The organism is Paenibacillus sp. FSL M7-0420, from assembly GCF_038002345.1.
Classification (GTDB): domain Bacteria; phylum Bacillota; class Bacilli; order Paenibacillales; family Paenibacillaceae; genus Paenibacillus_AQ.
In genome coordinates, this window is record NZ_JBBOCJ010000001.1 from 865,071 (window position 1) to 980,413 (window position 115,343).

Below are 115,343 nucleotides of genomic sequence, written 5' to 3' on the forward strand. Positions count from 1 at the left end.
TTGTCGGGAATGTCAGTGATATTGTAGAGACCAACGTAGAAAAGCTGAAGCAGACGGACCCGAAGGCTGAAATCGCGATTGTCGATGTGCTTGAAGGCGCGAACGGACAGAAGGGCGCTTCTGTACTCTCCGGGTACTACGGACTGTGGGCGGTTCCTAGCTCCGTGCCGGAGGATAAGGTGCAGCAGATTGTAGACTTCCTTGACTTCACGGCCTCCGAAGAGAATGTAGCGTTCTCCAAAGCGGGAGTCACCGGCATCCATTCCAGCGATTTCAAGAATGGGGTTGCGGTGCAGACCGAGGAGCAGAAGAAGCAGTATGAGCTGGATAAGCCGAACAATTTCATCCTGGAGAACCGTGCAGATCCATATGTATACGCCAACTCCAAGGAGCCGGACATCCTGGCGCTGCAAAAGGCGACGCTCGATACGATCAGCAAGATCGGGGTGGAGAATCCATTCCTCAGCTACAACTCACAGTACGCCAGCAAGAATCCGGACAGCTATAAGAAAATGAGTGCGGTCATGACGAAGTATGTACTGGGCGAGGGAGCCTGGGAGGATGTGCAGAAGGAGATTGATACCTGGACTAAGGGTCCGGGCGAGCAAATCACCAAGGAACTGCTGGACCAGTATAAAGCAGAGCATTCCACGAAGTAATACAACAACACTATACACAGAGGCAAAGGAGGGGGCTTCCCCTTTCTTTTGCCCATTTGGATAAGGAGGTTTAGCCTGTGCAAAGAGCTTTACGCCCGAAACGGTTTCATCAGCTATGGCCCTTTTACTTACTGGCAGCACCGGGTATTCTCTACTTTCTCACCTTTCATTACATCCCGATGACAGGACTCATATTAGCCTTCAAGGAATACAGCCCGTTCAAGGGCATGATGGACAGTCCCTGGGTGGGGCTGGATAATTTCAGACAGTTTTTCGGAACCTCCGATTTCTATATGTTGCTGAAAAATACGCTGCTGATCAGTCTGCTGAATCTGATCATTTATTTTCCCTTCACGATCTTCCTGTCGCTGCTCCTGAATGAAGTGCGGCTCAAGGTGTTCAAGCGTGTCTCGCAGACCATCGTGTATCTGCCCCATTTTCTCTCCTGGGTCGTGATTTACGGGATTACGATTTCCTTCTTCGGGCCTTCGGGCGTCATTAACCATTACCTCGGCCAGTGGTTCGACGGTAGCGCCAACTTCCTGGTTAGCAATGAATGGTTCCGGCCGCTGGTCATCTTCCAGTCCATCTGGAAGGATGCGGGCTGGGGCACGATTATCTTCCTGGCGGCACTGGCGGGAATTAACCCTGAGCAGTATGAAGCAGCCAAGGTGGATGGAGCGAGCCGTCTGCAGAGCATCTGGCATATTACGCTCCCCGGCATCAAGGGGACTATCGTGATTCTGCTGCTGCTCCGTCTGGGCTCCTCCATGGACTCCAACTTCATGCAGATCTTCCTGATGACCAACAGCCTGAACCTGGATGTCTCCAATGTCTTCGATCTGTTCGTCTACCATGTCGGTCTGGAGCAATTCAATTACAGCTTCGCGATTACCGTAGGCATGTTCAAATCCGTTGCCAGTCTGATCCTGGTCCTCGGGGCCAACTATGCGGCCAAGCTGCTTGGTGAGGAAGGCATATTCTAGAACAAGAACAGGAGTGGAGAGGTTATGAAGCTTAAGGCAACCTGGTTTGACACCATTATTGTAGTCATTATTTGCTTAATCAGCTTGCTGGTTATTCTGCCTTTTCTATATATTATTGCGGTCTCGTTCAGTCCGCCGGGAGATTCGATGGCCGGGAATTTCTTCATCTGGCCCAAGCACTGGACACTGGATGCCTATAGCTATCTGCTGAATGCGAATACGTTCCTGACCTCCGTCAAGAACTCGGTCATTATCACGGCGATGGGAACGGTGCTCAGCCTGTTTGTCTCGATTACACTGGCTTATGCCCTGTCGAAGAAATTTCTGCCCGGACGCCGGATCATGCTGCTGGTTATTTTCTTCACGATGATCTTCCATGGGGGCATGATTCCGAACTATCTGGTCGTCAAAAATCTGGGTCTGATCGATTCCTACTGGGCAGTAGTGCTTCCGGCAGCCTCCAGTGCCTTCAATATTATGGTCATCCGCTCCTTCTTCCAGAGCCTGCCCGAGAGTCTGGACGAAGCAGCCAGAATTGACGGGGCCGGGGAATTCAGAATTCTCTACTCGATCGTGCTGCCGCTGTCCAAGCCGATTATCGCCACATTCACGCTGTTCTTCATGGTGCAGTTCTGGAATGAGTTCTTCTCGGCGGTCATCTATCTGAATGATACCTCGCGCTGGCCGATTCAACCGCTCCTGCGGCAGATGGTGGCAATCAGCGCCTCCAATATCTCGGCAGAGGCAGCGGTAGATGCTTCGCTTGCAGCCAATCTTGGACCCAATGTCCAGAATGCAGCCATTCTGCTGGCGATGCTGCCTATAGTCATAGTGTACCCGTTCCTGCAGAAGTATTTTGCCAAGGGTGCCATGCTTGGTTCAATTAAGGAATAGACTTTAGGCGGAGAGATCCGCGAATATAAAGGTGATGATAGAATTGACTATGCGATATAAAGATCTGCGCCACAATCCCGCATACACGAAGCCGCAGCTCACGGCCGGGGAATTCTTAAGCACGATGCTGGACTTGAACAGACCGGAGCTTGCAGAGGTAGCTGCGAAGCTGGACTTAGGCGATGTCCCCGGTGCACGGGATGCTTATTTTGAAGTCATTGCAGCGGGTAACAACGGGAGATATTACTTTGAGGTGAAGGATGTTCCCAAGCTTCGGGCGTACGCCGCCAGCCATTACAGCGGGGAGGAAGAGGCACAGCAGGATATTGCCGAGGCGGACCGGATTGTGGAGGGGGATATTCCCCTGTTCAAAGGGAAAAGAGTGCTCTTCCGGCACGGAAGCTATGACTGGAACAGCTGGCTGTTCGACAGCTCGCAGTATCAGCTCCATCTGACCCGGTTCGTCTACGTGAAGCGCCTGTCCAGAGCCTATGCGCTGACCGGGGATGACAAATACGCCAGATGCTTCAATGATATGATCAGCCATTTCATTGACGACAACCCTATGCCGGTGGATGGTACCTTCCGGGCGGAGCATTCGACCTGGGACCCCCTCTCCGCCGGTGTGCGGATGTTCATGCTGCCGGAAGCCTTCATTACCTTCTTCAGCTCCCCGGCCTTCGAGCCTGAGGTGAAGCTGAAGCTGATTCAGTCCTTCCAGCAGCACGGGGATTACGTCCGTAAATATCATGCAAGCGGCGGCAACCATGTCTGTATGCAGCTCCGGGGGCTGACTCAGACGGCGCTGCTGCTGCCGGAGCTGAAGGATTCCGCCGCATGGCTGGAATACGCCGGACGTAAGCTGCCGGGCTATATCCTTGAGAACGTCTACCCCGACGGGGTACAGTTCGAGGGCAGCCCGAATTACCACCTGATCGTCATGCGTGAGCTGTATGAGCTGGTGGTTTTGTATCAGAAGCTCGGCATCGATGCCGGAGAATACCGGGAGACGCTGGAGAAGATGTATGTTGTTACGATGCATCTGCTGGCCCCGGACGGGCAACTGGTCAAATTCGGCGATACCGATGTTCAGGTCGTCAGCGAGCTGCGTGGTGTCATGAGCCTGGGCGCTTACCTGTATCAGCGGGGAGACTTCAAAGCGCTGGGGCATGAGCGGCTGCCGTTCTCCCTGCTGTGGAGAATCGGGCCGGAGGCTGCAGCGGAGTATGATCAGCTGAAGGCTGTCGAGCCGGCGGAGACGGCAGCCTGCTTCCCGGCAGGCGGTTATGTGACCTCGCGCCAGGGCTGGAGCCCTAACGATATGTACATGGCGATGCGGGCAGGCGTCGGCATCGGCGGGCATGCGCATTCCGATGCGCTCAGCCTGGTGCTCTACGCCGGAGGACGCGAGCTGCTGGCGGATTCGGGTATGGGCTTGTTTGAGTGGAACAAGGAACGTAAATATACAGTCTCGACCCGTGCCCATAACACCGTAGTTGTAGACGGACAGGACCAGCATGTCCGCAGCTTCCACTGGAATACACCGCCTACGGCGAGCTGCAGAATCTGGGATACCCAGTTCAATGAAGCATATGACTACACCTTTGCGAGCCAGTACGGATATACCCGGTACGAAGATCCGGTGGTTCACTCCCGCAAGGTACTGTTCGTCAAGAACAGCTATTGGCTGATCGTGGATCTGTTCGAAGCCAAAGGGCAGCACCGCTATGAGCAGTACTTCCACCTGCCGCCGGGTGCAGCGGCCTACGATGCTCTCAGCGGGGACGTTGTCTCCCAACTGGAGGGGGCTAATCTGCTGCTGAAGCCGCTGCCCTCCGGGCTGGCCGACGACCGGCTGACGCTGGAGCAGGGCCTGATCTTCAAGCAAGGTCACTACCATGATAGTCCGGTCATGAAGCGTTCCCTTACCCTAACCGGCAGTGCAGCCATCGTCACCCTGGCGGTTCCGTTCGGGGCAGCGAAGCCGCAGATGCATGCAGAACGGCTGCCTGTGCGGCAGCATGGGGAACTGCTCTCGGTGCAGGAGGCCACCGCGCTGCGTATCGTCATGGAGGACCGGGTGGATGACATCTGCCTCTATCATAAGAGTGTCGATGTCACCAGCTACCTTGACCATACCGGCAATATTATCTCTGAAGCGCTGCTGCCCCGCAAGACGGAGCCGGAAGGCATTACGTTTGCCGGAGGCAGCTATAACCGGGATGTTATTGTCATTAGTGGTCTCAGAGAATAGCAGAGCAGAAATAAGCAACGCCCATCCTGAACCGGGGATGGGCGTTGCTCAGTTGTTCAATATATTGCATCTCTCTTCCGGTGATAGCTTGGGGCAAGTGCTGCAATACTCTCCGGCATCAGGCCCGATTCTGATCCGGTAGGCCAGGCAGCAATGCCTGCGCAGATAGAATGAACGGCCACGGAGCTTCGGATGCTCATACCGCCGGAACCGCATGGATAATTCATCCGGCTTCTCCGGCTGAAGCAGGGTATTATAATCCTGGCCGATGATCCGGCCCCGATCCTCTGAGTCCCAGATTCCCTTGTCCGTATGCAGCTGTCCATACAGGTTATGCAAATTATGTGCAATCAGCGACCACATGATTTTCTCCTTGGCCCCCGTATAACCTGATACAGCCTGGAGCACCTGCCGTAAATGTGCCAGCAGGCGATCTATATAGCCGGAAAGGCAGGCTTGACGAACTTCCGAAGGGTTATCAGGCCATTTGTCCGTGGCTGCCGTCTCCGCTTCATACTGCATCATTCCTGCATCCGTTAGCCTGAACCGCAAAGCGCCGGGCAGCAGAGAGAGCGGGGTATCGAAGAGAGTGATGGAGGCGGCCAGTCCCATGATCAACACCGAGTACCTTTTGGCAAACAAAGTTCCGACTACAATTCCTCCAGGCTCCCCAAGCTGGAGTGATTGCTGCCTGATAATTAACGGAAGCTTCGCTTCGTCCAATAGATCTTCTGTACTGTATGGAAAAGAATTATTCCTGTCCTCCGCGACAGTCACGGCAAAATGCTGCTGCATGAAATCTTGTATCCACTGGCTGCTAAAAGGTATAACCTCACTCATTGCTCCAGCCATGCCATGATTTCATCAATAATTTCACCCCGGCCGATCACTCCCCAGCCCTTAAAGAGCCAGAAGGAATCGGTCTCATGAACCTTTCCTCCCTGTACGGCAGGGATGTTCTTCCAGAGTGCGCTGGCCTGCATGTTGTCCAGGAAATCGCGGGCATTGGAATCCACCTCAAGGACGATAAAGTCTGCCCCCAGCTCCGGTATTTTCTCCAAGGATAAATCTGCTCTTTGCTCTTCCGGCGTAAGTGCGGCAGGTTCAAATCCGAGATCCTGGTAAAGGAGTGCATTGGTTGGATGACCTTGTTGTGCGTACACCTGGAGCGTCTTCTCACGTACACGGAGGTAGGCAAGTTTTTTGTTGTCCAGCGCTTTAATTTTCTCACTGGCCTGGACCGTTTTCTGTTCCAGTTCGGCAATTTTTTCCTTCGCCATATCCGTCTTGTCATACATCTCGGCAATGGTTAGCAGATCCTTGGTCCAAAAGGAAGTATCGTCGCCATAATCAAGCCATTCATTTCCAAGAACGATGGTAGGGGCGATTTTGTTCAGTTGCTCATACTTATTCTCGGCCGTCCGGCTCTCAATAAGAATCACATCCGGATCAAGCAAGGTAATGGCCTCAAGGTTGGGATTATCCGCCGAACCTACAGTTTGTACCCCCTGCAGCTTGTCAGCCATATAGGGAAGATACTCTCCTCCGTACCGGACCTCGGTGTTCACACCGGAGGGCTTCTCTCCGATAGTCAACAGATGATCTATGTACTCTGCCGAGAGAACAACGATTTTTTCGATTTTGGCCGGAATCACGGATTCTCCCTTAAGGTGGGTAATCGTGCGTGTGCCCGGTTCTGCAGCCGCCGGGTCCCTGGTTTGGGAAGCGGCGGGACTCTGTTCCCCGGAGGCCGGTTGTCCCGCTGTATTGCTGCAAGCGGCCAGTATCAGCAGCAGAACGGCAAGGAGCATGACCTGGATGGATTTCATTCGATTCATTTATTTCTAGTCTCCTTTGTCTAATAGATAATAATAATCATTATCATTATGATAGGAGATCGATACATACTTTTCAATGGATTATAACCCTGTGTTGCCGTGGATAATTCTATCGTCCCGCCTGCCAATCCGGGATGCAACATAGGACATGGCCCACTTTCTGCCTGAGGGTCCGAGTGTTTTGAACAACAGATCTCCGGCATCGAATACCCGGGAGTGCTTCACTGCATCCAGTGAAGACCATTCTCTGGACGAGAGCAGTGCTTCCAGCCGTTGTCTCGATTCCAGGGTAGGGTCCGCAGCCAAAAAGATGGTTCCCGGGTTATACCGGGGAAGCTCATGAATCTCGAAATCCACTGCTCCTGTCTGCTCAGGGGTTGAGTGGGGCGGGCGTAGTCCAAGATCTTGGTATAGGAGAGTTCCTGTCTGATTGGAGGCACCGTACAGGCGGTAGAATTCAGAGCTGACTCTGATAAAAGAAACCGTGGGCAGTACATTCTGTGCTTCCAGCCGTGATCTAAGGAGGTGCTTCTGCTCTGCGTAGCGGTTCATCCAGTCGTCAGCCTGCTGCTCTCTGCCCAGAATACGGGACAACCGGGACAACTGCTGCTCCACATTATCGGTATGCTCAAGGACAACCGTGGGTGCGATGGACTCCAGCAACTCGCCTGGTAACAGCCGGTCGCTCCCGATAATCAGATCAGGCCTCACCCGTGCCAGCTCTTCATAATTCAACCGGGAACCGTTCAGGCGGACAATTTCCTGCTCCAGCACACCCGGGTGGGGGAGGCTATAATTTCTTGACACCCGTTCCCGGTAAGACAGCGCAGCCACTGGCGTCAGTCCAAGTGTCATCAGGTAATCATCCAGACCATAGTAGAGAACAGCAATACGGATATGATTGTTTTTGAGGTAGCTGGCCGGTGCCACGCCTTCCGATTTTTTGAACACCCGGCTGAAATAATGCTCGTCCTTATAGCCCACTTCCTTGGCGATCTGCTTGACCCGTTCGGAAGAGAAGAGCAGCTGCTTAGCCCTTTTTATCCGTTCCTCCAGCAAATAGGCCATAGGTGTCTTTTCTGTAAGCTGCTTGAACGCTCTGATAAAATGATTGGTGCTTAAGCCTGCCATTAGAGCCAGTTGCCCAACTTTAAGCTCTTGGTTGTAGTTGTTCTTCATGTGGGCGAGCACAGTATCCATCCCTACAGCCTTGCCCTGCACCATTCGCTTACTTGGTTGAAGCAGCAACGCGAGCAGCCGCTGCAGACGGTATTTGGCGTGCATGATATCCTCCGGATTACGGGTACGGTGAAAGGAGGTCATTTGCCGGCTGATCTCTGCAGCCCGTGGATGGCCGGGTGCTTCAAGCTTCCCGTTAACCGGAAATACCGGAGGATGGAGCTCCTGGTGCCTGTGATCCTTACGAAGCTGTATACAGGAGAAGAAAATGATCATATAACGCAGCGGTTCTGCCGTCAGCGCTTTGCCTTCCACTGAAGTTTCGGGCAACAACAAAAAGAGGTCTCCTTTATTCGCCGTAAGCAGCCCCCCATTTAGGATAATCTGCCCCTTACCTTCTGTTACATAACACAGGGCATGGTGGTGAAGGGTCCTTCGGGGCAAAGCGTCCCCTTCTGCAAATCTTCCGTAATAGCTGTGTACGCTTGAAAAAAACAAGCGCTCCAGCCTGAATGCTGCCTGCGGTATTGTGGATAACATGCGTTCCTCCTCTGGTTTCAAGTCTCGTAAATAATATTGCCTGTCTCGCTCAGGTCATAGCTGTGAATCGAGCTTAGCTCACTGCGGAAGGACTCCGAGCGCAGAATATCCAGAATGGCGTTAATCCAGGCTTCATTCTCCGGCTTCTTCACCATGACCAGATCGTAGCGCTCCCGGATCAGCGGAATGAAGTCGATGCCGTCAATGATTCTGGCGGCTTTCTCGGTGCCGATGCCCACGTCCGCCCCGCCTCTCGCCACCAGGCTGGCTACTGCCAGATGGCTGTTCTCTTCATTAATGTATCCGTTCAAGCGGGAGGTCGGAATTCCGTGCAGGCGCAGCTGTTCATCCAGCAGCACCCGGGCACCGGAGCCGCGCTCACGGTTGATCAGCGTTAGCCCGTCCTGCCGGAGGTCCCCCCAACTGCGGATGCCCAGCGGATTGCCCTTTTGCACATAGAAGCCTGCGCTGCGTGTTAGCAGATGCACTACAATATAGGAGAAGCCTACGAGCAGCTTGCGGATATAGGGCAGGTTATATTCGCCGCTATCGCCATCCAGCAGATGGGTACTGACAATATCTGATTCGCCCTGATACATGGCAATGAGGCTGTCCAGACTGCCCGCATAGGAACGGAGCGGGCGGGTGGAGGGCAGGGTCCGCTCCAGATGGGTCGCCAGAATATCAAGTGACATATCCTGACCGGTAATGACTACATGTACACCGCTGCTCTTCATGCTGTGTGGCGGAGGGGAGGCGAAGGCCTGATAAGGCGCGGCGAACAGGGGGCCCGTCTGCTGCGATGGCTGCGCCTGAGGCAATGCAGCTTCAGACAGCCCGCCCCCGGGCAGCGGATGGGCAGAAGGCCCGCTGTTGCGGGAATTCTGCTTGTACCTCTCCAGATCAGAGAGGTCAACCCGCATCTGCTTGCCGACACGGTAAGAGGGCAGCTCGCCCTTTTTAATGAGATCATAGACCTTGAGCTTGGAGATTTTGAGCAGCCGGGCGATTTCCTCGGTTGTATAGGAAGTATTCTCGGTCATGTATTGTACCCTCCTGGGGGATGGACTGCGGCAGATTCACAAATAGCCATATTAGGATAGCCTTATTATGCTCAAGACTACCTTATTTTGTGAACCTGTGCAATCCGGGCAGGCCCCCTAATAGGTCATATGCCGGTCTGTCTTCGCCTGCTGCACATCGGATAACTCAATCAGCTCCGAGACGGTAACAAACCGGAAGCCTTGCTTCTTCAGCTCAGGCAGAATAATCTTCAGTGCTTCCTTCGTCTGCGAGGGCCCGTGGACATGGTCGTGGAACAGGACAATATCGCCGCTCTTGGCATTGCGGATCACCCGGCTTGAGATGTTCCAGACGCCGGGGCGGTTCCAGTCGCGGGTGTCCTGATGCCAGGACCACAGCACGGGCTTCAGGCCCATGCTGTTGGACACATCGATCAGCGTCTCGTCATACATGCCGCCCGGCGGTCTGAACAGGCTGCTGTGTCTGCCGGATATCTTCATAATTTCCTTCTCCGTCAGCGCAAGCTCCTCCTGAATCTGCTCCCCGGAGACCGGCCTTTTGAAATAGACATGGTTGTAGGTATGGTTCGCCAGCTCATGTCCTTCATTAATCACGCGTCTGGCGACATCAGGATAAGCGGCGATCCGTTTGCCAATCGCAAAAAACGTGCATTTCGCTTGATACTCATGCAGCACCTCCAGAATGCCGTCCGTCTCCAGGGGGTCCGGGCCGTCATCGAAGGTCAGCGCAATCACCTTCTGGCTGGTTCGCACTTCCCAGATCATATCGCCGCGCTCCTCATAGTAGTAGCGGTTTTTTGCTTTGTTCGGACTGCCCAGCGCCAGATCGGAAGGGCTGTGCATCAGCGCCAGTGCGGCAAGAACTGCGGCGGTCAATCGGGTGGCTGTTCTCATGGCTCTCAGATTCACTCCACACTTGTTTTTATAGGCGGTTCCTGCTGCTTAAGTCTTAGAATGCTCTATCCCCCTTGGTTGCTATGCATTTATAGCAGCCCGCAGGGCGATTTGCATTTTAGAGTGAAAGTTCCGGCGGAAATGACTTATAATAAATTACTAAATACAGATCAAGGAATAGGGGCAGCGGAGATGACACTGATTGAACAAAGAGAGCATAGACAATATCCGGAAATCACGAAGCTGGAGACCTCCAGAGCCGCATATGAACGCGACTATTCGCGTCTGATCCATTCGCCGACCTTCCGGCGGCTGCAGGGCAAATCGCAGGTGTTCGGGGCCGGAACCGGGGATTACTACCGGACGCGCCTGACCCACTCGCTGGAGGTGGCGCAGATTGCCCGCGAAGCGGCCAAGAGTCTGCTGCGTTCTTACCCGGAAGTAGAGACAGGAGCCGCGGAGAATCCGGGCCTGGTCATTGATCCCGAGGTAGTGGAATGTGCGGCAATCGCCCATGACTTCGGACATCCCCCATTTGGGCATAAGGGAGAAGAGGTGCTGGACAGCCTGCTGGAGAAGCTGGTTACCCGCAAGACGCTAGAGGCAGTGGCCAAGTCAGGCGCAGGTCCGGTTCAGCAGCAGACGATACATGAGAGCATGAAGCGCAAATTTGAGCATTTTGAAGGCAACGCCCATAACTTCCGCCTGATCATGTTCCTGGAGAAGCGCGAGAATATCGACGGTCTGAACCTCTCGGACGCGGTGCTGCTGGGCATTAACAAATATCCTTTTCCCGGGACGGTGCTGAAGAAGGGGATGTATCTGCATGAATGGGAGTATATCCATGAGATCCGCACCCAGTGGGGAATTCCGGCCGGCAAAAAGACGCTGGAAGCGCAGCTGATGGACCTGTGTGACGATATTGCTTATTCGGCGCATGATCTGGAGGACGGCATCAAGGCCGGTAAGATTGAGGTACATGAGCATTTCCTGCATGACGACTATATTCAGCGGCTGATTGTCGAGAAGATCACTACGCTTGAGGATGCGTTCTGGTCCGGCTGGAACAAGTCGGCGATCCGCTTCAAGGTGGAGGAGGTGCTGAGTTCATTCCTGCGGATCTGGAAGGAGAAGATGCCTACCTGTGAGAATGACTATTCCCGCACCCGCCGTGAAGTCAAGGCCTATTGGGTCAGTACCTTTGTCGCCAGTCTCGGCGTGATCGGGGACGGGGACTGGAAGAAGGTTACCTTCATTAAGGAAGGCAGGGAGGATGAGGACATGCTGCGGACCGTCAGTGTGCTCAAAAGCTTCGCCTGGGTAACGATGATCCGCGATTTGCGCGTACAGCGTCTGCAGAAACGGAGCGAGTGGATACTGCGGCGGCTGTGGGAGGCGTTCCTTGATCCCGAGACGTCCCGGAGTATTATCCCTTCGGACTGGCTGCAGCGGTTCGAGAAGGATCAGAAGTCGGCCAAGCCGATCTGGACCTGGGAGCATATGGTGACCGATTATATCGCCGGAATGACCGACGCTTTTGCCGAGAAAATCTACAATGAGCTGTACGGGCTGAAGGTCGGTTCGATTTACGATCTGGATTAGACTTATCCTATATAGTAGAAACTTTACCTGTCCGCCGTCTGGGCTGGCAGGTAAAACCTTACATCGAGAGAAACATGTTAATTTTTAACCGTCTGCTGCCGACATAGTACATATAACCTATTTTTTTTTGCTTTTTTTATGAAAATAAATGTAATCAGATGGAAATTGGTGGAATCATCCAGAATAATTTCAAGGGGGCACACAGGTGTGGGGATAGGTCAGCGACTGAAGGATTGGTTAGGAAAAGGGAGGAATGAAGCAGGCAAGAAGCAGCAGGCGAAGCTGTCCAGCGGCAGAAAAAGCATCGGCTTCAAGATCGCTTCCGGTTATGCGGCTCTGGCTGTATTCGTTCTGATCAGCGGCGGGGTATCGCTCTATCAAATGAACGGTATGCAGAAGAACACCGGGAAAGTCATTAATCACATCATTCCCGAGCTGAACAAAATTCACAATGTCAACTATCTGACAGAGCATGTTATGGCACTCAGCCTGCAGCATATCCTGAGCACTGACAGCGCGGACAAAAACGCCCTTGCGGAAGAGCGGTCCAAATTCATCGGCAAAGTAGCGGATACTTTTAAGGAATATAAAGCCAATCTGAAAGGAGATCAGGAGCTGAAGCAATTACAGTCGCTCGTCGGAAAATGGGGCGAGTTCCTGACTGTCAACAATCAGGCGATTCTGCTCAGCAGCTCCAATGACGAGAAATTGGCCCTTGAGGTATCGCAGAAGGGGATTGACGCTTTTAATTCCATGCAGGTGGATCTGGATGCGCTGGTAGCGCACAGCCAGAAGGATGCTGAGAATGAGGGGGAAATATCTACAAGTATTTTCAATACCGCCGGGAGAATGAATATTGCGACTGTGTTGATTGTCCTTGTCGTTATCGGTGTGGTTAATATGGTTATCCGCAGAACGATCATCAATCCGCTGAAGAGGGTAACTTCGCAGCTGCAGCAGATCTCAAGCGGGGATCTGACGGCGGAAGAGACGATGATCCGCAACAAGGACGAGATTGGCCTGCTGGCCAAGACGGTGAATGAAACGAACCGCACGCTGCTGGAAATGGTCAGCCGGATCAGAGATGTATCAAGGATCATTGGGGAGCAGGGCGATGTGTTAATGCATACCATTGCGGATACGAAGGAAGGCAGCAGCCAGATCGCGCTGACGATGGAAGAGCTGGCCACAGCGTCCGGAAGCCAGGCCGAAGCAGCGGTGGATGCCTCCAAGGCGGTGGAGGAGCTGAATACGTTAATTGAGAATTTTGCCGGCAGAGGTACCGATCTCTCCAATCATTCAGAGCAGGTACGGCAAAAGGGTGAAAAGGGCCGGGCGCTCATGGAAAGCTCCGTGGCGCAGATGAACGAGATTGCCGATGCGGTCTCGCAGTCCATGGATACCGTAGAAGAGCTGAACCGCAAGAATGAAGGCATCTTCCATCTGGTAGGCTCCATCCGGAGCATCTCGGAGCAGACTCATCTGCTGGCGATCAATGCCGCCATTGAAGCCGCACGGGCCGGAGACAGCGGACGCGGCTTCGCGGTTGTCGCACAGGAGGTGCGGAAGCTGTCAGAGGATGTTCAGCGGACGGTCTCCGAGATTACAGAGATTACGCAGGGCATCCAGCTCGACTCCAGAACCATGGTAGAGCAGCTGCGCGGCGGGGTAGCCAAGACGGAGCAAGGCAGCCGGCAGATTGTCGAGACCGGTGATGCGCTGGCTGAGATCAACGGCTCGGTCCGCATGATGGCGGTGACTATCGACGAGATGAGCCAGGATCTGCAGCAAATGACCGGTGCCAGCGAGACCATGAACGAGTTCAGCCAGCATATCTCGGCACTCTCCCAGCAAGCGGCGGCCGGTGTCGAAGAGACCTCTGCTTCTGCGCATGAGCAGCTCAGCTCGACCACCGCTGTAGCTAACGGCATCGCGGAGCTGAAGCTGCTGCTTACGGAGCTCCGGGAGTCGGTGACCCGCTTTAAGGTGTGAGGGGGATAGATTGAAGCTGCGAAATTTCGGGGATTAGGGATACGCCGTGACTGCAGAGAATGTTTGGACTTACGGCAGCTGTTGTTCCCGGATTTCTTGGATTGAACCGCAGTAGCGGTTGAAATCCGGGAACAAAGGCGGACGCTGTCGCTCCTACAGTTCCAAACTTCTCTTCCGCCACTGCTCCCTAATGGGGGAATTTCAAGTTCAATCTATTTAGGGATGGAAGTATATAAAGAGCCTCTGCTTAGTTTGCAGAGGCACTTTATTTTGCGTGAATGCGTGAATCGCTGAATGCGTGAATTACTGAATGAACAGAATTGCTGAAATTAGTTGAAAGAGTTGAACGAGCTTAGCATTTATCGACATGTGGGTGCTGGTGATGCTAATGCTGGTACTGCTAATGCTGCTGCTGATGTTGGTGCTAATGCTGGTGTTGGTGTTGTGTTGGTGCTGTTATTGGTGCTAATGCTAATGAGTCCGCTTGGAATCCTGCACAATTTGCAACATTTACCTGATCAATATGAGGTGAATGAGAGATTGTTGCACAAATGTCAGCAATTCCTCTCCAGTTGGCAGATGAACGGGACAATTCCTGCATTTCATGCAACATTCCGCTCGAATAGCCCAAATTGGCGGTACACGAGTTGCAATATGTGCAACATTTGGCCGCAAGGGACCGTTAGGACTCTAAACTGTGAGTTTGCGAGGTAACAAAATTGCCATTACTCAACCAACCCACCAGCTCGTCAACCCGCCGACGCACCAAGCTACGGCCTGCCCGCCGACCCACTAGCCGGCCAACCCGCCAAGCTACGGCCTGCCAAGCCCCCAGCTCTCCAACGCGCCAGCTCAGCCGCGAAAGCAACCTAATACTGGCGGCTATAATCCACCAGGTTGCGCGAAGGCTTGCCGGATTCCAGGTAGGCTTTCATGTTCTCCACGAAGATGTCGACCACCCGGTCGGCATAGCGGTCGGTTACCCCGGCACAGTGAGGGGTGATGATGACCTGCTCCATGCCCCAGAGCGGGTGGTCCTCCGGCAGCGGCTCGGTCTCGAAGACATCGAGGCCCGCACCGGCCAGCTGGCCGCTGTTCAGTGCAGCGATCAGGTCATCCGTATGCGTGGTCACTCCACGGCCGATATTAATATAATATGCCCCCTGCTTGCAGGCGGAGAAGACCTCAGCATCGAACAGCCCGCGCGTTTCGTCGGTGAGCGGCAGCGTGTTGACCACGAAGTCCGCCTCGCGGACGGCGTTCTTCAGCTCCCCGGTGGTGAAGATCTGGTCGAAGCCGTCCACCGGTCGCCCGGAGCGGCTGACTCCGATCGTCTTCATCCGGAAGGCTTTGGCGATTCTGGCAGTCTCGCTGCCGATGGCGCCGGTTCCGGCGATAACAATCGTCTTGCCGGTCAGCTCGCTCTCCTGTCCGTCCGAGTGCCAGCGGCGGTTCTGCTGGTTACGGATGGCTGTGTGCATATTCCGCGTGAACATCAGCATGAAGCTGAGGATGACAGCAGTAATCGGTTCCGCATGCACGCCGCTGGCGTTCGTCAGCTGAATTTCGCGTTCCTTCAGGGCTTCCAGCGGAAGCTTCTCTACTCCGGCGGACCAGGCTTGTACCCAGCGGAGCGGCGAGCCCTGGCGCAGCACGGTGTCCCGGATGCCTTTGCCCCAGCCGATAATAATCTCTGCGCTGGAGAGCAGCTCCAGATCAGGGTTCCTGGAATCTCCAAGGGTAAGGGTGTACTCTGGTGCAGCGGTGCGGATCAGCTCCTGTTGAGCAGAGGACAGCTGCTGCATACAAACGATGGATTTAGTCATGATGGTTCCCTCCTGTTCTACATTTCAGTAGAGAAATAGACGATAAGTATAGATAAGCATAACAAATCTGTCTGGAAAGGTGAAATTCGCATGAGCCAATTGGACCCGGAGCAAGAAGTGGAGCGCCTGTTCGTTGCGGTGCCGCTGCCTGATACGCTGCTTGAATATCTGAAGAATGAGTCTGCCCGTGTGTCGTCCGCACTTAAATTTGCCAGATGGACACATTTCAAAGATTTCCATATTACGCTTCAATTTCTTGGAGATACCCCCAGGGAAAATATTCCACCTCTATATGAGGCACTCCGGAAGGTTGCGCGTTCAAGTAAAGGCTTTCAATTAAAGCTCGGCGAATGGGGCACCTTCGGTCTTCCAGACTCGCCAAGAGTGCTCTGGGCCGGGGTTTCCGGCGAATTGGAGCCGCTGAAGGAGCTGCAGCACAAGGTGGTTTCTGCGACCCTTCCCCTAGGCTACACTCCAGAGATGCGAACGTACAATCCCCATTTGACTGTAGCACGCAAATATCGCGGAGAAGATCCGTTTACGCTGGAGCGGCTGGAAAATTTACGGATGGTGACCCCGCCTGCGGATCAATTACTTCCAGACATAGGCTGGACGGTAGATGCTTTTGTGGTGTATGCTACCAGGATGCATGCCATTCCTATGTATGAAATGACTGAAAAATTTTCATTTTTCTCAACATAAATCGACAAGAAAGTTTTCAAAGCTTCCATTTTCGGTTACATACAATAGGAATGTGCCGTAAAATAGGAGGTAAAACATGTTGATTTTCAAACAGAGCCGCTATATTGCGCTGCTGGTTGGTGTAATCCTAGTGTCTTTCTCAGCGATAAGTTTGATGAACCCCGAAGGAACTGCTGCTACCGGGGAGAATGTAATAGAAATGGGTAAGCTGAAGTCTGCAAGCCATCAATCGGTAGAGCAGCTTCTTCCGCAAGCCGCATCCGTCCTGCACAGGACAAGCCATTCAGCCGAAAATAGTACACCCATGCTATACACCACAGCTGCCAAACCGGTTCATACCTGGACCCGCACGGTGAGTGCAGGATGGTTAAGTCCCGAGAAGCTGCAGCGCAAGGACGCTGTCAAGCCTGCTTCTATTGTGACTAAGCCTAAGGTAACTGTGGTGAAAGCATCGCCGCCAGTGGCGCAAGCGCCCAAGATCGCGGCAACGGGGACGAAGAGTGTTAAACCAAGCAAGGCTGTAACTCAGCAACATCCCCCCGCAACATTGTTCTTCTCCCGGACCAAGCTACTACCCAAGGAGCAGCAAGCTGAAGCTACCTGGAGCTACGCCGTATCCGGAGAAGACCTGCATCTGCTGCAAAAAATCGTCATGGCAGAGGCAGAAGGCGAACCGTACAAGGGCAAGGTGGCAGTTGCCAACGTTGTTCTAAACCGGCTGCGGTCAGCCAATTTTCCCGACACAATCAGAGAAGTCATCTATCAGAAAAGGCAGTTCAGTCCTGTGGCCAACGGGCGTCTTAAACGCGTGAAGCCAAATGCGGACAGTATTAAGGCTGTAAACGCAGCACTTATGGGGGTCAAAGAGGTTACGGATGATACCTATTTCTTCCTGTCGCTGACGCTGGCGCAGGATCTGACCGTGCATCATTCACGGACACTCGCCAAGACCATCGGCAATCATACCTTTTATAAATAAAAGACCCGCTACACATCAGACGCTATACGTCTATTCCCTTACGGCCATATGTAATGCAAAAACCTCCAGCCCGCAGGATCTATGGGCTGGAGGTTTTTTGTGTTAGGGAATCAGGATAAGGGTTTAAGGTGTGACATAGACGGCTTCTTCGCTCCTTACCTTGGGCGGAGGGGCGCTCCACGCCTCAGAGAAGACCGCTTCCGCAGCTGGCTTGCCCAGCATCTTAAGAATGGTGGCGGCGCAGTGCTGCGGCTGCTGGAGGTCCGGAGAGGCCTTGCGCTTCTTCGGTCCTCCGAATCCGGCATATTCGCTCAGGAGCATGGAGAACCATTTGTCCACGACGCCCGGATCAAGCATCTCGGCCAGCCCCAGCTCGACGAAATACTGGCTGTTCTTCTCTTCCTGGCCGGGGATGGCGTTATAGAACAGCATTGGAATGCCTTTGGCCTGACCTTCAGTGCAGGTCATTCCGCCAGGCTTCGTGATCAGCAGATCTGAGGCATCCATCAGCTTGTTAATCTCACTGCTGTAACCGAGAATCCTTACATTGGGATGGTTCAGCAGGGGGTTGGCCTGCATTTTGGCTATAGCCTTGTCGTTGCTGCCCATACAGAAGATCAGCTGGATCTCATTGATCCGGGCGGTGAGCGAGTTCATAATATCCTTGCCGAACATCAAGCCCCAGCCGCCGCCCATAATAAGCGCAGTAGGGATGTCGGCCAGCCCCAGCTCTTTACGCAGCTTAGTCTTCCCCTGGGACTCCCAGAATTTCGGATGCACGGGAATCCCGGTCACCGTCACCAGCTCGGAGGGGACTCCCCGCCCCGTAAGAATGGATTTGACTCTTGAGGTCGATACCAGATATCTATTGGCTTCCGCATTTACCCAGCTGCCGTGGGCATCATAATCTGTAATCAGCGTATAGAACGGTACATCAAGACCCTGGTGCTTCAGCCTGGAGATGACCGCAGCGGGAATCGGATGCGTGCAGATAATCAGATCCGGCCGCAGCTGTTCAATGACCTGAGAGGCATGCGTATAAAAAATCCGGTGAAGGGCCAGCTTGGTCAACCGGTTCAGTGATTTATGATATTGGGTCTTATACATCATGCCGACCAGCTTCGGCTGGCTGCTGACAGTTTTGCGGTAAGCGGAAAGAATCCAAGGAGCGACCGTAGGATTCAGGAATTTTCCGAGCTCGAAGACCCGGCACTGAACATCGGGGTTCAGCAGTCGTATTCCTTCAGCCAGAGCATAGGCTGCCCCTGTATGGCCCGTGCCGAAGCCTTCCGAAAACAGCAGTACTCTTTTCTTTCGCATAAGTTCACCTGCAACTTTCCATTATAGATAGGTTTGTTAGATAGCTTCATTAGTCCGTCTGCGGTTACTCGCGTAGATGCTTCTCCTAATATTATACTAGGGATTCTGCTTCTTTTCTCACATTATACAAATAAGACGTAAATAGAAAGTTAAAACACTGCAATAAAATAAAAAAATTTAGCAAAAGTATTGCAAAGGCATAGGCAAAGTGATAAAGTTGGTCTTGACCGAGTGACCGGATCAGTAAATTGGTCAGAACGGAAGCGGCAGACGATCCTTCAGGAAAGGGAGTGTATGAATGGCTGTGGTAGATCGAAGGCAGCAGGTGCTGCAGGCGGCGACGAAGTCTTTTTCATTATTCGGGTATAAGGCAACAACGATGGACCAGGTCGCCAAGATTGCCAATGTCGGCAAAGGGACGATTTACACCTTTTTTACGAACAAGGAACAGTTATTTGATGAAATCCTGCGGGACGTCATCATCGAGATGAAAATGATCGCCGAGCGGGAGATTAGGCGCGATAAGCCGTTTTTTGATAATCTGCACCGTGTGCTGGATGCCCTGCTGGAATTTCGAAGCGAACACGAGCTATTCATCAAGCTGTCTCAGGAGAGTCTGGACTTCGGAACGCCGCAGGCTGGTGAAGGACTCGACAAGATCGAGAGTGTGGTGCTTGAATATCTGGAACGGGAGGTGGAGCAGGCCATTCGTCAAGGGGAAATCAAACCCTGCGATCCCCAGATTGTGTCGGTGGTAATGTTCAGGCTATATATCGCGCTTACTGCTGAGCTGAGCAAGGTACATGTACCGTTGACCAAAGAACAGATCAAGCATTATTTTCATCTGTTTTTGGCAGAAGGGCTGTCGCAGTAGAAGTTAAGTCCGGTATAGGGATGGCGTTTCACACTGCTGCGCTTTCCCTGATTGGGACCGGGCGGGCTGAGGCGGATGGTGCTGAGTTGGATCGTACTGAACAGGATAGACCCATTTTTTTTGCCTTTGATTGACCAAGTGGGGAAAACAGTCATTTGGTGTTACTGTAATATTCACGAAACTATCATTTCACAGCAAGTCACCGTATTTTTCAAGAGAGAGCATATGATCATAAGGAGAGAACCAGAATGAAATCTTTATCCGTGTTTATGAAGGATCTTGGCGCGGTATTCAAGAATCCCAAGATGCGTATTTCCATGTTCGCCATTCTATTTATTCCTGTTCTGTACAGCGGATTGTTCCTGAAGGCATTCTGGGACCCTTACGGTAAAATGAACGAGCTTCCGGTAGCGGTTGTCAATCAGGATAAGGGTGCTGATTATGAAGGCACCAAGCTGACCGCCGGAGAGGATCTGGTCACGGAGCTGAAGAAGACGGACGGGTTCAAGTGGAACTTCGTCAGCCGGGAGCAGGCGGAAGCCGGACTTGCGGATAATACCTATTATATGGCGATTGTGGTTCCGGAAGACTTCTCGGCCAAGGCAACTACACTGCTGGATGCAGATCCGCAGCCGGCCAAGATCATCTACGAGCCGAATGAAGGCTACAACTTCCTGGCAGGCCAGATTGGCGGCACGGCAGTGAAGGATATTAAGAGCAAGGTATCCGCCAAGATTACCGAAGCTTATACCAGTTCTGTATTTGATAAAATCACCAAAATCGCAAACGGTCTGGGCGAAGCCGGAGACGGTGCGACCAAGATCGCAGACGGCGCCACCAAGCTGGATGATGGCGCTCTGAAGCTGAAGGACAATCTGGTTGTCCTCACCGAAGGCACCGGCAAGCTGCTGGATGGTGTAGCGCCGCTTACGCAGGGCGTGAGTGATCTGAATAACGGTGCAGCCGCACTAAAAACCGGCAGCAGCACGCTGGCCGGAGGACTGCAGCAGTTATCCGCAGCGCATAAGCAGCTGCAGGAGGGTGTAACGCAGTCAGCAGCGGGCAGCAAGCAGCTGAATGCAGGGCTGCAGAAGACAGCAGCCGGAACGGCTTCGCTGCAGGCCGGAACCCAGTCGGCTGTAACCGGCACCGAGAAGCTGCAGACAGGTACGAAGGCTGTGGTGGACGGCAGCGCGAAGCTTGCGGCCGGATTAAGCTCCTCCGCCGAGGGCAGTGCGAAGCTTGAAGCCGGACTTACGGCTTCGAAGGACGGCAGTGCCAAGACAGCAGCCGGAGCCAAGGCTGTAGCTGACGGTCTGCAGGCGCTGGCGAAGTCGAATCCTCAGCTGGCGGCAAGCCCTGAGGTGCAGAAGCTGCTGGCAGCAAGCGCAGCAGTAGCTGCGGGCACGGCGCAGCTGGACCAGGGCCAGCAGCAGCTCCTTGACGGAGCTGCGGCCCTGAACAGCGGCCAGGAGCAGCTGCTGCAGGGAGCGAATCAGCTGCACAGCGGTTCACAGCAGCTGGATGCAGGGGTAGGCCAGCTGCATGACGGAGCGCAGAAGCTCTACGCAGGCAGTTCGCAGCTGCTGGATGGCCAGAATCAGCTGGCAGCCGGAGCAGCTGCACTGGAGAACGGCGGTACGAAGCTGACCGCAGGCATGAAGCAGTTCGGCGCGAAGCTGGACGAAGCTGCAGCGGGCGGTGCGAAGCTGGCAGACGGCGGCCGGGCGCTTGAAGCCGGCACTACGAAGCTGCTGGCCGGAGCAGGCAAGCTGGGCAGCGGCCTCAGCTCGGTAGCCGATGGCTCGAAGAAGCTGAGTGACGGAGCAGGGCAGCTGAAGGATGGCCTGGATGAGCTGAAGACAGGCTCCGGTGAGCTGGCAAGCAAGCTGGGCGATGCGGCTTTACAGACCAAATCGGTGAACAAGACCGATGGACTGGTATCTATGTTCGCCCAGCCGGTACAGATCGAAGAAGTGAAGGTTAACAAGGTGCCTAACTACGGCACAGGATTCGCTCCTTACTTCCTGTCCCTCGGTTTGTTCGTAGGTGCTCTGATCTGTACGATTGTTATCCCTATGCGTGATTCCGAAGTCATTGGCGCCAGCCGGTTCAACCGGTTCATGAGCCGTACCCTTACGTTCTCCATGATGAGTGTGCTTCAGGCTCTGCTGGCTGTCCTGATTGTCTTGTATGGTCTGGGACTTGAAGTACAGAATGTACCTTTGTTCTACGCCTTCTCGTTCATTACCAGCCTGGCCTTCATGTGGATGATTCAAGCGATTGTTACCTGGCTGGATCAGCCGGGCCGCTTCGTAGTCATTCTGATTCTGATCTTCCAGTTGACTACAAGCGCAGGAACCTTCCCGCTGGAGCTGATTCCTAACTGGATGAAGTTCTTCAATCCGCTGCTGCCGATGACTTACAGTGTCAAAGGCTTCAAGGCAGTAATCTCTACGGGAGACTTCGGCTCCATGTGGGCCGATGCAGGAACGCTTGGTGCTTATGGAATAATCTTCCTGGCGCTTACCTTCACCTACTTCATGACCCGTGACCGCGGCAATGAAGCGGTGCTGAAAAGTGAACAAGTTTTGACTGTATAAATCAACAATATTCTCTGTAAAACATACGAACCAAAAGCGCCCCCTCAGGGGCGCTTTTGGTTTATTTATAAATATAAATAGCTAAAGGAAGTGCCGTTTTCAGGGCGGGAAAATGATTGGAACGCTTTCAATGCATAAGCGCTTATTCGTCATTTATGCATAATTATACATTCGACAGTTTTTTTACGCTTTTATTCGCTAAAGCTGCACTGTAAAAGTATTTGTTAATCAAGCTCATAAAAAAGTTTAAATTGCGCTCATGTCAGCTCGATGATAAAATAATAACACCAATTCTGCCTGAATAATTATTAAGATTTTCCGCTGAAAAATTTTCCTGGAATTCCGTCTACTTTATAATAGAGAGGTTGCATGTGATGAGACACACTGAACTGCCCGGCAAACAGGGCCTGTATGATCCCCAGTTCGAAAAAGACGCTTGCGGCATGGGATTTGTCGCGCATATAAAAGGCAAGCCGTCCCATGATATTGTCAGCAATGCGCTGACTATGCTCTTCAATATGGAGCACCGGGGAGGCCAGGGAAGCGAGCCGAACTCTGGAGACGGAGCCGGCATTATGCTGCAGATTCCCCACCGTTTCTTCGCCGGCGAAGCTGCGAAGCTGGGCTTTGAGCTTCCGGAGCCGGGCCATTATGGCGTGGGTATGATCTTTCTGTCTCATAACGAGGAGATCCGCGCCCGCCATGAGGCGCTCCTGAGCGAGATTATCGCGGAAGAGGGTCAGCAGGTACTCGGTTACCGCGATGTCCCGACCTTTGACGAAATGCTCGGCAAGACGGCCAAGGCGGCTAAGCCTTATGTACGCCAGGTATTTATCGGCCGGTCGGAGGGAATCAAGGATGACCTGTCCTTCGAACGCAAGCTGTATGTGATCCGCAAACGGGCAGAGCTGGCGATCCGCTACGGCGGGGCAGAAGAGAGCGAATCCTTCTATGTGCCGAGTCTTTCCTGTAAGAAGATCGTATACAAAGGCATGCTCACTACCGTACAGGTCGGACAATTCTATCTGGACCTCCAGGAGGAGACGCTGGAATCAGCGATTGCGCTGGTCCACTCCCGCTTCAGCACCAACACCTTCCCAAGCTGGGAACGTGCCCACCCTTACCGCTTCATGATCCACAACGGTGAAATTAACACCCTTCGCGGCAATGTGAACTGGATGCATGCCCGCCAGTCGCTGTTCAAGAGCGAGAAGTTCGGAGAAGACATCAGCAAGGTTAAGCCGGTGGTGAATCCGGACGGCTCCGATACGGCCATGTTCGATAATACCTTTGAATTCCTCTACCTGAGCGGACGTTCCCTGCCCCATGTGGCGATGATGATGGTTCCTGAGCCTTGGAGCAATCATGACAGCATGGACGAGAAGAAGAAAGCCTTCTATGAATACCACAGCACCCTGATGGAACCGTGGGACGGGCCTGCCGCAATGGGCTTTACCGACGGTGTACAGATCGGGGCCATCCTCGACCGTAACGGCCTGCGTCCTGCGCGTTACTATGTCACCAAAGATGATCTTATTATTCTCTCCTCTGAAGCGGGTGTCCTCGACATTCCGGCAGAAGATGTTCTATACAAAGACCGGCTGAGACCGGGCCGCATGCTGCTCGTGGATACGAAGCAGGGCCGGATTATCTCGGACGAAGAGGTCAAGGCCGAGATCGCCTCCGAGCAGCCTTATCAAGAGTGGCTGGATGAGCATCTGATCGGTCTCGATCAGCTCCCGGATGCACCGGAGCTGCCGAATCCGAAGCATGATAATGTGCAGCAGCTGCAGCAGTCCTTCGGCTATACCTTCGAGGATCTGCGCAAGGTGCTGGAGCCTATGGCCTCCACAGGCGCCGAAGCTGTCGGCTCCATGGGTTACGATTCTCCGCTGGCCGTGTTATCAGACCGCCCACAGCGCCTGTACAATTACTTTAAGCAGATGTTCGCCCAGGTCACTAACCCGCCGATTGACGCCATCCGTGAAGAACTGGTAACGTCCACAGCGACTACGATCGGACCTGAACGCAACCTGCTGAAGGCAGAACCGGAGAGCTGCCGGCAGATCTCGCTGGATTCTCCAATTCTCTCGAACGAGGATTTCGCCAAAATCCGTCATGTCCGCCGTGCGGGCTTCAAGTCGATGTCCATTCCGATTCTCTTCCCGGCAGAGCTGGGGGCAGAGGGGCTGCGAATCGCGCTTGACCGGATGAATGAGGCGGCAGACCGCGTCATGGGCAAGGGCCATAATATCCTTATTCTGTCCGACCGGGGTGTAGACCGTGAGAATGCGGCAATTCCGGCGCTCCTGGCAGTCTCCAGCCTGCATCACCATCTGATCCGCTCGGGAACCCGTACCAAGGTCAGCATCCTGCTGGAATCCGGCGAACCGCGTGAAGTTCATCATTATGCGCTTCTGCTGGGTTATGGTGTAAGTGCGGTCAATCCTTACCTGGCCTTCGAGAGTCTCGATGACATGATCAGCCAAGGCCTGCTCCGCGGAATCTCGCATGAGAAGGCTGTGAAGAACTATATCAAGGCAGCTACGAAGAGCGTGGTCAAAATTCTGTCCAAAATGGGAATCTCCACGATTCAGTCCTATCGGGGGGCACAGATTTTTGAAGCGGTCGGGCTGAATTCGGAGTTCGTAGACCGTTACTTCACCTGGACGCCTTCGCGTATCGGCGGGATTGGCCTTGCGGAAGTGGCGCAAGAGGCGCTTGCCAGCCATTACCGCGCGTTCACCGACAAAGACGGCAACGATATGGTGCTGGATTCCGGCGGTGAATACCAGTGGCGCAGTGACGGGGAAGAGCATCTGTTCAACCCGCAGACCATTCATCTGCTTCAGCACTCCGTGCGCAGCGGTGATTATGAGATGTATAAGAAGTATGCAGCGCTCGTTCAGGGCGAAAGCGAGAAGCACCAGACGCTGCGCTCGATGCTGCAGTTCAAGAGCGTAGGTGCTCCGGTATCGCTGGATGAGGTAGAATCGGCTGAATCGATCATGAAACGCTTCAAGACCGGTGCCATGTCCTTCGGCTCGATCAGCAAGGAAGCACATGAGACGCTGGCTATTGCCATGAACCGTATCGGCGGCAAGAGCAACACCGGGGAAGGCGGAGAAGATCCGGCGCGCTTCCTTACGGACGCTAACGGCGATTCCCGCCGCAGTGCGATCAAGCAGGTGGCTTCGGGACGGTTCGGCGTTACCTCCAACTATCTGGTGAACGCCGACGAGATTCAGATCAAGATGGCGCAGGGCGCCAAGCCGGGTGAAGGCGGACAGCTTCCGGGCCGCAAGGTCTACCCTTGGGTGGCAGAGGTCCGTGGTTCAACGGCAGGTGTGGGACTGATCTCGCCGCCGCCGCATCATGATATCTATTCGATTGAGGATCTGGCCGAGCTGATCTATGATCTGAAGAATGCCAATCCGCGTGCCAGTATTAACGTGAAGCTCGTCTCTGAGGTTGGCGTGGGCACTATTGCCGCAGGTGTGGCGAAGGGCCGCGCTGATATTATCCTGATCAGCGGTTACGACGGCGGTACCGGCGCTTCGCCGATGAACTCCATCCGTCATGCCGGACTGCCTTGGGAGCTCGGCCTGGCGGAGACCCACCAGACGCTGATGCTGAACAATCTGCGCGACCGTGTCGTGCTGGAGACAGACGGCAAGATGCTCAGCGGGCGTGACCTCGCGGTAGCCGTTCTGCTGGGTGCTGAAGAATACGGCTTCGCTACTGCACCACTGGTAGCCGTAGGCTGTATCATGATGCGTGTATGCCAGATGGACACCTGTCCGGTGGGCGTAGCGACCCAGAACCCTGAGCTTCGCAAGAACTTCATGGGTGATCCGCAGCATGTGGTGAACTTCATGACCTTCGTGGCACAGGATCTGCGTGAGATTATGGCCGAGCTGGGCTTCCGGACGATTGAAGAGATGGTCGGCCGTACCGATTGCCTGGATGCGGTTAAGGCATCTACACACTGGAAGAAGAAGGGCGTTGATCTGAGCAGCCTGCTGCACATTCCGGCCATGCCGGAAGGCAGTACACGCTTCCGCAGCAAGTTCCAGAACCACGGTCTGGAAGAGACCCTGGATATGACCCATCTGCTGGATATTGCTGCACCGGCGCTGGAATCCGGCACGGCAGTGGAAGCTTCCCTGCCGATCACGAACGTGAACCGTGCCGTGGGTACGATTCTCGGCAGTGAGCTGACGCGCAAATATGGCGCAGCAGGTCTACCGGACGATACGATCCGGCTGCACTTTACCGGATCGGCGGGACAGAGTCTGGGTGCCTTCGTGCCGAAGGGCATCACTATTACCGTTGAAGGCGACTCGAATGACTATGTCGGCAAAGGGCTGTCCGGAGGCAAGCTGATTATCCGGCCTTCGCGCAAGGCTACCTTCGCGGCAGAAGAGAATATCATCATCGGAAATACGGCGCTGTACGGAGCAACCGGCGGCGAAGCTTATGTGAGCGGCATTGCCGGCGAACGGTTCGCTGTCCGCAACTCCGGGGCGAATGTAGTCGTTGAAGGCGTAGGCGACCACGGCTGCGAATACATGACCGGCGGACGTGTGGTTGTACTGGGTACAACAGGCCGTAACTTTGCAGCAGGGATGTCGGGCGGTATTGCTTATGTATACGATCCTGACAACACCTTCATCAAACGCTGTAACCTGGAAATGGTGCTGCTGGAGCGTGTAGAGGAAGCGGACGAAATCGCTGAGCTGCATGCTATGATCAGCCGTCATACCCAGCATACAGACAGTAATGCGGGCCGGGCAATTCTGGATTCATGGGATGAGGCCCTGCCGAGATTTGCCCGTGTCATTCCGAAGGATTACAAACGGATGCTGGAGCAGATCCGCAAGGTGGAGAGCAGCGGTTTGACCGGTGAAGCTGCACTGATGGCTGCTTTTGAAGCGAATATGCGTGAGCTTGCGCGTGTTGGCGGTTAAGATTTTACATTTTATAAGTGATGTGATTTGGCATTGACGGAGCATGTCGCTAATCAGGAGGCCGTATCTTTCCATTATGGGAAGATACGGCCTCTCTTGTTCTTCTCTCTTTAGGAAATTATGATATCGTCTGAAGGTGATAAAGTATGCTTATCGTTATCGTTGTGGATAATAAATGCAGCTTAATCCATCCGCAGGATGCTGGCGCGAGGGTGGACGGAGCAAATGTATGTGAAAAGCAGTACACATTGTGCTGATGCGAGGGTGAACGGAGCAAATGTATGCGAAAAACAGCATACATTGTGCTGGCGCGAGGGTGGACGGAGCAAATGTATGTGAAAAGCAGTATACATTGTGCTGATGCGAGGGTGAACGGGGGAAATGTATGTCAAAAACAGTATACATTGTGCTGACGCGAGGGTGGACGGAGCAAATGTATGCGAAAAACAGTACACATTCGGTACACGGGGCCCCATGCTGCACCAATGTAATCGGTTTTCCGATTACATTTCGCCCTCGCGCCCCGCGCTGGTCCAATGTAATCGGTTTTTCGATTACATTTCGCCCTCGCGCCCCGTGCTGCTCCAATGTAATCGGTTTTCCGATTACATTCCGCTCATACGCCCCGCGCTGTCCAATGTAATCGGTTTTTCGATTACATTTCGCCCTCGCGCCCCGCGCTGATCCAATGTAATCGGTTTTCCGATTACATTCCGCTCATACGCCCCGCGCTGGCCGATTATTGTGCTCTCACGAGGAGGATGGCCCGAATGTATGCCAAATACAGCATGCATGGCGCTATCCCGTTCATCCGGTAGGATAATTTCGTTTCAAATATAAGAATGTATATGTTTCACGCTACACATTATCCTTCTATTTCTCACCGAAACGATACCGTCCTTTAAAAGGACGGCAAAGCCGTCTCCACTTGCTTTCTATCCTTTCCCTGCATATCTTCCCTAATTTCAGGGAAAAGGGAAGGTGTGGTAAAATATATAAATGGTTGAAACGGGTTTTGGTTATAACAATAAAGTGTAAGTAACGGAGGGGAAGTCCAAACCTTTCCCGCAGTTGCGATGGACACTTTAATTTAATCTGTACCCGTTTCACACCAAACCGACGAAAGGAAGTGAAGTTATGCCGAATACGGCAGAAGTGGTGAAGCCTGTAGCCAGCCTGATGGGGGTTACCAAAAAGATAGGCTCCAAAACGCTGATCAGCGACTTGACACTCGACATTCCACCCGGGCAAATCTTCGGATTCCTCGGGCCGAACGGAGCCGGTAAAACCACTACCATCCGTATGATGGTAGGACTGATCTCCATTAGCCGCGGGGATATCCTGATCTGCGGACGAAGCATCAAAGACCATTTTGAAGAGGCCATAGCCAATGTGGGGGCCATCGTAGAGAATCCTGAAATGTACAAGTTCCTAACCGGATACCAGAATCTTCGCCAGTACGCCCGCATGGTGCCCGGCGTGACCAAAGAGCGCATCAATGAAGTAGTGGAGCTGGTCGGCCTCAGCCAGCGGATAAATGACCGGGTCAAGACCTATTCCTTAGGGATGCGCCAGCGGCTCGGGGTGGCCCAGGCTCTGCTGCATCGGCCGAAGCTGCTGATTCTGGACGAGCCGACCAACGGACTGGACCCGCAGGGTATCCGCGAGCTGCGTGATTATCTGCGCAAGCTGTGTCAGAGCGAGGGGACAACCGTGTTTGTCTCCAGTCACCTGCTGTCGGAGATGGAGCTGATGTGCGATAGTGTGGCGATTATCCAGAACGGCCGCCTGATCGATGTGAAGCAGCTTAAGACTGTCGGGGATGCAGCGGTACCGGTAAGCCAGACGTTCTTCGAGGTAGATAACCCTGAGGCTGCACTGGCTCAGATCGGCCAAGGTGTAATCATGGAAGGCGGAATTGCTGTGGATGCGGTGCGGGAGGAGATTGCCGAGCTGAATGCCAAGCTGGTAGCTGCCGGGATTAAAGTCTACAGCATCAAAGCGATGTCCCGTTCGCTTGAAGATCAATTCTTGGAAATTACAGGAGGTGAAGGCATTGGGTGAGTTCGCTTCTCTCATACATAATGAGAATATCAAAATATTCAGACGTCTGCGGACATGGATTATGCTGGTTCTTCTGGCACTGATGAGCGCGCTGTTTCCGGCGCTGGTTCATTTCACCACGAACGGCAGTGATGTAGTCGGGCTATGGGACAGCTTCCGGACCACCGTAGCCATCGCATTTTTCCTGAATACCATCTTCACAGCTCTGGTAGCTGCCGACTCCGTGGCGGGCGAATTCACCTGGGGAACGATTAAGCTGCTGCTGATCCGCCCATGGAGCCGCTCCAAGATTCTGCTCTCGAAATATATTTCGCTGGTTATCTTCAGCCTTGTGAGCACGGGCGTGCTGATCCTGTTCGGCTATGGCTCCGCCTTCATTTTCTCTTCCGGGGCTGCAGGGATTACGGGGGACATGGTGATGGGCTGGGGGCAGGGCGAATATGTCTTCATGCTGATTCTGTGCAGCTACATTGAGCTGTTCCTGACAGCAGCTATTGCCTTCATGATCTCCAGCGTGTTCCGTTCCAGCGGCCTTGCGATTGTGCTGTCGCTGTCGATCATGTTCACCAAGGATATCTTTATCGCCATCTTCAACCCCGACCGGTATGAGTGGGCGAACTATCTGATTTTTGCCCATATGAATCTTAGCAATTATCTGGTGTCGGATACCGGTCCCGGGGGAGCGACGCTGGGGTTCGCGATTGCCGTCCTGGCTGTGTATTATGTTGTATTCATGGCGGTATCCTGGATTGTGTTCCGTAAAAGGGATGTAGCAGCGTAAGGCGCAAACTGGGGCTGGTCAATGCAGGCGTACAGGCTGAGCGCTTACGGCTCATGCACCCTCCAGCTTACTCTGCTTGCTCTCTCTGCGCTTGCCTGCAGTCTTCTTGGCAGTGACCGTATGCAGCCCGCCCGCTGTCTCAGGGGCGGGCTGTTCGGTCATGGCCACAGCTCCGTTCAGCAGGCTGCCTTCCGCAATGCTCAGAGAACCGGCGGCAATGTTACCATGCAGCTGTCCCGTTCCGGTGAGTATGAGCTTCCGCTGGGCGGTTACGTCTCCATAGACCTTTCCGGCGATAATGATCTCCTGCGCCTCGATGCTGGAGTGGACGGTGCCTTGCTCACCAACCGTCACAGTACCCTCACATAGAATCTCCCCGCTGAAATTCCCTTCAATCCGCAGGTTCGTATCGCAATGCACTTTCCCCTCAAGCGTGCCGCCATGTCCGATCAGCGAATCGGTTGACCTCAGCGAAGCACCCGGTTGACGTCTGTTCCACATTCCCGCATTCCTCCTTATAATCTTGAACCTATAAAGGCTTCACATAATTGAGCGGATTCACCGGCTTGTTCTGCTTCACGACCTGGAAATGCAGATGGGGTCCCGTGCTGCGCCCGGTGCTGCCCAGCATGCCGATCTGCTCCCCTTTGCCGACCCGCTCGCCGGGGGAGACCGTCATTTGGTTCAAATGCATGTACCAGGTCTCCAGTCCATTGTCATGCTTGATGATGATGTATTTGCCCCGGGCTCCCATTTGTTCTGCGGAGGTAACCACGCCGCCCAGTGCCGCGTATACCGCATCTCCGATATTTCCCGCAATATCAATCCCGGAATGATAAGCAGAGACCCCCTTAAAAGGATCGGAGCGGTAACCGAAGCTGGAGGTGATGACCTTCGAGCCGGTAGGCCACATCACGGCCCGTGCCAGCCGGGCTTGCTTCTCCTGGGCTTGTTTGGCCTGAAATTCCGCTCTTGTCTTGTGTGCCTTCTCAGCCTGTGTAATCGTGCTTGAGATACTGCCAATCATCTCATCCATGATGCTGCGGATCTCCTCGAAGTCGTCCTTTGTCTCCTCAACCAGCCGCTGCGGATCATTCTCGTAGACGGCGACATATTCACCGCCGACCTGCGGATTCGGGAGCAGGCTCAGTGCTGTAGCAGCAGCCCTGATCCGGAAGTTGACGGCAGGCGATACGGCGGCAGAGAGAGCTTCCGGCTGTTCCCGGATGAACGGGCCGGCGCTTAAGCGGCTGATCTTACCATAGCTTCCGGCGGCTACGGCTCCTGCTCCGGTATCAGGCAAGTCCGCCACTACCGGCTGGCTGCCTATGACGGAAGCTGCGGAGGTTGATATATCCGCGCTGTAGGTCTTGGAGCCAGCATCTTCAGTGCGGGTAGCCTTACTAGAACTGCTACCGGCAGCGGAAGAGGTGGTCTCCTTGTTGATTAGTGACTGCAGCTGCTCTTCCAGCTCTGTGACACTCTTCAGCTTGTCTTTAATGCTCTCCGCTTCCTCCGAGAGCTCGCTTACCTGGCCGCGCAGCTGCTGCAATGCCTGATCCTTATCGGCAACCTTCAGCTCCATGCGGATATTGGTCAGCGATAAGGCGGCCGCTTCGGCCTCCAGCTCTGCGATGGACCGGGAGGCATGGATATGCATGGAGGTGACCAGACTGGAGAGGGACAGCGCGGCTGCGGCAGGCAGCGCCAGAGCGAAGGGCTTCGACATCTGCAGCTGCTTCACAGGCCGTCCGGCCTCACGCATAACGAGCAGCGTAATCTTTTCCTGACTTGGCTGACTCTTCATAACGTCTCCTTACTGCGGCCATAGCAGCCGCTGGGTATGAACTGACTGATACAATCTGTCGGGGTGCAGGGGGCTTATCCGATTCGTCCTACTACTCTATGTATTCCATAACTAAGGTGAACATGACAACGGTTTACTTGAATAAAGAAGGAGAGTTAAGGCAAAACCTGTAGTAAGCGCAGGCTTCTGCCGCCGCAGATTTCTCATGAAAGTTAGCAGGCGCCGTCTATGCCCGCAGAGATAGTAATAGTTCATTCAGTTGATCAGGAGGACCGGAATGAGGATATTTGCCGTGATCTTATGTCTTTTTATTGTGCAGCTTGCCATTATTACCGCTTCCGAATTCCGCCGTCCGCAGCGGGCGCTTGCCTGGATATGTATTACCTTCTGTTGCCCGCCGCTGGGTCTGCTGTTCTACTATTTCCTGGGGCGCGATTACTGGCAGAGCCGCAAGCTCGTGAACCGGTGCGTCTCCCTGCTGCGGGAAATCCGTATTCATATTGCCGGCAAGATTCATCAGGTCAAGCAGGTGGAGGATACCGGCAACCCCGGATTTGAACACCGCTCTGAGCTGCTGCACCTGTTCTCTGAACTGGCGGACAGTCCGGTTACAAGCCATAACCGGTGTGAAGTGCTGTCCAGCGCACAGGCAGCGTATAAGTCCATGCTGGAGGTGATGGAAGGTGCGCAGGAGCACATCCACATGGAGTTTTATATTTTCCGGGAGGATGGGATCGGCAAGCAGTTCCAGGAGCTGATGATCCGCAAGGTACGCCAGGGGGTGAGGGTGCGCCTGCTGTGCGATGGCCTGGGAAGCCATAAACTAAGCCGGGGCTTTGTGAATACACTGAAGAACGCGGGGGTGCAGGTTTATTTTTTTCTGCCGCCGCTGACTGCACTGCCGGACCGCCGGTTCAACTACCGTAATCACCGGAAGATCCTGGTGGTGGACGGACTGACCGGATTCACCGGAGGCATGAACATCGGCGATGATTACCTGGGCAAAAATCCGGAAATGGGCTACTGGCGGGATACGCATCTGCGCCTCGAAGGGGATGCCGTCTATCAGCTGCAGTATGTGTTTCTCAAGGACTGGCGGCTGGCGGCCGGTGATGCGCTCAGCCATCCGCGCTTCTTTCCGGATCATGACTGTAGCGGAAGGGAAGCCGTGCAGATTGTCGCCAGCGGTCCCGATGCGGCCATAGATGCGACCCAGGAGATGTATTTTGCTTCCATCTGTGCCGCGAGACAGCGTATCTGGATGACCTCGCCATATTTTATCCCCGACCCTGCGATAAGCAGAGCGCTGAAGAATGCGGTTCTTAGCGGTGTGGACGTGAGGATCATTATCCCGGCGAAGCCGGATAACAAGCTGGTCTATTATGCCACGCTGTCGTATCTGGAGAATCTGCAGGACGCCGGCGTGAAGTTTTACCGCTATACCAGAGGGTTCATGCATGCCAAGGTCATGATTATCGACAGCCTGCTGGCCACCGTCGGCAGTGCCAATCTGGACATGCGCAGCTTCTATTCCAACTTCGAGCTGACGGCGGTGCTGTTCCGTCCGGAGACTATTACAGAGCTGGCTGAGGACTTCAGCAGAGATCTGGAGCAGAGTGAATTCATTGATCCGAAAAAATTCCGGGAGCGCAGCCGTAATGTCAAACGCATAGAAAGTCTGTGTCAGCTCTTATCTCCGCTATTATGACAGAAAAGATGGCCGAATCATCGATTATCGAAGGTTATATCAATTTACATGCGTTATTTGACTTTCCTTTATGATATAATGGAAATATAAGAAGAACAGGGGAGAAGGCACGACTGTACGTTCGCTTTCGTAAGCTTCTTAGATATACTATTTATAGGGGGAGTTCTATGACTGTAAGCCAACATATCTTTACGAGTGAAGAACAGAAGAAGACGCAGAAGTCTGGAGTGTTCAAGACGGCAAGACTGGCCCAGCGGATTGTGATGATTGTCATCGGAGCGGCCATGATGTCTGTTGCCCTTGAAATTTTTCTTGTTCCCAATAAGTTGATTGATGGCGGAATCACCGGTATTTCCATTATGTTGTCCCATATTTTCAATATACCGCTCGGTATTCTATTGACCCTGCTTAACCTGCCGTTCCTGGTTATCGGGTATAAGCAGATCGGGAAGACATTTGCCTTATCTACTCTATTTGCTGTAATTGTAATGTCCATCGGTACCCAGTTGCTCCATCCTGTTCATCCCATTACGGTTGAGCCGCTGCTCGCAGCAGTATTCGGAGGGGTAATTCTCGGCGTTGGGGTCGGGCTCGTTGTCCGTTATGGCGGATCGCTCGATGGTACTGAGATTGTAGCCATTCTGGTATCCAAGAGGCTTCCGTTCTCTGTAGGGGAAGTCGTTATGTTCTTCAACCTGTTCATTCTGTCCGGCGCAGGCTTTGTGTTCGGCTGGAATAATGCGATGTTCTCGCTTATTGCGTATTACATTGCTTTCAAATTGATTGATATTACACTTGAAGGTCTGGACCAGTCTAAGTCGGTATGGATTATCAGTGATAAATTCCGTGATATCGGCGAAGCTCTGACGGAGCGTCTGGGACGCGGAGTGACTTATCTTGATGGTGAGGGCGGATTCTCCGGCGATAACAAGAAAGTGATTTTTGTTGTCATTACCCGTCTGGAAGAAGCGAAGCTGAAGTCTATCGTAGAAGATTGGGATTCTGACGCGTTCATCGCAATCGGCAATATCCATGATGTTAAGGGCGGCCGCTTCAAGAAAAAAGCAATTCATTAGCATTAGCGTAACCGGTTCAGCCGGAACGCTTCGAAGGAAGGTATATTTACGAACGACAGAGTAACCCATACGGCGGTCCTGACTTGTTGCCCCGTATGCCCATATATAATAATACCTTCCGTCCTGATTCTGGACGCCAGATAAGCCCGCAGCCTGAGAATGGCATTTGCGGGCTTATTGCTGTCCTGAGGGCAGCTTGGCAATAATCGCTTCGACCGGCTGGGGAGGAACCTTGGCAATCAGATCTCCTAACCGGCTGAGACGCTCTTCTATATTCAGCAGGTTAAAATCTGTAGGCTTGACGCCCCGTTCAACCTCCTCCCACAGGAGGGGAGTGGAGACGGTAGCCAGCGGCCGGGCGCGCGGGGTGTAAGGGGCAGCAAGCGTTTTGCCGCCGTAATGCTGGAGATAATCGAAATATATTTTATCCCCGCGATGCTTCTTCAGGCGCTCCAGGGTGAACAGATCAGGGCGCTTCTCGGTGACATAGCGGCCTACGAAATGCCCGATCCGGCGCAGCTCATCGAAGGTCACCCCCGGCTTAACCGGAACAATGATCTGTACTCCGGTGGCTCCCGAGGTTTTGGGAACGGAGTCCAGTCCGAGCGATCTCAGTACCTCCCCTACCACAGCAGCAGCTTCCATAATCCGCGGTTCGACCTCAAGCGAAGGGTCCAGATCAATCATCCATTCACAGGGCAGAATACTGCCGGCATAATGGAGGGAGGGATGGAATTCGAGCGCAGCCAGATTGCCCAGCCAGAGCAGCTCCGGCAGGCCCTGCAGCACAATGTAGGTGATATCATCCTGCACCGCCGTGCGGACGAATTCCGGCAGCGGTTCCGGGGCGTTCTTCTGATAGAAGGACATCCCGGGAACGCCATGGGGATAGCGGATCACCGTGAGCAGCCGGTCCTTGCAATAGCGCAGCAGGTAAGGCGAGAGGGCCGCCAGCTTTTGCAGATAGATCTGCTTGGTGATGCCCATCTCGGGCCAGAGCGGTTTGTCGGGATTGGTGATGCTGATTTGCTGTCCGTCTACTGTAATGGTTCCTTTAGTGGCCGCTGGCATGGGACATCCCTCCTTAGGCTTGTCTATGTCTGTACTAGTATTTGCCGTGCTGCCGGTTTTCAGTCGGGATTCCGGTCCGGGATAAGGGCAGTTCACACTTTTTTTGCGCAAAATGTCCCTTTTGGTCAGGGCCGGGGCTTATAAGGGTGTTAGCTATAAGAGAGGAGCGTTTTACGATTTTGGATGAAATGGAGCACCTCGTTGTTAAGGTCACGCCGCCCTACATTGGCTCTAGCTCTGCCCGGGAACGTTTCTTTAAGCTAAGGGAGCAATATGAACAACAGGCGCAAGCAGATTTACAGCCGGGGGAGACAGCAGCTTATTATGTCAATGACAGTGAATTGATTGCATTGATGAACGGGCTGGGTTATGGGAAACCGCTATTTTTCACTAGCAGAACGGTTACCTATACCAACTACGCGAAGCTGTCAGCCGCCCGGGAGCAAACGGGCAAGTGGAGCTTTGCACTGCCGCCTGAGCGAATAGGCGGGTTACAGTTTGCCGGGGGCCGGCTGTTCGCCAAAACCCCCTCTGCGTTTGAGCCGGAGTACCAGCTGGCACTGGAGACATTGAAGGCCAAAACGGAAGCTGCTCCGGACGGGAATCCGCTGGCTGCAACTTTATGGCCCTTGGAGAAGCTCGCAAGCGCCGAGGTGATCTATCAGGATGGAAGTAATCAGCTGAAGCTTCAGTTATTCTGGAATAACGCAGCAACCACCGGTCCTTCGCAAATTCACGTATCCCCCGGCCAAACGACTGAACTATGGACCTACGAGGATAAGGAGCTGCTATTCATTCCGGGGACAGGCGCTGGAGAAGAGAACGGAAGTTCAGTAAGCAGACTGTATTGGTATGACAGCGCCTACGGAGGGCTTGCTTTGATTACGGACCCGCCGGATAAGCGGCTGACCCGGGAGCAATGGGAGAGCATTGCCGCCGGTATGGTGCAGCGGTGAGGGGAAGCGAGCGGGCATCAGGGCGTTAAAATAAAGGTGTTCCAGAAGCCGCAAAGGCTGAGGAACATCTTTTTTGTATGCGAAAAACCGAACACAATGATGTCCCTTTTTGGAGTCCGGCGGCATTATAGGGGTGTTGCAGCAACAACACATCCACTGCCGGAAGCCTTACTCCCCAATAGGCAGCTAGAACCCCCTCTGGCTTAAAGAACAAGAATGGGCGGGCAGTTCGACCTGAGCCTGAATCACAGGCTGGCGGAAGGTGCCGGAGGGATTCCATTCCAGAAAATGCAGCTTAAATACCAGCTCAGGCTTAATCCAAACGGAGCCTGAGCTTCGCTGCGGAAGCTCGGCAAACGGCATCTGCTCTGTGACAAGTCCCGGAATTCGTCCGGTCAGCGTCCGCCAGTCCTGGACGGTCATTCTGCCCGCCCCGGCATGTCCGATATAATGCAGCCTGCCGGCATCATCATACAGGCCGAACAGCAGCGCATTCACGATGCCGTCCCGGAAGGTGACGCCCCCGGCGACAGCGGTGACATCGGAGATGATCTTGAGCTTCTGCCAGCGTCTGTCCTTGCCGCCCAGCGCATAGGTGCTATCGAGATCCTTGCAGACGATCCCCTCCAGACTCCCCTGCCGCGCGGCAGTAAGCAGTTGTGCAGGGTCCGGGTAGCTCGGCACCTGCTGCACATGGGGATGGGGCAGCAGCATCTCCTTCAGCAGCTCCTGCCGCCGGGACAGCGGTTCGTCCAGCAGCCAGATGCCATCACAATACAGCATATCAAAAACCATATACAGCACCGGAACCTGCGGCTGCACTGCCCGGATCGCCGCCTCATTCTTCAGGCTGTCCCGCCGCATGACCTCATGGAAGGAGGGCTTGCCGCCGCTGAGTGCAATGATCTCGCCATCCAGAATGAAGGAGCCGGCCCGGCAATAGCTCCCTGGTCCGGCCAGCTCAGGATATTGGAGCGTGCGCCGGTTGCCCCGGCGGTTAATCAGTTCGGCCTGGCGCCCATCGTAATAGGAGATCATCCGCACGCCGTCCCATTTGATCTGGGCGATCCACTGGTCCCCGTCGGGAAGCACAGAGGCCAGTACAGGCTCAAACGGAGTGATGGTCTTAAGCTGAAGGGAGCTGTCCAGCCTGGCGGCGGGTGCAGACACCCGGCCTCTAGGCACCGGTGCCCTTGCTCTTCGCGCTCCGGCGCTTCGGCTTCGGAGCGATCACCGGAATCGGTCCGGTGGCTTCATCTACAACCGGAGCGGCGGGTGTATCGGTTGAAGTCCCGGCGGCAGTAGCCTTGGCCGGACGTTTCTTCGCACCGGCGGCTGTCCGCGGCTTGGCCCCGCTGTCTCCCTTGGCGGGTCCGGGATCGGAAGGAATATGCTGCACAGCTTCGATACTGGCCTGCAGGGCGGCCATCAGATCGATAACATTGTTCTCCTGGCGGGCCGGAGCAATATGGAACTCTTCGCCTGCAATCTTATGTGTAATCAGATCAAGCATCCGCTGGCGGTAATCATCCGTATATTTGGCAGGCTCGAACGGGGTGGACAGCTGTGAGATCAGCAGCTTGGCCATGTCCAGCTCCTTGTCGTTCACGCTGCCCGGCTCCGGCAGGCCGGGAACCTGCGATACCGGACGGACCTCGTCCGGGTAATAGATCGTCTCAATCGCCAGACAGTCCGCCAGGACGCGGATGGCGGCCAGACTGCTTTTGGAGCGGATGGAGATCTTGGCAATACCGATCTTCCCGGTCTGACGCATCGCCTCCATCAGCAAACGGTAAGCATTGGCACCTGCCTGGTCTGGTGACAGATAATAGGTCTTCTGGAAATAAATCGGGTCAATCTCCGTCAAATCCACGAAATCCAGTATGGTGATGCTCTTGCTGCTCTCCTCGCTTAGCTGATCCAGCTCCTCCTTGTCGAACAGGACAAATTTTCCCTTCTCATATTCGTACCCCTTGCCGATCTCCTCCCAGGTGACCTCCTTGTCACAGACAGGACATTTACGTACATAAGACAGCGGACTGCCGCATTCTTTGTGGATGTAGCGCAGCGAGATGTCTTTATCCTCCGTAGCGGAGAACATCTTGACCGGAACATGCACAAGCCCGAAGCTGATGGCTCCTTTCCAAACGGTATGCATGAGAATCGCCTCCTGATGGGATGTGTTATGGCTTAGTATGGAACGGGATGGCTTTTTCTAGCCGGATGCATGTTTTGAGAGTCATGGGAAAAAATAAATGCTGCTCAGCTTGCACAGACACAAAGCGTGAAAAGGGGGCATTATGGACAAGGAGCACTATCACTGGAGCGATGCCCTATCGGAGCAGGATATTCCGGCAGAGGCGGTCAATTGGGACAATATTATTGCCGATCCGGAGGATGCCGGACTGGACGAGGACGCAGGCCTGCTGGATGCCGGTGCAACCATAGGGGAGCTTCCGGCGGAAGATGACGAGGAATAAGGAGGCAAGAAGAGAATGGATATAACACGTGCGAAGGATATTTACGCTTCCAAGGACAAGATCGCTGTGCATCTCGACGGAGAACCGGTTTGGATTGAGCATGTAGATTCGGATAACGGTATGGCAACGGTTCAGGTAGGCTCCCGGCCGGATAATACGCAGACTGTTGGCGTTGAGCGGCTGGAGGAGCAGGAGAAGTAGCGGTTCAGCACAATAAGTCTGGCAGGTATTCAGGTAAAATACTAATTGGAGCAGGCGTTCTCTTGGCGGTGACACCATCGCAGGAGTCTCCTGCTTTTTGTGTGGCCTGACCTCCTACACACGTTATGCTCAGGGCCGGGCGTGGAGCGCGAATGAGGTGTATGAGTGCACCCTGAATTCGTGGAAAGTGAGCGTGGGGCGGCTTACGGATACATGAAGCGAGGAATGGCGGACTGTAGTGCTCTTAATGGAATAGATTTCCTCATTTTGTGGATTCATACGGACTCAGAGGCCGTTAAGTAACCTATTCGGCGTAACATTTGGCTCAAAATTCGAAGTTAACGGCACTTGAGTCCGCAACAAGCAGCAAAATGATATTTTAAGCCAAATAGCGGCTTCTGTGTCCGCTTAACTCCCAGCAGTCCACTTATCTGCCACCATGCTCATTAGTCACCTCACACACCGTCTTCTCGCTCATCCGCCACCATGCTCATCCGCACCACACACCCTGCACTCCCCTCACCTGTCACCTCCTCAAGTCACCTTCCCTCACAGCTTCAACTGGCAACGGCCCCATAATTATAGCTGACACAGATATTGACGCCGGGAGTGGTGAGCCCCTATATTTGGGAGTAGAATTTTGACGAAAAGAGATGATGGAAGTGCGTCCGATATTGCTGGGTGTGTGCTCGGCGCTGTTTTTTGCGGTGACGTTTGTGCTGAACCGGAGGATGGAGCTTGCGGGAGGAAGCTGGGCGTGGAGCGCCTCGCTGCGGTACTTGTTCACGCTCCCGCTGCTGCTGGCGATTGTGGCCGGAAGAGGGAGGCTGAAGCCGCTGCTGGCTGCGATGAGAGAACGGCCCGGAGCCTGGCTGCTGTGGGGCACTGTCGGGTTCGGCCTGTTCTACGCGCCCATCTGCTTCGCCGCTGCCTATGCACCGGGCTGGCTGACAGCAGGAACGTGGCAAATCACAATTATCTCCGGTTCGCTGCTGGCTCCGTTCTTCGGAGAATGGGTTAGCGGACCGGGAGGACGAGTATACATAAGAGGTAAAATCCCGCTGCGCGGGCTGCTCCTCTCCTTGATTATTCTCGCCGGAGTAGCGCTGCTGCAAGTGGAGCAGGCGCGGCAGCTTGCCCCTTCCCAGGTCCTGCTGGGCATTGTCCCGGTCCTTATCGCTTCCTTCGCCTATCCGCTCGGCAACCGTAAGATGATGGAGCTGTGCGGCGGCCAACTGGATGTATTCCAGCGGATTCTTGGCATGACGCTTGCCAGCCTGCCCTTCTGGCTGGCTGTCGCTCTGTATGGTATGGCAGATACAGGCCTGCCCTCCTCCCCGCAAATAGGACAATCAGTCATTGTTGCACTCAGTTCGGGAGTTGTGGCTACGGTGCTGTTTTTCCGGGCTACCGATCTGGTCCGGGGCAGCATGAGCAGTCTGGCAGCCGTGGAAGCGACCCAGTCACTGGAGGTGCTGTTCGCCTTGCTGGGGGAGATGCTCTTACTGGACTCGCCGCTGCCTTCCCTCCTGTCATGGGCGGGGATTGCGGTCATTATTGGTGGTATGGTGCTGCATAGCCTGTTCTCCCGGCATCCTGGGAAGCCTGCGGCGGCTCCGGCGTTCTCAACGGACTGACAGGCTGTTGCGGTGCAAGTAGCATACCGATATAATTAAAAGTATTGTTAACTGTTAAGGGATCTTCATAAAGGTGGTAGTTGCAGCTTTGGACAATAATACACAAACGGTGTTCACAACCCGTTCATTCAGCCTTCAGGATACGGAGGCACTTGCCGCCGCCATTGCTGCCGCGTCATCGGCGGGGATGGTTATCGGACTTGACGGGGATCTAGGTGCAGGCAAAACAGCGTTCTCGCAGTGCTATGCACGCCACTTGGGTGTGGAAGGTATTGTGAATAGTCCTACTTTTACCATTATCAAAGAGTATGAAGGACGTCTGCCGCTGTATCATATGGATGTATACCGGATATCGCTGCAGGAAGCGGACGAGCTGGGACTGGAAGAGTATTTCTACGGTCAGGGTGTGAGTCTGGTGGAATGGAGCCGAATCATTACTGAACTGATGCCGCCGCGGCATCTCCATATAGAGCTGAAGACCGCCGGCCCGGAGGAACGGGAGATTACGGTGACCGGAATCGGAGAGCCTTACGGCGAATTGTGCCGGATGCTGATCCAGAAGTGGGGTAAAGAAACATGACGAACTCGAATAATGAGCCGCGCAAGCGGTTTTTGGCGCTGGATACATCAACGGCAGTTCTGGGAGTGGCTGTGACTGGCGGCGGGGAGCTGTTGCATGAGATTAATGCTTCCGGGGAGCGGAACCATTCGGTTCATCTGCTGCCTATTATTGAGCAGGCACTTCAGGCGTCTGCCACTACGGCCGACAGAATCGGCGGAATCTCGGTTGGGATCGGCCCGGGCTCCTATACCGGAACACGGATTGCTGTGACTGCAGCCAAGACGCTGGCCTGGGCCTGGAACGTACCGGTTACCGGTGTATCCAGCCTGCATGCGCTGGCCTGGGGCGGATACCATGCGGCTTCTGCGCTGCAAGAGCAAGACGCTATAACTTTTGCGCCCGGCACGGCAGGAACAGACTGGATCATTCCGCTGATCGATGCCCGGCGGGGACAGGCATACACCGCTGTATTCGCGGCGGACGGGGACAAGCCGCCCCGGCGGCTGGCGCCGGATGCGATCCGGCTGATGGCCGACTGGGTGCAGGAGCTGGCGGTACGGCTGAAGGAAGCCGCAGCTGAGGGCAATCTGCCGGACACACTGTGGTTCGTAGGGGAGACGGCGCTGCATGGAAGTGCGGACATGCTGGCTCCGCTGATGGAAGCTGCCAACGTCCAGGCATTGCCTTATGAGCTGGAAGGACGCTGGACCGGATTTCTGGCGGAAGCGGGTCTCTACGAAGAGAGCGGAGATTTGCATACGCTAATTCCCAATTATACGCAGTTGTCGGAGGCGGAGGCGAATCTGCGCCGCAGCAGCGAAGGGAGCCTGAATACACGATGATCGAACCGGAACGTAGACCGGCTCAGGGGACTGAGCTTGTTTTTCGCCTGATGCGGCTGGAGGATGTGCCTGCGATTCTTGTGATTGAACGGGAGGCCTTCACCATGCCTTGGACAGAGGAAGCCTTCCGCAACGAGCTGACCCACAATCATTTTGCTAAATATATGGTAATGGAGCTGGCAGGGCATATTATTGGCTACGCAGGAATGTGGGCGATTGTCGATGAGGCGCATGTCACCAATATTGCACTGCTGGAGGCCTACCGGGGACGTAAATGGGGCGAGCGGCTGCTGGACGAGCTGATGAAGACGGCGGCTTATCTCGGCATGCAGTCGATCACGCTTGAAGTACGGGTCTCCAATGAGGTGGCCCAGAATTTATACCGCAAAAAAGGCTTCAAGCCTGCCGGTACCCGCAAGGGCTATTATTCGGACAACCGCGAGGACGCGCTCATCATGTGGGCCGATCTGCCGGAGTACGGGGAGCAAGCTGTAACGGAAGGAAGCGTGGACTTGAAATGAAGACAGACACGGGCGCAAGAGAGCCTGTATTGATTCTGGCAATTGAAACCAGCTGTGACGAGACCTCTGTAGCTGTAGTGAAGGATGGCTGTGAGGTGTTGTCCAACATCATCTCCAGCCAGATTGAGACCCACCGGGCATTCGGAGGTGTGGTGCCTGAAGTGGCCTCCCGCAAGCATGTCGAGGTGATTACGCTGGTCATTGAAGAGGCTTTAAGCGCGGCAGGCGTACGTCCGCAGGAGCTGACAGCAGTGGCGGTAACGCAGGGTCCGGGACTGGTGGGGGCGCTGCTGGTTGGAGTCGTGGCTGCCAAAAGCCTGGCGCTGGCCTGGGGCAAGCCGCTCATCGGCACACATCATATTGCCGGTCATATCTATGCCAACCGGCTGGTCAAGGAATTGAAGTATCCGGGTATGACGCTGGTGGTGTCAGGGGGGCATACGGAGCTGGTGCATATGGAGCGGGAAGGAAGCTTCCGGATCATCGGGCGCACCCGTGACGATGCCGTCGGCGAGGCGTACGACAAAGTGGCGCGGGCCCTGGGCTTCCCTTATCCGGGAGGGCCGCATGTGGACAAGCTGGCGCATGAAGCGGAGGAAGCCTTCGCTCTGCCGCGTGTGTGGCTGGAGCCGGGCTCGTATGACTTCAGCTTCAGCGGTCTGAAGTCCGCGGTGCTGAACGCGGTGAATCAGAGCAAGATGAAGGGGCTTGTGCCGGATGTCGCGGCTATTGCGCGCGGCTTCCAGGAATCCGTAGTTGAAGTGCTGGTCGAGAAGGCGATCCGTGCCGTCCGTGAATACCACGCGGAGCAGCTTCTGCTCTGCGGAGGGGTAGCGGCGAACAAGGGGCTGCGCGAAGCCCTGATCCGGCGCTGCGGAACAGAAGGGATTGAGCTGATTATCCCTCCTCCCGTGTATTGTACGGATAATGCGGCGATGATTGGTGCCGCAGCTTATGTGAAATGGAGACATGAAGGCGGAATTCCGCTGGATATGGTAGCTGATCCCGGTTATTCGCTGGAGAAATGGTCGGTATCTGCCTATTGACTTTTGCAGAAGCCGCCGGGTATAATCAGTTCAATTCAATCATCTTATATTTGAACAAACGCAAGGATCGGAAGCAGTAAGGTCACTCCGGGATAAGAGAGCTGCGGGAAGGTGCGACGCAGTCGATGGAGACCTGAACTCGTCCGGGAGCGGAGCGGTGGAAGCAGGGAGCTCTTTGAACAGGAGCGCTGGCCGGTACAGGATGTAATCCGGCAACCTTAGGTACACCGTTACGGTTAACCTCCGTGAGAGGGTGGTCAGTCAAGGCTGGACGGAGTGGTAACATTCCGGGAACCTTGCAGACATGGAGTGGGTATCGCAGAACAGCTGGAAGATCAGCGGGTTCGGATATCAACAAGAGTGGTACCGCGACAGTGAACAGCCTGTCGTCTCTTGAATGAGACGGCAGGCTTTTTTTGTGCACATTTTGTGAGAAGAAGTTTATAGGAATGACACGCAAGGATCGGGAGCAGTAGACGGCCAAGGTGAACAGAGAGCTGCGGGGAGGTGCGACGCAGACACCGGAGGCCGGCGAATCTCGCCCGTGAGCGGAGCGGCGGAAAGTGCTACAGGTACGCTGCTACGGATGTCCCCGTTACCGGACTATTCAGATCTTTATAGCTTCCGTTATCGGGGCTGGGAGATCTGATCTAAGCTGGACGCAGCCGGGACTTCTGACATCAGGGAGCCTATGCGTCAAAAAGAGTGGTACCGCGGAGGGCTGACCCCCCGTCTCTTTATAAGAGACGGGGGGTCTTTGTGCTTTTTAAGAGGCAGCCCTCCATGATATAAACCTAATTTGAGGAGGAATTACGATGATTATTCCGGTAAAGAAACGTATTCAGATTTTTGACACGACGCTGCGCGATGGGGAGCAGGCCCCGGGAGCCAGTCTTACCCCTGAGCAAAAGATTATTCTGGCCGGCAAGCTGGCGGACCTGGGAGTGGATGTCATGGAGCCGGGATTCCCTGTATCCAGCCCGGGGGATTTCGCTGCGGTGGAGACGATCTCCCGCAACATTCAGGGCGTGGAGATCTGCGGCTTCGCACGTGCAGTCAAGGGGGATATCGATGCTGCTGTACGGGCCACCCGGGATGCCGCGCGGCGGCGGATTCATCTGTTCATCTCCTCCTCCGACATCCACCTGCGCCATCAGCTGCGCATGAGCCGCCCTGAGGTTGTAGCGGTTGCCAGAGAGATGACCGCTTATGCCCGCCAGTTCTGCGATGTGGTAGAGTTCACTGCAATGGATGCTGTACGGACGGGCATCGACGATCTGATTGAGATGGTCGAGGCAGTAATTGAAGAGGGCGCTTCGATTATTAATCTGCCGGACACGGTAGGTTATGCGCTGCCGCAGGAATACGGAGAGATGTTCCGGCGTGTGCGGCTTGGGGCCAGGGGCGGAGACAAGGTCATCTACAGCGCCCACTGCCACAACGATCTGGGCCTCGCCGTAGCGAACAGCCTGGCGGCCATTGAAGGCGGCGCTACACAGATTGAGGTCACGGTCAACGGTGTGGGCGAGCGGACCGGCAACTGTGCGCTGGAGGAGCTGGTCATGGCGCTGGAGACACGCGGAGAGGCTATCGGCGCCGAGACTGGAATCGTGCTTGATAAGCTGTATGACACCTCGCGGATGATCAGCGGGGCGATGCATTTCCCGATTGCCTTCAACAAGCCGGTGGTCGGGCGCAATGCCTTCCAGCATGAATCCGGCATCCATCAGGACGGCCTGCTGAAGGACCGCAGCACCTACGAGATTATGGACCCGGAGCGGCTGGGCATCCCGCGCAGCATGATTATCCTCGGCAAGCATTCCGGCAGGCATGCGCTGAAGGACCGCGCCGCGAAGTACGGCATTGCCCTGGATTCGGCGGAGCTGGACGCGCTCTACGCATCCTTCAAGGAGACGGCTGACCGCCAGAAGGCTGTCAGCGATGATGAGCTGCTGCGGATGGTCAGCAGCACCACAGGACAGCAGGCGCAGGTCTATGCGCTCGGCGAGGTCCAGGTTCTGGCCGGCAGCGCGCCGCGCCGCGTGGCTGCAGTGACGGTGCGCCATCTGCACAGCGGCGCAGAGACGACCCAGACCAGCACCGGAGACGGTCCGCTGGAAGCAATCATTGCCGCTATAGGGCAAGGGATTGCCGAGGATATCCGCTTCGACGGGCTGGAGCTGCATTCCCTCGGCAGCGGCGGGAATGCCCAGGCCGAGGCCGCCGTCATGGTGGAGTGGAAGGACACCAAGTTCCGGGGCACGGCCATCCATCACGATATCGTGATGGCCGCAGGCATTGCTTACATCGCCGCTTGTAATGCAGCGCTGCTGTCGGAATCGGCGGTGCCCTCTCCCGGCTCGGCGGTGAATAGCTAGAGGCTAGAGACCAGAGACTAGAAACCAGAAACCAGGGACTAGAGCGATGTTGTCTCGCAGATTCAACGCTTCTCAAGGATGGACGCCTTTGCCATGTCACCGACATCGGCAGAGGCATCTTTGCTGTCAGGGGCTGGCAGGGCGGTGGATAGCCGAATGTATACGAAAAACCGAACACATTATATGCCGCGACGGCTGAAGGGCGCATTGTAGTCGAAAAACCGACCACAATGCGCCGGATGAGGGTGCGCGAGTCAAATGTAATCGAAAATCCGACCACAATGCGTCGGATGAGGGTATGCGAGCCAAATGTAGTCGGAAAACCGACCACAATGCGCCGGATGAAGGTGCGCGAGCCAAATGTAGTCGAAAAACCGACCACAATGCGCCGGATGAGGGTGCGCGAGCCAAATGTAATCGAAAAACCGACTACAATGCGCCGGGATGAGGTACGCGAGCCAAATGTAATCGAAAAACCGACCACATTCGGCGTTGCGTGGGAGCGTGGGCTGGATGGCGGGCAAGTGGGCATTCATATCGCCTAAACCTAACATGATTTTTGCCCCGTGCGGCATTTGTCAACCTGTGGACAACGTTATCCACATATTCCGCACGAGTTGTGTAAAAACCGTGTAAAATCAGCAATAACGCCTTTTTTGCGAGCACCATAAACAAGAGGTTATGCTATGAAACAAAATTGTGAGAATTGTGGATAATGTGGATAATTCGGTGGATAAAAAGTCCTTGACAAGCAAAGTAGCCATTTTACGCATGAAAAAAGCCCCGAAGGGCTAATTTTAGATGATAGTTATGCACGGAAACTGTGGATGAGGCTGTGGATAACCAGATTTGAACAAATTGGAAACTGTTAAATTTTTTTTTGATGCGTCTTTACATTAGTCCTCAGCCAGTTTCTCCCATTCGCTAAATAAATCTCCCAGCTCGCGTTTTTTGTCCTTAAGCTCACTTTCATGCTCCTGAAGCGCCATATAATCCTGATACACCTCAGGTTTAGTCATTTCATGCTCAATTCCCGAGATGGCTTCCTCCAGCTTGGCGATTTTCTCCTCCAGTTCGGAGATGCGGCGCAGGCGGTTCCGTTCCTCACGTTTAGCCTGCTTGTCCGCCTCATAGGAGAGGGAGCTGCCTTTCTCGGCGGATATCGCTTCAATGTCGGCACTTCTGGAGGACTTGGCGGCGGCAAGCTCGGCTTCCTCTTCGGCAATCGCTTTGAGCTCGAGCTTTTTCTCAATATAGTCGTCATAATTGCCCAAATACTGATCAATTCCGTCGGGGTGCAGCTCAAGTACCCGTTCAGCCATCTTGTTGAGGAAATAACGGTCATGGGAAATGAACAGCAGGGTGCCTTCAAAATCGATCAGGGCCGATTCGAGCACCTCGCGGCTGACGAGATCCAGATGGTTGGTAGGCTCATCGAGAATCAGCATATTGGCTCCGCGCAGCATCAGCTTGGACAGGGCCACCCGGGCCTTCTCGCCGCCGCTCAGCGCAGCTACCTTCTTAAGTACATCCTCGCCGCTGAACAGGAAGTTGCCGAGAATCGTACGGATTCGGGCCTCCTCCAGCATCGGATATTCACTCCACAGCTCCTCCAGCACCGTATTGCGCGGATTCAGCCGGGTCTGCTCCTGGTCGTAGTAGGCGATCTTCACCTTGGTTCCCCAGTTCACGGTTCCGCGGGAAGGCTCGCGGGTGCCGGTCATGCATTGCAGCAGTGTGGACTTCCCGATCCCGTTCGGTCCGATCAGCGCCGCTGTCTCGCCGCGCCGCAGCTCGAAGGAGGCATTGCGGAAGAGCGGTGCAGCCTCAGGACTGAAAGAGACTGCGACCTCCCGGACTTGCAGCACTTCCTTGCCGGACATGAAGTCAGGCTCGAAGGAGAAGCTGGCCTTCTTCAGGTCGCCCAGCGGCTTGTCGATACGCTCCATCTTGTCGAGGGCCTTGCGGCGGCTCTGTGCCCGCTTGGTGGTGGAGGCCCGGACAATGTTGCGCTGCACGAAATCCTCCATCCGTGAAATTTCGTCCTGCTGCTTCTCATACTGCTTCATACGAATCTCGTATTCCGCAGCCTTCAGCTCCATATAGCGGCTGTAGTTGCCTGTGTATCTGCGCGATTGGTGCCGCTCGATCTCCACGATGGTCGTCACCAGGCGGTCAAGGAAATACCGGTCATGGGATACGACCAGGATGCCGCCGGCGTAACCGCGCAGATAATCCTCCAGCCAGGTGAGCGTCTCGATGTCCAGATGGTTAGTCGGCTCATCGAGCATGAGCAGATCAGGCGCTTGAAGCAGGATGCGGGCCAGTGCCAGACGTGTCTTCTGGCCTCCGCTTAAGGTAGAGATTGGAGTATCCGGTGCGAACTCCCCGAAGCCCATCCCGTGCAGCACGCTGCGGATACGCGTATTGATCTCATAGCCGCCGTGATCCTTGAACCAGTCGGAGCGTCTGGCATAACGCTCCAGCAGATCCTCATAACGCTTCGGATCTCCGGCAAGTGCCGGATCGGCGATATCCGTCTCCAGCTGCCGCAGCTCGGCCTCTGCCTCCAGCAGCGGCGCAAATACCGCGAGCATCTCTTCCTGTATGGTGTTATCCGACTGCAGGCCGCTGTTCTGGGCCAGATAGCCAATCGTAGTCTCTTTAGACTTATGAATTTGTCCGCTGTCATAAGACATCTCACCCGCGAGAATCTGCAGAAAGGTCGATTTGCCTGCTCCGTTGACGCCAACCAGCCCGACTCTCTCCCTCTCGTTCACCATTAGGCTAATGCCGTCCAGCACGCTTTGTATACCGTATGATTTCGTAATTCCTGTCGCTTGAAGAAGCATTCTGATGAAACCTCCGCCCTTGCAAATTGGCCTCGGCGGCTTGCGCCCAGGCGATTGTCTAATCTTATTCTCCAGTTTACATGAAAAAGGTGGGGCGTGCGAGGTCCATTCTTCTAACAAGGGTAATGAATCAACCTTGGCGAACCGGTGAGAAGAGTGGTAAACTGAGCTTACAAACTATGATAAGCTAGGAACAAGTGAAGGAGGAGGCTGCCTATGCAGGAGCACAGCATGCAGCTTGCCGGGCGGAAGCACGAGCTTCGCACCGGGAATACCGCGCTCCGCGATGCCTTGCCCCTGGAGCAGCGGGAGCTGTTATCCGCCCGGGTGTGCGCCCATGCCTGGAGCTGGTTCTCGCAGGAAGGCGCAGCTTCACTGCTTGCGTATGCGCCGTTTCGCTCCGAGCTGGGCTGCCGTCCGCTTCTTGCGGCGGCATGGGCGGAAGGGCATAAGGTGCTGCTTCCCCGTGTCAACCGGGAGAGCGGTAACTTAAGCCTTCACCAGGTAAGCTCCTGGGATGAGCTTGTCCCTGGAACCTACGGGATCATGGAGCCGCCGGCCGGGAGTGCTGCTCTTGCCGGCCCCCTCGCGCAAGCAGGACGGAGAACCGGCTGGCCGGAGGTTATCTTCGTGCCAGGACTGGCCTTTGACCGGCGTGGCGGACGCCTCGGCTACGGACGAGGATATTATGACCGCCTGCACACCGCATTGGAGACAGGGGTCCCCGGTTCGGCTGCCAAGCCTATGTGGATTGGTCTGGCCTACGGCCTCCAGCTGGTACCGGAAGTACCGCTTGAGGAGCATGATGCCTTAATGGATCTGCTGATTACGGAGAACGGCATCTGGGATTGCCGGAAGGAGAGGGCTACATGGAATTAACTCATTTCAACGAGCAGGGCAGAGCCCGCATGGTGGATGTGAGCGACAAGGAAGTTACCAGGCGGACAGCGGCAGCCAGAAGCCAGGTGCATATGGCCCCGGAGACGCTGGACGCCATTAAGGCGGGAACGATCCGCAAGGGCGATGTGCTTGCGGTAGCTCAGGTTGCAGGAATCATGGCGGCGAAGCAGACCGCAAGCTGGATTCCCATGTGCCACCCGCTGCCGCTTACCGGAGTGGATATCCGCTTCATGGATAACAACAAAGATGAACTATATATAGAAGCAACCGTCAGCACTACCGGTAAGACCGGGGTGGAGATGGAGGCGCTCACTGCCGTATCGGCAGCGGCGCTGACCGTATATGATATGTGCAAGGCGCTGCAGAAGGACATGATTATCGGACCTACGATGCTGGTGTCCAAGAGCGGCGGCAAGAATGGGGATTACGCGCTGGAAGCAGAATAGAGCAGCAGCAGGGAATGATACAGCCGAAGGCGCAGCGGCAGCTGCTTCAGCAGCCGGATATACATAGTACATAGAGAGGGAGGGACAACCTATGGCGTGGAAAACAGCAATCCTGACGGCCAGCGATAAAGGGGCCAGGGGCGAACGGGAAGACACGAGCGCCCAGGTGATTCGGGAGCTGGTGGAGGAGGAGCTGGGCGGCGAGATCATTGAATACCGGATCGTGCCTGATGAGCAGGATGAGATTATTGCAGCACTGATTGAGCTTACGGATTATTTCCAGGCGGATCTGGTGCTGACAACCGGCGGAACCGATCTGGCCATCCGCGATGTTACGCCGGAGGCGACGCGGCGGGTCATTGAACGCGAAGTGCCCGGACTCTCCGAGGCGATGCGCAGTACGGTGATGCAGAAGAACCGCGCTGCTATGCTGTTCCGGGGAATCTGCGGCATCCGTGGAAGAACTCTGATTGTCAATCTGCCCGGTACCCCGAAGGGGGTACATGAGAATCTGGCGGCGATTATGGATCAGCTTCCGGAGGCTCTGTTAATGGTTACGGGACAATACCGCCAGTAATCGGACTCTGCTCTATTCACTTTTGTCTAAATCGTTCAGGATACACAATGGATGTGTGATATAAGTTATGGTATTATTATTTTATCGTTAACTATTGTCATGAACGGACAGAAGGATGGGAGGAAACCGGTATGTTAGGTGGTATTGGCACACCCGGAATTATCTTGTTGGTTATCTTGGCATTGCTGCTCTTCGGTCCCAATAAGCTTCCTGAGCTGGGGCGGGCAGTCGGACGTACCTTCCGTGAATTCAAGGACGGTGCACGGGAGATTGTGAACGAGCCGGAAGCGGCCAAGCGGAGCGATACTGTTGCTCCTGCGGCGGCGCAGACGGCTGCAGCAGAACTTCCGCAGGACCGCCGTCTGCCGGAATAATTTTAAGGTTCCCACGCAGGGGCGTCTTTCCCAGGTCTGCTTTTAGACCGGGGCGGCGCCCTTTTTTTGAAATAGAATTTATATGTTTCACGATATAACTTATCTATTGCTAATATGTCAATCCGGGTGGTGTCAGTCATGTCTCTGGAAGAGGAAGAAATGTCCCTCGTCGATCATCTGACGGAGCTGCGCAGACGTCTTATCTACGTGCTGATCGTGTTCGTAGCAGGACTTGTGCTCGGCTTATTCGTCGCCAAGCCAATCTATCTCTACCTGATCAGCGCCGATGCTGCGCAAGGCTTCGTCCTGCATGCGTTCTCCTTCTGGGATGGAATCGGGATGTATATGAAGATCGCTATGGCGGTCTCGCTGGTCTTCTCCGTGCCGTTTATCGCCTTCCAGCTATGGGCGTTCATCAGCCCCGGCCTGCGGCCTGTGGAGCGGAGCGCTGCCCTGCGTTATGTGCCTTATGTGTTTGTATTGTTTATTGCCGGCATTGCTTTTGCCTATTACATAGTGTTCCCTATGGCCTTATCCTTCACTATCTCGATTACGCGGAATATGGGGCTTGAGGAGACCTACGGCATCGCCGAATACTTCGATTTCCTGTTCAGTCTGGTGATTCCGCTGGCCCTGCTCTTCGAGCTGCCGCTGATTGTCATGTTCCTGACCAAGCTCAGGGTGCTGAACCCGCTGCGTCTGCGCAAGATGCGCCGTTATGCCTATTTCGCGCTGGTGTTCATTGCTGTGGTCATTACACCGCCTGATTTCATCTCGGACTTTCTGGTGACGATTCCGCTGCTGGTGCTGTATGAATTCAGTGTGTTTCTGTCCGCATTCGTCTACCGCAGGCAGTTGGCTGAGGACGCTAAGCGGGAGGCGCGGTATGTGAAGGCAGATTAGTGGGAGGGGGGCATAATATGCCCCTTGCTGGATAGAATGTAGGAGAGTGCGGGCCGGACAAGCGCTGAAACCATAATTTTGGCAAAAACAAATACGATTTTGTGTAAAAGGACTTGAAATCCGTCTTCAAGTTGAGTATCATAAAAATTGTTGTTAGCACTACAGAGGGTTGAGTGCTAACGCTGCTGAAAAACCGGGATTGGCCGGAGCAACATTCCGTAAGGGATGCTGATGGCGCAGATCCCCGCAGCTCTATCTATGTTTTCAAAGCAAAACACATAATTTCAAAGGAGGCTATTTTTTCATGATTAAACCACTAGGTGAACGCGTATTGGTAGAACCAAGCGAGCAACAGGAAACCACTTCTTTCGGGATCGTGCTTCCGGACTCTTCCAAAGAGAAGCCGCAAGAAGGTACTATTATCGCTGTAGGCAGCGGAGCTTTGAAAGACGGAGTCCGTGTAGCGCTGGAAGTGAAAGAAGGCGACCGTGTGCTTTTCTCGAAATATGCCGGAACTGAAATCAAATACGAAGGCAAAGAATATCTGATTATGAAAGAAAGCGACATTCACGCTATTCTTGACTAGTCTTAAGCGTCGCTCATAAGTCAGATTTAGAGTACTTATACACAAGCTAAGATTACGTTCACAATAATATTAGGAGGTTAACTATACAATGGCAAAAGAAATTAAGTTCAGTGAAGATGCTCGCCGTGCAATGCTGCGCGGGGTTGATGCTTTGGCAAATGCAGTAAAGGTTACACTGGGTCCAAAAGGCCGTAACGTGGTGCTGGAGAAGAAATTCGGCAGCCCGCTGATCACCAATGACGGTGTGACTATCGCCAAGGAAATCGAACTGGAAGATGCCTTCGAGAACATGGGCGCACAGCTCGTTAAAGAAGTAGCTACCAAGACTAACGATGTAGCCGGTGACGGTACTACAACTGCAACGGTTCTGGCTCAGGCTATGATCCGCGAAGGTCTGAAGAACGTAACTGCAGGCGCTAACCCGATGGTTATGCGTAAAGGGATCGACAAAGCAGTGAAGGCTGCTGTCGCTGAACTGCAGAACATCGCTAAGCCGATTGTGGATTCCCAAGCGATCGCACAAGTAGCTGCAATCTCCGCTGCTGACGAAGAAGTGGGCCAGCTGATTGCTGAAGCTATGGAAAAAGTCGGCAAAGACGGCGTTATCACCGTTGAAGAATCCCGCGGATTCCTGACAGAGCTTGAAGTGGTTGAAGGTATGCAGTTCGACCGTGGTTACATTTCCCCGTACATGATCACGGATACGGACAAAATGGAAGCCGTTCTGGAGAACCCGTACATCCTGATTACAGACAAGAAAATCAGCAGCACGCAAGAAATTCTTCCACTCTTGGAGAAGATCGTTCAACAGGCGCGTCCGCTGGTAATCATCGCTGAAGACATCGAAGGCGAAGCTCAGGCGATGCTGATTGTGAACAAGCTGCGCGGAACGTTCAATGCTGTAGCGGTTAAAGCTCCTGGCTTCGGCGACCGCCGTGAAGCTATGCTGCAGGATATCGCTGCTCTGACAGGCGGCCAAGTGATCACTGAGAAGCTTGGACTGGATCTGAAAAGCACTTCCATTGAGCAACTGGGTAATGCCCGTCAAGTGCGCGTAACCAAAGAAAACACTACAATTGTAGACGGAAGCGGCGACAAGGCGGACATCAATGCACGCGTTAGCCAAATCCGTTCCCAGCTGGAAGAAACCACTTCCGAGTTCGACAAAGAAAAACTGCAGGAGCGTCTGGCGAAATTGGCTGGCGGCGTAGCCGTTGTCAAAGTCGGTGCTGCTACTGAAACTGAACTCAAAGAGCGCAAGCTCCGCATCGAAGATGCCCTGAACGCAACCCGCGCTGCGGTTGAAGAAGGTATCGTATCCGGTGGGGGTACAGCTCTTGTGAACGTATATGCTGCTGTAGCTGCTGTTGTAGCTGAAGGCGACGAAAGAACTGGTGTGAACCTCGTGCTGCGCGCACTGGAAGAACCAGTTCGCACCATCGCTGCTAACGCAGGCCAGGAAGGCTCCGTGATCGTGGACCGTCTGAAAAAAGAAGCTATCGGCATCGGCTACAACGCTGCTACCGATGAGTGGGTAAACATGTTCGAAGCAGGGATCGTTGACCCTGCCAAGGTAACCCGTTATGCGCTGCAGAACGCAGCATCCGTAGCGGCTATGTTCCTGACCACTGAAGCGGTTATCGCTGACAAGCCAGAACCAGCCCCTGCTGGTGGCGGAATGCCAGATATGGGCGGCATGGGCGGTATGGGCGGCATGATGTAATAAGGGTGACAAACCCTTATGCATTAAGGGTTTCCTGAGAAGGAAACACCGTTTGACCACATGATGCAAAAATAAGAGGCTTCCTATGAGTTCATTGAACTTGTAGGAAGCCTCTTTTTCATAGCTCAAATCTTTTAATATTCTTCAATCTAATTTCTGATCTAAAAGAGGTTTTACTAAACGACGCACTTGGTCTGTTGAAGTGGTTTCCATTAATTGGTCTTTTAGTTCGTCTGCGCCTCTAAATCCACGAACATAGATTTTGAAATAGCGAAGAAGTGGTCTAAATGAACGTGGCAAGGTTTCTGTTGAATATTTATCGTGAAGATCCAACTGTAAAAGAAGTAAACTGAGAAAATCCTTCGCGCTATGTTCTTTAGAGTCTTTCTCGAAAGCAAATGGATTAGTGAAAATGCCGCGGCCAATCATGATACCATCAACGCCGTATTGTTCAACTATTTTTAATCCTGTTGCGCGGTCCGGAATATCTCCATTAATGGTTAACAACGTATTTGGGGCAAGTTCATCGCGCAATTTTTTTATTTCAGGAATTAGTTCCCAGTGTGCAGCTACTTTACTCTTCTCTTTTTTGGTACGAAGGTGAATGGACAGATTCGCAATATCTTGTTTCAATATATGTCCTAACCAACCGCGCCACTCATCAATTTTAGAGTAACCTAATCTTGTTTTAACACTAACCGGCAATCCACCTGCTTTTGCTGCTTGAATAATTTCTGCTGCAACTTCAGGATGGCGTATTAATCCGGCCCCTTTTCCACTGGCTGCGGCGTTTTGTGCTGGGCATCCCATGTTTATATCGATACCACGAAAACCAAGTTTTTTCATATCAATACTCATCTGTTCAAAAAGTGCAGGTTTATTGCCCCAAATATGAGCGACAATCGGTTGCTCATCAGCTGTGAACATTAACCGGCCACCTACATTTTCTTTTCCAACAGGGTGACAATAATTTTCTGCGCTTGTGAATTCTGTGAAAAATACGTCAGGTTTTGCAGCTTCACTAATGACGTGACGAAATACAATATCTGTGACGTCTTCCATTGGAGCTAATATAAAAAACGGTTTCGGTAAATCCAGCCAAAAGTTTGGTTCGTTACTCATATTATCTTCTCCTGTTGCAACATATAAAAACGATATAATCCATAGCAAAGTCTTTTACCCATCATACATAGTATCATTATTTTTCGTTTGATGCACAGAATCAATGGTGTGAGCGACGGACACATTTGTGGTGTCTGCCAAAGTTGAGCGGCAAGCGCGAACTTAAAGATTTCTTTAACTTTCACACAGGGGTTAATCCGCCATGTAGAATTGTAGCTTAATAGGATTAATCAATTGAAGGGCCGGAACATGATGACAAAAATCAGAGGTTTTATCATTTTTTTAGTCTTTCTTCTTGCAACAACTCCATCATCAGCAGCGGCACAAAGCTCCAGCTATGCAGAAGCGCTTAACCGCTTGGGATTGTTCAGTGGAACGGAGAATGGGTATGAGCTGTCGCGGGTGCCCACCAGAGCAGAATCTCTTGTAATGATGCTGCGTCTGTGGGGGAAGGAGAAAGAGGTCCTGAAAAGCACCTACAAAAGTCCATTTACTGATACAGGGTGGGAAAGCCGCTACGTGTCGTATGCCTATACCAAGGGTGTCGTTAATGGAATAGATGAGTTTCGTTTTGGCGGTAACCGGCCCATCTCGCTTAACCAGTATTGTTCAATGGTTTTAAGAGTGTTGGGATATTCAGAAACAAAGGGCGACTTCACTTATGGAACTGCGGTTTCTTTCGCCTCAATAGTTCTAGGATTAGACCTTACCCAAGAACGCGAATTCAACCGGGGAACGCTTGCAAAAATAAGCAGTTATGTTCTAAACACAAGACCCAAAAACCAGCTTGCCACGCTAGGTCAAACCCTTAGTACAGCAAATATTTTCACCACGCAAGCTTTAAACGAAGCCAGGTCACTTTGGGAGCAGGATAAAAGGTTGAATGGAACGACGATTTTAATCTATGCAGTGGGTTCTGACCTTGAATCACAGCAAGGCCGGCTAACTGATGACTTGGAAGAAATTTTGCGCGGTCAACCCAACCAAAATACGAAAATCCTGCTGCAAACAGGCGGAACGCTCAAATATCACAACAAATATATGACCGATGGGACATCCGAACGCTTTGAAGTTAGTCATGGACAGCTGCAAAAGCACGAAAGCCACATCCAAACCGCCGCATCAGACCCTAGAACACTGAGGGATTTTCTTGTTTGGGGCAAAGCCGTTGCACCAAGTGAACGTTATATCCTGATTCTATGGGACCATGGGTATGGAACAATGGGCGGATTTGGCGCAGACGAGCTAAATGAACGAAAAACGATGAAGGTCTCGGAGCTTTCCCAAGCGATCGGTTCATCAGATATGTATTTCGACTTAATCGTTTTTGATGCCTGTCTTATGGGCACCGTTGAAACTGCCTATGCGCTTAGAGATCAGGGCAAATATCTCATAGCTTCTGAAGATTCAACCCCCGCAGCAGGCTTGTACTATACCACATGGATAGGTGCGCTAGAGCGAAACCCGCAGATCAGCACTGAAAGGATAGGACGTTTAATTTTAGACTCCTTTACCCTTCATTCGGGGATGGAAGCTGAGATGCAAACTACCCTATCAATGCTGAAGCTGTCTCAGGCGGAATCCTTGGTTAAGGCCATAGGAAATGCAAAATTTGATCGCTCACTATCAGACCTTGCCAACCACTCAGAGCTATTAGGCAAAAACGACGGGATATTCGATCAATATGATCTTATAGAGCTTATGGGCCAATCTTCAGAAGTCACTGCCGCCGCCCAAGCACTTGCCTTCGAAGTAAGAAATTCAGCAGGTTATAAAAACCGCAACGGTGTGGCTTTATATGTTCCTAGCAGAAAAATTGCACGCACACATGAAATGAAAGAAGAACTACAGGCTATGGGGCTAAGTTCAAAGTATATAGAAACGATTTTCTAACGAGGAGGTATTTTATGAAGAAGATTTTAAGCTTGATGCTGGTATTTTCGCTTCTCGCATCAGTAGCGCCTGTGTATGCGAATGTAGCAACAGAGTACAATTATGTGTTTGGTGTGAAAACAGGAGGAAACGAAAACGGCGGAACCGGCGATGATATTTATATGGGCGTAAGTACATATGAATCTGGAGTAAACTCTGATCAAGCAACAAATTTTGGCGGCGCTGCCGCTTGGTCTGATACACAACATACATTTAAATTGCAAAATACTCCACCGTGGAGAATGAACGAGCTCGTTTTTTGGCTGGTGGGCAGTGATGACTGGTACGGTGAGTCGGTAGTTCTGTGGCTTCCTCAAATTGGCGGAAACATAAATCCAACACAGACGAAGACCATTCCAATATACTCATGGACAAAAGACCAGGGTAGACTGTATCGTGACATTTCGGACGTAACCAAAAGAAAATTCACCGATATGGGTGACGTTGATAAGCATGGAGGAGAGTTCTATCTGGATGCGAATTCGTCAGGCTCTGAACGTGCAGAGTGGGACAACTATGTCAGAGATCAATATGGTCACTATGACATTATGCAATATGAGGATGCTCCTGTTGTCAGCTATAGCGTTTCGGACGACGCTGTGGGCAGGGATTGGCTGACATTCCAGGAACCGACAAAAACAAAAACGTTTGAGCTCAATATTGACCGCAAGAAGCTTCACGATCAGATGGTTGCCAAGGACAAAGCAGAGATTTCGCTGACCTATAGAGTGGCGCTGCTTGCCCAGTCTACCAATGCTGAGAGCCTCGGGGGAACTTTTGCCCATACAAGTTCAGGAAATCCGGAAGTGAAAACCTATTTGACAACAAAGATAGGGCAAGCGGACTACTATTATAAAGATGTAACGTATACGTTCTATCGTAGCATTTATAACCTCGGCAACCCCGATATCACTCAAACGGTTACCTATTCACCGAGCCAGGACAATCTGTATCTCAACCGTAAATTCACAGATGTTAATATCACGGTTGAAGCGGTGTCCATTCATAAAAAAACTATGACGCAAGAAATTAAAACGGAGTTGATTACCAACCTCCAAGCCACGCCTGTGTTATATCTTGGAAACAGTACGGAAACACCGCTTACCAGCCTTACCATGACCAAACTGCAGGGCAATGACGGCAAACCAAACGGCAAACTTCAGTTCACTGGACAAGTGCCGCTGGATGTTAGCGCAGTGGAAAGCGAGGGCATAAGGCTTCAGCTTGACAACGTATCTACCCATCTAACGAAAAAAGGCCGGGCGCAGGCCTATTATTTAGAGAATCCAACTCCAGAATCACCGGCATCACAAAGTTTTTATTTTTCAACTCATAAAGTGGACACCAAAACCCCAACTGTAAGAGTGACCGACCAAACTGGAAATGACCTGGCGGGGGCAGATTCCATTCAAGGCAACATCAAAAAGCTGCATGAATTTTATATGGTTGCCAGTGAAACCCTCTATCCGGACGGAAATGTCGCCCACAGCGAGTCGAATCAAAACTATTTGAATTATGAGCTGTACAAGAAAACCGGTGATTCCTATGAACCGGCCGCGACAAGAATAACAAACTTTGACGGTACAGGAAACAGAGCAAGAGTTACTGCACCTATTAACACGCAAGTTATCAATGGCGTTAGCATAAAGCTAAGTCCAATTGTTCCAACGGAAGGCGAATTCAAGCTCCGGCTGTATGGATGGGATCAAGCCGACAATCCGCTGGGCGGAGAGGCCGGATTTGCAGAAATTGAGAATATCAAAATCGATAACCAGGCTCCGCGGGTGACCGTAAACGAAACGGTACATCCCCAAGATGCACAGCTCCGCAAAAGAAATGACTATAGCTTTGAAATGAATGACCTTGAGCAAAGCAATAACGGCTGGTCAAGAACTTATTATACGTTTATGAACGGGAATGCGGCGCCGCCTGACACGCCAATCAATCAGATTAAACCTGCCTCTGCAGAAATTTCCTCAACTCAAGGGATATGGGCATTTGTAGACTCAGAAGGTGACAGCACCACTGCCATTCTATCCATTCCCAAAGGGGACAACTTTGAGGGAACGCTCTATTATTTCACAGTAGACTCACTTGGAAACGATTCTAGAAACGAGCAAGCCTCTAGATACTATAAAAAACCTGTGAGTATTTTCAATGGAAATGTTGCTGACACACTGATTACGGAGGATTCCAGTCTTCCAAAGCCGCATTTTGACCTTAGCTTTGACGTAAGCAATCCAAACCTTGAAACGAGTTACCGGTGGATTTCTGATCCTGGCAATGACAACAGCTTTACGCAAAAATTTAGAGTATACGAATCAAGCGATGATGTTGGTGCAGCTGAAAAAACGAATCTTAGCGGAACCAAAGTTCTGATGGACGGGAAATATATACTGGAATATCGGGTGAAAAATAAACAGTCTGGTAATATTGCCGAATTCTCACAAGTGTACACGTATGACGCCTATTCCCCGGAGATTAAATATACCGCAATAAGTCAGCACGATCATTTCAAATCATCCCATCAGATTAACGTGAAAGTGACAGACCGCAGCGGAATTGCAAGTGCATATTACTATGTATCCCAGCCGGACTCAGACATCAGAATTGAAGATATGCCGAACTATCCGCTGACCCTGACACTGGACAGTGACAATATAGCACAGGTTAATCAGACCTTGACGCTAACAGGACTTCCATCAGGTGCGTACAGCATTGTTGTTGTGGCACAAGATCCGCATGGCAGAGTAAGCAAAAAGGTTTCCCCCTACTTTGGCATGAGGTCAGAAGCTGCGATCATTGACACATTGAACTTTACGGAGCCGACTGTAAACGGAATGGGTACAACAACGGATGGAACCTATAGTATCTATGCTGTGTTGAATGAACCGCATGCAGCATGGACTTCTGATAGCGCATTGAAATATCAAAACCCGGTATATTATGCAACAACGGACGGCATGCCAACAGATAACGGCGTTTTAGTTCCTGAGTTCACAGCGAGCAACAATTCCGGCGGGAATTATGCATTTACACTCGACACACCGGTTCCGCTTCAAGAGGGTGTCAACACCATCTACGTCCAGTTTGGACTCATCAATGCTCCTGCGGACGACAGACCGGAGTTTTTAACAGAAGCGAGACCGCTCACCATTCTGTATGATAGCCAGGCACCAACCTTTGAATTGCCGGACTATAGCACCATTCAGCCAACCAACGCATCCGTGACAGCAACAATCATCGCAAGTGATGCCGGTACAGGGATTAGCAAACTGACCGTTGCACCCGAGGATGCAGACAAAATCACGGTTTCTCCATATACAGACGGTGCATTCACAGTAACGGTAAGCGAAAATATATCAACAAACCTGACCCTGTCTGACGAGCTTGGAAATCATGTTCTGGTTCCTATTTCCGTATCTAACATTGACCGGGCAGCTCCATCTGCGCTTGCTTCAAGTAGCATCGTGACCAAAGGAGCAAGACAAGATGGTGAGATTACAGTTGATGTCTCGGACAAGAACGATACAACCGTTTCCTTCGCGCTTATTCAAGACCCGGCAGACAACCATATTCTAACCGAAGCGGACTATGCTTTGTTTCAATCAAGCCCATCCGTGGAAATGCAAAGTGGTCCGGTAATCACTAATAGCGAAGGTAACAAACAGAAAACCTACAAAATTGACTTGAAGGGGCTTAGCGGAAGCTATGCCATTGGGGTCAAAGCCGCCGACACCGCAGGAAATGTGACTGAAAAAGTGTTCACTGACGCAAAACTGGACCTGGTTGACGCGGCGGCGGCCATTGTAAGTGTCAGCGCAAACCCCAGAACCACAAAAACCACTGCAACGGTCAGCGTTTATTTTAATGTTCCAGTAACCGTAATGCCAAACGCACCTGTAGAGGGAGATGCTGTGGGGGATATGGCCAGGTCGAACCTATTGTATACAGGACTTTTAACAACCTCCGCTAACTATGTAATGGACTATGAGGTTGTTATCCAGAACAATAATAAAATCAGCCTTTACGTTCAGGACGAGGTTGGAAGAGACAGTGTTCTGGAATTCACGCCTGAGGTTGATTTTGTTACAGGCTTTGATACTACAGGTTATGTAGAGAAAAATGGTCAAACGATCCAAAACGGCGGGTTCATATCCTTTAACCAAGGGGACAAGCTGTATTATATTGTAGTTCCAAATCCAAATTATGCCGGACAATATTTCTTTGTTGAACATGCTGTGTTATCTGGATTAGAACTCAATACAGAGCTAAGTGTTCCGGACCCTTCATTTACAGAAGAAGGAAGAACAGCTTATTCAAAGCTTGTATTTGAAGCGCTAAGAGACGGCAAAACAACAAAATCAGCTTATTTCGAGTCATACACGGCAGAAGGTATGGAAGCTGACCGGATGGAAGATGAATATGTTGCCATTACAGTGGTTGACGAAACTGCACCAGCTGCAAAGGTGGACTATTCGATCACGGATTCTACCAACCAGAATGTTACCGCAACACTTTCTGTATATGACCCGGAAAGCGGGATTTTAAAACTTGAACGTTCGTATGACGGCATAAGCTTCAGCCCTATTGACTCCGTTGTTTCGCATACCGAAACCTTCGAGCAGAATGCAACGGTATATTTCAAAGTGACTAACAAAGCCGGAATAGCAACAGTACTGCCGGTCACAGTCTCGAATATTGATAAAACGCCAATTTCGCAAGACAAACACTACAAGGTTGAATACAGTTATGAGAACTATCTTGGGAACTGGGTTCCAATCACAGAAGGAAAAGCCTATAGAAGGGTTATGGCAACGCTCAAGTTTACCGGAGGCGGAAAAACGCTTGCGATGACAAACAACAACGCAGCCTTCTCAAGGACTCTAACCGAGGATAATAACACATTCACATTTGAATTTAAGGATCAATCAGGCAACACAGGTTCTCATACGGTTAGCTATAACCATTACGACAATACGATTGGACAAACATCCTATGTGTTATCGAATACGGCCAAGACCAACAAAAATATCTTTGCAACGATCACTTTAACGGATGATTCAGGTGAAATCGCCTTTGCAGAGGTGAAGAAGGGCGATGTGGTCTATCCCTTCAAAGGGGAGCCGCTTGAGAATGAATATGTCGTAGAACTGGACAGCTCAGGAATTTACAATGTGACCGCCTATGACTACGCTGGAAACCGTTGGACGACGCCAATCACCGTCTCAAACATTAACAAAGTAGTGCCAACTGCAATCGCAAAAACGTACAGTACGCCACCAACCACCACTACTGCACAAAGCGTGAATGTGGAGCTGACACAGTTCAGTAAGGAGTTCAAAACGATAACAGTCACCGGTGTAGAACCTGCCGGAAGCCTAACTGCGGGCGATATCGTACATATCCCCGGCACAAAAGCTGTCCGCTTTAGAAAAAATGGTACAGTGTCCATGTTTTTTGTTGACGATTATGGCAATGAAGGCCAGGAAGTGATTACCGTATCTAATATTGTGTCCACACCGCCGCAAATCAAAGCCACAGCCACATTAGCTGAAGATAAGCTGAGCGTGAATGTAACCTTTGACCAAATCCGTGACAGTGATGGCGTTCCGCTGGACATTCTTAGGAAACTAACAGACCTTACCGTTTCTTATCGTGGATATGAACATGCACTTCTGACTGAAGTGAAAGACGAAGCCGGCGATGTCCTGTCCTATAAAGAGGCAGTAATCAACGTTAAAACGAACGGGGAGCACGTCTTTCAAATTAGGGACCAAACAGGCATCACGCAAAAAATTCTCGTAACGGTTGAAGGAATTGAAGTAGGAGGCCCAAGGGTTAAGGAAGTCCGCTGGACATACAAATATCTCGAACAGAACCAAAGTGGCGAGTGGGTGGAAAAGGATCATCAAAACAAGATTGTTGTTGGTGTGGACACATCTGGAAAAGAAGAAGGATATGTGGTGGGAACCGACAAGAACCCGGCAACGAACCAGAATGTGAATGTCACGGTAATCACGGATAAAGATGCTAAATTCGTGGGCGGAAATGATCCTTGGGAACAAGAGAAGTCCATGAACTATAGAGACAATGGACTTTACAATTTTAACCTTGAAGGAAGAACAGGGACCTATACCTCGTATGGTGTTGACATTGGTCTAATCGACAAAACACCCCCTGTGCTAAAACTTAAAAATGGGGAAGAGCTCATCTTCATCGAAGGCATGACACCTAAAAAAGATGCCTCCATTGCCTATGACAAGTCCAAGCTTCTAGACTTCGAAGCATCGGATATGGTTGCGGGTAAAAAGGTGGACCTGACGAACCGGGTCACTATAAGCTATGGAGCCGGCGGACGGGTGTTTAACCCTGACAACATCTCGGCAAATGAATTTGTCCGCTCGAACCCGTACTATATCGACTATACGGTAAGAGATGATGCAGGGAATCAGACCACTATTCGCCGGACCGTTCGCCTGGTAGGTCTTTATGACACCATAGCCCTTGTGAACGGCGTGATGCCAGACAGCTCCAATGCTGCGTCCGTTCTTGGAAACAAGGTTGAAATTTCATTGAAGAATTTCTCCGGGATCTCGTATGCACGTTATGAAAAAGGTGTCTTAACACAAGGTCAGATGAAAACAAAAGGAACGGTCCTGCGGGAGAAAAGCGGAGTGTATACCCTCGATAATGTTACGAGCGGTTGGTACACCGTATATATCCAAACGGATAAACGCGACTATTTCAACATCCATATATATGTCTCAAATCAAGGAGGGAAATAGGCAATGACGTTCTATAGAACAATGAAACGCAGCATAGCTGCAGCTATTATTCTACCCATGCTTTTCACCTTTGCAAGTTTCCCTGTTCATGCTGACAGCAGTAATGCGGATTATTCCATTGCGAACGAATTTATGAAATATTCAATTAATTCAAAAACGGGTGGCTTCTCCATCGAAACCATTGACGGTCATCCGCAAAAAGCGTTTGATAACAATCTTCCGCTTCTGTATAAGGAAGATGCGGCAAGGAGCAACGGAACATCCTTTACAACCGTCCGTATCGACGGAAAGGATTTTATTTTCGGTCAGGAATACGGCTGGTTCGGAATCGATACCAAGCTTCATGAACCTGTCGTTTCAGAGCAAAACAGGCTTTTAACCATTGCATGGGACATTAAGGGCTATACCATAACACAAAAGGTGTCCATTTCAATCGACCCTAACAATTCAAGGACGGGTAACATTGGTATCTCATATGATGTGAAAAATAACAATGCCACGGCCGGAACGGTGGGGATTCGGCTTCTTCTGGACAACGCGCTGGGTTCAGAGATCGACGCACCTTATGTGCTGGTTGACCCGTCGCAGCCGACAATCGTTGAAACCGAATATAGCGGTGACAACCTTCCGCAGCAAATTAGATATGTTGATTCTCTGTCCGCTTCGAGCAAGACGGCTTATGCCCTCTTGTCCGGCTGGAGCGGCAACAAGGATGTCAACGTTGATAAAGTGATTGTCGGACACTGGATTAATCTTGCAAACACCAGATACGAGTACACACCAAACCCCAGTGTTGACTTTACTAATTATTCCAACCGGTACTTGGTTCCTGACACGGCAACGGCCTATTATTGGAATGAAAAATCCATTGAGCCGGGTCAAGTCAGAATTTCTGAAATGCTCTATGGGATCGGCAGCTTTGCTGAACAAACCCAAAAGGAGCATGTATCCATAGGGATTCAAACCGGAAATGTATACTTAGCTAACGACAAAAAGGCTTATGAAAACAATGGTGTTTTTAAAGCAAATGTAGTCATTGACAATAGTGTCTCCGGAGCAAAAGAACTTATAGAACCCATTGTAAAGCTTAGCCTCGAAGAGGGGCTTGTGTTTGCAGCCACGAATACACGGGAATACACGGTGAAGATTTCGGGCGGTCTTAACATTGGAACGGTATTTAATATTCCGGATGTTGACATTATTGCAGAGACTCAGTCTATGATTACGTCAAAACGTCTGGTCGTTTCGCTAAACGCCACAGAAATTATTGATGCTAAGACCCATAAAGTGGTTGACTACAGTGCCAACACAAACATTTTGATTCCAGCAGTGGAAGGAAAGCTCCCGGAGGTTTCAATGAAGCATGTTTTCCCGGCGGCCGTTTATTATGAAGGCGACAAAAACCTTACCGTTTCTGGCGATATGAAGGTTTTGATGGAGGCCCTTTCGGGAAGTGACGGATGGAGTCTGTACCTTGTTGCATCCTCAAGCGTTGAGGCAGCTCTGATTGACAAAAGAAAAATAAGCTTTATTGATGAAGGCCAAACGCTTGCGTTCTCAACGAATCAGACGTTGGCGGTTGGAAAGTATGACATTGAATTCAGATTTACAAATCAACAGCTGATCGATGCCTTCGGTACCAAAATTAAAGCAGCAACTACAGTGGACGTTACCAGTAATTTAGCGGATAAAAGTGCAAGCTACGGTATTGTTTCGCTGGTCCGGTTCACAGATGCTGCAAACCACAGACAGTTATATGACTATATCAGTTTTACAAACGAAGACGTAATGAAGAAATTTATAGCCGGCGGCGTGAGCAAAGACGGCATTCTTCACAAAGGAATAGCCTTTAAAGAAGACGAAACAGAAATTCTGTTGACCCTTCGCGGAAAAATCAGACTTATGGATACAGGGACGGAAAAATATTACTCTGCCAGCCCGGCAGATGGCGACATTACCATCAACAGCATCTTGACCTATGACAGCACCGAAGCCCTTAAGATGACCGTTGACAGCAAGGGGGCCAAGCTGGAAGGCGATGGTACCGTCAAAGTGATCAACTCGATTAATATTTGGCATAATAAGTGGCATTTTGAAGCCAGCAATGGAACCAAATATACGCTGAACCGGGAGGCTGTTGCCGGGAAGACTGCTGAGGCCTTTGAACTTCAGCTCGGAGATGCCGGTTATATGCTGCAAAATATTGCAGGTTTTTTGATCAATATTAAATACGGTGTTATGACCCGGGACGACGATGATTTCGGAATTAGCTTTGGCGGAAGAATTTCAATGCCTTTAAAAGCTGCTGATCCATCGAAGGGTGAGGAGCATTATGATTATAAAGGCTCGCTCACAGCGGACGTTCAAGATGTTCTCTATGGAAGTAAAGACAGCGAGATTGGTTTTGTTGGCATTAACACAACACTCTCAGTAGCTCTGCCCAAAGATATATTAGGCCCGTTAGTAGGAAACGAAGCCGGTGTTAAAGCGGATATAACCATTAACACCATTGAAGATATTTATAGTATTGATGCCGGTGTTTCTGTTACCATGCTGGAAGTAGAAGGGTCATTGGCCCTCAAAAAGGTGCCTATTAACTCCGTGCCCAAAATGATGCTGGACAAGCTCACCTTCTTTTTGGCGCCATCCACAATGAAGGTTCCTGTGGTTGCACCTTATGTATTTATCACAGGCCTTGGCGGAGGAATCTCAAACCTTGCAGACACCGTTGCCGGAGAACCGGCAGGCGAACTTCCACCCCTTACCATCCATCTTCAAACAAGGCTATTAATTAATGCCATTATTGTAGGTGACTTTAAGCTGGATGCGAAGCTATCCGGTCTTGCCATAGAAGGCAGCGGCCACTTGGAGAAAGATGAAGAGGGAAGGCTGCTTAATATTCAAGCGGGAATGAATGTTCAATGGATCTCGCCGTTTCAGCTTAATGCCTTCGGCAGCATCAGTATTCATGCCGGAGCCATTCGTGGCGGGATCACGATTAAAATTACGGAAGATTATTTTTATGGTTATGTGTATGCAGGGCTGTTCATTCCAGACTCCATCCCGCTGCTCGGGGGCAAGGAGATCGCAGGCGTTGAGGCAGCCGTCTCCTCTGACTTTGTGGGTGCAAACTTTAAGGTCATTGGGGTGAAGCTGGGCTTTATCTATTATTGGAACGGTGACCTAAGCTTTGGCGGGTCCATCGACCTCTCTTCAAGAGGAGACGCCGTTCACTATGTTCACTCGGAAGCGCTGGACGAGAGCGGCAACCTTGTGCCTACCACCATGATCTATGGAACGAATATGAGAAGACTGAATACGGAGGCCGTCGCTAAGACAAGGGCCGGAAATGGGGTTACCAAAGAGATTAACCCGGCAACAAAGGATGCACTTCTCTTTGAAATTCCGCTTCGCGGTTTAATCAAGCCTTCTGCCTCAGAAATCAATGTCACCAATCCAAATGGCAAAAGATTGACCATGGTTGAAGACGATAACAAGGGCAACGGAAACTATCTTGTTCAATCTTTAGACGGCACGAATTATTTGTACATTTCAGTCACTGACCCCTCTCTGATTGTTGCGGGGAACTGGTCCGTTTCAGTTTCAACACCTGATGTTTATATAGACAGCTTTGCAGTAAACAGTGTTGACTATATGCCCGAGCTGACAGGAGTTAGTGCTTCTACCAGCACCAATACAAGCCGTGAACTTAACGTTTCCTGGACTACGGACAAGCAGGGCCAATATTCGGGTGCACTTAATGTCTATGTCACGAAGGACCCGTCCGTCATGAAAGCCATCGAATCTTCTAACATTCAAGATACTTCATCATTAATTAGTATCGGTAACCTGGAGTTAGATGAAATTGAATCAGGTTCTCATGTGTTCACGCTTCCTGAGTCCTTTCCTGAAGGGAAATATCACGTGGTTGCAATGCTTGTTAACCATCAAGGCGGAATGAGCAAGAAAATCACTGCCTCAACCTTCACTTTTACCAATCCATTGCTCCCTCAAAACCCTAAATCTGTGTCTGCGGTCTACAGCGGTGACGGATATGTGAAGGTTAGCATAACGGGAAGTGACGACACTGCAACACATTATCTTGTGGCGATCCAAGACGAGGATGGGGATGAGGTCGAGAATTCCTTTGGTCAATTTAAAGTGGGCAGTGACATCATCCTCAAACCATTAGAGAACCAAACCAACCGGCCTCTATTAGAGGAAGGCAAGACTTATTTTGTTAAAGTGCAGGCGGTTAGAATTGTGGAGTCTGCTCTTACACAGGCGGAATATTACCGTTCAACCGAATTTGCATCATCGCCAGGCTTTGTTATGCCTTCAACGGATAAGCCTCAGCTTGTAAGCGTTGAGACAAACATTGACAGATCACAGGATCTCTATTACTTAAACACTAACCAATTCAAGGCGACGTACACCTTCGACAGACCTGTGAAAATGACCTTAAATCTTAACACCGAAGATAAAAATACGCCTCAAGAATTTAAGAAGGTCTGGTCATTTGAAGAAAATCTTGAAGACGGCCAGCAACTGGTTGACTTCATAGCGGTTGCTGAAAACCGTGACACCCTCCAAGGCAGCCGCTCATCAGGGGCTATTGGATTTACTGTTGATACAAAAGCACCTGCGTTACTCCTTGATGAAGATGTTCAAACCAGCCTTGATAAGGAAAACGTTGATAACACTGTCAGCAATCAGGTTGTTTTTGTTGGCGCAGACTCAAGCTACAGCTTCCGTGGTCTAACAGATCCATCCGCAACATTAACGTTAGACGGCACTTCAGACGGAATTGTTATCAGTCCGGACGGAACCTTCGTTGTCAATCGTAAGGCCTCAAGCGAGGACCCGAACCAAACCCTGATGCTTACAGCGGTTGATGATGCCGGTAACGAAACGGTTGTTCCAGTGTATCTTGTGAATCGTGTTCTGTCAGAGTATGAAGGCATCAAGCTAATCTCTGACCTGGAGGGCTCCGAGGATCAGCCTGATTCGATTGAGCTTGGCATAGGCGGGGCAACGGCGCTTTCGGTTAAAGCTCTCCGCACAGTGGACGGTACCGTTCTAAAGGCAGAAGACGTTGTGTGGGACGTTCTGTATAATCAGAACATCATCAGACTTTCACAAAATGGGACCATTGAAGCATTAGCTCCAGGCGAAACGGCCATCAAGGTTAGTTACAGACTGTCTGCTTTTGAAGGCCAGAACGGGAAGACGGTCTATAAAGAACTGTCAGACGTAATCAAAATTCATGTAAAAGATTATGGTTACCGTTATGAGGTTCGTCAGACACAAGGGTTCTCGTTGTACGCCATATACACTGAAATGAACATGGGCAAGGCAACGGTTGTGATTGGCGGCAACAAACAAACTCTGTTATATGACAATCTCAAGAAAGCCTATATTGGTGCTTCAAAGGAGATTGTCACAGGCGAGCAATTAACAGCCAAGCTTGGTTTTGAACCAACGGTGAAATCTCCTGTTCTTCTGCGAGGAGATACCGATGGTAGCGGTGCGATTGATAAAGTCGATGTTTTGGCAACATTGAACGCTATTTTAGACAATGTTTACAACGGCTTTAGTTCAGTAGAAAATTGGATGAGAGCTGATACCAACGGTGACGGCGTTGTTGACATTGTAGATGCGCAGCTCACCCTAATGGAGGCACTTCAAAGATGATCAAATACTTAAAAGTTATTTTGTGCATCATGCTTCTAGGGGCTGTTCTACCATCCTATGCCTACGGCGCAAATGATGCGGCAGACCTTAGTTATCGTGTGGGCATCACCGTAACGGACAGCTCGGGTTCCCCGAAATCATCATTTGAAGTCGGGGAAAAAATACTGGTTAAGCTTAGTCTTGCCTATACTGGTGCCGGAAGGGCACCGGTATATGGCTTTCAGGGAAAGCTGCAGTTTGATTCTTATGTACTGGAAAATACCGGTGTGAAGATGGAAAAGGACATTTCAATGAAAGTTTCCGATGGTGCCATCAACTATGTTTATCTGGATATGACCGCGAAAGGAACAGAGGATGCCATACTGAAAAATATCGGAACGGCTGTATTTCAAGCTAAAAATAGCGGCACGTTCAGCCTTTCTTCAAGCGGCTTCATTCTAACCAACAAAGATGCGACACACCGGTATATTGAACCGGTTGAAGCTGTGCCAATCATTGTGGGCGATGGAGTAAAGGATGCCTCAAAATCTCTGTTATATGAAAACATTGTTGCTGCAAAAGCTTTACTTGCTTCAGTGACGATTGCGGATAATCCCAAAAACATCTATTACCCGGATCATTGGTATCCAACCAAATCCGCGCAAACATTGAGAGCTGTGATTGCCGAGGCTGAGGCTGTTTTTAATAACAAGGACGCGCTGGCTTCGGAAATCTCTGAGGCTATCGAAAAGCTTAGCAAGGGCGTTTCCGATTTCGAAAACTCCAAAATTACCGGTCCGAAACGTTGGGCTGCTCCGGCCGGCAATACCACAGCCGATAGCACCGCAGTGGATCTTTACTATTCCGTTAAAGCTTCGGTTAAAGGCGGAAATGGCAAAATTGCCGAGGGCTTTGAAGTCCAAACCATTCGTGCAACAACCTCTGCCACCATCCGAATGATTCCGGATGAAGGGTTTGAAACCGAATATATCTTTGTCAACGGTGAGAAATTTATAGGCCATGACATTTACACCATTCCAGAGGTTAGCCGTGACACCCTTGTGGTTGTTACCTTTGCGAGAAAAACTCCTTTTACAGATATAGCACATGACGATTGGTTCTATTCTTCTGTAAGGTATGTGTACAACAAGGGACTATTCACGGGAACCTCTGAAACGGAATTCTCACCCTCCGGGAAGATGAGCCGTGCCATGCTGGCCACTGTAATCTATCGTATGGAGAATAAACCGGATGTTACATTTGTGAGTGTATTCTCTGATGTTCTAAGTGGCCGCTGGTATTCAAATCCGGTGATTTGGGCCAATCAAAAGAACATTGTTAACGGGTATGATAAGGGTAAATTCGCTCCCAATGAGGCCATCACCCGTGAGCAAATTGCTGTTATGCTGCATAGATACGCAAAGGTTAAAGGTGTTGGCCTTCAAGCTAAAAATTCAAGCCTGAGCTTCAAAGATGCCAATCAAATTTCAGGCTATGCCAAAGAGTCCGTTGCTTGGGCTGTGTCCAAGGGCATTATGAAGGGCAACACGGATTTAACTATCAATCCTTCGGGTCTTGCTACCCGAGCGGAGGTTGCCACGATGCTCGAAAGGTTTAATGAGCTGAATTGAAATTTAAATGAATACAAACGAATACAAACCAAGCTGACTTAGAGTTTTTCTTTGTCAGTTTGGTTTTCTTTATGTGAACTTTAATGAAGCTGCGGGGGCGCCGGGTCCTCCGTTTTTTTTTGCTGCACAACCCAATCAGAATGGCTATTGCTAGAGTAGATTAGCTTGAGGGTGATTCTGTTAGAGTGGCGGCAATGGACTGCGCCAAAAATGTGGACAGGGGTAAAGGCGCGAATCCGTTCCGATTACATTAGGAAATGGGGGGATACAGATGGATTTCAGTGCATTGACTGGCCTTTTCGTGGATAACAACGGTTCGGTCGTGCTGAATGTTCTGTTATCTACTGCCTTGATCTGGAGTGTTAAGCAAATTGCGAATAAAGAGAAAGTGATTCAGAATTATCAGAAACGGGATGAGGAGAATGAGAAGCAGCTTAGCGAATATAACCGTACGCTCGTGAAGCTGCTGATCGAGAGAGGAACCGCGGAGAAAAAACCTAATGATGAGGGGGTCGTCAACAAGTGAAGCTCCTCGATATCTTTCGCAAGCACGAGCTGAAGCCCAGCCGGGTCAAACGGGAAATTGAGACCCTGGGCCAAATTCAGGAGGCGTATGAATCCAATGATCTAGAGAGGCTTATTGATCTGCACCGTACGGGCTTAGGCAGAAGGGGAGATGATCTGCATGGACATTATTGACTTGATCCTGATTACACTGGAAATGATAGCCTTGATCGCTTTTACCGCGTATGTTATCCGTTACAGCAGGTATTTTATGGGACGAGGCCCCTTGCGTACGTATAATTTATATCTCCGCAGTGTGTGGATAACTTACGGAGCGGTAGCGCTGCTATGTCTCAATCTGCTCTGGGGCAGGCTGAACATTATTCTCGGGCTGAACCTGTCCGGCAGCTTATCCGATATCCTGCGGGAGTATGTGCTGGTGCTGACCCTGGTAATGCTTGTATTCGCAGGCTTGATGCACAAAGAGTTATGGGACAGCAACCATAGGCACAAGCCCCGCCGTGAGCGCAAGAAACTGAAGTAGTAGGCCCCACTGCGCATCATTTCCCCTCGTACACTAGTCCTCCGCCACGTTCATCTCTCTCAATATGAAAAAGCACCAGCTCCAGCTGAAACAGCTGGCTCTAACCATCGCCCTGTCCGTTTTGGAGAAGCGGGATATTCAGATATAATAGGGGAAAAGCATGCAGGGAGGCGGTCTGTTTGACTTCGAATGATACGCTGCAGCTGGCGACCTTCGCCGGCGGCTGCTTCTGGTGTATGGTCAAGCCGTTTGACGAGCTGCCGGGCATCGTCTCGGTAGTGTCAGGTTATACAGGCGGGCACACGGAGAATCCGACTTATGAAGAGGTAGGGTCGGAAGCTACCGGGCACCGGGAGGCGGTGCAGATTGTCTATGATCCGGAGCTGTTCCCGTATGAACGGCTGCTGGAGATCTATTGGCAGCTGATCGATCCGACGGATGACGGCGGGCAGTTCATGGACCGGGGGCATTCTTACGCTCCGGCGATCTTCGTTCACAATGAAGAGCAGCGGAAGCTGGCGGAGCTGTCGAAGGAGAGGCTGAAGGCCAGCAAGCGCTTCAAGGCGCCGATTGTGACGCCCATCCTGCCGGCTGCGCCGTTCTATCCGGCGGAAGCGGAGCATCAGCAGTATTACCGGACCCATCCGCTGGATTATAAGCTGTATCAGAAGGGCTCGGGCCGTGACGACTTCACAGCGCTGCACTGGAACAGCCGTGAGGATAAGAAGCGGCTGCGGGGGCAGCTTACAGAGCTGCAATATGAGGTCACCCAGAACAAAGGCGCGGAGCCTGCCTACCAGAATGCGTATTGGGACCACTTCGAGGAAGGCCTCTATACGGATGTGATCAGCGGTGATCCGCTGTTCAGCTCGGCAGACAAATTCGACTCCGGGACAGGCTGGCCCAGCTTCACGGGTCCGGTGGAAGAGGGGATAATCCGGCGGGAAGCCGATTACAGCGGCGGACAGGTGCGGACCGTGCTGCGCAGCAGGTTAAGCGGAGCTTATCTGGGGTATTTAACCTTTGACGGCCCGGAGCCGGCGAAGCAGCATTATCATATCTATTCTGCCGCCCTTCAGTTCGTCCCCAAGGCAGAGCTTGAAGACAGAGGGCTGGGTCGGTATGTGAGACTCTGAACTATGGGTCTATTTATAGCTGCCTTGAGCATATGCTGAATCTATAGTCCTGTCCACAAAAGGGGTTGAAGATTTGGCGGGTGCACTTTTAGGCAGCTTTTTGTCTGCCATGGCAACGGTGCTGGGCGTTATTCCTATTCTGTTCGTAAGGCGGCTGTCCGAGCTGTGGAAGGATGTGCTGGTGGCCTTCACGGCCGGGATCATGGTCTCTGCAAGCACCTTCGGGCTGATGCCGCAGGCAATCAGAGAATCGGGTATTACTGCGCTGACACTGGGGCTGATTACCGGCGTATTGCTGCTCGATCTGATCGAGAGTCATATTCCGCATATCGATGTGGAGAATAAGCCCGGCCTCAGCAATCTGGATTCCAAAGCGCTGCTCGTCATGATTGCGCTGTTCATTCATAACATCCCCGAAGGGCTTAGCACAGGCTTCAGCTATGCCAGCGAGCAGACAAGCCTCGGCCCGATGGTGGCGATTGCGATTGGCGCGCAGAATATGCCGGAAGGGCTGATTCTGGCAATCTTCCTCATGAATGCCCGCGCCAGCCGGCGTAAGGCGTTGACGATAGCAGCGTTGACCGGTCTGATGGAGATGGTGTCGGCTGTGATCGGGTATTTTACAGCCAGCTATGTACAGAATGTGGTTGGATACGGGCTGGCATTCGCAGCCGGGGCAATGCTCTTCATCGTGTATAAGGAGCTGATCCCGGAGAGCCATGGCCACGGCTTTGAACGGCCCTCGACGTATTCATTTATCTTCGGGCTGCTGGCGATGGTCTATATTACGCAGTTTTTTGGCTAGGCTGCTTCAGCGGCAGTGTCATTTGCATCTGCCTGCCGCAGCTGCTATGCTATAACGCAATCCCCGGTTCCTATGGAGAAGGAGTGATAACAGGATGGTTAGACTGGAATGGGAAGCTGCATTATCCTTCGTATTATTGATTGCTTCATACCTGTGTTTATACGCGGCTATTCAGAAGCGGACGAATTTCGCCCGCTACAGCATGACGGTTCTCCTGATAGCCAGCGGAGCGCCGCTGGCCGTGATGCTGATTCTGGAGAGCAGAAGAGAAGCGCTGGATGCCAATATCGGGCTGGGCATGGCGTTCCTGCTAACCTGGCTCATTACTGCAGTGGTATTTGTGGCTGCATTGATTACGTGGATAGTTAAGGCAAGGAATCGCGCTCATAGGTAGACAATAAGAAGCCAAGCAAAATAAGAAGCTGTCCAGAGACTGTAATGCCTACAGTTTCCGTACAGCTTCTTCTGTTAGCCGTAAGGTCGCTCTACACGTGCAGAGTATACCGTCCTGCCTTGCTGGAATCCCGTACAGCTTCAAGCTCCAGTGCAGAGAGCGGCTGCGAGCGGGCAGCCGCCATATTCTGCCGCAGCTGCTCCAGGCTGCTGGCCCCCGGGATCACGGCGGCTACCGCCGGATCGGCCAGCGGATATTGCAGCGCGGTCTGCGTCAGCGTCCGGGTAAGGGTGGTCTGGCTCATCAGCTGCTCATGCAGGGACGTGAGCTCGGCCTCCGTATAGTCCAGGTATGCCCGCTGTGCCTTGCTGCGGCCATGATCGGTCAGAATGCCGCTAGCCAGCGGCCCCCGCGCAATCAGGCTGATGCCTGCGCGGCCCAGCAGCGGAAGAATGCTCTCCTCCGGGCGTCTGTCGAGAATGCTATACTGGCTCATCACGCTGACGATGCCGGAGCGCTGCACATATTCCCTGATCACATTCGGCCGGATGGAGGAGATGCCGTAATGCCGGATAACCCCTTCCCGCTTCAGCTCCTCGAAGGCTTCAATCGTCTCATCGATATCATCCTCCAGCGTTCCTCCGTGCAGCTGATACAGGTCAATATAATCGGTCTGCAGCCTGCGCAGGCTCTCCTTCACAGCGGAGCGGATATAGGCCTTGGAGGCATCCCAGCTCCAGCCTTCCTTGCCGGGAATTCTGCGGTTGCCCACCTTGGTCGCCAGGATCACATCGGCGCGGCGGTGCCGGATGGCCTGACCGACAATCTCCTCATTGCGGCCCTCATCGTAGAGGTCGGCGGTATCCAGGAAGTTGATTCCGCGTTCGAGCGCTTCGTGGATAATGGCGGTGGCCTGCGCTTCCTCTGTCCCCAGCGACATGCAGCCAAGCCCCATGGCACTTACATGTAAATCGGATTGCCCCAATCGGTTAGTCTTCATCGGATGTCCTTTCGTTACGCAGTGATAGTTATTGATGGTTACGAATGAGTTCATTATAGCATTCAGGCACACCGTAAGCACTCGGGCAGGACTGCTTCAAGATTCAACGGGTACAGCATCAGGTTTAAATTAGTGAAAACCGTTTGTTGCAGCGCCCCGAGTAGCTTACCTACTCATAGGCGATAGGCTTAATTGTATTTTGTACAACTAAAACGCCTGGTTTGCTCCCCAGTATACGTTTAGCTGTATTTCGTACACTTAAAATCCCCGCTTTCCCGAGTTTCCACCCGTTGGGGCAGATTTAGTTGTACAGATTACAGCTATAAGGGGCAAGCCTTCTTTTTCGCTTTTTTTAAGTGTACATTCTGCAACTATCCCTGAATGTCTACTTGGAACTACACGCCATAAAGCACTGATTAGTTGAAGCTCTCCCGCCAACCCAATGTTCTATTGCACCAAATAACCAACTGATTGTATTTCCTGCAATGGAAACCTCATATTTTGCTGTGAAATGGGATTCTACTGTATTTCGTACAGCAGAAAGTTGCATTTCAGGTGAAAAATAGCCATTGCTCGAGATTCAACTGTACAGAATACAATAGAGCCTAGGTGATAGCCATTTTTAGAGAATTCTATGGTACAAAATGCAATTGCTATTGTTCTAGCTAGCACAGCATCAGATGTTTAGCTACAGGAATGAAGCATTCGCGTGATAAGATCTGATCATTGTCATATTCACAAGATTAGCTCTGATGATGTACTAGTTAGGGAGATCTGTACAAAAAAAGAACCCTGCACCACCGCGAGCGGTGGGCAGGGTTGCCGTCATATCTGTGATCTAGGATCTGTAATCTATAATCTGTGATCTGGTATCTGTGATCTGTAGGTTCGGCAGGTGCAGTATCCGCCCCGGCTTATCCGCGCAGAATTGTCTCAATCTGCTCCAGCTCTTCCGCGCTTAGCTCAGGCGCATTCAGTGAAGCTACGGCATCCTCGATCTGGCTGATCTTGCTTGCCCCGATCAGTGCAGAGGTCACCTTGCCGCCGCGCAGCACCCACGATAAGGCGAGCTGGGACATCTTCTGTCCGCGTGCAGCCGCAATCTCGTTCAGCTTGCCAACCTTGGCAAGCACCTCAGGCGTGAGCTCCTTCTTCGAGAGGAAGACACTCGGACCGGCTGCGCGGGAATCAGCTGCGATGCCGTTCAGGTAGCGGTCGGTCAGAATCCCCTTTTGCAGCGGGGAGAAGGCGATGGTGCCGATGCCCTCTTCCTCCAGCACATCCTGCAGGCCGTCCTCAATCCAGCGCGACATCATTGAATAGTTCGGCTGATGGATCAAGCACGGCGTGCCTAGGCGGCGGAGAATCTGCGCGGCTTCACGCGCTTCCTCCGGTCTGTAGTTCGAGATGCCGACGTACAGCGCCTTACCCTGGCGTACCAGCAGGTCGAGGGCAGACATGGTTTCTTCCAGCGGCGTATTCGGATCTGGACGGTGGTGGTAGTAGATGTCTACATAATCTAGCCCCATCCGCTTCAGGCTCTGATCCAGACTGGAGACGAGATACTTCTTGGAGCCCCATTCACCGTAAGGGCCGGGCCACATATAGTATCCTGCTTTGCTGGAGATGATCAATTCATCGCGGTAAGGGGCAAGATCCTTCTTCAGCATCTGCCCGAAGCTCTCTTCGGCAGAGCCGGCGGGCGGACCGTAGTTATTAGCGAGGTCGAAGTGGGTGATTCCTAAGTCAAACGCCCGGCGGACCATAGCGCGGCCGTTCTCGAAGACATCATTGCCTCCGAAATTATGCCACAGCCCGAGGGAGATGGCCGGCAGCAGCAGGCCGCTGCGTCCGGTGCGGTTATATTTCATCGTGTCATAGCGTTCAGGATTGGCGATATACATATTGGATTCCTCCTAAGTTTAAGTTGTGCGGGACTTCATACCTCCCTAATTGTAGCGGATAAACGCTTTCAATCGTATGTCAGCAAGGATGATTTTTATAGCACAATGTCCGTATCTGCATGGCGGAGCCGGTATTCTTTGGGCGAGCAGCCCTTCACCTTCTTGAACATCCGGGAAAAGAGCAAAGCATCCTGATACCCCACGGATTGCGAGATCTCCCCGATGGTGCAGCCGGTCTCTGTCAGCAGCTCGCAGGCTTTGGACATACGGAATTGGAGCAGATATTGCTGCGGCGGCAAGCCGACCGTCCGCTTGAACAGCGCCGACATATATTTGCGGTCCAGCTTCAGGGAAGCGGACAGACTCTCCATCGTCACATTCTCGGCGTAGTGGGCTTGAAGGTAATGCAGGCACTGCTCGACATAGACACTTCTGCTGCGCGGAGCCGGGCTGTCGGCAGCCGGGACCTTGCGAAGCAGCAGGGCGAAGAACTCATAGAGCATCACCTTCAGCGGCAGGTCCAGCAGCGCTCCGCTGCTCCCCGTCTTAGATAACCTGGCAGACAGCGAGGGCATCAGCTCCTGATCCATCGGGAACACCGGCTGCTCCGGGGTAAGCGAAGTTCGTGACAACAGATAGGCCGCCTCCTCCCCGGTAAAAGCAATCCAGGAATACAGCCAAGGATCATCCTGATCTGCGGCATAATGTGTTACCACATGCGGATAAGTGAGGAAAGCCTGCCCTGCGTTCAATGTATGGGTGGCTTCACCGACGGTTACCTTGCCGGTTCCGGCGTGAATGAAGTGGACTTTGTACAGGTTGCGTACTCCGGGTCCGAATGAATGACCGGGTGCGCACTGCTCCTGGCCCCAGTAATGCAGATACAGGTCAGGATTGGCCCGGTGGGGCCGATGGGCGTTATATTTGAATACAGTCATGCTTGCAGCCTCATTTCCTATAAGGATGATGGCACTCCTAATGAACATATAACTCTAGTATACCTCAGAAGGAGGAGGACCGGACAACCGCAAATAGTCCCAGCCCGGGGAGGGGAGGGACTGAGAGTATGAGGCTGAAGGCAGACTGGCTGGTGCTGCTGGGAATCAGGCTTCCATTTTGAGCATAGAGTATAGTCTCTTTTGGATTAATAACTGCCATGAACCGGAGAATTCAGTGTAATCTAAGCTGACCTCAACCCACTGAATTTGTGGAAAATGTGTCCGGCGGGCAAATTCCTGTTTCATAAATTTTTTTGCGGAACCCGGCTTAAGATTGAAAGTTACCAGTTTCGCGGAGAAGGGTTTGGTTAAGTAAGGGATGTGAAAGTAAAGCGAGAGTTAAACCATTAACAACCTAAATCAGCTACCAGGAGGGAATCGTTATGAATAAGAAAATTGTAGGTGTGTTCCATACCGAGCATGAAGCATCACGGGCCATTGAAGACTTGAAGGCGCACGGCTTTCTGACAGAGGATATCTCAGTGATAGCAAGAAATAAACGCGATGTGGAAGCGATCAATGATGAGACGGGGACCAAGGTGCCGGAGGGCTTGGCTACGGGCGCAGCAACAGGCGGTCTACTCGGCGGTGTGACCGGACTGCTGGCAGGCATCGGTGCGCTGGCAATCCCGGGAATCGGGCCGATTATCGCAGCGGGGCCGATTGCAGCCACCCTGACAGGAGTAGCCGTAGGAGCAGGAACGGGCGGTCTGGTCGGCGGTCTGATCGGGCTGGGGATTCCGGAGGATGAAGCCGCCAGCTATGACAACTATGTGGACGAAGGCCGCATTCTGGTTATGGTGGATGCAGATATTGCGCGCGAAAAGGATGTGTACACTGTATTCCGCAACCATAACTCGGCGAATGCTGACCGCTATATGAGGAGTGCCGGTACTGCGGATACGGCTGCTGATATGAATGCTCCACGGGACTCCGTGACAGACGCAGTGGATGCGGCGTTCAATGGCTCAGGTCTGGAAGGCCGGCATGATACGGGGCTGGATACGATGAATTCGGCTACGGAGCATGACCTCCCGGAGCGAAGCGCAGTGGAGGATATGAAGCGGCCGGGAATGACAGGGGATCTGTATTCCGGCACGCGTAACGGTATCGACAAGATGCCGGATCATACTGCGGAACGCAGGCTCCAGGATGAGGAGGATCGGCTGGCACAGGAAGCCGCCAGGCACGAGGGGGCACGGCCTGGCAGTGCCGGTGGAGTACGGGCGGAGGACCGTGAGGAATTGCTGAGACGGCCCCGGCCGTAGCGATTTCAAGTGGGCTTCCATCTAGGGAGGCTCATCCAAGCGTCAATAAGAAGGGTTTCCCGAAGTCCCGACGGACTTCAGGGGGAGCCCTTTTTGCGTGGATATGTTAAGGGAAAGGGGAGTGGGGCAGGAATAGGGTATATATTGTATAGGTGAAATTTATCTGGAAAACGGATGAAAAGGAGGTGTTTACTTGTGCGGAAATCATTTGTCCTGTTCATGGGCGGATTATTCGTTCTGATGCTAGTGACCAGTGGATGCAGCAAGGATAGGCCTAAATACGCTGAGTTGTTCTCACAGGTTGAGAAGCACCGGGCTGTATTCAAGCAGCCGCTTGAAGAAGGGCTTGCTGTCCTGGGGATGAAGGATGCTGCACAAGTGTACGACACAACCTTAGGTACACTGATGCTGGACGAAAAACTGACCGTCAATCAAAAGGAATTCGTCCAGCAGATGACGGCAGATGTCACAAACGGTAAGATCACCGGTTACCGGATCGGGACGGTTCTTCCCAGATCGGACAGCGGGTATGAGGATGCGAGAGAGCTGGTACGTGCTTTCCTGAACCAATACAAACCAGGAGATGAGGCAGAGGCTGACAAAGTAGAGGAATCACTCCAGTCGATTGACGGGATGACCTTCCCATTGAAGCCGCTGACTGGAGCAGTAGAAGAATCCTGGACGCACGGCGAGGGTGATGACAAGTTGTTCATCACCTATAGAATGGCAAATAGCCTCGATAGCGATAAAGAATTGCCGCTGAATTTGTATTTCAGCTCAGAAGAGAAGCTATAGACGCCCGTTGGCGTGAAGCCCGTAAAGATAACAGAACAGCCTTTATCCCTTTAGGTCGGGGTACAGGCTGTTTGTGTTTGGGGAGAAGCGCAGCAGTTACTCCTAAACCAGGGGTTCAACGCTTGCTTTTGGAAGAACGGGCATTACCGGTTTAGGCTTGAAGAACAACTGCTTTAGTGCGCCGGCATTCACAAGGATGGTTCCGAATATAATCGTGAACACGCCAAGCAGCGTTACCCAGGTGACTGCTTCGTTATAGAACAGGAAGCCTACCCCAACGGCAATCGGCGGCGAGATGTACAGCCAGGTGGACGGAAAAACCGGATTCGTCTTGGAGACGAGCCAATAGAACAGCGTATGTCCGACCATGGAGCCGACAACGGTCAGGTAGAGCAGGGAACCTGCGGTTTTAAATGACAACAGGAAGGACGGGTGCAGCGGCTCAGTGAACAGGGAGATGATGAACAGCAGCGCCCCGCCGTACATCATCTGGGCAGCGTTCAGAGCGACGGGGGACTCGGCGGAGAAGGTGATGGTTACTTTTTTGGAATAGATCGCCCCCGCCGCGTAGCAGAGTTCCCCAATCAGCACCACCACACAGCCGATCAGCCAGAGCGGGGTAACGTCAGCCGCCAGGCTGGGCAGCACCAGCAGCAGGACTCCGGTGAACCCGATGATACAGCCGAGCAGGGAGTAGGCGGGAGCTTTTTGGCGCAGGAAAACCGTCTGCATCAGCAGAATCATCATCGGTCCGGTGGCTGATAATACGGCAGCAAGCCCGGAGGATACATATTGTTCCGCCCAGTAGAGCGCGGCGAAGGTGCCGAAGGTAAGGGCTGCTCCTGTGAGCAGCATTTCCTTGCGCAGCAGCAGGGAGAAGCGGGCTTTGCCTCTAAGAACCATGAACAGGAACAGCACCGCACCCGCCACGAAAAAACGCAGACCCGCAGAGAAGAAGGGCGGCGCTCCGGCGTCTACGCCGATTTTGATGGCCAGGAAGGTAGTGCCGAAGATCAGACAGACAAGTGAATAAGCTAACAGAATCATGGTTCAGTTCCCCTTTGCGGTGGTGATGTGCCACCCTCTTACAAGATTTCAGTTAATCATAGCCTCATAGGCACAGAACAGATTGGAGATAGTAGAACAGTTGCGGGAGGGAATGCTGTACAATAAGGGCAAAGAGAAGTTAGCGGCTGGGCGTGCGCGGATATGTAGAAGTCGGCAAGCGTCAGAGGGAGCTGTGTCGAGTGAATATTGAGAATTGGAACGGGGGCGACCCCGGTACATGTTGCAGAAAGGCGGCAGGTTGATGAAAAAAATAGCGGGTGCCGGGCAGAATAATCCCTTATTCCGCCAAGTCTATGAGTTCATGCTGAACCGGATGGAGCGGGGGGAGTGGAGGGCCGATGATAAACTGCCTTCGATCCGGCTGCTGGCGGAGGAGCTGGGGGTTCACCGGCTGACCGTGTTCAAGGCCTACCGGGCGCTGACCGAGAGCGGCAAGCTGTATGTCAAAGACAAATCCGGTTATTATGTGGCCCCGGGCAGCAGGCTGAACCCTCCGCCGGACGAAGGCTCGGCAGTGCCTGGATATATGGTCAGGAGCCCGATGTCCGATATTCAGCGGCTGCCGGTCACGTACCAGTTCTCCCAAGCGTTGATTGATCCGGGCCTGCTGCCGAACCTGTTCCTGTCCGATTATGTCAAAAAAGTATTCGATCTCTACCCGAAGGTCATGGGCACCTACTCCACCGTGGAAGGGGATGAAGAGCTGCGTGTTACGCTGAGCAGCCATTTCGAGGAGCGGTATAGGCTCCAGCTGTCGGCCCGCGAGCTGCTGATTACTTCAGGCGCACAACAGGCCATCAATCTGATTGCCGGGATCATGCTTGGTCCGATGGATGCTGTGCTGGTGGAGCGGCCTACTTATAGTGTGGCGCTGGATATTTTTCGGCGGGCAGGAGCGCGGCTGGTAGCTGTGGATATCTCGCCGCAGGGCTATGACCTGGCGGCGGTGGAGGAGCTGATGCGTAAGAATAAGCCGCGGATGTTCTACATCAACCCGACCCATCATAACCCGACGGGGTATACAATTCCGGCGAAGCAGCGCAAGCTGCTGGTGGAGCTTGCGGAGCGCTACCGCTGCCTGCTCGTGGAGGATGATCCGTTCCGTGACATGTACTTTGGGGAAGAGCCGCCCCCGCCGTTCTTCGCCTATGATACGGAGGGCTGGGTGATGTATATTAGCAGCTACAGCAAATATGTGGCCCCCGGCCTACGGATCTGTGCGGTGGCCTGCCGTTATCCGTTTATGGAGCGGCTGATCGCCGCCAAGTCCTTGGCGGATAACGGGACGCCTCTGCTGAATCAGAAGATTTTTCTGCATTATTATACCTCGCCGCGCTTACAGCAGCATCTCGGCAAGCTGCGGATTGCCCTTCAGGTGCACAAGGAGATTATGGAGGAGGAGCTCACGGCCACCGGCTGGGAATGGACAACTCCGCAAGGCGGGCTTAATCTGTGGGTCAAGCTGCCGGACAGTATTCCGGTAGCTAAGCTGCTGGCCCGTTGCCTGGAGCAATCCATCTCCTTCGTTCCCGGTGAGCTCTGCGATCCGCTGGGGGAGATGAAGTCCTGGCTGCGTCTCAGCTACTCGTTCGCCAGTGAAGCCTTGCTGCGCGAGGGAATGCAGCGGCTCACCGCCATTGCGCGGGAGATTGAGGCGGGGGAATAGATGGCGGGCGTGTGTAACCTTTCTCTGGAAATTTCCGTCTGAGGGTTATGAGGAGCGTGATATTGATGGTAACGAGAAGGAAAATGCGGGGCGCCTGTCTGATGACTCTCTGTACGCTGATTGTCTTCATGACGCTGCTGACTGTGCGCCCGCAGGTAACCTATGCCTGTTCTTGTGTAGTGTCTCCTTCACCGCTGGAAGCAATGGAGCAGAGTGCAGCTGTTTTTGAAGGAACAGTAGTTTCGATTAAAGAGGAAGTTAAGCCGATGCAGTCCAGTATGGACCCGGTGTCAGTAACCTTTCAAGTAGGTTCCCGCTGGAAGGGTGAATTGGGGGAGAAGGTTACTGTAACTACGGCATCGTCGGGGGCGAGCTGCGGCTTCGAGTTCACCAAGGGGGAACGCTACATCGTGTATGCAGGCGGAGAGGAAACAGCGGGTGAGGGAGGAACAACTAAGCTTACAGCCAGCTTGTGCAGCCGGACCGCATTGTTCTCTGGTGCCGAGGAGGACCTGAATGAGCTAGGCGCTGGAATGTCAGGGGGCTCGCCCACGGAGCCGCCCGGAATCGCTGATGATCAAGGGGCGGCCTCTGGTAACCATCCAACATCAGATAATCCTCCTGTTACTGAAAATAACTCAACATACGAGCCTAAAACCACATCGGCACCTTGGCTGCCATACGCTGGAGCAGGTATCGGTATAGTAGTCCTTGGAGCCGCCGCAGTGATTCTCCTGAGCCGCCAATCTAACTCGCGCAAATAATCCGGAGTACTTGCAGTAACTCCTGAATGAAGCGAACGCGGGCCCGCGATGAGCATAGGAAGGGCAGAAGTACACCTGAATATGCCGGATGCGCACTAAACGAGCGAATAGGGTGCACTAGTGCCCCTGAATGCAGCGGACTCGGGCGAAAGGAGCGAATGGGGTGCACTAGTGCACCTGAATGCAGCGGACTCGGGCGAAAGGAGCGAATGAGGAGCATTAGTGCACCTGAATGCAGCGGATGCGCGCGAAAGGAGCGAATGAGGAGCATTAGTGCACCTGAATGCAGCAGATGCGCGCTAAACGAGCAAATGAGGTGCACTAGTGCGCTTGAATTCCCCGGATGCGGGCAAAAGGAGCGAATGAGGAGCATTAGTGCACCTGAATTCAGCATACGCGCGCGAAACGAGCGAATGAGGAGCATTAGTGCGCTTGAATTCCCCGGATGCGGGCAAAAGGAGCGAATGAGGAGCATTAGTGCACCTGAATTCAGCATACGCACGCGAAACGAGCGAAGGAGGTGCACCAGTGCACCTGAATGCAGCAGACTCGCGCTAAATAAACAAAGGAGGGGCATTAATGCCCCTCCTTATTCGTTATGCTCCTATTCCATCAGAGCCGATAAAGCCGATGCTCTGTGAGCCAGCTGATCAGCTCTTCCATGCACTGCTCCGGTCTGTGCTCCGCTGTGTGCAGCGTCAGCTCCGGGTCAGCCGGGGCTTCATAAGGATCGGAGATCCCGGTGAAGGCCGGGAGCTCACCGGAGCGGGCCTTGGCGTACAGCCCTTTGACATCCCGCGCTTCGCAGACGGGAAGCGGGCAGTCCACATAGACCTCGACGAAGCCCGGCAATTCCTGCCGGGCATAGCTGCGCATCTCAGCATAAGGACTGATTACCGAGACCACGGTAATCACGCCATGCCGGTTCAGCATCCCGGCGAGGTAGACCGCCCGGCGGATGTTCTCGAACCGGTCCTCGCGGCTGAAGCCGAGTCCACGGCCCAGGCTGCGCCGCAGTTCATCGCCGTCCAGCCATTCCACTGCCTGGCCCTGCTCCCGGAGCCGGTCTGTGAGCAGCGCGGCAAGCGTAGACTTGCCCGCCCCGGACAGACCTGTAAGCCATATCGTTAATCCGGCAGAGGGCTTGTGTGCTTGTAGCTTACCAGTAGTCATTACTCTGTCCTCCCTGCGCCGTAAGGAATCCGCTCCAGCAGGCCGGAGCCGTAGATCTGCTCCAGGCCCAGCTCCGGCATATGAATATAGCCGATGTAGCAGTCGCAGACCTTCATGCGGCAGCTACGCTGGGCCGCCAGCCCTTCCAGTCCGTCGCGGTAGAGGTTGCCGATGACCGCACGGTCCTTGTAGCAGCGCTTCACCAGGCCGGGGCCCTGCACGTAGAATACGCTGCTTCCGGCATTACAGCTGGCGCCGAGGCTGTCGTAGTCCATCGCATTAATCTGGAAATGCGGGTCTATCCCGCTCAGGAAGCTTATATCCTCCGCTGTATAATAATCCCGCTTGTCCTTGTAGGCATTCACCCACAGATAGACGTCCTCCGGCAGGGCCGCACGCAGCGAGGCGATAGCCGGGAAGGCACTATGAACCCCCACACTGCCTACGCTAAAAGGAATCCCCCGGGCGTATACACTCATGCACTGCGCCAGGAACCGCTCCTCACTGACCTGACCCGGATGATAGGTTGCCCAGAAGGCTGCCTTGGCCGGGTTCAGTTCAGCAGTGAAATCAAGCCGGGCGGACAGATTGGTCTGGATGGCGACCTTGTCCACATGCTCCAGATTGGAGAGCGTAACAAGCGCCTCCCGGTACCAGCGGTGCGTCAAGCCTTCGCCATACGGATTGAAAAAGATAGACAGGCGATGGCCTGCGGTCCCCTGCTCCGCTACCCAGCGGACAAAGGTCTCAAGACCGGCGCGGTCTTTGGCGAGGGTGGCGGCGCTGTCTTTGGTTTTGCCGAAGGGGCAGTACGGACAGTCATAGTTACAGGAGGAGAGGGAGCCCCGGTAGTAGAGGACTGCCTTCATGGCAGGATGAACTCCTGCATCTGCTCGCGGATCTCACCGGAGATGAACCAGTCACCGATGGAATCGGAGTAGCCCAGCCCATCTGGAGTCAGCCGCAGAATGCCCTCATCATCCGTGGCGAACCCGCTCTGTACCAAGAGGCCAAGCTCAGGGTGATCCTCCCATAGCTTAGTCCCGAACCGCTGGTTATAGTCGGCAATCGTCAGTCCTTCGCTGTGCAGGATGGCTTTTAGAATGAACCGCCGTTTCTGTTCGGCGAGGCTAAGCACGATGCCATAATCGGCTGTATCATAACGCTCTGCTGCAACATAATCCGCAATGATGCTCTCCGTGGCCTTGCGGCTGACGCCATAGCGGGAGGCATAATGAACATTCCGGGTATAGGAACGCGCGCCGCAGCCGAGGCCGACCATCCCTTCCTCCTGGCAGCTGTAGTCGAGAATATTCTTGCCGGTCCCGGCATCCTCCTTGGCGAATCTGCGCATCGAGAATTGCCGGTAGCCACGCTCTGCCAGTACTGCACGTGCTGCTTCATAGCATTCGTGGCGGATATCCAGCTGGTTCACCAGGTCGCCCGGTTTCACAATCGTATGCTCACGGGTGTAGAGCGGATAGAGGAAGATTTCCTCCGGTTCATGCAGCAGCGCCTGGTTCAGCGAATAGAGCCAGGAGTCCACCGTCTGCCCCGGGAGTCCGTAGATCAAGTCCAGATTGAGGATAGGAAAATCAAACTGCCCCAGCAGCTCCAGCGCACGGTAGACCACCTCGGGGTCCTGCGGGCGGTAGATCGCAGCCGACTCGTCGGCTACGAAGCTCTGGATGCCCATACTGACGCGGTCCACGGTATGCTCCTTCAGAATCGTCAGCTTCTCCTCTGTCAGCGTTTCGGGTGAGGTCTCCACGGAGATAGAGGTGGTTCTAAGATCAACCCCCATGATATCCGTTGCAATCCTGAACAGCCGGTTCAGCTGTGCGGGAGCCAGAAGGCTGGGCGTTCCGCCGCCGATCGCGAAGCGCGCATAAGGCTTGTGCTTGGTGAAGACCGCCCATTCCCTCGCCTGCCGCTCCAGTGCGTCAACGTATTCGGCGTGCACATTCGCTCTTTTATCAGGCAGCGTGAACAGATTGCAGAAGCCGCAGCGCGCGCCGCAGAACGGAATATGCATATATAAGAACAAACTCTCCGCAGGCTCATCCCGCCACAGCTCCTCTAACGAAACAGGCGGATCAAGCTCGCGGTAAGCAGTTTTGTGCGGATAGGAATAGAGATAATTGCGGTAGGGATGGGCTGTGATCTGCTCCGTCCATTGCTGAAGCTCCCCAGCGGAGAAGGGAGGGTGTCCGTCTTGGTTCATATGATGAAGAGATTGCCGGATGGACGTCATACGTTCTCCTTCCTTGTGCGGGATCGAATTTCAGTTCAATGCTTATAAAATAAATTCCCGGTACGGAACATTCCATACCGTGTCATGCGCCAGCCGGTGGCCTTGGTAGCCGTCCTCTCCGTAAGCCGTACCGTGATCGGAAAAAGCCAGACAGAACACCGGATTGCCCCGCTTACGGAACGCATCGAACAGACGCCCCAGCTCCCCGTCGGCATAACGCAGCGCTGCGCGCTGGCTGTCCACCGAATCCTTGCGCGCACCCGGCAGGAACATATGGTTCGGGCCATGGATCGCCGAGACATTCATGAACAGGAACAGCCGCTGGTCCTGCGGGGTGTTGCCGAGCAGCTTGAGCGCATGGTTCACCTGATGCTCCGTCGAGCGCGGGTTCGTGACCCCGAAGGTCATCCGCCAGTAGCTCTGCTGGAAATAACCGGGGAGGACGCGGGCGAGGGGCACTTTTTTGCTGAAAAAGATTACGCCCCCGATACACACCGTCTGATAACCCGCCGCTGCCAGCCCCGACACCATATCCGGTGTATCGAACAGCCAGGTATGGGGGTGGGTCTTCAGCCCGGTATTCCTGGAATGGAACAGCCGCACATGCTCAGCCTTATTTGTGTTCGCCGGAGTGGGCAGGAAGCCGCCAAAGAAAGCGTGATGGGCCGCATACGTGAAGCTGCCGGGGGTATGCCGCTTCTCCCAGGAGCCGCTGCCGCACAGATTGGGGCAATTCGCCTCCTCCAGCACAGCCGCATCGTAACGCAGAGTATCGAGTGTGATCATTAAGATATCGTGGGTGCCGACGATGGTATTCATATCGGTCATGGGGCCGGATTCCTCCTAAGACAGCTGCTTCATTTCCCATTCGTAGGTGCTGCAGCCTTGGTATTCAACATCGTACAACAAGTCGCCAAAAGGATTCACATCCGCTGTATACATCCGCCCGGAGCTTCCCGCCAGCACATCGATGCCCGCGATAGAGCAGCGCGGAAAAGCGGCCAGCGAAGCCTCCGCTGTCCGGCGTACTTCTGCCTGCTGCGCCTCGCTCAGCCCGGCTTCCGCCGGAGTCATCCGCCGGCTGCGCAGATGCAGATTCGTAATCGGTGTGGTGCTGACTCTGGCGACTGCATGGCAGGCTTCACCAGCGACAACCAGCTGGCGGATGTCGAAGGAATGTCCGTCCTTGCCGGGCTTCGGAATCCACTGCTCGGCATAGGCGCCGTGGCGGTAGAGCCAGTTAATGATTCCGGCAAGGCGGGCAGAATCGGTATAACGCTGCAGCTTGCCGGAATTATAATACACCGGGGGACGGGTGATATAGCTCTCGACTCCGATGGTGGTAACCGCCGACTCAGCTCCTGTTGCCGGGTTCAGCTGATAAGCAATCACGCCGGAAGCAGCGGAGCCGCTGGCCAGCTTGATGAACACGCGGTGCATCCGCTGCGACAGCATCAGCTCACGCAGGGATGCGTAATCCACGGGGACTTGTCCGCCGCTGCCGCGAAGCGGCCGGGGAACAGGGACGCCGGACTCCGCGAGAATCTGCTGGGTCCGGCGCTTGTCCGTCATGGCAGCGATCTCCGCCGGATCGTTGGTCCAGCGGGAGGCGGGCAGGAGCTGCCCGGCCTCCTGCCGGAGCCGCGCCAGCAGGCGGCAGTAGCCGCGGAACCACTGGGACGGGTGATGCAGCACGCCAGGCATGTCCTTCAGGGCTGAGGCCGCTTTGAAGCTGAGCGGCCTCAGGTCCGGCTGCTGCCCGAACGGGTGCAGCGAGTCGTCCGGGTCCGGCGCATCCGGTGCGCCCAGCGCGATAAGCGCCCGCTCCAGCGCGAAGCTGCCGCCGGGGGACTCCAGCCGCAGCAGTGGCGGGGACGCTGCGGATGCCGATGCAGCGTGCCCGCTGAAGCTGCCGCTCGGAGAATCCGGCAGCAGGCGCTGCGCTTCCGCTGCGGACCCCTGGGCGGGTTGCCCGCCGCTCCGGCGGTCCGTTGTAGCCGGCTGTGCCGGAACCGGCCTCCCGTTCAGCGCTGGCGGTTCCAGCATTGCGCTACGGAGCAGCCGGCTCACCTGTTCCGGCAGTCCGGCTGCCTGCTGCTGCACAGCCTGCTCCAGCAGATCAGCCAGCGGCTGGTTCTCCAGCAGCCCGGCATAGGGAATCAGGAGCGCCGGGGGCATCCCGAGGCGCGAACGCGCCTGCTGAATACCGGCTGAGCGCCGGTCGCCCGGCTGGCAGAAGACAATCAGCGGTGCGGCGGGCTGCATTATTCTGTGATCGACGGATAACGCCAGTCATCATCGTCATCGGCCTGCTGCTGGTCGCTGACATCCACCGGCAATCCGCTGTTCTTCAGGCGCAGCATCATCTCGTCAGACATGTAGTGATGGCTCAGGTTGAGCTGCTTCAGTCCCTTGACCCGTTCGCTGGCGAGCAGCGCCTCAGCGCCGGTATCGCTAAGCGTTCCCAGTGACATGTCCAGGGTATGGAGCTGGTCCAGAATCGGCGCATCCGCCAGGGCTGCGGCAATTTCGTCCTGAATCTCACTGTTTTTGAGTCCGAGATAGGTAAGCTTAGGGAACTTTCCAGGCTCGATCAGCGGCAGGAGATCCTCCAGTCCGCCGTCGAAGCCGTAATTGTCTACACCAAGGTATAATTCCAGCTTGCGCAGATTCGGCAGGCGGGAGGCGGCAATGTCCGCCAGCACGGCCTTACTGAGTCCGCCGGTAATAATAATGAGTTCTTCGAGCTTGTCATGCTGCAGTTGGCTCAGACGCAGATCGGTACCGCCTTGTGCAGTCAGGGATTGCAGCTCAGGATAAGCGGACAGCAGCGGCGAGAGATCGGTCTGGTTAATCCACGAAATTTCACATTCCTCATAGCTCATATCCCCGATGAACAGCTTACGCAGTGCCGGGAAGCTGGCGCTGTGCTTCACCAGGGCCTGGACGGCTTCCTCCGAGGTGTTCTCGTAGGCTTGACCCCAGTCGCCAATCGTAAGGCTGGTCAGGCCGGCGGCTTCAAGACTTCCGCTTAAGCGTTCAATCTCCGTCTCCATCCGCTTGCCTTCTTCAAATGCATCATAATCAATACTGAGCTTCACTGCTGTCATGAACAATCCCTCCCGGAAAATAGTAGCTTCCAAATCACCCTAACATGTAGTGAGAGGGAGAGTCAAATAGCAGAGGAACAGGTGCACCTATTTCCCCGTTAACGCCCGTAACCACGGGGTTGTACGGGCCAAATGTAATCGAAAAACCGATCACATTTGGCACGGCGGTGGCGTATGGTCCGAATGTAGTCGGAAAACTGAACACATTGGGCCTGGCGGAGGCGTGTGGTCCGAATGTAATCGAAAAACCGATCACATTCGGCCTGACGGCGGCGTGTGGTCCGAATGTAATCGAAAAACCGACCACATTTGGCGTGGCGGTGGCGTGTGGTCCGAATGTAATCGAAAAACCGATCACATTTGGAGTGGCGGTGGCGTGTGGTCCGAATGTAATCGAAAAACCGATCACATTTAGCGTGGCGGTGGCGCGCGACCCAAATGTAGTCGAAAAACCGACCACATTCGGCCTGGCGGTGGCGTGTGGTCCGAATGTAGTCGAAAAACCGATCACATTTAGCCTGGCGGTGGCGCGTGGTCCGAATGTAGTCGAAAAACCGATCACATTCGGCCTGGCGGTGGCGTGTGGTCCCAATGTAATCGAAAAACCGACCACATTTGGCACGGCGGTGACCCCCGCCGCGAAGGATGCGCCCAGAGCGCAAAAAAAGCACTATCCGCCCGTCCGGGGGAATAGTGCTCCGAATGATTTACACCCAGCCGAACAGCCGGGCTGCCGAAGCCACCGCGAAGGTTACGCCGATAGCGATAGCGAGCGGGATTACAGCGGAGAGCACGGCCCATTTCAGGCTTTTGGTCTCCTTGTAGATGTTCACGAGTGTGGTGCCGCAAGGATAGTGGAGCAGGGAGAAGAGCATCATATTCAGCGCCGTCAGCCAGGTCCAGCCGTGGCTCAGGAAGATGTCCTTAATGCTGCCGAGACCTTCGATATCGACCATGGCCCCGGAGGACATGTAGCCCATCAGCAGGATAGGCAGCACAATTTCATTGGCGGGCAGGCCGAGGATGAAGGCCATAATAATGAAGCCGTCCATGCCGAGCAGCTGCGCGAACGGATCGAAGAACGCAGCCATATGATTCAGCACACTCTCACCGCCGACAAATACATTGCCGAGAATCCAGGTGATGATCCCTGCCGGAGCGGCCACGATGATGGCGCGGGTCAGCACATTGAGGGACTTTTCTTTGGAGGAGCGGACAATGGTCTTCCAGATCTGCGGGCGGCGGTAGGGCGGCAGCTCCAGGGTGTAGTGGGTAGGCACACCGCGCAGCGCGGTTTTGGACATGATCCACGATACGCTCAGGGTGACGATAATTCCGACCAGTACGATGCCCATCAGCACCAGCGCCGTCGAGAAGGTACGCAGTGCCCCGGTGGTTGCTGCCCCGACCATGAACATGGAGGAGAGCAGAATAAGCGTAGGCCAGCGGCCGTTGCAAGGGACGAAGTTGTTGGTCAGAATGGCCAGCATCCGTTCACGGGGCGATTCAATAATGCGGGTGGACAGAATCGCGGCAGCGTTGCAGCCGAAGCCCATCGACATCGTCAAGGCCTGTTTGCCATGCCCCCCGGATTTCTTGAACAAGCGGTCCATATTAAAAGCCACACGCGGCAGATAGCCGAAATTCTCCAGCAGCGCGAACACCGGGAAAAAAATCATCATAGGCGGCAGCATGACGCTGATGACCCATGAGGTGCCTCGGTACAGCCCCAGCACAAGAACGCCGTGCAGCCAGGCCGGGGCATGAACAGCCTCGAAGCCGGCGGTCAGATAGCCTTCGATCCAGCTGAAGAGGGAGGCAATCCAGCCGGAAGGGTAGTTGGCTCCGGCAATGGTAATCCAGAATACCAGGCCAAGGCCGGCCAGCATAATGGGGAAGCCCCAGATTTTTGAGGTGACGATATTATCCAGCTTGTAGGTGCTGCCCAGCTTCTTCTTGTCGTGATAGGTAACAGCATCGCTGCAGATTCCGGCCGATACCCCGTAGATTCCGCTGACGATCTCGTCACGGACCGCTCCTTTGTCTGCCAGCTTCTTCGCAGTAGCGAGCAGGGAATCAAGCGGGTCTTGGCCGTTAATGGCATGCGGTGACTCCATGGCGGGCCACCTCCTTCGCTACAGATATACCCTTGCGTCCCATATGGGCTTTGAGGGAAGCCAGCAGGCTGTGGTCACCGTCCAGCAGACGCAGGGCAATCCAGCGTGCCGGATATCTGGCGCCGACCGTCTGTTCCACCATCGGGATCAGCTCGGCAATGCCCCGCTCAATCTCATCGTTGTAGGTGATCTTCAGCGGCTCAGCCTTGAATTCACCGGTCGCTACGCGTGCGATCTGATCCAGCAGCGCTTCAATACCGATCCCGTTGCGGGCTGAGATGGCCGTGACAGGCACCCCGAGCCGCTCCGCAATCCGCTGCAGATTAATATCAATGCCCAGCCGCTTGGCTTCATCGATCAGGTTGATGCAGACCACGGCGCGTCCCGTAATCTCCAGCACCTGCAGGGCCAGATTGAGGTTGCGCTCCAGCGAAGTTGCATCCAGAACCACCAGCGTGACATCCGGCTCCTCGAAAATAATATAGTCCCGGGCCGCTTCTTCATCGGCGGAATTGGAGTAGAGCGAATAGGTGCCGGGAAGGTCAACGGCCCGGTAAGTATGCTCCTTGTGGGTGAACCGCCCTTCGGCGGTGACTACGGTTTTGCCGGCCCAGTTGCCGGTATGCTGGCGCATCCCGGTCAGCAGGTTGAACAGCGTGCTTTTGCCCGTATTGGGATTGCCTGCAAAAGCAACGGTATATTCGCTCATCCTTCTCCGCCTCCAATCAATTCGCCATAAATGAGGGAACTCTCTTCCCGGCGCAGGGCAATGGTAGTATTGCTGATCCGGTAAGCCGTAGGGTCTCCAAGCGGACTGCGCCGCAGCACTTCTACACTATTCCCGGCGACAAATCCGAGATCAAGCAGTCTTCTCCGCAGCACGCCCTGGACCTCGATGCCGCTGATCCGCAGCGTGCTGCCGTTCGTAGCTTCAGACAATGGAATTACGGATCCAGCCATAAGCTCTCCCACTTTCGTATGAATAATGAATGAATAGTTATAGTTATCCTTAAGTATGAAATATGCACTTGTATAGTATATTGTGCAGGGCACAGAATATTGCATCCTGCCACAAGATTAGTATACGTAAATAAATTTGTCCTTGCAACAATAATGTTTCCCTAGGGAAAGATAAATACAGCAAGATTTATCAAAAGTATTTCCGGTGTCTGCTATATACTTTGAGTTGTGGAGGGGGTGAGAGTCATGCACTATCAGTTGATTCACAAGAGCATCGAATTTATTGAGCAGCATTTGGAAGAGGATTTGGATTTGGAGAAGGTGGCTAAGGCAGCAGGGTTATCCAAATATCATTTTCACCGGATTTTTCGCAAATACGTGAACAAAAATGTCCATGAATATATCCGGGCCCGCCGTCTCAGTCAAGCAGCCAATCTCCTGCTGTATTCCGAGACACGAATTCTTGAGATTGCGCTGCAGTACGGCTTTGAGAGCCAGGAGGCTTTTACAAGAGCCTTCAAGGAAATCTATGATTTGCCGCCTGCGCAGTACAGATCGCAGGTGAGACTATTGATTCAAGAAAGAGAGGTATATACAATGTCAGAGATTACAGGCTGGTATATTACAGGTACCCACCAGGAGAAATATAAGGTCGAGATTGATCCCCGCGTCTGCTATAAGACAAGTCCCTCCATGCATCTTCGTTCCAGCGGGGAAGCTAAGCAGGACGACAATGGTTTTGGAACCTTGATGCAGCAGTTTCAGGCAAGAGAATATCGGGGGAGACGGATGCGCTTCTCGGGGTTCGTTAGAACGGAGGAGGTCACCGGCTGGAGCGGCCTGTGGATGAGAGTGGATGATAATAAGCAGAATATGCTGGCATTTGACAACATGCAGAACCGGAGCATACAAGGAACCACGGAATGGAACCACTATGCTTGCGTCATGGATATTCCGTCCGAAGCCGATGTGATCAATATCGGAATTCTGCTGAGCGGAAGCGGACAGATATGGCTGGGGGAATGTGAATTCGAGGAAGTAGGCAAGGATGTTCCCGTAACGGATGGCTCTACAGGTGCGGAGAACCTTCCGTCCGGGCCGCAGAATCTGAAGTTCGACCAGCAGCCGGAGCACTCTGCTTCAAGCTGAACGCTGTAACCGGCCCCGCACCCAGATCGACAGGGCCAGCAGCAGCGGAATGGCGATCTGGAAGATCGGGTCAAGCTTCAGGCTCGGCCCCAGGCCGACGGCGATATGCTGGGTGTAATCCCGCTCCAGGAATGAGGAGCCGTAGATGACTGCCCCCACAGGGAAGACCCACCATTTCGCCGGTTTGCCGGTCAGCTCTGCAAGAGCTTTTACGGAACAGAAGTAGAAGAGCATCATCTTGATCAGCAGCCCCAGGAAGAGCTGGATCGTGACCAGAATATCAAGCCGCTCGACAAATTTGAGATTGGACAGCACCCGGACGGTTTTGAGAAAAGGCAGCTGGCTCACTCCCGCGATCGCCGGGCCGAGGACGGCCACATTCAGCGCGTTCATGAAGATCAGGAATGCGCTGATGAGCAGATAGGCGTTCACGGTGTATTTTACAGGCACACCGGGCTTCTCCCATAGCGTCCACAGCATCAGAAAAACAATCATCTGCCCGAAAGGAAACGAGACGATCTCCGGCAGCGCCGCTTGCAGAACCGGCATTACCCCGCCCTCCATCACAGGTGCCAGGCGGCCCAAATCAATCGCCCCCATGATGCTCAGCATCAGAACGAGCAGGAAATAGAAGAACAGCATGACCGGCAGCAGCACCTCAGGCAGCCTGAAGACAACCTCCGCCCCCTTCCAGATCGCATATAGGGCCAGCAGCACGAACACCAGCATCGTAATGGCCATTGGGGTTCTCGGCAGCATGGTCATCGCCGTCAGCTCGCCGAGGTCGCGGACATTGCGCATGGACTGATAGGCGAAATACAGGCTGTAGACCGCGCCGATGAACGCCCCTGGAGCTGTGCCGAAATGAGCCTTGAGCATTCCGATCAGATCTGTGCCCGGAGACCGGTGCTGAATCCACATCAGCACAAGGAGCAGGGCGAAGCCCGCCGCTGAACCTGCACACATCGCCAGCCAGGAATCCTGCTTGGCGGTGCCCCCAAGCAGGAACAGCGGCGTGCTGCCGATTTCAAACAGCATAATCATGAACGCAATCTGCAGGGAAGAGACCTGTTCTTTGTTCACCATGATTTCATCTTTAGCCTCCTAACCAATAGATAATGGCTCTGCCGACAGGCTGGAAGAACGCCGTATACAGGCTGCCCAGCGATACATGAGGGGTATTGGTAATTCCGCATAGATTAAGATACGCCCCGTACCCCATAATGCAGCCAAGTAAGAGCCGTCTCCGGCGGCGCTCTTCTCCGCGTAGCTTCGTCCACCCCCACCCGTAAGCCAGCGCATAGAGTAGAAGAGTAATAGCTATTTTCATAGATATGCTCCTTTACTTCTGCTGAACAGACTTGAATGATTTATTACTGAGTCCGGTCCGTTCTATCTCGATAGAGACCTGCGGGCGGATCTCAATCTCCTGAAAGACGCTGTCCCAGCTCTTCTCCTTCTCAATCTGCTTCCAGCGCTTCGGATCGCTCCGGTGCACTCTCACAGCAAATCCGGTGACGTCTGCCCCCAGCTGCTTGACCTCCGCCCAGGCGTTATTCATTAGCTCCAGCACCCGCTGCTCCAGCGAGGCCTCCATTTCACTGATCGCCTTGCGGTCGTTCAGGTCCATGACACTGCCAAGCTCCGTCAGCACACCGCTGCCCTTGACGTTAACCTCCATCACATAATGATCCTTGTCCCAGACAGGGTGGACGGTGGTGGACGAATTCTGCAGGATGAATGAAGCATCCAGCTTGTCGCTTGCCCCCGGCCGGGAGGGGAAGGCAATGGTGGCAGAATCAACGTTATCGGTCAGAAAAGAAAGCCCGAACGCCTGCTTCTGGCTAAGCCAGCCCGCGAACGTGTCTCCTTTAATGACGCCCAGCCTTCCCAGCGCCAGCCGTGAGGGCAGATCTGTTACCGCTGTCTCACTGGTCTCATCCATCGTCCGGGAGCCGGTTAACAGTATCTCCGGCAACACCGCGCTTTTGGACTCGGAGGACAGCGCCATCGCCAGCTCATACAGCCGGGTTCCCGGATAGTAGGACAAGAGCCTTGATTCCTGTTCGATCATAAGCTGGATGCCGGCGCCCTGATTCTTGGTCATTTGCATCAGCTGATCCAGAATCATCCCGGCATCTCCCTGGGAGATGAATACAAATACCGTTTCTCTGGCATCCTGCTTGCGCAGGAACATATCAATCAGCTGATTGATCCCGTGTCTGGCCAGGCTCTCGCCGATGACGGTGATTCTGGAGTGGGAGAAGAACATCTCCCGCGTACTGGTCAGATTCGTTCGTTCAATGGCTTCCATGATCGTCCGCCCCTTGACGGTGAAGGTGAGGAATGGCGGCGAGCTTGTGCTGCCTCCTCCGCTGCCGCCCATCCCGCTTGCGCCGGAGGAAGGATTGATGACCTGGTACGTGGCCTTCCACTGATTGTCCTCCCAGTCATAGGCTGAGCCGGAGGTAATGCCCAGTTCGTTAAGCTCCCGGTCATCCCAGCAGCCGGAGAGCAGAACGGATAGAAGCGGGAGGCAGAGCAGGAGGCGCAGCAGGGTGCCCGGTTTGTTCATGTGTCCCATCCTTTCCGCTTGGAGCGCGACTTCGGCACCTTATTCAGCAAGACCGCGCCCAGCGGAACCAGCACGTTGAACAGGCAGAAGACCACGAACCGGCCTTCCTGATTGTAGTTGTTCAGCTTGGCTGAGCTTTGCCAGGAGAACAGGCATTCCAGGGCAATAATCAGACCTAGAGCTCCAATGAAGGGCCGGCTGCTGCTGACCCGGAACGTCTGCTTGAAGCACTCCACTGTCACGAACAGGAAGATCGCAAATTTCAGATAGATCGACAGCACCCAGTAAGAGATGAAGAGAATATCCAGCTTCTCTATGAACCGGCCGATCCGGAGGATGCTGATGGTAGCGAAGCCGGGGTAGGCACTCAGCTTAATGAATTCCGGGCCGAATACCATCAGGGCGGTGATCAGAATGAACATCATCAGGATTGCAACGAACAGCAGGCCTGTCCAGCCGATAATCTTGGCTCTCTGCGGATATTGCAGATAAGGGGCCAGGAACAGCAGCACCGCCACTTCAGACATCCATGCAGTCGGTGTCAGGCTCGCCAGGGTGATCTCAGCCAGACTATGGTCGAACATAGGCAGCAGATGATGCACGTTCAGGTCGTTGTACAGCCCTAGCAGATACAGCGGTACGAAGAACAGATAGAGCAGAATAACCAGACTGTTCACTCTGGCGATAGCTTCAATGCCCTGCCTTACCATATAGATGGTGATGAAAAGAATCAGAATGACGAGCACCGTGATCGGAGTATTGATCAGGACGTTGTCTTTAAGGAAATTAACGAATTCACGCAGAATGGTTGCCGTGGTGTCCAGGTAGAACTGGAGCATCAGCAGACCGAGAATCACGGACACTACCGGAGAGCTTTTCTCCCCGACCCACTCCAGAAAAGGAGCACCGTTGCTGCTCTGAATTACCGTCCCGACAATCCACGCTATAAGCAGCCCCGCCACGGTAGACAGGATAATCGCTAGCGGAGCGTCCTGCTCTGCATAGGAGCTGATAATGATAGGAAGCACGACGGTAGCTGTCGGCAGTATGGTATTGACGACAAGCATGACGGCCTGGGTGGTGCCGATTTTTCCATTCATGCTGGACCCTCTCCCTGCGGCTTGGGCTGTGCCGGTGATGGATTAGCGGCATTTTCAACGGGCTGCGGCTTCTGGTTAGGGGCTTGTCTGCGGGTCTCCTTGCCCAGATTGGTCTTGGGACGCATATTCATGCTCCACAGCGGAACGCGGATGAAGATATCCTTCAGATAACGGGGTATCATCGGCGCTACCGGAGACAGATAGGGAACCCCGAAGGAGCGCAGGCCTGCCATATGAATCAGCAGCACCATCAGGAAGGACATAATGCCGAACAGGCCGAGCGAGGCAGCGATGAACATCATCACGAAGCGGATCAGCCGGATGGAGTTGGCGATGGCCAGTGACGGAATTACGAAGTTCGAGATGGCGGTAAAAGAAACTACAATGACCATTGCCGCCGAGACCAGCCCGGCCTGAACGGCAGCCTGCCCCAGCACCAGCGCACCGACGATAGAAATAGCCGGCCCGATGGTGCGGGGCATACGTACCCCCGCTTCACGCAGGACGTCGAAGGTCAGCTCCATCAGCAGTGCCTCTGCGAAGGCGGGGAGCGGAACGCCTTCCCGCTGGGCAGCCAGACTGATCAGCAGCGTGGTCGGCAGCATCTCCTGGTGAAAGGTAGTAACGGCAATATAAAGTGCAGGCAGCAGCATAGAGACGAAGAACGCACCGTAGCGGATCAGCCGCAGAAAGGAGGAAATATCATACCGCTGGTAGTAATCCTCGCTGGATTGAAAAAAGTTGAAGAAGGTGGACGGGGCCAGCAGCGCAAAGGGAGTGCCGTCAATGACAATCCCCACCTGGCCTTCCAGAATGCCCCCGGCCATGGCGTCGGGACGTTCGGTGTTCTGAATGGTGGGAAAAGGCGTCAGTCCGCCGTCCTGTATGAATTCTTCAATATAATTGCTCTCCAGAATGGCATCGGTATTGATGGCGTTCAGCCGGCGGCGGATTTCGGTCAGCACCTGTTCACTGGCGAGGCCCTTCAGATAGACGAGGGCAATTCCGGTCCCGGTACGCTGGCCGACGGTATATTCCTCAATCCGCAGATCAGCAGTTTTCAGGCGGCGGCGCAGCATGGAGGTCCCGGTACGCAGGCTCTCGGTGAAGCCTTCCTTGGGCCCGCGGATAACCCCCTGGGAGGTCGGCTCATTAATGCTTCTTTTCTCCCAGCCGGAGGTGTCGGCGGCCAGTGCGACCTGAAGCCCCTCGAACAGAATCAGGGTATAGCCGTCAAAGAGCAGGGGCAGCAGCACCTCCAGGGTCCGGGCCTCCTTCACTCCCCCAACCGGCAGAATGTGCTCCTTTATCAGATCGAAGGCAGCTTCTGTGGTCATCTGATCTCCGTTCAGCGTGCTGTTCTCCATTAAGGACTGGAGGACCGCCTGATTGACGGTATCGGCGTTGACCAGACCGTCAATATAAATGAAGGCAAGGGTAAGTGGAGGCTTGGCTTCACTCTTATAATGGCGGATGACAATATCGGAGCTGCTGCCGATCCGGCGGCTGAACTCCTGCAAATTCTCCTCAAGGGAGAGCTTCAGCGGAAGCGGTGCAGGCACGGAGGTTTCTACAGGATCATTGGTAGTCTGGCGGCTCTTCTTCGTTTGCTGAGGCATCTCGGGGGGCTCCTTTATGCTGAAATCTGGATGTGCTCCCTGTATTATCCCCCGCTGGCGGATTCCTTATTCTGCCTGATTACAGACTGAACTGAGCCCGCTTGAGGAGCCGCTGGAATCCAAAAAAAGAAACTGCCCTTAGGAATGGCAGCTTCTCAGCATTCCATAAAGGCAGTTTTATAAACACACTTTAGATTTGAACTCTAAGCTGGGTACATTATTTAGTCTGGACGACCAGCGCATTGCTGATCAGGCGTCCCGGAGTCGTCAAGTACTTGCCGTTATAGTACAGGCCGCTGGAGGCACCGCCATCGAGGTTCATTGCCTGGTAGGCTCCGGCCTGCTTCATAATTTCCGCCAGCTGGGGGATGGTTGCCCCGCCGGAGGTCAGCAGAATCAGCTTATGGTCGCGGGTGATGCCCAGCGCGCTGCGGGAGCCTCCGCCGGTCAGGATTTTGGGGTCCCGGAAGCCCTCGGCTGCCACATTCAGCGCGACCTTCCCGTTGACCAGCAGCCGTGGTCCAGCCTGAAGCGCGCCGTGAACGGAGCCGGCATCGAAGCGGGCTTTGAATTCACTGCCCGGAATCAGCTCAGCCAGCATATTGCGGTCGTAAGCGAATACTGCCCGTTTGTCCCCGGGGCTGTTCTTCAGCATCTTGCCGCCGCTGATGATGTAGCCGTAAGGAGCCTTGAAGGCGCCGTCAGTATAGGCGGCGAAGAATGTGCCGTTGATCGCTGCGGCGGCATTGCTGCGCTTGGCGATGCTGGCAAGGGCTTCCGTCTTGCCGACGGTATTCCCGGCCAGAACGGCATCCAGCTTCACTGAAGGATGCAGCAGGGAGACCGTGACTGTCTGGACGCTGAAGGAGCGGCCGCCGACCTTGTAGGTATGATGTCCGCTGACTACAGCGGGCGAGCCGCTCTTGATCAGGCTGCCGTTCTGTACAGGCAGGGTGGCTGTCTCAGCGGTGCCTGTTTCAGCCCCGCTTGTCAGTGTAAGCGACCCGGCCTCCTTGTTCCACTGGAGCTGTATGCCAAGTGTCTGGCTTACAAGAGATAAGGGGACGTAGGTAGTCCCGTTCTCACTGAAGGGCCGCACACTGGAGGTAACGGGCTTGCCGTTGACGGAAGCCCCGGGCTTGCCTGGAGTGAAGGTAATGGAATTCTCGCCGCGTGACATCTGAATCTGGCCGCCGGAAGCGGTAAGCACAGACTGGATACCGGCGAAGCCGTTCAGGAAGCGGAGCGGGATGAAGGAGTGATTCTCCTTGTCCACATATACGGCAAGCTTGGCCTGCGGCGCCGCAGCGGCACCGGTTTGCATGGCTGGAAGAAGGACAGCCAGCAGACAGAAAGCGGTAAAGAGGGTGAGCATTTTTTTCATGATACACAAAATCTCCTTTGGGTTATAGCAGGTTGATCTGCAGGTTAGGATGATTCTGGAACAGGCCCCAGAATGCAGCACTTGAGCTACCATCATATAATCGACTCCCGTTACCGTCAATGGAGCATGCATCCAGCAGCGGGTTAGTTTATAATGGGATCACATTAGAATATCTGCATATAAGGGTGGTAGCGATCATGACAAGAATAGGCTTAATCCGGCACGGCAGCACACGCTGGAATCAGGAGGGCCGGGTACAGGGCCACACGGATAATCCTCTGGACGAGGAAGGCTTCCGGCAGGCCGGCGTGCTTGCGGAGCGGCTAAGCGGTGAAGCGTGGGACTATATCTATTCAAGCGATTTGCAGCGGGCCAGACAGACGGCGGAGACCATCGCCGGGAGGCTGGGCATCCCGCTGGCCGGTCTCCTTCCGGACATCCGGGAGATGAACGGCGGATTAATTGAAGGAACCACAGAGAGTGAGCGGATCGAGCGCTTCGGCAGCCAGTGGAAGACGATGGATCTGAAGCTGGAGAGTACGGAGCTGGCCCGTAAGCGGGGAGTCCGGGCGATTGAAGAGCTTGCTGCCCGCCATCCCGGCAGCAATGTGCTGGTAGTCAGCCACGGGGCTATTCTGCGGAGTACGCTGGCCGGACTTGTGCCTTCCCTGGATGTGAGCGTGCTGCTGAAGAACACCTCTATCACCTGCCTGGTCAAAGAGAATGACAGCTGGAGCTGTGAATTGTACAACAGCGCGAAGCATATGGACGGATAGGACGGGATATTTCCGAGCATTTCATTACAATAAAGCGCCGGTCCTGCCGATAATATGCTTAGTGCTGATCCGGTGGGGGTATTAATGTCCAGCATCCCCTGCGGGAGTTGTTCAGAATATGTTCAGTCGGATCCTGTACAGTAGCGCTTGAAAGCGATAAAACCAACAATTCATTGATAGGCTGAAGGAGGGCGTAAGACTAGTGGAAGAGGCCCGCAATTATATGCTGACGATTCTATCCATACTTATAGGGGTCCTGACCGTATATAGCACGCTCAGATTGACAAGGGATTTCTCCAGACAACCGCAAAGAACCCGGGCGGTCCGCTCGAGTCTTGTGGTGCTGGTAATTAGTGCCGGGCTTGGCGGAATGCATCTGCTGGGCAGAAGAGCCTTAACCGGCTTCACTACAGAAGGCAGAAGCCTGCTGATCTCTTTGTTCCTGTACATGCTGACACTTGCCGGTATACTATATCTGTTCCTGCGGGTGCGCATGATCCTTGGGGAGCGTGACCAGCTCAAGGAGTTGGCATACCGGGATACGCTCACCGGCCTGCTGAACAAGAACGGAATGGATCATTTCTGGGATCACTGCAAATTGAGCGAGCAGCTGTCGGTATTATATCTCGACCTGAACCGGTTCAAATCGATTAACGATACCCTCGGCCATCATACAGGGGATCTTTTACTGGAGGCCGTAGGAACCAGCCTGCAGCAATTTACCTGCAAAGGCAAGCGGCATATTTTCCGGGTGGGCGGAGATGAATTCGTCATTATCGCCAAACGCTGCAGCCGTAAGGAGTCAGAGCAGCTTGCTCTTAAGGTTCTGGAGCGCATCACCCGGACCTATAAGCTGGAGAGCCATGAATTATTCGTGTCCGCCAGTGTAGGCGTGACGATTAGCCAGGGCCGAATTGACCCGAAGCAGCTGCTTCAGGAGGCGGATTCGGCTATGTACAGTGCCAAGCAGCTGGGCAGCGGGCGTTATGCCGTATACAAGCAGGAGAGCCGTATTCCTTCCGTGAAGCTGATCAGCAGCTCAAGAGCGCAATAAATATTTCGTTCAACAGGCGGAAAACAGCTTACATTGCTGCACGCAGGTAATCTCATTCACCCGCAAGGGTGATTTTCTTCAAAATATAAGAATTTATATGTTGCACACGACAAATTATCCTTCTATTTCTCGCTGAAACGGTACCGTCCTTTAAATGGACGGTACCGTTTCCACTTGTAATAGCGGCTGCGCCATCCTATATGGACAGCGCAGCCGTGTTATATCAGTCAGACGCCTCTGGCAGCCAGCAGCCCGGCCAGAACATCAGGGTGATCGGTAATGATCCCCGCCACCTCAGCATCGATTAATGCCTGCATCCGCTCGGGATCATTAACCGTCCACGGATGATAGACAATGCCTTTCTCCGCTGCGGCATTCACGAACTCCGGCAGTACCGAGGAATGATGGGCATGCAGCGCATCTGCCTGCAAGGTGGCTGCGTAATTCCAAGGACGGTACAGCCCCTCTCCGTAGAGAATACCCGTACGGATCTCCGGTGCCAGCGACTTGCAGTATGCCAGGGAATAATGGTTGAAGCTGGAGATCACCACCCGCTCACTCATGCCCTGCTCCCTTACAGCGGCGATGACCTTCTCTTCCATGCCGGGATAGAGGAAGGTCCCGTTCTTCAGCTCGATATTAAGAATCGTCTCCCGGCCCTGCAGCAGATCCAGCAGCTCGTCCAGTGTCGGAATCCGTTCTCCTGCGAACTCAGGGCTAAACCAGGAGCCTGCATCTACCTCCAGTACTTCACGTAGCGTCTTATCCTTCACATAACCGCTGCCTGAAGTGGTGCGGTTAAGACTCTCATCATGGATCACTACCACTGCTCCGTCACTGGTCATTTGTACGTCGGTCTCAATGCCGGTTGCACCAAGCTCCAGACCCTTGCGGAAGGCCGCCATTGTGTTCTCCGGGGCGGCTGCGGATGCGCCGCGATGCGCGAAATTAATGATGTTCATGTCGAGTAGTTCCCTCCATCTCTATGATGTAATGCAGCCCGTAGTGTCCAGGCCTCTTATAGTATATTCCACATCACGTCAAGAAACCCTGTCCCCTGTTCTATAAAGGACGGGTTTCTTGAATTTTACCGTGGTACGTCCGGAAGGAATCGCTTAGAATAGACAACAACTATACTACCTACAGAAAGAAGCGATAAAGCTTGAAGTTTTGTCTGGAATGCGGAAGCCGCTTGGTAATGAAGGAATGCAATGGAGAAGGTGAGGTACCCTACTGTGATTCATGCGCCGTCTTCAGATTCCCTGTGTTCAGCACAGCGATGAGTACAGCCGTACTGAACCGGGAATTGGACAGAATCCTGCTCATCCAGCAGTATAAGCGCAAGGATTACATTCTGCTCGCCGGGTATGTGAACAAGGGGGAGAACGCCGAAGCGGCTCTGGTCCGTGAAGTGAAGGAAGAAGCGGGGCTTGAGGTCATAGCTTATGAATATATGCGCAGCCAGTATTTCGCCCCGTCCAATACATTAATGCTCAATTACATCAGTGTGGCTGACACGGAGGACCTGAGTGCCATGAGCGACGAGCTGGACCACGCAGCCTGGTTCACACTGGATGAAGCTGCGGACGCTATATTACCGGGCAGCCTCGCGGAGAGCTTCCTGCTCACCATCATTGATAAGCTGAGACAGGGGCGGGCTCTGGAGGATTTTACAGCGGCTGTCCGGTAATTGCGAATACTGAATGGTTACGGCTTCCCTTCGGGCACAACCCGCTTCGTAAGCTTTGGCAAGTGAACTATTAATAGATATGCGGGAAGAGATCAGGTATGTATGACTTCAATCGGGGTACTGGCGGAATTCACAGGTGTTCCTGAAACTGCGTTGATCCAGGCCGCGTACAGACGTCCAAGACCTACAAGCAGCAGCGGCAGAATCAGCAGCAGTACAAATCCGGTTCCGCATAGAATCCACGAGCGTTCATCTGAGGTTGTGCCGGACAGGAAGAAGAAGAACTCCGGGTCCAGCATATTCAGATCATAGGAGAATACCGATGAACTGATTCTCTGGGCCAAAGGTGACAGAAGAGCACTGAAGACAACAGCAGGCAGAACCAGCGCCAGTGTGAAGCCCAGAATACCTGCAGGCAGCAGCAGAACGCTATACAGAATTCCCCGGTACGACTCGCCTTGGCGGAGCTGCAGCCCTAATGTGCGGAGCCCCTCCCAGCGGAAGGCGGGAGCATAATCCGCCATAACAGCGGGCTGCCCGGTTCCGCTTAGGCTGTTGCCGCTGGACCAGGCTTCAACGATCTTATGTTCTCTGGACATCATGCTGCGGCACCAGGTTAAGGTTAGGGCCAGCAGAGGCAGCCCCACCCATACAATAATCAAGGGCAGGCTTGCACATAGACCTGTAACAGCAATTACGAAGGCAATGATTCCTTTGGGCAGAGAGAGGATCAGCATTTTCCACGCGTGTATACTTTGTCTTATCATTCAGGGCGCTCCATTCCGGATTTCCAAATTTCAACTTCTTCAGTATAGAGGCTTCATCCAGAGAACACACTCTCCAAAAGGCGGGAAAAATCCTGGTCGCAGGTCCAGTACTGACATAGTCAGGAATCTTCCTGTTATTTACAATGTTTATCTTTATACTAAGGGTAGAGCGGTTTATAAGGATTACGACTAAGAAGGGGAGTGTAGCAATTTATGCTGTTAGAGGTTATAGCTACTACAGTAAGTGATGCAGTCATAGCGGAGCGTTATGGTGCCGACCGGATTGAACTGATTACGGGAATCCTTGAAGGCGGATTAACGCCCAGTCTGGGACTGATCGAAGCGGTCCGGGAGAAGGTCAGTATTCCAGTGAGAGTGATGGTCAGGCCGCACGCCCGCTCCTTCGTGTATGACGCATCCGATGCAGAGACCATGCTGCGCGATATCCGGTATATAGGCGGGACAGGCGGGCTGTCTTTGGTTATGGGCATGCTCCGCCAGGACCGGACAATAGATGAAGAGCTGTTGAATCGGCTGCTGGAGCGGGCAGGGGGGATGGAGGTTACCTTCCACCGTGCGTTTGACGAGGTGCAGGACCAGCTTGAAGCCCTTGAGGTCCTGAAGCGGTATCCGCAGATTACCGATATCCTGACCTCCGGCGGGACTGCTGCGGCCAATACACCCGGCGGTATGGTAAGGCTCGCCGTATTGGAAAGGCTGTCTGCCGGTTCTTCGCTCTCCATCCTGGCAGGCAGCGGTCTGAACGCCGCTGATCTGAAGGATTTCGTTACAAGGACCGGCGTCCGCCGGGTACACTTCGGATCGGCGGTCCGGGAGGACGGCGATCCGCTGAAGCCCATTGACCCGGAGCGGCTCGAAGCCATCCGGGCGCTTCTCAAGCCCTATTAGAGCCCCAGCAGTCTGGGCAGTAGCGTCAGCAGCCGCTCCCGGGTCAGCGCATCGCCGGAATTCCATTTGGCTCCATCCAGCATATAGGCATGGCCCTGCTCCACGGCAGGCAGACTGCTCCAGAGCTCCGTCTGGAGCAGCTGCTCCATGGCCTCCCGGGAGTCCTCCCGCTCTGGAATCAGCATGAAGACACGGTCCCCTGCGTAGCTGTGCAGCATGGCCGGGTCCACTTCGCGGAACCCAAGATCCTTGTCCAGAATGTCCTTGATCTCCGCTGTCGGCTGCAGGCCGCCAGGGGCATACAAGGCCGTGGACAAGCCGGTCATTCCCATGGCGTATAGATGGTTGCCATGGTCATAGAACAGCGCTGAGGCCGTTTCACCCGCCCGCAGCCCTCCGGCGTAGAGACGCTGCCACATGGCGGCGTTCTTGGCATGGTAGGCTTGCAGCCAGACCTCAGCTTCGCGCTGCTTCCCGAGCCACTCTCCAAGAATCCTCAGCCGCTGCTCCAGCGGTGCGAATGAATCGAAGGTGAGTGACGGGGCGATGCCGGATACCCCCCGGTAGACCTGTTCATCCGGGCTTGCGAGGATAATCAGGTCAGGCCGGATGGACCGGGTCAGCTGCGGGTCCAGCGGAAATCCGACATTGGCTAAGCGCTTGACCCGGTGGCTGTAGACACTGCCCCGGGCGAACGCTTCGTCACCGCCGACAGGCTTCACCCCCAGCGCCAGCACATCGCCCAGTGTCTCTCCGTGGTAGACAACACGCTTCGGACGCTCCGGGATGTCCACCGAATGTCCGGTCCAGTCCGTGACGGTAATCCGGCGCTGCTGCGACCGGGCATATTGCCCGGGAGTCATTCCCGTCTTTTGCCGGAAGCGGCGGCTGAAGTAGTATTCGTCGGAGAATCCGACCAGCCGGGCAATCTCGCGCAGCGGCTCGGCGGCTTCAAGCAGATAAGTCTTCGAGTGCCCAATACGCACATCGGTCAGATAATCGAGCGGGCGCTGGCCGGTCAGCTTCTGGAAGATCGGAGTGTATTGCCACGGGGAGACACCGGCCAGCTCCGCGAGCTGCTTCACCGTGATGCTCTCTTTGTAATGCTGCTGCATGAAGTGTATCGTGCTCTCCACCGATTGCGCCGGACTTGGCAGCTGGCGGGTGGAGTAGTTCTGTTCAAGCAGCAGGAGCAGCAGCTCTTGGAATTGGAGCTGTTGTCTGACATGCTGGAGCTCATCCCTGCCGTTATGATGCGCAAGCAGCTCCTCCGCCAGCCGGATCACTCTGGTGAAGGGGTGGACAATCAGCTCTTTTTGCCCCGGGAGCAGTTCATCCAGGCAGAACGCAGGGGAATCACCTGTAGTAACAGCGGCAAAAGTCAGCACATAATAATAAAGCGTCAGCTCCCGGTTCTCCAGACTGTATGAGGTTCCGGGAGGCAGCAGACAGCACTTGTCCGCATGCACAGAGAGTGAGGTCTGCTCCGTGATTCCGAGTTCACCGCGCCCGCCCGTAAACAGCAGCAGCGTATGCTGCTCCGCTGTCTGCACAGCCGATATAGTGTCAGCGCTCTGCATCACCAGCTCAATGCTCCTGAATTGAAACAGCAGGGAATGGAGAGGGGCGGACGGGAGAGCAGTCAGGTGGTCGTGGTCAGGCTCGCGCAAGTCAGGCACTCCTTTCAGGCCGATTAGAATTGAATTATATTGAGAACGATTATCAATAAACAATATTGTATATAAAATAAAGCAGCTTATCAACAGGCGTTGATAAGCTGCTTTTCAGTCTGTCTGCCCCGGAATTATTGCTTGCCCAGCATGGTAGGAATCTCACCGAGCAGCCACTCTCTGGTGGTAGCATCACTGGAGGTCTTCATGATGTCCTGTGTGTAGACGTAGCCGTTCTTAACGGCAGGCAGGCTGTTCCACACCGCGCTCTTCAGCAGATTGCCGGTCGATTGCTTGGCTTCGTCTGCTACCGGAGTCAGCAGGAAGATGCGGTCTCCGGCGTATTCCCGGAGCACTTCCAGCGAGATTTCCTGGAAGCCCATATCGGCATCCAGCACCTTTTGAATCGCCGGGGTAGGCTTGAAGCCTTGCTCTCCGTACAGTACCTGCGAGAGGCCCGTCGTTGCCATTACGAACAGCCGGTCCCCCGGATAATAAGTGAAGACCGAAGCGGTCTCGCCGTCCTTCATCCCCGAAGCCTTAAGCTGGGCCCACATCGCATCCTCCTTTGCCTGATACTGGGCCAGCCAGGCCTCCGCTTCCTGCTTCTTGCCTAAAATATCTCCAATATCCAGCATCCGCTCCTTCAGGGGGGCGAAGGTATCGAAGATAATCGTTGGAGCAATTTTGGACAGAGCCTCATAATCTGCTTCCTCAATGCCGGCATAGATAATCAGGTCGGGCTGAAGCTCAATCGTCTTCTCCAGGTTAATGGGGAATCCTACATCTTCCACTCCAGTGAGCTTGTCCTCGAAGACCTGGCCTTCACCCATGGAGAGCGGATAGCCGATGGCTTGTACACCAAGTGCCAGCAGATCGCCATACGTTTCTCCGGAATAGATAATCCGCTGCGGATTCATTGGAATCTCTGCTGTATGGCCTTTGTAATCCGTGTGTGAACGGGTGGTAGCGGCAGGTTCAGCAGTGGCTTGCGCGGCAGGTGCGGTGGTTGCTGCACTGCTCCCCTGATTATTCTTATCGCTGCTGCAGGCGAGCAGTAAAGTGCCCATCAGGAAGAGCATGCCCAGGATAGCGAAGGTTTGTCGAGTCTTGTTCATTGTATGTATGCCTCCCAAAGGTATTGTGATTACCAATAATGATAATCATTATCGTTTAGACCATCATAAATTATAGCCAGTTGTTACTCAATGGACAAAACACGAGACAGGATTTGAATTTGTACAATATATTTTGCCTGTTTTGTTAATGACATATTGATAATATCAAGGAGGTCTGCTATGATGTTGTTAATAACAATTTAATAATAACAATTAATTAATAACTGAGTTCGCCTTTGCTCAACAGATGACTCAGAATACAACCCCTAGGAGGTAATGACCATGTTTGGATTCCGGTTCGTGAAATTTCAGCCCAGTGATTATGTGCTCAAGGTGAAGAATGGCAAGGTAGTGCGTGAAGGGGTCGGGCTTTCTTTTCATTATTATGCGCCGACAACCTCGGTGGTTGTGGTGCCTGTCTCCTCGATCGATGTTCCATTCATGTTCGAGGAAATTACGGCGGACTATCAGACGGTAACCGTCCAGGGGCAGCTGACCTACCGGATTGTCGATTACCGCAAGACCACCCAGATCCTCAACTACACCTATAATCTCAAAAAGAACACCTATCTCTCCGACGATCCGCACAAGCTGGCCCAGCGGGTGATTAATATCGCCAAGGTCCTGACCAAGAAGCAGCTCGGGCAGCTCCCGCTGAAGGAGGCTATCCAGTCGAGTGAACGTCTGGCCAAGCTGATTACCCATGAAATCGGCCAGAGTGCGGAGATTGAGAAGCTGGGCATTGAGCTGATGGGCCTGTCCATTCTGGCGATTGTACCGAATAAGGAGACGCTGCGGGCCTTGGAAGCGCAGGCCAGGGAGGAAATGCTCCGTAATGCGGATAACGCGCTATATGAGCGGCGCAATGCTTCGATTGAGCAGGAGCGGCGGGTGAAGGAGAATGAGCTGAATACGGAGATCGCCGTTCAGACGAAGAAGAGACAGATGCGTGAGGCGCTGCTTGATTCTGACCGGTCAGCGAAGCAGAAGCAGAACGAGATGAAGGAAGAGCAGCTGATTTTTGATACGGAGCTGGAGGAGAAGAAGCAGGCGCTGATTGAGCTGGCCATTGCGAATAAGAGAGCCGAAGCAGATGCCAAGGCTTACGAGCTGACGGCGGTAATGAATTCGCTGCAAAATGTATCGCCTAACGTCCTGCAGGCGCTGACGAATGTCGGCATGAACCCGGATAAGCTGATCGCCATCGCCTTCCAGGAGCTGGCGGAGAATGCCGGGAAGATTGGCCAGCTTAACATTACACCGGATCTGCTGCAAGGAATCATGGCCGGTTCGGCAGGAGGTGGAGCCGGAGCAGACAGAGGAGGTAACGGACGATGAGCAGCCGGGGATCGGAGAACAAAATCATACTGATCAAGCGCAAGACACGCCTGGAGGAGCTGGTGGTCCGCTACAACACAATCCAGCAGGCCCAGTTCTATATTGAACGGCTGGGAGCCGATTTCAGCGACTACTTAAGTGAGGATTTCCAATACCGCAAAGCGGTGGAGACCGCAGTGACCGAGCTCAGCGCCATCGGCCGGCTCCAGGTGCTGGAGCGGCAGCATGTGCCGAATTTCATCTTCGGGGCTGAGGATACCGTAGTGGTCCTGGGCCAGGACGGTCTGGTCGCGAATACGCTGAAATACCTTCAGGAGCAGCCGCTGATCGGAGTGAATCCTGACCCGCTGCGCTGGGATGGCGTGCTGCTGCCCTTCAGAGTCAAGGAGGTGCGGCAAGTAGTGAGTGAGGTGCTGCGCGCCCAGCGCCAGGTCCGTGAGGTTACCCTTGCCAAGGTGGAGCTGAATGACGGGCAGAGCCTGTACGGGGTGAACGATCTGTTCATCGGCCGCCGGACCCATGTCTCGGCCCGGTATCAGCTGGAGCTGAACGGGCAGCTGGAGCAGCAGTCCTCCAGTGGCATCATTGTCTCGACCGGCCTGGGCTCCACGGGCTGGCTCAAGAGTGTGCTCGCCGGAGCCGCAGGTATCGTCAGCCGTGCCGCACAAATGCAGCATGCAGAGGCTGAACGGACAGCCCGGGTATCTGCGGAGATTGCTGCAGTCAGCGCGGGCGGCGGGCTGGCCTGGAATCATCCAGAGTTGTATTTCACTGTGCGGGAGCCTTTTCCAAGCCGGACGACTTCAGCAGAGCTGGTATTCGGGAGAATCAGCAGCAGTCTGCCGCTGCGCATTACGTCGCAGATGCCAGAGGATGGCGTGATCTTCAGCGATGGCGTAGAGAGCGATTATCTGGAGTTCAACTCCGGGGTGGAAGCGACGGTTGGGCTCGCGGAGAAGACCGGCAGGCTGGTAGTCTAGACGAGGCGCAGACCGTTCATGGCGGGGCGGGTACGCCAAAAGGGTTCTCTCAGCTTCCGCTGCTGCGGTCTGAGAGAACCCTTTTTAGCATACAAAACAGTCGTTCAAGCGAAGCTGCCTATGCTCCCCGCTCTTCCTACTGGAAGCTTCGTCCCTGGTTCATTGGAGCGTTATAGGAGGAGCCTGCGGACATCGGTGTCTGCATTGGCGTATGCATCGGCTGGTGGTTGATCCCCGCGTTGATCGGGCTATGCAGTGAGTTCACCGGCTGGCTGCTTGAAGTGAAGGACGGGCTGAAGGAGGAGTTATACCCTCCCATTCCTGTATTGTGGCTCTGGCCCATTGGCTGGTTCTGTCCCATAGAATGCATTAGTCCCATCTGGTTCCCGGAATTGAAGCTTGGAATGCTTGTATGGGTATTGAAGCCGGAAGTCTGCGGGAACTGCTCCATTGATCTGACCGACTGCGAGATCTGCTCCAACTGCTGCATCGCGGTCTGATGGCCCTGCAGCGCCTGCTGGATCATCTGAATGGCCTTGCTGTTATGCTGGCTAAGCTCCTGGAGCTTGGCGGCATCCTGCTGCTCCTGCTGGAGAAGCTGCTGATAATTCTGCGTTCCCTGCTGGGTCTGTGCCATCAGCTGCTGAACGATTTGCTCGCATTCCCGGATCTGTGCAGATGAGTTGGTATTCAAAATTGTTGGCCTCCTTGAGATGGGTGTTATGGTCATGCGGGCTTATTATCTCTGATGGGGCTGGCGAATATTCACGCTTCTGTTGCAAGGGAGGCGCTTCCGCCAAGAACGGTTACAATATTGCAAACGTTGCGTCACTCCGGGCGGGACGAGTTGATAAGAATAGGTACAGGCTGCTCTGCAACTATTGCGGCAAATGAACGTCTATGTAGAAAGACAATCCAGAATCATCCATAACCTGGAGGTGGGGCAACTATGAGTCAGCGTGAACAGGCAAGCCGGATTCAAACGTATTTTCCCAAAAGCATCGCACTTACACTGGTATTCGTAATGCTTTTGACCGCATGCTTCACAGGATCGGCCGCTGCGGCATCGTCTTCTTCAGATCTGATCATTGTGAACAAAAAAACGAACAAACTGGCCTATTACAGTGATGGCAAGCTGGTGAAGATTTTTCCGGTCGCTACCGGTAAAACGAAAAGTCTGACGCCTGAAGGCAGCTTCAAGATGGTGGTCAAAATCAAAAACAGACCCTACTACAAGGATAAGATTCCCGGAGGCGATCCGGCCAATCCGCTGGGGGACCGCTGGCTGGGGCTGGAGGTAAATGACACTTACGGCACGACTTACGCCATTCACGGCAACAACAATGAATCCTCAATCGGTAAATATGTCAGCGCCGGATGCATCCGCATGCATAATGACGATATTCATTGGCTGTATCCGAAGATTAAGAAGAATACCCGGGTAATCATTACAACCTCCGGGCTTGAGATGGCGGGCATTGCCGAGAAGAGCGGCTACCGTCTGGGATCTACGATGATTGCGGGAGCTTTTGTCAAGGGCGGGGAGAAGCTGCCGGTGAAGAATTCCTTCCTGCTGGAGGATGCACGGGTGTACATTCCACTGAGTGAATCCGTGAAGCTGCTGGGCGGAAGCCTGATGCAGGAGGCGGGAACCGGAGCGCTCATCATCACAATAGGCAAGAATACAGCAGTTCACAAGCCGCTTAGCACGAAGGCAAAAGTGAACGGCAAAACGGTGGAGATGCTAGCCTCCAAAAGTATAGACGGGCGCCTGTATATTCCACTGGGCAGCTTAACGCCTTTGTTCGGCCTGCCGTTCAGCTGGAATGCTAAAGAGGGAGTAGTGAAGCTATAAAGTAGCAGGGCGCTGCGCAAGGCCAGATGATCCAACCAATATGCCGCCGTATACTGCGGCTCCAGAAGCCAGCCGATCGATTATTGATGGGCTGGCTTCAATGTTTCACTAGGTGAGTAGAGTGACAGGATACATAGAGAATAGTAATATGAGAGAGATTTGTTATATTCTTGATCTGCCAGGGGAGGGACTGAAGATTAGAGTACGTATTATAGGCGGCTGCGGGAGCGGGAAGACGTATATCGCCCGGAAATTAGCTCAAAGTTACGGAATTCCATGCTATGAAACGGATAATTTTGTCTGGGATCGCATGGACAACACCAAGAACTCCCCGGAGGTACGGGATGCCAAGCTCGCGGAAGCTATGGATGCGGAGTCGTGGATCATAGAGGGCGTGCATTACCAATGGGGAACCGAAAGCTTCCGGCAAGCGGATCTGATTTTTCTGATTCGGCCTAAGGCTTATGTACAGGATGCCCGGGTCATCAGCAGGTTCATGAAGACCAGGCTGGGGCTGGAGCAGGGGAATTATAAGCAGTCGTTCAAGTATCTCCGGGTGATGCTGCTGGAATGGAACCGCGGCTTCCGGAGGGAGAGTATTCCTGCGATTATGGCATTAACCGAACAGTATCAGGCTAAACGGATCATCGTGCAGCAGAATCGTGAGATTTTGCAGCATGTCGGCAGGTATGTGCGGGGGAAGAGTGTGCTGGGAGCGAGTGATTAATGGGATTGTATGGGAGGCCCGAGTTGTGTGGCCGGGGTTATGGACATGAGTGATAGACTACTTTTGCGTGAGGGGTGAAAGTATGGAGCCGTGGATCGAGGAAGAACTTAATTTATACGATTTTGTAGGCTTTTGGAAAAGAGTGCTGATTAATTTCATCGATTTCCTGATTCTTATTTTTCCAACTTACTTGCTGGAGCGGATTTCAGTTTCTGCTGCAGAATCGGCAGGGTCAGCGTTCCCGCTTTTTATACAGTTTGTACTGCTTATGGCGTTCAATGTATTTATGGTTGTCCAATACGGAGGCACGCCGGGCAGGCTTCTTTTGAGGGCAAGAATCGTTGATGAGAATGGAAGATATCCGGTGCTCAAGCAGGCTT

94 protein-coding genes, 1 pseudogene and 1 other annotated feature (2 of these 96 cut by a window edge) are annotated in these 115,343 nt (G+C 53.3%); of the genes and pseudogenes, 56 read left to right on the forward strand and 39 right to left on the reverse strand.

The window, feature by feature from the left end; all coding sequences use genetic code 11:
* From MKX51_RS03685 to MKX51_RS03700, 4 genes are all read left to right on the forward strand, one after another.
* Positions 1-659, forward strand: partial view of an extracellular solute-binding protein gene (locus MKX51_RS03685; RefSeq protein WP_340991237.1) — the 3' portion only. The gene continues 913 nt to the left of window position 1, outside the view; 659 of the gene's 1,572 nt are visible here — the last part of the coding sequence; the start codon falls outside the window, past its left edge; the stop codon is at positions 657-659.
* 77 nt (positions 660-736) lie between these two features.
* Positions 737-1,645 (forward strand): ABC transporter permease, encoded by a 909-nt coding sequence (locus tag MKX51_RS03690; RefSeq protein WP_076157105.1) that lies wholly within the window; start codon positions 737-739, stop codon positions 1,643-1,645.
* Positions 1,646-1,669: 24 nt separating this feature from the next.
* Complete coding sequence (locus tag MKX51_RS03695) at positions 1,670-2,539, forward strand: carbohydrate ABC transporter permease (RefSeq protein WP_209992080.1); 870 nt, start codon at positions 1,670-1,672, stop codon at positions 2,537-2,539.
* Positions 2,540-2,588: 49 nt separating this feature from the next.
* Positions 2,589-4,793, forward strand: a complete 2,205-nt coding sequence (locus MKX51_RS03700; RefSeq protein ID WP_340995493.1) for an alginate lyase family protein — start codon at positions 2,589-2,591, stop codon at positions 4,791-4,793.
* A 48-nt stretch (positions 4,794-4,841) separates the two neighbouring features.
* Here MKX51_RS03700 and MKX51_RS03705 read toward each other — a convergent pair whose 3' ends face one another.
* The 5 genes from MKX51_RS03705 to MKX51_RS03725 all read right to left on the reverse strand — a co-directional run bounded on the left by MKX51_RS03705 (position 4,842) and on the right by MKX51_RS03725 (position 10,287).
* The gene (locus MKX51_RS03705) at positions 4,842-5,633 is read right to left on the reverse strand and encodes a hypothetical protein (protein WP_340991238.1); all 792 of its coding nucleotides are present in this window, start codon (positions 5,631-5,633) and stop codon (positions 4,842-4,844) included.
* A complete protein-coding gene (locus MKX51_RS03710; protein WP_340991239.1) occupies positions 5,630-6,631 on the reverse strand; it encodes an iron-siderophore ABC transporter substrate-binding protein in 1,002 nt (333 codons plus the stop codon). Before MKX51_RS03710 ends, MKX51_RS03705 begins: the two co-directional genes overlap by 4 nt.
* An 81-nt stretch (positions 6,632-6,712) precedes the next feature.
* Positions 6,713-8,350 carry an AraC family transcriptional regulator gene (locus tag MKX51_RS03715; protein WP_340991240.1) on the reverse strand — a complete coding sequence of 546 codons (1,638 nt, stop codon included), beginning with the start codon at positions 8,348-8,350 and terminating at the stop codon, positions 6,713-6,715.
* Positions 8,351-8,367: 17 nt separating this feature from the next.
* Complete coding sequence (locus MKX51_RS03720) at positions 8,368-9,393, reverse strand: helix-turn-helix transcriptional regulator (protein WP_340991241.1); 1,026 nt, start codon at positions 9,391-9,393, stop codon at positions 8,368-8,370.
* A gap of 117 nt (positions 9,394-9,510) precedes the next feature.
* Complete coding sequence (locus MKX51_RS03725) at positions 9,511-10,287, reverse strand: polysaccharide deacetylase family protein (protein ID WP_340991242.1); 777 nt, start codon at positions 10,285-10,287, stop codon at positions 9,511-9,513.
* Between the two features lie 192 nt (positions 10,288-10,479).
* Here MKX51_RS03725 and MKX51_RS03730 point away from each other — a divergent pair, with 192 nt between their 5' ends.
* Entirely contained in the window at positions 10,480-11,889 is a 1,410-nt protein-coding gene (locus MKX51_RS03730; RefSeq protein ID WP_340991243.1) for a deoxyguanosinetriphosphate triphosphohydrolase family protein, read from the forward strand.
* A gap of 207 nt (positions 11,890-12,096) precedes the next feature.
* Positions 12,097-13,881, forward strand: a complete 1,785-nt coding sequence (locus MKX51_RS03735; protein ID WP_340943775.1) for a methyl-accepting chemotaxis protein — start codon at positions 12,097-12,099, stop codon at positions 13,879-13,881.
* 869 nt (positions 13,882-14,750) lie between these two features.
* Here the strand turns inward: MKX51_RS03735 and MKX51_RS03740 are convergent.
* Complete coding sequence (locus tag MKX51_RS03740) at positions 14,751-15,707, reverse strand: D-2-hydroxyacid dehydrogenase (RefSeq protein WP_340991244.1); 957 nt, start codon at positions 15,705-15,707, stop codon at positions 14,751-14,753.
* A 90-nt stretch (positions 15,708-15,797) separates the two neighbouring features.
* Here MKX51_RS03740 and thpR point away from each other — a divergent pair, with 90 nt between their 5' ends.
* Both thpR and MKX51_RS03750 read left to right on the forward strand, forming a co-directional pair.
* Entirely contained in the window at positions 15,798-16,409 is a 612-nt protein-coding gene (gene thpR, locus MKX51_RS03745; protein ID WP_340991245.1) for an RNA 2',3'-cyclic phosphodiesterase, read from the forward strand.
* Between the two features lie 76 nt (positions 16,410-16,485).
* Positions 16,486-17,388, forward strand: a complete 903-nt coding sequence (locus MKX51_RS03750) for a cell wall hydrolase (protein ID WP_340991246.1) — start codon at positions 16,486-16,488, stop codon at positions 17,386-17,388.
* 123 nt (positions 17,389-17,511) lie between these two features.
* Here the strand turns inward: MKX51_RS03750 and MKX51_RS03755 are convergent, their stop codons facing one another.
* Positions 17,512-18,708 carry an MGDG synthase family glycosyltransferase gene (locus MKX51_RS03755; protein ID WP_340991247.1) on the reverse strand — a complete coding sequence of 399 codons (1,197 nt, stop codon included), beginning with the start codon at positions 18,706-18,708 and terminating at the stop codon, positions 17,512-17,514.
* 298 nt (positions 18,709-19,006) lie between these two features.
* Between MKX51_RS03755 and MKX51_RS03760 the strand changes: the two genes are divergently transcribed.
* From MKX51_RS03760 to MKX51_RS03780, 5 genes are all read left to right on the forward strand, one after another.
* A complete protein-coding gene (locus MKX51_RS03760) occupies positions 19,007-19,582 on the forward strand; it encodes a TetR/AcrR family transcriptional regulator (RefSeq protein WP_036693681.1) in 576 nt (191 codons plus the stop codon).
* 248 nt (positions 19,583-19,830) lie between these two features.
* Entirely contained in the window at positions 19,831-22,185 is a 2,355-nt protein-coding gene (locus tag MKX51_RS03765; RefSeq protein ID WP_340991248.1) for a YhgE/Pip domain-containing protein, read from the forward strand.
* Positions 22,186-22,559: 374 nt separating this feature from the next.
* On the forward strand, positions 22,560-27,155 hold the full coding sequence (gene gltB, locus MKX51_RS03770; RefSeq protein ID WP_340991249.1) for a glutamate synthase large subunit: 4,596 nt from the start codon (positions 22,560-22,562) through the stop codon (positions 27,153-27,155).
* A gap of 1,137 nt (positions 27,156-28,292) precedes the next feature.
* Positions 28,293-29,219, forward strand: a complete 927-nt coding sequence (locus MKX51_RS03775) for an ABC transporter ATP-binding protein (RefSeq protein ID WP_340991250.1) — start codon at positions 28,293-28,295, stop codon at positions 29,217-29,219.
* Entirely contained in the window at positions 29,212-30,000 is a 789-nt protein-coding gene (locus MKX51_RS03780) for an ABC transporter permease (RefSeq protein ID WP_339222572.1), read from the forward strand. The genes MKX51_RS03775 and MKX51_RS03780 overlap by 8 nt, the downstream gene beginning before the upstream one ends.
* A gap of 51 nt (positions 30,001-30,051) precedes the next feature.
* On the opposite strand, the gene MKX51_RS03785 is transcribed toward MKX51_RS03780, so the two are convergent.
* Together MKX51_RS03785 and MKX51_RS03790 are read right to left on the reverse strand one after the other, a co-directional pair.
* The gene (locus MKX51_RS03785) at positions 30,052-30,501 is read right to left on the reverse strand and encodes a bactofilin family protein (protein ID WP_340991251.1); all 450 of its coding nucleotides are present in this window, start codon (positions 30,499-30,501) and stop codon (positions 30,052-30,054) included.
* Between the two features lie 28 nt (positions 30,502-30,529).
* Positions 30,530-31,807: a M23 family metallopeptidase gene (locus MKX51_RS03790; protein ID WP_340991252.1), complete on the reverse strand. Its 1,278-nt coding sequence runs from the start codon at positions 31,805-31,807 to the stop codon at positions 30,530-30,532.
* Positions 31,808-32,084: 277 nt separating this feature from the next.
* Between MKX51_RS03790 and cls the strand changes: the two genes are divergently transcribed.
* Both cls and MKX51_RS03800 read left to right on the forward strand, forming a co-directional pair.
* On the forward strand, positions 32,085-33,515 hold the full coding sequence (cls, locus tag MKX51_RS03795) for a cardiolipin synthase (RefSeq protein WP_340991253.1): 1,431 nt from the start codon (positions 32,085-32,087) through the stop codon (positions 33,513-33,515).
* A gap of 167 nt (positions 33,516-33,682) precedes the next feature.
* Positions 33,683-34,591 carry a YitT family protein gene (locus MKX51_RS03800; RefSeq protein WP_340943755.1) on the forward strand — a complete coding sequence of 303 codons (909 nt, stop codon included), beginning with the start codon at positions 33,683-33,685 and terminating at the stop codon, positions 34,589-34,591.
* 174 nt (positions 34,592-34,765) lie between these two features.
* On the opposite strand, the gene ligD is transcribed toward MKX51_RS03800, so the two are convergent.
* Positions 34,766-35,662, reverse strand: coding sequence for a non-homologous end-joining DNA ligase (gene ligD, locus MKX51_RS03805; RefSeq protein ID WP_340991254.1), 897 nt, complete (start codon positions 35,660-35,662; stop codon positions 34,766-34,768).
* 179 nt (positions 35,663-35,841) lie between these two features.
* Between ligD and MKX51_RS03810 the strand changes: the two genes are divergently transcribed.
* A complete protein-coding gene (locus MKX51_RS03810) occupies positions 35,842-36,618 on the forward strand; it encodes a hypothetical protein (protein WP_340991255.1) in 777 nt (258 codons plus the stop codon).
* A 186-nt stretch (positions 36,619-36,804) separates the two neighbouring features.
* Here MKX51_RS03810 and MKX51_RS03815 read toward each other — a convergent pair whose 3' ends face one another.
* On the reverse strand, positions 36,805-37,803 hold the full coding sequence (locus MKX51_RS03815; protein WP_340991256.1) for an ATP-dependent DNA ligase: 999 nt from the start codon (positions 37,801-37,803) through the stop codon (positions 36,805-36,807).
* On the reverse strand, positions 37,796-38,776 hold the full coding sequence (gene ku / locus MKX51_RS03820) for a non-homologous end joining protein Ku (protein ID WP_340991257.1): 981 nt from the start codon (positions 38,774-38,776) through the stop codon (positions 37,796-37,798). The genes MKX51_RS03815 and ku overlap by 8 nt, the downstream gene beginning before the upstream one ends.
* A gap of 142 nt (positions 38,777-38,918) precedes the next feature.
* On the opposite strand from ku, the gene MKX51_RS03825 reads away from it, so the two are divergent.
* The 9 genes from MKX51_RS03825 to MKX51_RS03865 all read left to right on the forward strand — a co-directional run bounded on the left by MKX51_RS03825 (position 38,919) and on the right by MKX51_RS03865 (position 46,830).
* A complete protein-coding gene (locus MKX51_RS03825) occupies positions 38,919-39,098 on the forward strand; it encodes a hypothetical protein (RefSeq protein WP_340943744.1) in 180 nt (59 codons plus the stop codon).
* Between the two features lie 15 nt (positions 39,099-39,113).
* The gene (locus MKX51_RS03830; protein ID WP_340991258.1) at positions 39,114-39,299 is read left to right on the forward strand and encodes an H-type small acid-soluble spore protein; all 186 of its coding nucleotides are present in this window, start codon (positions 39,114-39,116) and stop codon (positions 39,297-39,299) included.
* Positions 39,300-39,961: 662 nt separating this feature from the next.
* A complete protein-coding gene (locus MKX51_RS03835) occupies positions 39,962-40,936 on the forward strand; it encodes a DMT family transporter (RefSeq protein WP_340991259.1) in 975 nt (324 codons plus the stop codon).
* An 88-nt stretch (positions 40,937-41,024) separates the two neighbouring features.
* Positions 41,025-41,516 (forward strand): tRNA (adenosine(37)-N6)-threonylcarbamoyltransferase complex ATPase subunit type 1 TsaE, encoded by a 492-nt coding sequence (gene tsaE / locus MKX51_RS03840; RefSeq protein WP_445321982.1) that lies wholly within the window; start codon positions 41,025-41,027, stop codon positions 41,514-41,516.
* On the forward strand, positions 41,513-42,340 hold the full coding sequence (gene tsaB / locus MKX51_RS03845) for a tRNA (adenosine(37)-N6)-threonylcarbamoyltransferase complex dimerization subunit type 1 TsaB (RefSeq protein ID WP_340991260.1): 828 nt from the start codon (positions 41,513-41,515) through the stop codon (positions 42,338-42,340). Before tsaE ends, tsaB begins: the two co-directional genes overlap by 4 nt.
* Positions 42,337-42,861, forward strand: a complete 525-nt coding sequence (rimI, locus tag MKX51_RS03850) for a ribosomal protein S18-alanine N-acetyltransferase (RefSeq protein ID WP_051477836.1) — start codon at positions 42,337-42,339, stop codon at positions 42,859-42,861. Before tsaB ends, rimI begins: the two co-directional genes overlap by 4 nt.
* Positions 42,858-43,907, forward strand: coding sequence for a tRNA (adenosine(37)-N6)-threonylcarbamoyltransferase complex transferase subunit TsaD (tsaD, locus tag MKX51_RS03855; protein WP_340991261.1), 1,050 nt, complete (start codon positions 42,858-42,860; stop codon positions 43,905-43,907). The genes rimI and tsaD overlap by 4 nt, the downstream gene beginning before the upstream one ends.
* A gap of 450 nt (positions 43,908-44,357) precedes the next feature.
* Positions 44,358-44,647: a binding site (T-box leader), on the forward strand.
* Between the two features lie 75 nt (positions 44,648-44,722).
* Positions 44,723-46,285: a 2-isopropylmalate synthase gene (locus MKX51_RS03860; protein WP_340991262.1), complete on the forward strand. Its 1,563-nt coding sequence runs from the start codon at positions 44,723-44,725 to the stop codon at positions 46,283-46,285.
* Positions 46,286-46,566: 281 nt separating this feature from the next.
* Positions 46,567-46,830 carry a hypothetical protein gene (locus MKX51_RS03865; RefSeq protein ID WP_340991263.1) on the forward strand — a complete coding sequence of 88 codons (264 nt, stop codon included), beginning with the start codon at positions 46,567-46,569 and terminating at the stop codon, positions 46,828-46,830.
* 351 nt (positions 46,831-47,181) lie between these two features.
* Here the strand turns inward: MKX51_RS03865 and abc-f are convergent, their stop codons facing one another.
* Positions 47,182-49,137: a ribosomal protection-like ABC-F family protein gene (gene abc-f, locus MKX51_RS03870; protein WP_340991264.1), complete on the reverse strand. Its 1,956-nt coding sequence runs from the start codon at positions 49,135-49,137 to the stop codon at positions 47,182-47,184.
* Between the two features lie 216 nt (positions 49,138-49,353).
* Between abc-f and MKX51_RS03875 the strand changes: the two genes are divergently transcribed.
* The 7 genes from MKX51_RS03875 to groL all read left to right on the forward strand — a co-directional run bounded on the left by MKX51_RS03875 (position 49,354) and on the right by groL (position 54,646).
* The gene (locus MKX51_RS03875) at positions 49,354-50,016 is read left to right on the forward strand and encodes a 5-formyltetrahydrofolate cyclo-ligase (protein WP_340991265.1); all 663 of its coding nucleotides are present in this window, start codon (positions 49,354-49,356) and stop codon (positions 50,014-50,016) included.
* A complete protein-coding gene (moaC, locus tag MKX51_RS03880; protein WP_340943724.1) occupies positions 50,007-50,483 on the forward strand; it encodes a cyclic pyranopterin monophosphate synthase MoaC in 477 nt (158 codons plus the stop codon). The genes MKX51_RS03875 and moaC overlap by 10 nt, the downstream gene beginning before the upstream one ends.
* Positions 50,484-50,574: 91 nt before the next feature.
* Positions 50,575-51,060, forward strand: a complete 486-nt coding sequence (locus tag MKX51_RS03885; RefSeq protein WP_036693720.1) for a MogA/MoaB family molybdenum cofactor biosynthesis protein — start codon at positions 50,575-50,577, stop codon at positions 51,058-51,060.
* A gap of 131 nt (positions 51,061-51,191) precedes the next feature.
* Positions 51,192-51,434, forward strand: coding sequence for a twin-arginine translocase TatA/TatE family subunit (gene tatA, locus MKX51_RS03890; RefSeq protein ID WP_340756511.1), 243 nt, complete (start codon positions 51,192-51,194; stop codon positions 51,432-51,434).
* Between the two features lie 138 nt (positions 51,435-51,572).
* A complete protein-coding gene (tatC, locus tag MKX51_RS03895) occupies positions 51,573-52,337 on the forward strand; it encodes a twin-arginine translocase subunit TatC (protein WP_340943721.1) in 765 nt (254 codons plus the stop codon).
* Positions 52,338-52,641: 304 nt separating this feature from the next.
* Entirely contained in the window at positions 52,642-52,923 is a 282-nt protein-coding gene (gene groES / locus MKX51_RS03900) for a co-chaperone GroES (protein ID WP_036723192.1), read from the forward strand.
* An 88-nt stretch (positions 52,924-53,011) separates the two neighbouring features.
* Complete coding sequence (gene groL, locus MKX51_RS03905; protein WP_340991266.1) at positions 53,012-54,646, forward strand: chaperonin GroEL; 1,635 nt, start codon at positions 53,012-53,014, stop codon at positions 54,644-54,646.
* Positions 54,647-54,790: 144 nt separating this feature from the next.
* Here the strand turns inward: groL and MKX51_RS03910 are convergent, their stop codons facing one another.
* Entirely contained in the window at positions 54,791-55,768 is a 978-nt protein-coding gene (locus MKX51_RS03910) for a tRNA dihydrouridine synthase (protein ID WP_340991267.1), read from the reverse strand.
* A gap of 249 nt (positions 55,769-56,017) precedes the next feature.
* Here MKX51_RS03910 and MKX51_RS03915 point away from each other — a divergent pair, with 249 nt between their 5' ends.
* The 10 genes from MKX51_RS03915 (at position 56,018) to MKX51_RS03960 (ending at position 75,175) form a co-directional block, all read left to right on the forward strand.
* Complete coding sequence (locus MKX51_RS03915) at positions 56,018-57,661, forward strand: clostripain-related cysteine peptidase (RefSeq protein ID WP_340991268.1); 1,644 nt, start codon at positions 56,018-56,020, stop codon at positions 57,659-57,661.
* 14 nt (positions 57,662-57,675) lie between these two features.
* A complete protein-coding gene (locus MKX51_RS03920) occupies positions 57,676-64,488 on the forward strand; it encodes a hypothetical protein (RefSeq protein ID WP_340991269.1) in 6,813 nt (2,270 codons plus the stop codon).
* A gap of 3 nt (positions 64,489-64,491) precedes the next feature.
* Positions 64,492-70,182 (forward strand): dockerin type I domain-containing protein, encoded by a 5,691-nt coding sequence (locus tag MKX51_RS03925; RefSeq protein WP_340991270.1) that lies wholly within the window; start codon positions 64,492-64,494, stop codon positions 70,180-70,182.
* Positions 70,179-71,792, forward strand: a complete 1,614-nt coding sequence (locus MKX51_RS03930; RefSeq protein WP_340991271.1) for an S-layer homology domain-containing protein — start codon at positions 70,179-70,181, stop codon at positions 71,790-71,792. Before MKX51_RS03925 ends, MKX51_RS03930 begins: the two co-directional genes overlap by 4 nt.
* A 271-nt stretch (positions 71,793-72,063) precedes the next feature.
* Positions 72,064-72,318 (forward strand): hypothetical protein, encoded by a 255-nt coding sequence (locus tag MKX51_RS03935; RefSeq protein ID WP_340943708.1) that lies wholly within the window; start codon positions 72,064-72,066, stop codon positions 72,316-72,318.
* The gene (locus MKX51_RS03940) at positions 72,315-72,491 is read left to right on the forward strand and encodes a hypothetical protein (RefSeq protein ID WP_155991288.1); all 177 of its coding nucleotides are present in this window, start codon (positions 72,315-72,317) and stop codon (positions 72,489-72,491) included. The genes MKX51_RS03935 and MKX51_RS03940 overlap by 4 nt, the downstream gene beginning before the upstream one ends.
* Positions 72,478-72,840: a hypothetical protein gene (locus tag MKX51_RS03945; RefSeq protein ID WP_340943706.1), complete on the forward strand. Its 363-nt coding sequence runs from the start codon at positions 72,478-72,480 to the stop codon at positions 72,838-72,840. Before MKX51_RS03940 ends, MKX51_RS03945 begins: the two co-directional genes overlap by 14 nt.
* A gap of 179 nt (positions 72,841-73,019) precedes the next feature.
* The gene (gene msrA, locus MKX51_RS03950) at positions 73,020-73,976 is read left to right on the forward strand and encodes a peptide-methionine (S)-S-oxide reductase MsrA (RefSeq protein WP_340991272.1); all 957 of its coding nucleotides are present in this window, start codon (positions 73,020-73,022) and stop codon (positions 73,974-73,976) included.
* A gap of 73 nt (positions 73,977-74,049) precedes the next feature.
* Entirely contained in the window at positions 74,050-74,781 is a 732-nt protein-coding gene (locus MKX51_RS03955) for a ZIP family metal transporter (protein ID WP_340943704.1), read from the forward strand.
* Positions 74,782-74,875: 94 nt separating this feature from the next.
* Complete coding sequence (locus MKX51_RS03960) at positions 74,876-75,175, forward strand: hypothetical protein (protein WP_340991273.1); 300 nt, start codon at positions 74,876-74,878, stop codon at positions 75,173-75,175.
* 91 nt (positions 75,176-75,266) lie between these two features.
* Here MKX51_RS03960 and MKX51_RS03965 read toward each other — a convergent pair whose 3' ends face one another.
* The 3 genes from MKX51_RS03965 to MKX51_RS03975 all read right to left on the reverse strand — a co-directional run bounded on the left by MKX51_RS03965 (position 75,267) and on the right by MKX51_RS03975 (position 79,017).
* Positions 75,267-76,175, reverse strand: coding sequence for an aldo/keto reductase (locus tag MKX51_RS03965; protein WP_340991274.1), 909 nt, complete (start codon positions 76,173-76,175; stop codon positions 75,267-75,269).
* A gap of 914 nt (positions 76,176-77,089) precedes the next feature.
* Positions 77,090-78,079: an aldo/keto reductase gene (locus MKX51_RS03970; RefSeq protein ID WP_340991275.1), complete on the reverse strand. Its 990-nt coding sequence runs from the start codon at positions 78,077-78,079 to the stop codon at positions 77,090-77,092.
* A gap of 95 nt (positions 78,080-78,174) precedes the next feature.
* Positions 78,175-79,017 (reverse strand): AraC family transcriptional regulator, encoded by an 843-nt coding sequence (locus MKX51_RS03975; RefSeq protein WP_340943698.1) that lies wholly within the window; start codon positions 79,015-79,017, stop codon positions 78,175-78,177.
* A gap of 443 nt (positions 79,018-79,460) precedes the next feature.
* Here MKX51_RS03975 and MKX51_RS03980 point away from each other — a divergent pair.
* Together MKX51_RS03980 and MKX51_RS03985 are read left to right on the forward strand one after the other, a co-directional pair.
* Positions 79,461-79,991, forward strand: a pseudogene (locus tag MKX51_RS03980) (general stress protein); the annotation flags it as partial.
* A gap of 549 nt (positions 79,992-80,540) precedes the next feature.
* Positions 80,541-81,140, forward strand: coding sequence for a hypothetical protein (locus MKX51_RS03985; RefSeq protein WP_340991276.1), 600 nt, complete (start codon positions 80,541-80,543; stop codon positions 81,138-81,140).
* A 102-nt stretch (positions 81,141-81,242) separates the two neighbouring features.
* Here MKX51_RS03985 and MKX51_RS03990 read toward each other — a convergent pair whose 3' ends face one another.
* The gene (locus MKX51_RS03990; protein WP_340991277.1) at positions 81,243-82,187 is read right to left on the reverse strand and encodes a DMT family transporter; all 945 of its coding nucleotides are present in this window, start codon (positions 82,185-82,187) and stop codon (positions 81,243-81,245) included.
* Between the two features lie 262 nt (positions 82,188-82,449).
* On the opposite strand from MKX51_RS03990, the gene MKX51_RS03995 reads away from it, so the two are divergent.
* Both MKX51_RS03995 and MKX51_RS04000 read left to right on the forward strand, forming a co-directional pair.
* The gene (locus MKX51_RS03995) at positions 82,450-83,874 is read left to right on the forward strand and encodes an aminotransferase-like domain-containing protein (protein ID WP_340991278.1); all 1,425 of its coding nucleotides are present in this window, start codon (positions 82,450-82,452) and stop codon (positions 83,872-83,874) included.
* Between the two features lie 65 nt (positions 83,875-83,939).
* Entirely contained in the window at positions 83,940-84,638 is a 699-nt protein-coding gene (locus MKX51_RS04000; protein ID WP_340991280.1) for a hypothetical protein, read from the forward strand.
* Between the two features lie 612 nt (positions 84,639-85,250).
* Here the strand turns inward: MKX51_RS04000 and cysC are convergent.
* The 10 genes from cysC to MKX51_RS04050 all read right to left on the reverse strand — a co-directional run bounded on the left by cysC (position 85,251) and on the right by MKX51_RS04050 (position 94,252).
* Positions 85,251-85,811: an adenylyl-sulfate kinase gene (cysC, locus tag MKX51_RS04005; protein WP_340991281.1), complete on the reverse strand. Its 561-nt coding sequence runs from the start codon at positions 85,809-85,811 to the stop codon at positions 85,251-85,253.
* Entirely contained in the window at positions 85,811-86,680 is an 870-nt protein-coding gene (locus MKX51_RS04010) for an STM4011 family radical SAM protein (RefSeq protein WP_340991282.1), read from the reverse strand. The genes cysC and MKX51_RS04010 overlap by 1 nt, the downstream gene beginning before the upstream one ends.
* Positions 86,677-88,035, reverse strand: coding sequence for an STM4012 family radical SAM protein (locus MKX51_RS04015; protein ID WP_340995495.1), 1,359 nt, complete (start codon positions 88,033-88,035; stop codon positions 86,677-86,679). The genes MKX51_RS04010 and MKX51_RS04015 overlap by 4 nt, the downstream gene beginning before the upstream one ends.
* 72 nt (positions 88,036-88,107) lie before the next feature.
* On the reverse strand, positions 88,108-88,893 hold the full coding sequence (locus MKX51_RS04020) for an STM4013/SEN3800 family hydrolase (RefSeq protein WP_340991283.1): 786 nt from the start codon (positions 88,891-88,893) through the stop codon (positions 88,108-88,110).
* Between the two features lie 15 nt (positions 88,894-88,908).
* The gene (locus tag MKX51_RS04025) at positions 88,909-90,330 is read right to left on the reverse strand and encodes an STM4014 family protein (RefSeq protein WP_340991285.1); all 1,422 of its coding nucleotides are present in this window, start codon (positions 90,328-90,330) and stop codon (positions 88,909-88,911) included.
* A complete protein-coding gene (locus tag MKX51_RS04030; RefSeq protein WP_340991287.1) occupies positions 90,330-91,175 on the reverse strand; it encodes an STM4015 family protein in 846 nt (281 codons plus the stop codon). Before MKX51_RS04030 ends, MKX51_RS04025 begins: the two co-directional genes overlap by 1 nt.
* Before the next feature lie 34 nt (positions 91,176-91,209).
* Complete coding sequence (locus tag MKX51_RS04035; protein ID WP_340991288.1) at positions 91,210-91,797, reverse strand: hypothetical protein; 588 nt, start codon at positions 91,795-91,797, stop codon at positions 91,210-91,212.
* Positions 91,798-91,882: 85 nt separating this feature from the next.
* Positions 91,883-93,292, reverse strand: coding sequence for a nucleoside recognition domain-containing protein (locus MKX51_RS04040; protein WP_340991289.1), 1,410 nt, complete (start codon positions 93,290-93,292; stop codon positions 91,883-91,885).
* Entirely contained in the window at positions 93,270-94,001 is a 732-nt protein-coding gene (locus MKX51_RS04045) for a FeoB small GTPase domain-containing protein (protein ID WP_340991290.1), read from the reverse strand. Before MKX51_RS04045 ends, MKX51_RS04040 begins: the two co-directional genes overlap by 23 nt.
* A complete protein-coding gene (locus MKX51_RS04050) occupies positions 93,998-94,252 on the reverse strand; it encodes a FeoA family protein (protein ID WP_340943667.1) in 255 nt (84 codons plus the stop codon). Before MKX51_RS04050 ends, MKX51_RS04045 begins: the two co-directional genes overlap by 4 nt.
* A 246-nt stretch (positions 94,253-94,498) precedes the next feature.
* On the opposite strand from MKX51_RS04050, the gene MKX51_RS04055 reads away from it, so the two are divergent.
* On the forward strand, positions 94,499-95,401 hold the full coding sequence (locus tag MKX51_RS04055) for a helix-turn-helix transcriptional regulator (RefSeq protein ID WP_340991291.1): 903 nt from the start codon (positions 94,499-94,501) through the stop codon (positions 95,399-95,401).
* On the opposite strand, the gene MKX51_RS04060 is transcribed toward MKX51_RS04055, so the two are convergent.
* The 6 genes from MKX51_RS04060 to MKX51_RS04085 form a co-directional block, all read right to left on the reverse strand.
* Positions 95,393-96,487, reverse strand: coding sequence for a GerAB/ArcD/ProY family transporter (locus MKX51_RS04060; protein WP_340991292.1), 1,095 nt, complete (start codon positions 96,485-96,487; stop codon positions 95,393-95,395). The genes MKX51_RS04055 and MKX51_RS04060 overlap by 9 nt on opposite strands.
* Positions 96,488-96,497: 10 nt before the next feature.
* The gene (locus tag MKX51_RS04065; protein WP_076079529.1) at positions 96,498-96,731 is read right to left on the reverse strand and encodes a hypothetical protein; all 234 of its coding nucleotides are present in this window, start codon (positions 96,729-96,731) and stop codon (positions 96,498-96,500) included.
* Between the two features lie 12 nt (positions 96,732-96,743).
* Positions 96,744-97,976: a Ger(x)C family spore germination protein gene (locus MKX51_RS04070; RefSeq protein WP_340943658.1), complete on the reverse strand. Its 1,233-nt coding sequence runs from the start codon at positions 97,974-97,976 to the stop codon at positions 96,744-96,746.
* Positions 97,973-99,076, reverse strand: coding sequence for a GerAB/ArcD/ProY family transporter (locus tag MKX51_RS04075; protein ID WP_340991293.1), 1,104 nt, complete (start codon positions 99,074-99,076; stop codon positions 97,973-97,975). Before MKX51_RS04075 ends, MKX51_RS04070 begins: the two co-directional genes overlap by 4 nt.
* Positions 99,073-100,695 carry a spore germination protein gene (locus tag MKX51_RS04080; RefSeq protein ID WP_340943654.1) on the reverse strand — a complete coding sequence of 541 codons (1,623 nt, stop codon included), beginning with the start codon at positions 100,693-100,695 and terminating at the stop codon, positions 99,073-99,075. The genes MKX51_RS04075 and MKX51_RS04080 overlap by 4 nt, the downstream gene beginning before the upstream one ends.
* A 217-nt stretch (positions 100,696-100,912) precedes the next feature.
* Positions 100,913-102,079, reverse strand: a complete 1,167-nt coding sequence (locus MKX51_RS04085; protein WP_340991294.1) for a phosphodiester glycosidase family protein — start codon at positions 102,077-102,079, stop codon at positions 100,913-100,915.
* A 197-nt stretch (positions 102,080-102,276) separates the two neighbouring features.
* Between MKX51_RS04085 and MKX51_RS04090 the strand changes: the two genes are divergently transcribed.
* Together MKX51_RS04090 and MKX51_RS04095 are read left to right on the forward strand one after the other, a co-directional pair.
* Positions 102,277-102,855 carry a histidine phosphatase family protein gene (locus MKX51_RS04090; protein WP_340991295.1) on the forward strand — a complete coding sequence of 193 codons (579 nt, stop codon included), beginning with the start codon at positions 102,277-102,279 and terminating at the stop codon, positions 102,853-102,855.
* Between the two features lie 202 nt (positions 102,856-103,057).
* The gene (locus tag MKX51_RS04095) at positions 103,058-103,909 is read left to right on the forward strand and encodes a GGDEF domain-containing protein (protein ID WP_340991296.1); all 852 of its coding nucleotides are present in this window, start codon (positions 103,058-103,060) and stop codon (positions 103,907-103,909) included.
* A gap of 227 nt (positions 103,910-104,136) precedes the next feature.
* Here MKX51_RS04095 and MKX51_RS04100 read toward each other — a convergent pair whose 3' ends face one another.
* Positions 104,137-104,871, reverse strand: a complete 735-nt coding sequence (locus MKX51_RS04100) for a glycerophosphodiester phosphodiesterase (RefSeq protein ID WP_339254033.1) — start codon at positions 104,869-104,871, stop codon at positions 104,137-104,139.
* A 236-nt stretch (positions 104,872-105,107) separates the two neighbouring features.
* On the opposite strand from MKX51_RS04100, the gene MKX51_RS04105 reads away from it, so the two are divergent.
* A complete protein-coding gene (locus MKX51_RS04105; RefSeq protein WP_340991297.1) occupies positions 105,108-105,599 on the forward strand; it encodes an NAD(+) diphosphatase in 492 nt (163 codons plus the stop codon).
* Between the two features lie 92 nt (positions 105,600-105,691).
* On the opposite strand, the gene MKX51_RS04110 is transcribed toward MKX51_RS04105, so the two are convergent.
* Positions 105,692-106,366 (reverse strand): sensor domain-containing protein, encoded by a 675-nt coding sequence (locus tag MKX51_RS04110; protein WP_340991298.1) that lies wholly within the window; start codon positions 106,364-106,366, stop codon positions 105,692-105,694.
* A 213-nt stretch (positions 106,367-106,579) separates the two neighbouring features.
* Here MKX51_RS04110 and MKX51_RS04115 point away from each other — a divergent pair, with 213 nt between their 5' ends.
* Positions 106,580-107,275 carry a copper homeostasis protein CutC gene (locus MKX51_RS04115; RefSeq protein WP_340991300.1) on the forward strand — a complete coding sequence of 232 codons (696 nt, stop codon included), beginning with the start codon at positions 106,580-106,582 and terminating at the stop codon, positions 107,273-107,275.
* Here the strand turns inward: MKX51_RS04115 and MKX51_RS04120 are convergent.
* Both MKX51_RS04120 and MKX51_RS04125 read right to left on the reverse strand, forming a co-directional pair.
* Positions 107,272-108,945, reverse strand: a complete 1,674-nt coding sequence (locus MKX51_RS04120) for a helix-turn-helix domain-containing protein (RefSeq protein ID WP_340991301.1) — start codon at positions 108,943-108,945, stop codon at positions 107,272-107,274. The two genes, MKX51_RS04115 and MKX51_RS04120, sit on opposite strands and share 4 nt — an antisense overlap.
* A gap of 134 nt (positions 108,946-109,079) precedes the next feature.
* The gene (locus tag MKX51_RS04125) at positions 109,080-110,063 is read right to left on the reverse strand and encodes an ABC transporter substrate-binding protein (RefSeq protein WP_340991302.1); all 984 of its coding nucleotides are present in this window, start codon (positions 110,061-110,063) and stop codon (positions 109,080-109,082) included.
* Between the two features lie 282 nt (positions 110,064-110,345).
* Between MKX51_RS04125 and MKX51_RS04130 the strand changes: the two genes are divergently transcribed.
* The gene (locus tag MKX51_RS04130; protein WP_340943638.1) at positions 110,346-111,401 is read left to right on the forward strand and encodes an SPFH domain-containing protein; all 1,056 of its coding nucleotides are present in this window, start codon (positions 110,346-110,348) and stop codon (positions 111,399-111,401) included.
* Complete coding sequence (locus tag MKX51_RS04135) at positions 111,398-112,381, forward strand: sugar kinase (RefSeq protein WP_340991303.1); 984 nt, start codon at positions 111,398-111,400, stop codon at positions 112,379-112,381. The genes MKX51_RS04130 and MKX51_RS04135 overlap by 4 nt, the downstream gene beginning before the upstream one ends.
* A 136-nt stretch (positions 112,382-112,517) precedes the next feature.
* On the opposite strand, the gene MKX51_RS04140 is transcribed toward MKX51_RS04135, so the two are convergent.
* Positions 112,518-113,075, reverse strand: a complete 558-nt coding sequence (locus tag MKX51_RS04140) for a hypothetical protein (RefSeq protein WP_340991304.1) — start codon at positions 113,073-113,075, stop codon at positions 112,518-112,520.
* A 255-nt stretch (positions 113,076-113,330) separates the two neighbouring features.
* Here MKX51_RS04140 and MKX51_RS04145 point away from each other — a divergent pair, with 255 nt between their 5' ends.
* The 3 genes from MKX51_RS04145 to MKX51_RS04155 form a co-directional block, all read left to right on the forward strand.
* A complete protein-coding gene (locus MKX51_RS04145; protein ID WP_340991305.1) occupies positions 113,331-114,236 on the forward strand; it encodes a L,D-transpeptidase family protein in 906 nt (301 codons plus the stop codon).
* A 148-nt stretch (positions 114,237-114,384) separates the two neighbouring features.
* Positions 114,385-114,963, forward strand: coding sequence for a hypothetical protein (locus tag MKX51_RS04150; protein WP_340991306.1), 579 nt, complete (start codon positions 114,385-114,387; stop codon positions 114,961-114,963).
* 82 nt (positions 114,964-115,045) lie between these two features.
* On the forward strand, positions 115,046-115,343 hold the 5' portion of the coding sequence (locus MKX51_RS04155; protein ID WP_340991307.1) for an RDD family protein. 272 nt of this gene lie beyond the right edge of the window; 298 of the gene's 570 nt are visible here — the first part of the coding sequence; its start codon is at positions 115,046-115,048; its stop codon lies beyond the right edge, outside the window.

Coding starts and splice junctions, on each gene's coding strand:
- MKX51_RS03695 (WP_209992080.1), top strand. CDS start 1,670: ATGAAGCTTAAGGCAACCTGGTTTGACACCATTATTGTAGTCATTATT.
- MKX51_RS03700 (WP_340995493.1), top strand. CDS start 2,589: ATGCGATATAAAGATCTGCGCCACAATCCCGCATACACGAAGCCGCAG.
- MKX51_RS03705 (WP_340991238.1), bottom strand. CDS start 5,633: ATGAGTGAGGTTATACCTTTTAGCAGCCAGTGGATACAAGATTTCATG.
- MKX51_RS03710 (WP_340991239.1), bottom strand. CDS start 6,631: ATGAATCGAATGAAATCCATCCAGGTCATGCTCCTTGCCGTTCTGCTG.
- MKX51_RS03715 (WP_340991240.1), bottom strand. CDS start 8,350: ATGTTATCCACAATACCGCAGGCAGCATTCAGGCTGGAGCGCTTGTTT.
- MKX51_RS03720 (WP_340991241.1), bottom strand. CDS start 9,393: ATGACCGAGAATACTTCCTATACAACCGAGGAAATCGCCCGGCTGCTC.
- MKX51_RS03725 (WP_340991242.1), bottom strand. CDS start 10,287: ATGAGAACAGCCACCCGATTGACCGCCGCAGTTCTTGCCGCACTGGCG.
- MKX51_RS03730 (WP_340991243.1), top strand. CDS start 10,480: ATGACACTGATTGAACAAAGAGAGCATAGACAATATCCGGAAATCACG.
- MKX51_RS03740 (WP_340991244.1), bottom strand. CDS start 15,707: ATGACTAAATCCATCGTTTGTATGCAGCAGCTGTCCTCTGCTCAACAG.
- thpR (WP_340991245.1), top strand. CDS start 15,798: ATGAGCCAATTGGACCCGGAGCAAGAAGTGGAGCGCCTGTTCGTTGCG.
- MKX51_RS03750 (WP_340991246.1), top strand. CDS start 16,486: ATGTTGATTTTCAAACAGAGCCGCTATATTGCGCTGCTGGTTGGTGTA.
- MKX51_RS03755 (WP_340991247.1), bottom strand. CDS start 18,708: ATGCGAAAGAAAAGAGTACTGCTGTTTTCGGAAGGCTTCGGCACGGGC.
- MKX51_RS03760 (WP_036693681.1), top strand. CDS start 19,007: ATGGCTGTGGTAGATCGAAGGCAGCAGGTGCTGCAGGCGGCGACGAAG.
- MKX51_RS03765 (WP_340991248.1), top strand. CDS start 19,831: ATGAAATCTTTATCCGTGTTTATGAAGGATCTTGGCGCGGTATTCAAG.
- gltB (WP_340991249.1), top strand. CDS start 22,560: ATGAGACACACTGAACTGCCCGGCAAACAGGGCCTGTATGATCCCCAG.
- MKX51_RS03775 (WP_340991250.1), top strand. CDS start 28,293: ATGCCGAATACGGCAGAAGTGGTGAAGCCTGTAGCCAGCCTGATGGGG.
- MKX51_RS03785 (WP_340991251.1), bottom strand. CDS start 30,501: ATGTGGAACAGACGTCAACCGGGTGCTTCGCTGAGGTCAACCGATTCG.
- MKX51_RS03790 (WP_340991252.1), bottom strand. CDS start 31,807: ATGAAGAGTCAGCCAAGTCAGGAAAAGATTACGCTGCTCGTTATGCGT.
- cls (WP_340991253.1), top strand. CDS start 32,085: ATGAGGATATTTGCCGTGATCTTATGTCTTTTTATTGTGCAGCTTGCC.
- MKX51_RS03800 (WP_340943755.1), top strand. CDS start 33,683: ATGACTGTAAGCCAACATATCTTTACGAGTGAAGAACAGAAGAAGACG.
- ligD (WP_340991254.1), bottom strand. CDS start 35,662: ATGCCAGCGGCCACTAAAGGAACCATTACAGTAGACGGACAGCAAATC.
- ku (WP_340991257.1), bottom strand. CDS start 38,776: ATGCATACCGTTTGGAAAGGAGCCATCAGCTTCGGGCTTGTGCATGTT.
- MKX51_RS03825 (WP_340943744.1), top strand. CDS start 38,919: ATGGACAAGGAGCACTATCACTGGAGCGATGCCCTATCGGAGCAGGAT.
- MKX51_RS03830 (WP_340991258.1), top strand. CDS start 39,114: ATGGATATAACACGTGCGAAGGATATTTACGCTTCCAAGGACAAGATC.
- tsaB (WP_340991260.1), top strand. CDS start 41,513: ATGACGAACTCGAATAATGAGCCGCGCAAGCGGTTTTTGGCGCTGGAT.
- rimI (WP_051477836.1), top strand. CDS start 42,337: ATGATCGAACCGGAACGTAGACCGGCTCAGGGGACTGAGCTTGTTTTT.
- tsaD (WP_340991261.1), top strand. CDS start 42,858: ATGAAGACAGACACGGGCGCAAGAGAGCCTGTATTGATTCTGGCAATT.
- MKX51_RS03860 (WP_340991262.1), top strand. CDS start 44,723: ATGATTATTCCGGTAAAGAAACGTATTCAGATTTTTGACACGACGCTG.
- MKX51_RS03865 (WP_340991263.1), top strand. CDS start 46,567: ATGCGTCGGATGAGGGTATGCGAGCCAAATGTAGTCGGAAAACCGACC.
- abc-f (WP_340991264.1), bottom strand. CDS start 49,137: ATGCTTCTTCAAGCGACAGGAATTACGAAATCATACGGTATACAAAGC.
- MKX51_RS03875 (WP_340991265.1), top strand. CDS start 49,354: ATGCAGGAGCACAGCATGCAGCTTGCCGGGCGGAAGCACGAGCTTCGC.
- moaC (WP_340943724.1), top strand. CDS start 50,007: ATGGAATTAACTCATTTCAACGAGCAGGGCAGAGCCCGCATGGTGGAT.
- MKX51_RS03885 (WP_036693720.1), top strand. CDS start 50,575: ATGGCGTGGAAAACAGCAATCCTGACGGCCAGCGATAAAGGGGCCAGG.
- tatA (WP_340756511.1), top strand. CDS start 51,192: ATGTTAGGTGGTATTGGCACACCCGGAATTATCTTGTTGGTTATCTTG.
- tatC (WP_340943721.1), top strand. CDS start 51,573: ATGTCTCTGGAAGAGGAAGAAATGTCCCTCGTCGATCATCTGACGGAG.
- groES (WP_036723192.1), top strand. CDS start 52,642: ATGATTAAACCACTAGGTGAACGCGTATTGGTAGAACCAAGCGAGCAA.
- groL (WP_340991266.1), top strand. CDS start 53,012: ATGGCAAAAGAAATTAAGTTCAGTGAAGATGCTCGCCGTGCAATGCTG.
- MKX51_RS03910 (WP_340991267.1), bottom strand. CDS start 55,768: ATGAGTAACGAACCAAACTTTTGGCTGGATTTACCGAAACCGTTTTTT.
- MKX51_RS03915 (WP_340991268.1), top strand. CDS start 56,018: ATGATGACAAAAATCAGAGGTTTTATCATTTTTTTAGTCTTTCTTCTT.
- MKX51_RS03920 (WP_340991269.1), top strand. CDS start 57,676: ATGAAGAAGATTTTAAGCTTGATGCTGGTATTTTCGCTTCTCGCATCA.
- MKX51_RS03925 (WP_340991270.1), top strand. CDS start 64,492: ATGACGTTCTATAGAACAATGAAACGCAGCATAGCTGCAGCTATTATT.
- MKX51_RS03930 (WP_340991271.1), top strand. CDS start 70,179: ATGATCAAATACTTAAAAGTTATTTTGTGCATCATGCTTCTAGGGGCT.
- MKX51_RS03935 (WP_340943708.1), top strand. CDS start 72,064: ATGGATTTCAGTGCATTGACTGGCCTTTTCGTGGATAACAACGGTTCG.
- MKX51_RS03945 (WP_340943706.1), top strand. CDS start 72,478: ATGGACATTATTGACTTGATCCTGATTACACTGGAAATGATAGCCTTG.
- MKX51_RS03960 (WP_340991273.1), top strand. CDS start 74,876: ATGGTTAGACTGGAATGGGAAGCTGCATTATCCTTCGTATTATTGATT.
- MKX51_RS03965 (WP_340991274.1), bottom strand. CDS start 76,175: ATGAAGACTAACCGATTGGGGCAATCCGATTTACATGTAAGTGCCATG.
- MKX51_RS03970 (WP_340991275.1), bottom strand. CDS start 78,079: ATGTATATCGCCAATCCTGAACGCTATGACACGATGAAATATAACCGC.
- MKX51_RS03975 (WP_340943698.1), bottom strand. CDS start 79,017: ATGACTGTATTCAAATATAACGCCCATCGGCCCCACCGGGCCAATCCT.
- MKX51_RS03990 (WP_340991277.1), bottom strand. CDS start 82,187: ATGATTCTGTTAGCTTATTCACTTGTCTGTCTGATCTTCGGCACTACC.
- MKX51_RS03995 (WP_340991278.1), top strand. CDS start 82,450: ATGAAAAAAATAGCGGGTGCCGGGCAGAATAATCCCTTATTCCGCCAA.
- MKX51_RS04000 (WP_340991280.1), top strand. CDS start 83,940: ATGGTAACGAGAAGGAAAATGCGGGGCGCCTGTCTGATGACTCTCTGT.
- cysC (WP_340991281.1), bottom strand. CDS start 85,811: ATGACTACTGGTAAGCTACAAGCACACAAGCCCTCTGCCGGATTAACG.
- MKX51_RS04010 (WP_340991282.1), bottom strand. CDS start 86,680: ATGAAGGCAGTCCTCTACTACCGGGGCTCCCTCTCCTCCTGTAACTAT.
- MKX51_RS04015 (WP_340995495.1), bottom strand. CDS start 88,035: ATGAACCAAGACGGACACCCTCCCTTCTCCGCTGGGGAGCTTCAGCAA.
- MKX51_RS04020 (WP_340991283.1), bottom strand. CDS start 88,893: ATGACCGATATGAATACCATCGTCGGCACCCACGATATCTTAATGATC.
- MKX51_RS04025 (WP_340991285.1), bottom strand. CDS start 90,330: ATGCAGCCCGCCGCACCGCTGATTGTCTTCTGCCAGCCGGGCGACCGG.
- MKX51_RS04030 (WP_340991287.1), bottom strand. CDS start 91,175: ATGACAGCAGTGAAGCTCAGTATTGATTATGATGCATTTGAAGAAGGC.
- MKX51_RS04040 (WP_340991289.1), bottom strand. CDS start 93,292: ATGGAGTCACCGCATGCCATTAACGGCCAAGACCCGCTTGATTCCCTG.
- MKX51_RS04045 (WP_340991290.1), bottom strand. CDS start 94,001: ATGAGCGAATATACCGTTGCTTTTGCAGGCAATCCCAATACGGGCAAA.
- MKX51_RS04050 (WP_340943667.1), bottom strand. CDS start 94,252: ATGGCTGGATCCGTAATTCCATTGTCTGAAGCTACGAACGGCAGCACG.
- MKX51_RS04055 (WP_340991291.1), top strand. CDS start 94,499: ATGCACTATCAGTTGATTCACAAGAGCATCGAATTTATTGAGCAGCAT.
- MKX51_RS04060 (WP_340991292.1), bottom strand. CDS start 96,487: ATGGTGAACAAAGAACAGGTCTCTTCCCTGCAGATTGCGTTCATGATT.
- MKX51_RS04065 (WP_076079529.1), bottom strand. CDS start 96,731: ATGAAAATAGCTATTACTCTTCTACTCTATGCGCTGGCTTACGGGTGG.
- MKX51_RS04070 (WP_340943658.1), bottom strand. CDS start 97,976: ATGAACAAACCGGGCACCCTGCTGCGCCTCCTGCTCTGCCTCCCGCTT.
- MKX51_RS04075 (WP_340991293.1), bottom strand. CDS start 99,076: ATGAATGGAAAAATCGGCACCACCCAGGCCGTCATGCTTGTCGTCAAT.
- MKX51_RS04080 (WP_340943654.1), bottom strand. CDS start 100,695: ATGCCTCAGCAAACGAAGAAGAGCCGCCAGACTACCAATGATCCTGTA.
- MKX51_RS04085 (WP_340991294.1), bottom strand. CDS start 102,079: ATGAAAAAAATGCTCACCCTCTTTACCGCTTTCTGTCTGCTGGCTGTC.
- MKX51_RS04090 (WP_340991295.1), top strand. CDS start 102,277: ATGACAAGAATAGGCTTAATCCGGCACGGCAGCACACGCTGGAATCAG.
- MKX51_RS04100 (WP_339254033.1), bottom strand. CDS start 104,871: ATGAACATCATTAATTTCGCGCATCGCGGCGCATCCGCAGCCGCCCCG.
- MKX51_RS04105 (WP_340991297.1), top strand. CDS start 105,108: ATGAAGGAATGCAATGGAGAAGGTGAGGTACCCTACTGTGATTCATGC.
- MKX51_RS04110 (WP_340991298.1), bottom strand. CDS start 106,366: ATGATAAGACAAAGTATACACGCGTGGAAAATGCTGATCCTCTCTCTG.
- MKX51_RS04115 (WP_340991300.1), top strand. CDS start 106,580: ATGCTGTTAGAGGTTATAGCTACTACAGTAAGTGATGCAGTCATAGCG.
- MKX51_RS04125 (WP_340991302.1), bottom strand. CDS start 110,063: ATGAACAAGACTCGACAAACCTTCGCTATCCTGGGCATGCTCTTCCTG.
- MKX51_RS04130 (WP_340943638.1), top strand. CDS start 110,346: ATGTTTGGATTCCGGTTCGTGAAATTTCAGCCCAGTGATTATGTGCTC.
- MKX51_RS04135 (WP_340991303.1), top strand. CDS start 111,398: ATGAGCAGCCGGGGATCGGAGAACAAAATCATACTGATCAAGCGCAAG.
- MKX51_RS04145 (WP_340991305.1), top strand. CDS start 113,331: ATGAGTCAGCGTGAACAGGCAAGCCGGATTCAAACGTATTTTCCCAAA.
- MKX51_RS04150 (WP_340991306.1), top strand. CDS start 114,385: ATGAGAGAGATTTGTTATATTCTTGATCTGCCAGGGGAGGGACTGAAG.